Source organism: Shewanella litoralis (genome assembly GCF_009828585.1).
GTDB classification, from domain to species: Bacteria; Pseudomonadota; Gammaproteobacteria; order Enterobacterales; family Shewanellaceae; genus Shewanella; species Shewanella litoralis.
Map to the genome: position 1 here is coordinate 51,382 of NZ_WSRZ01000001.1, position 115,343 is coordinate 166,724.

Consider the following 115,343-nt stretch of genomic DNA (forward strand, 5'->3'; position numbering starts at 1 on the left):
TTAAATGCCAACGGCACTTACAGCTTCACGCCAGTGGCCAACTACAATGGCCCTGTGCCGGTGATCACCTATGTGTTAACCGATGGCTCAAGCACCGATACGTCAACACTGACCATCTCTGTGACTCCAGTCGACGATGCCACCAATGCGATTAATGACACTAAAACCGTGGCAGAAGACACTGTCGCTACCGGTAACGTATTGGCTAACGACACTGACATTGATTCAACCTTGTCGGTATCGACCTTCACGATTGCAGGCTCAAATACGGTGTACACCGCTGGCAGCACCGTTGTGACACTCACTAACGGCACCTTACAGTTATTGGCGAACGGTAATTACACCTTCACGCCAAATGCTAACTGGAACGGCGATGTCCCGGTGATCACTTACACCACCAACACAGGTGCAACGGCGACCTTGACCATCAAAGTCACCCCTGTTGACGATGCCACCAATGCGGTTAATGACACTAAAACCGTGGCAGAAGACACTGTCGCTACCGGTAACGTATTGGCTAACGACACTGACATTGATTCAACCTTGTCGGTATCGACCTTCACGATTGCAGGCTCTAATACGGTGTACACCGCTGGCAGCACCGTTGTGACACTCACTAACGGCACCTTACAGTTATTGTCGAACGGTAATTACACCTTCACGCCAAATGCTAACTGGAACGGCGATGTCCCGGTGATCACTTACACCACCAACACAGGTGCAACGGCAACCTTGACCATCAAGGTCACGCCAGTGAATGATGCACCAGTCATTGACGATTACACCAATACCATTAACGACTCAATTGCAAATGGCACTAGCGTATACAATGTTAATGATGCTAATACCGGAAACGATAAAGATATTGATGGTGACTCACTGACCTACTCTTTTGTTCATGCAAATGGATCTAATAGCTTAATCAGTGAAGATGGAGCATTTGTGATCAATGCTCAAACAGGCGTAATTTCTGTTAATGACACGACAAAAATTGATTACGACAATGGTAGCCAAATTCAATTAACTGTTAGCACAACTGATGGCAGTTTGTCTGATACAGCGCTGATTACCTTCAACTTAAACAACGTCGATGCCAATGATGATCTCCCTGGTTCGGCTTATACAGTCACGACAGGTTCAAGCAGTAATTGGGCTATCCCACAGTCAAACGGTGAAAACAAAATGACCATATCAGCTCGTAATGCTGATGGTTCTATGGGTGTGGTTAATATTGAAAACAGTACGGGTAAACTTGGCGTATCAGGTTCTCCGCGTTCTGCAAATCAAATTATTGGTCAAATAGAATACGACTCGGCTTCAGGCACATCTGAATCTATCGTGATTGATTTTAATGGTTTAGTGAATCAGGCAACGTTCAGCGTTTCAAACATGTTTACTAATGAAAATGACGGTGAGCAAGGGGTTTGGAAGGCTTACTACAATGGTCAATTGGTCGCGAGTGAAACATTTAAAACCCTATCTGGCGATACTGGAACATTCACTATCGATACCGGAAACATCGTCTTTGATCAGTTAGTCTTTGAGGCGACAAAAACCATTAGTGAAACAAATGGGGGCCCAGCATTAAGTGATTCTTCTGATTACTTCTTAACGAGTATTACCGCTGCCGGCCCTGCGATTATGGGTACCTACCTGGTCTCTGAAGATGGCGTGTTAACTATCTCCAATGCAAACCAAGGGTTGCTTAATAATGACTCCGATGCACAAGGAAATACCTTTGCACTAACTGATGTGAATGGTACTGCGGTTACTGACGGGCAAGTCGTGATATTACCTAGTGGTGCTCTATTAACTATCCACAGTGATGGCACCTATTCGTATGACACGAATGATTCATTTGAGGCATTAACAGCTGGTCAACTTGCGACAGATACCTTTACTTACACCGTCACCGATCAATACGGCGCCACAGATACTGCAACGGTGACGATTAACATTGTTGGCGAATCTGATTCGGGTACGGTTTATGAGAAGTACACAGGTAATCCTGGTAATGATGTCATTAAAGGAACCGTGAATAACGATATTATTGTCAGCGATCAGCAAGGCTTACAGATTGTTGCTGGCGAAAACTACAATATCGCATTCATATTTGATACATCTGGAAGTATGTCTGGTGTTATCGCTGAAGCTAAAACTCAGCTCGAAGCCGTGTTTAACTCATTGGCCGATAGTGCAAAGGGCTCACACAGCGGTACCGTAAATGTATTGCTGACTAACTTTGCAACAGGATCTAATTACTCGGTATCAGTAGATATGGATGATACTGATGCGGTCGATACGCTATTAGCACAGTTAAGTAAAATGAGTGCTACTGGGTCGACTAACTATGAAGCCGGTTTTGAATCTGCAATAAATTGGTTTACTAGCAGTACAGTGCTAAATAATGTTGGAAATAATATTTCTTACTTTATTACGGATGGTTCACCAAATGCGCAAACAGTTGATACTAATACTTCAACAGTATTAATGAATTATGATGTTTCGACCAGTAGCTATCAAACCTTAGGTAGTTTGTTGACTTCTAATAACTATGTTAAGGGCAACGTTATCAGCATAGATGGTCAAGTCGTTGTCAATGCTAGCGGTGCTGTGTATTCACCATACACAGGTGCTAAAATTGGCCAATTAAGCTTTAACACTAATAATACTGTTAAAAGCTTTACAGACAATGGAACAAACACAACCGCTCAGGCGCAACATGCATTTAATTTACTTGCTGCAGTTTCTGAAGTTGAAGCAATCAGCTTAGCAAGCGCTAACGGCAACACTACGGTTAATGAAGCCAACCTAAAACTATATGACACAGATGGTTATGTGCGTGCATCTATCGATGTATCCGACCTATCAAGTGTTATCACAGGCTCTGAGACATTCCAATCTCAAGGTGATGATAATACGGTTGGTAATCAAGGTGACGATATTATCTTTGGCGATTTAGTGCGGTTTAGTGGTTCATCTGAGCAAGGTTACGTTGCATTACAAACCTATGTCGCAGATAAAACTGGCCAAAACGTTGCAGATATTGACGTTAAAGCAGTGCACGATTACATACGTGATCATGTGAATGAATTTAATATCAATAACACCAATGACGGTAACGACATTTTAGACGGTGGTATCGGTGACGATATCTTATTTGGCCAGGGTGGCAATGATACTATCTATGGCGGCGAAGGTAATGACGTTCTCATCGGCGGTTTAGGCAATGACACGCTCATCGGTGGATTAGGCAATGACACCTTTGTGTGGTCTAAAGGTGACATTGGGACTGATACCATTAAAGATTTTGAAGTGAACAACGATACGCTTCATATCAGCGATTTATTGCAAAATGAGCAGAATGGTAATCTAGATGATTATCTAGACTTCTCGTTCAGTAATGGTAATACCACTATCTCTATTGATGCTAATAACGATGGTACGGTAGACCAAGTGATTGTATTAGATGGCGTAGACCTGTCGCAGCAATATGGCGCTACAACTGATGGTGTGATTATTAATGGGTTACTAAATGATGGTGCACTCATTGTTGATACACCAACGCAAAACCCAGCACCATCACCAGGAACCACCCCTGTCGATCTTTATGACCAGTACAGTGGAAATATTATTCCTTAATAACAACACATTGACTGCGTCACATAGTAATATGTGACGCATCACTTGTTATTTCTAACAATAATAAATTAAGGACTCTTATTAGGTGCCTATAACTGCGTCTAAAACAAGCGAGCAGTGGACGATTTCTGCTTCACAACGGGTAACGGTTGATCCGCTACTCGATTGCTTAGTATTGCTGACAGAACACTTTGGCAGCCCCTGCTCTATTGATTCTTTGGCTGCGGGTTTACCGTTGTCAGGTTCAGTTATTTCTCCAGAATTGGTACCACAAGCCGCTGCTAGAGCAGGATTGTCGGCCAAATTATCACGTAAAGACTTAAATCAAATTTCAGACATACTTTTACCGTGCATTTTATTATTTAAAGATAAAAAAGCCTGTGTATTAAGAGAGATTGATTTAGAAAATGACAAAGTTGTTATTCAATTACCTGAAACTGGTGGCGAAGATAACCTAACGCTAGAGGAACTTGAGTCCTTGTATGTGGGCTACCTATTTCTAGTCAAACAAGATTATCGTGGTGATAAAAGCTTCGATGTTCACCTACATGACAACAGTACACACTGGTTAATGCAAAGTATTAAAGACTCTGCGCCTATTTATCGTGATGCACTTATTGCATCGGTATTGGTTAACCTATTTGCATTGGTTTCTCCACTGTTCATTATGAACGTTTACGACAAAGTAGTGCCCAATTTAGCTTTTGAGTCGCTTTGGGTATTAGCTATTGGCGCAAGCATAGCCTATTTGTTTGATTTTATTATGCGTCAACTGCGGAGTTACTTAATCGATATTGCCGGTAAAAAAGTCGATATTATCGTTTCCTCAAAATTATTTGCCAAAGCTATTGGTATTCCACTATCAAAACGCTCTCCCAGTGTCGGCGGAATGGCAAGGCAACTCGGTGAGTTTGACAGTATTAGAGAGTTTTTAACCTCAGCAACAATCACAGCACTGGTCGATTTACCTTTTGCCTTGCTCTTTGTCATCATCATTTACATTGTGGCGGGTGATTTAGCACTTATCCCTGTTTTTGGCAGTATCGTCATTATCGCAGTAACGCTTTATCTGCAGCCTAAACTCAAACAAGCCATTGAAGAAAGTAATCGTTTTTCAAGCTTAAAGCATGGTCATTTAATTGAAAGTTTAACAGCGCTTGAATCAATTAAAGCCAATGGTGCTGAAGGATTAGTGCAGAAAAGCTGGCAGCAGATGATTGGCCATACAGCTAACTGGCAATTAAAAAGTAAAAAACTGTCTAATCATGTTGCCCATGTAGCCAATTTTATGGTGCAAGTGACTGTAGTGCTGGTTGTGATTTTGGGTGTATATCGTTTAGCGGATAACGAAATATCCATGGGCGGCATTATTGCTGCAGTCATGTTATCAAGCAGAGCCATTGCGCCTATGGCACAATTAGCGGGCCTAATTTCTCGCGGTAACCATACCATCAGTTCGTTACGTCAACTTGATGCCATCATGGAAGAAGAGGATGAGTTCGAAGACAAAGGCCATCTTGTTAGTAAAGAACGTATTATGGGAAAAATCGAAGCTGACAATATAAGCTTTAGTTTCCCTAACACCGAAAAGCCAAGCTTACATCCCCTATCTCTGCGTATTAAACCAGGTGAACGTATAGCCATTATTGGGCGCAATGGTTCCGGTAAAAGTACCTTAGCAAAACTGCTACTTGGCTTATATAAGCCGACTCAAGGTAGCCTTCGATATGATGGTTTAGACGCAGGACAAATTCATCCGAGTGATTTAAGACGTAACTTTGGTTATCTGCCACAAGATGTCACCCTCTTTCACGGGAGTATTCGCGACAATATTTTATTTGGATCACGCCAAGTGACTGAACATCAATTGATGAGAGCCATTCAGCTTTCTGGAGTCAATATGTTCACCAATTTAGAGTCGGAAGGACTTGATCAGCAAGTCGGAGAAGGAGGCTTAGCATTAAGCCGAGGTCAACGACAAACCGTTGCTTTAGCCAGAGCGACCCTTAACGACCCATCAATATTGCTAATGGACGAACCAACAGCCAGTTTAGATGCACGGGCAGAAAAACAATTTATTCGATCAATGCAACTTGTGAGTCGTGACAGAACCTTACTATTAATCACTCACAAAATGCACCTACTCAACCTGGTTGATCGGATTATTGTATTAGATAAAGGTCATGTCATGGCTGATGGTCCCAAAGATGAAGTGCTTGCCATGCTTAACTCCGGCGCAATGGCGGGAGAGCAAAACACATGAGTAAACATCTTACCGCAGAAGATTTAGAGATGGTTGACGATGTATACGGCGCCATTATGACCGATGCCCCGACAGGGCATAGACTCATTATATGGTCATTGGCTGCAATGATGGGATGCTTCATTATTTGGTCATATTTTTCAGAGTTAGACCAGGTTACGACAGGTCTAGGTAAAGTCATTCCGTCTTCACAGTTGCAAATAATTCAAAGCCTAGACGGCGGTATTTTACAAGAGATTTATGTTCAAGAAGGCGTAATGGTGAGTAAAGGCCAACCGCTTGCACGCATCGATGATACGCGTTTTAGATCTGATTTTGGCCAACAAGAACAAGAAGTCTACGGCTTACAAACTAACATTATTCGTATGCGCGCAGAATTAGACAGCATTGTGATTTCAGATATGTCCTCTGACTGGCGTCAACAAGTTAAAATAACCAAGCAGGAATTAGCTTTCCCTGGAGAAACAATCGAAGCAGAGCCCGAGTTAGTCAAACGCCAGCAAGAAGAATACTCGCTGCGTTTAGATAACCTAAACAATCAGCTCGAAATATTAGTGCGCCAGATCCAACAGCGTCAGCAAGAAATTGAAGATTTAGCATCAAAAATTAGTACTCTCACGAAAAGTTACCAACTCGTTAGCCGTGAGTTAGAATTGACGCGTCCGCTGGCACGAAAAGGGATTGTACCTGAAGTCGAATTATTAAAGCTTGAGCGAACGGTAAATGACATCCAGGGTGAACTGCAGTCTTTACGCCTCTTAAGGCCTAAAGTAAAAGCGGCAATGGATGAAGCAATCCTAAAACGTCGTGATGCGGTATTTGTTTACACCACTGATTTACGTGCGCAATTAAACGAATTACAAACAAAACTATCACGAATGAATCAAGCACAAATTGGTGCATTTGATAAAGTCAGCAGGGCTGTAATCTCTTCACCTGTTGTTGGCACAATTAAAAAAATCTACTTTAATACTTTAGGTGGGGTTGTGCAGCCAGGTGAACAAATCATTGAGATTGTGCCATCAGAAGATAAACTACTGATAGAAACTAAAATTACACCAAAAGATATTGCTTTCTTACACCCTGGATTACCCGCTATAGTGAAAGTAACAGCATATGACTTTACACGTTATGGCGGCCTTAAAGGTACAGTAGAACATATTAGTGCCGATACATCACAAGATGAAGAAGGCAATAGTTTTTACATCATAAAAGTAAGAACTGAACAATCGAGTTTACTAAAAGACGATGGCACAGAGATGCCAATAATCCCGGGAATGCTCACTTCGGTGGACGTTATCACAGGGAAAAAATCAATACTTGAGTACATTTTAAATCCAATTTTAAGAGCGAAAGACACCGCCCTTAGAGAGCGCTAAGAAGAACCAGGAGGGTTTTAAATGAGCACTATTAAAAATCAGCACACAAAGATCAGTGCTGTTGCACTAGCTTTGTCTATGTTGATTGCACCAACAGCCTCAAGCCAATCGCTTGAACAGGCTGTTGCACACACGCTAGATACCAATCCAGATTTACGGATTGCGTTTAACCGCTTTAAGGCACGTGAAGAGCAAGTTAATCAGGCTACGGCTGGTTACATGCCAACGGTAGACCTCAGCGCGGGATACGGCTGGGAGCAAACCGACAGTCCTTCAACTCGTCGTAAAGCAGGCCAAGGCGATGTTGATAGCGATGGCGAAATTGATCTAGAGCGTGGCGAAGCCGGCTTTAGCATCAAACAAATGTTATTTGATGGTTTTTATACCAGTAGCGAAGTTGATCGCTATTCGTACGAAGCAACCGCCGATCAATGGGCATTATTTGCAGCAGCTGAAGACATGGCCTTAGATGTGTCTAAGGTATATTTAGACTACATTCGCAGCCAACAAGTACTAACGCTGTCTGAGAGAAACCTAGAAAGTCATAAAGCCATTTATGATCAAATTAAAGAACGGACAGACTCAGGATTAGGTTCAATTGCAGACTTGTCGCAAATTACCGGTCGTTTAGCACGCGCTAATGCGAATGTTGTGTCAGCCAAAAACAACTTAGAAGATGCAAAAGCTGCATTTATTCGAATTGTGGAATCAGAACCTGAAAATCTGATTTTGCCAGTACCAGATGCTGATATGCTCCCAGCAGACTTAAATAAAGGTGTGATGCAAGCCAAAAGTAACCATCCAATCCTTAAGTCTGCTGAAGGTGATATCAATGCGGCAAAATATGAGCGTAGTTCAGCCAAAGCAAACTATTTCCCACAATTAAGTTTAGAACTTAATGGCAACTGGAATAATGACGTTGATGGTGAAGACGGTTATAGCGCATTGAGCAGCCAAAATGTGAATGGTTATAGTAATGATTTAGTGGCCATGGTTCGCGTTAAATATAACTTATTTTCGGGCGGCAAAGATTTAGCACGCGATAGAGAGACTGCGTACAAAATTAATGAAGCAAAAGAAATTCAACAACGTGCATACCGCCAAGTTGTTGAGGGCATTTCTTTAGCCTGGAACGCCTACGAAATGCTTGCACCACAAAAGCAGTATATTCGTGAGCACGTTGTCGCGGCTAAGCAAACTCAAGTCGCTTATGTGCAACAGTTTAATTTAGGCCAACGTACACTGCTCGATTTACTCGACACTGAAAACGAGTTATTTGAAGCTCGCAAGGACTATTTACAAACTGAATATGACGAAATTGCAGCTCGTTACAGAGTGTTAAATGCCACAGGCAGTTTGCTTGACTCACTGAGAGTTACGCGCCCTGAAGAATGGCGTGGCGAACGCTCATATGAGGGAGGGGTTCAATAATGAAATACTTAATGATTCTACTCGCTATGTTGACCGCTACTGGCTGTGCAATGAATGATATTGTCGAGCTCAATAAACCAACAAAGCAAAACTTTGACTTAAGCGATATGGACAAAGATGGTGTTATTACTGCACGTGAAAATTGTGCAGGAACCCTTATAGGTGCTGAAGTTGATAACTATGGCTGTGGTCAAGTTAACGATATTAACGATAGCCAAGAACTGAAAATCTTATTTGCGAATAACTCTGAGGTCATCGAGCCACAGTATTATGATCAAATAGAGAAAATCGCTAAGCTGATGAAAAAGTACCCAACAACAAAAGTGGTTATCGAGGGTCACACCAGTCTGAGAGGCAGTTATGAACTCAATTTAGCCTTGTCACAAAAGCGTGCAAAATCGGTTGTTGATATACTTGAGAGTACGTTTGGCATTGACTCTCAACGTCTGTCGGCTGTCGGTTATAGCTTTGACAGGCCTATTGACACCAGTGGCACCCCTGAAGCAGAAGAACGAAACAGACGTGTTATCTCGACAATTTCTGGCGAAGATACAATGTCAAAGATGAGATGGAATATCTATACTGTTGACGATGAGAACGAATAATCGTTAAACAGGATATTGATCATTGAGTCGTAAAGACAAACATGCCACAGCATCGTTTTATAAAAGGGTCTGCCACAGTGTAATTGTGACATCGGCCCTTTTAGTTTCATGTTTGTTTGCCGCGCCAACTCAAGAGCTAAACCAGCAACAGATTGTATCAGCCTTAACAAAACGCTACGGCGATAGAGCCGCATTAAGGGCTAATGCTTGGTTTAAAATTATTGACGACGCACAGCAATTAAGTGATATCGATAAATTAAAGAAGGTAAATCACTTTTTTAATTTATTTAGGTTTATCGATGACAAAACCTTGTGGGGCGACTCAAATTATTGGGCGTCACCGATGGAATTTATTGGTGTTAATGGTGGTGACTGCGAAGATTTCTCTATCGCAAAGTACTTCACCCTACTCCAGCTAGGAATCTCTGAAGATAAGCTGCGGATCACCATGGTAAAAGCCACAACATTAAATCAATACCACATGGTATTAGCCTATTACGAACAACCTAATTCAATACCACTGGTATTAGATAATTTAGATAAAGCCATCAAACCTGCCACACAAAGAAGAGATCTTCTGCCTGTATACAGTTTTAATGGTAAACAATTATGGTTAAACAAAGAAAAAGGTCGAGGAGTGTTAGCAGGCTCATCATCACGCCTTGAAAAATGGACTGACCTTAAACTTAGATTAGGTGTAGACCGCTTACGCCGACCCAAACTCAACATGGAGTAGTGACAACATGACCCTGTTCAGGCAGATCTATGCGTTACTTTTTGCACTTTTCTTGTTAACTATTGCAAGTGTGGCCTACGTACAATTTTCAGAAACCCAAGGTTTTTTAACCAAACAGATGGAGTCTGATCTTAATAATGCCAGTAACTCATTAGGCTTAATGCTCACTCCAGTACTAGAGTCTGGCGATACCGCCAGCGCAGAAACCTTAGTCAATGTGATTTTTGAAGGTGGTTACTATCAACAAATTAAACTCACCTGGCTCGTAGATGGCAAACAACAGGTTTGGAATAATACCGTAAGAGTAAGTAATGTACCGCAATGGTTTATCGACCTAAACCTGTTTAAGAGTATCAACAAACAAACGACAATCACTTCAGGCTGGCTCCAGCTTGCTACTCTAGAAATCACGGCTCACCCAGGATTTGGTTACCAGGAACTTTGGCGTATCATCACTGATATTATCATTTTATTCTCTATCTTATTTTTAATCGCAATTGTGTTTGCCAGAGTGGGATTGAGCTGGATTTTAAAGCCATTAAACACCTTGTCTGTCCATGCAAAACAAATTTCAGATCGCCAGTTTGGCCCAGACATGCCAGCGCCCAAAACCAAAGAGCTCAAAGAGCTGGTTAACGCATTTAACAGTATGTCGGCGCAGCTTAAACAAGTTTTCAACTCACTTGACGAAGAAGTATCAGCATTACGTAAGAAAAACCTCGTAGATCAAGTTTCAGGTCTACCTAATCGACAGTACATGGTAAGCCGCATTAACGGCTGGTTAAGCGAACCGAGTACAGGTGCGCTTTATTTGGTCAAAATGGACTGGTTAGAAGACGTACACAGTAAGTATGGATTCCAGGTACGAGATGAAACCATTCGTATCCTCTCAGAAAAGTTGCAATATCATCAGGATGAAATTGCTCACTCCGTAATCGCACGTATTGCTGCCTATGAATTTGCATTTTTGGTAGAAGACTGTGAACACGACCAACTCACTAAGTACCTACAAAGCCTCATACGCACGATAAATAAAGAAATATCAAAAGCAGGCTGCAAACCTAACGAGCAGTTTAATATCGGTGTGGCCGAACGTTTAGGGCAAATGACAGTATCAGATATGATGGCGCAGGCAGATAATGCATTACAGCAATCAATCAAAGATGCCAAAGTATTCCATTGGTTTGAAAATACCCAGCAGCAACTGTTTACTCGTGAAGAGTGGCGGACAAACTTAGGCTATGCGATTCAGCATAAAAAGTTTGAGTTCCGCTGGCAGCCAATTCAATTAAGCGCCAAAGATGAAGTCTGTCAGCGCGAATTATATTGTCAGTTACAAATCGCCAATACCACACTTCATGCTGGCCAATTTATGCCTTATGTTGAATTATTGTCTCTAGGAACTATGCTCGATCGGTGTCTAATAGAGACAGTAAATGAATGCAGATTACTTGAGCGTAATTACGAAAGAGTCGCGATTAACTTAACCAATCAAAGTATCAGCGATATTGAATTCCACACATGGTTAAAGCAGTTTTTACGCGCAAATAAATATCCTGAACGGATTTGCTTTGAAATCCCAGAAGCAAGTGTATACAGCGATTTAGAAGCCTGTGAAAACTTGTGTAAAGTCATTCGAGACAGTGGCGCACACTTTGGTATTGATCACTTTGGTCGCCAATTTGGCTCAATGGCTTATTTACAAAGCTTAAGACCACACTACGTCAAGCTAGATCAATCTTTTGCTTACATTGAAGACAACCAGCATAACAGTGAGTTGTGCCGAGCATTAGTAAACGTAGCCAAAGGCTTAGACATCCAGGTGATTGTGACGGGTATTCAAGAAAAACAACAACTCAGCCGCTTTACAGAACTCAGAGTCGATGCCTACCAGGGCTTTATCTCGCCGCCAGTTAATGTAAAGCTATAGCGACTTAGCGACATACCCAAGATGCAAACCACTCTACGGAGTGGTTTTTTATTGGGTCACAATAGTCTTATGGATTGAGGACTTACAAACCTAGCAGACTAATCAGGGATAGGTATAAGGGAAACGTAACTAATTTCACGACTAGTGACATTTAACCCAAAAAATGAAAACAAAAAAGCCACTCATTTGAGTGGCTTTTTTGTTAAATTGGTCGGTGATAGAGGATTCGAACCTCTGACCCTCTCGTCCCAAACGAGATGCGCTACCGGGCTGCGCTAATCACCGAAATTTATTTCAAACTTTTACTATAAACAAGTTAACTAACTCTTAACTCATTTTAACAATGTGGTCGGTGATAGAGGATTCGAACCTCTGACCCTCTCGTCCCAAACGAGATGCGCTACCGGGCTGCGCTAATCACCGAAAATAAAACATTGAATTGAATGGGGTGACTGATGGGGCTCGAACCCACGACAACCGGAATCACAATCCGGGACTCTACCAACTGAGCTACAATCACCACTGACTTTCAATTCTACTAACCAATACAACAGAACCACTGCATACGGAATGGTGCGCCCAGAAGGATTCGAACCTTCGGCCTTACCCTCCGGAGGGGTACGCTCTATCCAGCTGAGCTATGGGCGCTCGCCTTGGTTAGCGACGCATATAGTAGGGATAAAATACCCTCACGTCTAGCCCTGATTTACTTTTTTTAACTGACTGATTAAGTTTTGAGTCATTTGCGCTAACTATTTGCTCATTTAATCTCATTACTCATAACTATTAACGTTATACTTACATTTATTTCGCTTGGATCACATTTATATTTATGGTAATTATAATGATTGTTCAAAAATATTTGTTCACATTATTAATAGGATAACACCTGTTCGGGATATGGATACCAAAATTAGCCACTCAACAACATCTCCACGTGTCGAGCACCTTCAAAAAAGGGTTGCCCGTTTAAAACGTTTGGCTAAAAAATATAAGCGTTCTGAGATTATTCAAAATGCACTGTTAGGTATTTCTAATATCGCCACTCAAGTAACATCATTAGATGATTTTTACCGAAGGGTTCATCTGCATCTTCAGCAACTTATCCCTGCAGAAAATTTTTTTATTGCCTCTAGAAATCTCAAAACCGGATTAACAAGCCTGCCCTTTTTTGCCGACCAACAAGATTCTCATCCATCAGAACTGTATCCAGATCAAGAGATCTCGTCTTTACTTAATAGCGGTTTAACGGGTTATGTGCTGCGTAACGGTGAGCCATTACTTTGCGACGACACAAAATTTAATGAATTAATTGCCAGTGGCGACATTAAAAGCCTAGGGTCACCTTGCCATCAATGGCTTGGCGTGCCCATTAAAAATCAAGATGTCGTCAGTGGTGTATTAGTGGTACAAAGTTATAATGAAGCCAACACCTATGGCGAATTAGAACTCGAACTAATGGGCTTTATTTGCCACCACATCTCTGGTGTAATGGAACGATTAGAGCACCACGAGCAATTAGAACAAGCTATTGCTCAGCGCACTAAAGAACTCAGCCAAGCTTACGATAAAGTCACCATTGAAGTTCAAGAGCGAGTTAAAGCAGAAAAATTGCAAAAAACCTTATTCGAAATAGCGGATTTGTCCGCATCGAATGCTCCACAACAAGACTTCTACCATCGTCTACACGCTATTATTAGCCAACTAATTCCAGCGCATAATTGTTTTATCTCATTAATTGATGATAACAACATGCTGTCGTTTCCATTTTATGTATCACAAATGGCCGCTCAATACCCCGCATCGCGTCCTATGCAGGATGGCTTAACCGAATACATATTACGCCATAAGTTACCGCGATTACTGTCGGCCAAAGACATTGCTAACATGGTGACTATGGGCGAAGTGTATTCTAAATCGCCCGAGCTAAACAAAACGCAAAGAATGCATCAATGGATTGGTATTCCATTGCTCATTAATGGCGATGTGGCCGGTGCATTAACCATTTACAGTCTTGATGATGAACACATATATCAATCAAAAGATTTAGAATTACTGACTTTTGTATCGCAACATATTGCCAATGCTATCGAACGCAAACAAGCCGTTGAGTCATTAAAAAGCAGTTACGAGCTATTAGAAGATAAAGTCGTCGAGCGGACTCGGGCATTAGCCGAACTTAACAATAATTTGCAGCAAGAAATCCATCAACGCCGCAAAATCGAAGATCAGCTGGTACACGACGCGCAGCACGATGGACTCACAGGTTTGCCCAATCGAAGCTATTTAATGGAACGATTGTCTCAAGCTTTAAAACACTTACGTCGTCATGGCTTAGACCAGTTTGCCTTATTATTTATCGATTTAGATCGCTTTAAGCTCATTAATGATTCATTTGGTCATCTAGAAGGTGATCGCTTCTTAATCGAAACAGCGCAGCGCTTAAAATCATGCGTGCGCGACAACGACACCCTGGCCAGAATGGGCGGTGATGAATTTGTTATCTTACTGGATTCTATTCACTCCACAGATGATGTCGTGGAAATCAGCGAGCGGATATTACAAGCCTTATCGATGCCTTACACTTTAGCCAAACAAGAATTTATTTCAGGTGCCAGTATTGGTATTGCATTTAGTGGCCGTAATAAGCTTGTCACCAGCGAATCGATTCTGCGCGATGCAGATGCTGCCATGTACCAGGCAAAAGCCAATGGCAAAGGTTGTTATGTTATATTTGATGACCAACTAAGTGCACAATCAAAATTACAACACGACCTCGAAATCGATTTTAAAAAGGCACTTGAACAGCAAGAGTTTACTATTCGCTACGTAGAAGTCGTTGATTTTACGACAGGTGAAATTGTTGCTATTGAACCACATATTGAATGGCAACACCCTGAGCACGGCCTCATTGAGCACGCTAAAATGAAACGTTTAGCAGCACAATATCAACTGACATTGAACCTAGATGGTTATATTTTTACTCAGTTGAGCAATCAATATCATTGGTTAAGACAGCAATATCACCCGAATGTCACCCTGCACTTATCCATTAGCAGTCAGCATATTAAAAACAAGTTTGTATTACGCAACCTTAAAAACACCATTAAAAACAGCAATATTGAACTCAGCAAACTCATGTTGTTTTTTAACGAAAAAGCCTTAGTTCAAGACACCGAAAACCACATCAATGGCTTTGAGCTTATTACTCAGTTAGGCGTTCAAATTGGTATTGATGGGTATGGTACAGGTTATAGCTCATTAAGCTGCCTAAGCTTCTTGCCGATTAAAGCATTGAAACTCGATACTGACATCAGTAAACACTTATTAAACGATAAGCAATTACAATTAGTTAAAGCCTATCAACTCACAGCACAAACACTCGAGTTTGACATGTATGCCACCACAGTAGACACACAGCAACAAGTGCGTCAATTTTTAGAACTCGGCTATATGCGTGGCCAAGGTCGAGCGATTAGTAAGTTATTTAGCGAAAAAAAAAAGCCTTATAAGTCCTGCGCCTGATCGTTAAAATCCCAGCTCGCTATACTCAAAAAGGCTTTGCTTTAATATTCTTTGATATGAGATTACTTTAGTTTGATATTATTTTGGTTTGAGATTACTTTTTAAACATATCACGTATGTTAGCAATATGACTCTTGCTGGTTTCAACTCGCTGTTGTTCTGTTTGTACTGGTTTGCGATTTTCCCAAATTAAATCGTCCTGGGGTAACTCAAGTAAAAAACGGCTTGGCTCGCAGCGCATAGTTTCACCAAATTGACGGCGTTCGCGGCAAATCACAAACCACAACTCACGCTGAGCCCGGGTAATCCCTACATAAGCTAAGCGCCTTTCTTCATCGACGTTATCTTCATCAATACTCGATTGATGCGGCAAAATACGTTCTTCTACGCCCACCATAAACACAAACGGATACTCAAGTCCCTTCGATGCGTGCAAGGTCATTAACTGCACCTGATCGCCGCCCTCATCTTCACTATTACGTTCCATCATGTCGCGCAGGGTTAAACGCGTCACTACCTCTGGCAACGTCATGGCTTCATCAAGCTCATCACCTTCAAGCATTTCGGTCACCCAGCGATACAGCTCAGAGATATTCTTCATCCGCATTTCTGCCGCTTTTGCACTGGTGCTGGTTTCGTATAAATAATCTTCATAATTAATTTTACGAATAAGCTGCTTAATGGCTTCGACGGGTTCACCTCGAGTAGCGAGCTCACCAGTATCAACAATAAACTTGCCAAATTGATAAAGAGAGCTAACCGCAGCAGGCGCTAAATGATGATTAAGCTCGACATCAAAAATAGCTTCAAATAATGAAATATGCTTTTGGTTGGCAAAGTTACCTAATCGCTCAAGGGTTGCAGGACCAATACCGCGTTTAGGTAAGTTAACCACGCGCAAAAAAGCATTATCGTCGTCTGGATTCACCACCAGGCGCAGATAAGCCATAATATCTTTAATTTCTGCGCGTGCAAAAAATGATGTTCCACCACTTAATTTATAAGGTATACGGTTGGTCATAAGGGCACGTTCTAGTAAGCGCGACTGATGATTACCCCGATATAAAATGGCATAGTCGCCAAATTGAGTACGGCCAACAAACTTATGGCGAATAATTTCAGCCACCACGCGTTCAGCCTCTTGCTCTTCGTTAGCGGCAATAAGCACCCTCAGAGGCTCACCATAAGCAAGTTCACTAAACAACGCCTTGTCGTATACATGAGGGTTGTTGGCAATCAAGATATTAGCCGCGCGCAAAATACGTTGGCTAGAACGGTAATTTTGTTCCAGTTTAATCAGTTTTAACTTCGGAAAATCAGTACCCAATAACACTAAGTTTTGCGGTTTGGCACCACGCCACGAATAAATTGACTGATCGTCATCGCCCACCACGGTAAACCGGGCGCGCTCACCCACTAACAATTTTACTAATTCGTATTGGCTGGTGTTGGTGTCTTGATATTCGTCCACCAGCAAATATTGAATGCGAGTTTGCCAACGGGTGCGCACTTCTTCGTTCATGCGCAGCAATAAGGTCGGTATTAAAATAAGGTCGTCAAAATCAAGTGCGTTGTAGGCTTTCATGTGCTGCGCATAACGCTGATATAGCATGGCAAATAATTGCCCTTGCTCATCTTTTGCTAAACTGCGTGCTTGTTGCGGAATAACCAGGCCGCCTTTCCAATTTGAAATGGCCGAGGCTAGGGCTTTAATGAGATCTTTGTCTTCGTCTAACTCATCTTGAGTCAGCTCTTTTAATAAGGCGAAGGTGTCTTGGTCATCAAATAATGAAAAGCCCGCTTTAAGGCCAAGCACTTTATGCTCACGCTTAATGATCTCTAACCCTAAGGTGTGAAAGGTTGAAATCCACAATCCTCGCGCTTCTTTGCGCCCCATAGACTGTGCCACACGCTCTTTCATCTCACGGGCGGCTTTGTTGGTAAAGGTTACCGCAGCAATGTTACGTGCTTTATAACCACACTTTTCGACAAGGTAAGCAATTTTATTAATGATTACACGTGTTTTACCGCTGCCAGCACCCGCAAGTACGAGGCACGGACCCGAGACATAATGTACGGCTTCATTTTGCCCTGGATTGAGTTTCATTAATCACACTACCTTACTAAACGTAAACGAAGGCGGATCATAGCAGAATCACTGATGACAATTAACGAAAAATTACAGTTAGGTTTTGGAAAAACGCTCGCCTCGGTTACAATTAGCTCAATATATCAGTAGGGGATCATGATGATAAATCCAAAGAAAATTGAAGAACTGGCGAAACAACTGAGTGACAACTTACCAAGCGGTGTAAAGCAGTTTGCTGGCGAGTTTGAGGAGCGCAGTAAGCAAGTATTACAAAACCAACTGATGAAACTTGACGTGGTATCGCGCGAAGAATTTGAAGTGCAGCAACACGTGTTGCTTAAAACCCGTGAAAAGCTTGAAGCATTGCAAGCGCAAGTTAACGAGATTGAAAAAAAGCTCGCTGAATAATCGTGTTCACCAAAGCCATTATTCCATAAAAAATGACGCTCAGTAGCGTCATTTTTTGTATCAATAAACAGCTATGATTATAACGAGTTAACTAAGCGACTCTTGTAAAGCCCGTAAGCACAAAGCAACGTTTTCACGACGAGCACCAAAGCCCATTAAGCCGATACGCCATGCTTTACCAGCTAAAGCCCCTAAGCCAGCACCTATTTCAAGGTTGTACTCTTCTAACAGGTGTTTACGCACTGCGGCATCATCAACACCTTGAGGAATATACACCGCATTTAATTGTGGCAATCTTGACGCTTCATCTACCACAAACGTAAGCCCTAACTGGATTAAACCATCACGTAATAACAGGTGCATTTTACGGTGTCTTGCCCAGGCATGTTCTAGCCCTTCATTGGCCAGTAAGCGCAATGATTCATGCAGTGCATAAAGTGCATTAACCGGAGCCGTATGGTGATAACTGCGCTTAGCGCCACTGCTGTTACCCCAATAGCCCATCACTAAAGTTTGGTCTAAAAACCAGCTTTGTACTGGCGTAGTTCGGGCTTTAAGTTTAGCAACAGCTTTAGGCGAAAAAGACACAGGTGATAACCCCGGCACACATGACAGACATTTTTGGCTACCGGAATAAATAGCATCAATGCCCCACTCATCCACCAGCAACTCAACACCACCTAATGATGTAACGGCATCAACAATGCTAATACAGTCGTGTAATTGCGCTAATGTGCACAGTGTTTTCGCATCAGATAATGCACCTGTTGAGGTTTCTGCATGCACAAAGGCTAAAAACTTGGCATCTGGGTTTGCCACTAGTGCTGCTTCAACTTTGTCAGGACACACTGGCTCGCCCCAGTCATTGTCGACCACAACGGCTACACCGCCTACACGCTCAACATTTTGGCGCATACGTTCACCAAACACGCCATTGCGACAAACAATAACCTTTTCGCCAGGTTCAACCAAGTTAACAAAGCAGGTTTCCATACCGGCGCTACCAGGAGCCGATACCGCTAAGGTCATTTCGTTTTTGGTTTGAAAGGCATACTGAATTAGGCTTTTTAGTTCATCCATCATGCCGACAAACAGCGGATCTAAGTGGCCAATAGTTGGTCTCGACTGTGCAGCAAGCACTTCAGGATACACATCAGATGGGCCGGGGCCCATTAGGGTACGGCGCGGTGGCATAAAGGCTGGAATAGTTGGCACGGGTAACATCAATGTCTCCTTAAAATGAGGTCGAATGCCCATGTTGATAGCAACAAGTGCATGGAAAAATTTACCCTATATACCCAATCAACTTGAAGATACGTGTTTCAGAGCTTCACCGTGTTTTCAATACTAGGCGCGTTAATGCGGTAATGTAGGTACCTTATAAATTAACGCAACAACGTAGTGGGAACACGGTGAAACTCCCAAAGGGCAAGTTTTACACGCGTTTATGCTCCGTTATTGATTTTGGAAAGGGAATAACCATTACCCGCAATCAATGCCTTGCCTAAACGCATGTAAACTCTTGCTGAAATCGAGCCTCTCCAGGTTGATTGGGTATATATAAGCAACCCGTCACAATCATATGATGTACTAATGACATCACACTTTGGCGATGTGGGTTATCACCTACGAATATATTTTCGTTTTAGGCGCCCTGACAATATCACATTGAGGTGTTAAATCACCTCAATGTGATCATTATTTAAAGTTCAGCAATATATTGTGCAATTAAGCTTTATTTTTACTGGACTGATTATGTTCACTTGCCCTTGGGGCTATTCAAGAATAACTGGTAAGCTGGGCTGTGAGTTTCTTCTTGATAGACAAAGTCTAGGTCTGTTAAAAACTGTGCAAAAGCGACATCGTCCGTTGCTGGCACTTCAAAACCCGCCAGCACACGGCCAAATGCCGCGCCATGGTTACGGTAATGAAATAAGCTGATATTCCACTTACTTTGCAAGGTGGTTAAAAACTTCAACAATGCCCCTGGATGCTCAGGAAATTCAAAACTAAATAAGCGCTCTTCTAACGGCTCAAGTGGATGCCCACCGACCATATAGCGAACATGTAATTTAGCGGTTTCATCTTGAGATAAATCTTGTACTTCAAAGCCTTCTAACTCAAGTTTAGCAATAATCTCAGCCAGCTCTACCTGGCCACCGGTTAAACGAATGCCGGCGAACACCACCGCCATATCACGGCTGCTAAACCGGTAGTTAAATTCGGTCATTGGGCGCTTTTCTAGTAGCTCACAAAAGCGTAAAAAACTGCCTGGTTTTTCAGGCACTTTTACCGCTAATACCGCTTCTTTTTGCTCACCAAGTTCACAGCGCTCTGACACATATCGTAAACTGTGGAAGTTAACATTAGCCCCGCTCAAAATAGCGGCTGCCTTCTTAGGCGCGTCGCTATTGTTGCCATGCAAGCTCATATACTTTTTAAGGCCTGCAATTGACAATGCACCAGCGGGCTCCGCTATCGCGCGGGTATCTTCAAAAATATCTTTCACTGCAGCGCAGATTTCATCTGAGGTCACAGTCACGACTTCGTCGACATATTCACGCGCAAGCCTAAAAGGCTCTGTGCCGATACGTTTAACCGCGACACCATCGGCAAATAAGCCCACTTGAGCTAACGTCACTGGCTCATCTGCTTCTAACGCCGCTTTTAAACATGCGGCATCTTCTGGCTCAACGCCAATAATTTTGACTTGTGGCATAACCGCTTTGTAATAGGCCGCTATGCCTGCAATCAGCCCGCCACCGCCCACCGGTACAAATACCACTTCAATGTCACGTTGTTGTTGTACCATCTCTTGGGCAATAGTACCTTGACCGGCAATAACCGCTTCATCGTCAAATGGGGCGATATAGACGCGTCCTTCGGTTGCCGATAGGTTTTTAGCGTAATCATTTGCTTGGTCAAAGGCCTGGCCATGCAGCACCACATTGCCACCAAGGCGACGCACCGCATCAATTTTAATGTCGGGTGTGGTACTTGGCATTACAATCACAGCATCAATACCGCGGCTTGCTGCCGACATTGCCACACCTTGAGCATGATTACCCGCAGAGGCACACACCACGCCTTTATCGCATTCTTCTTGCGTGAGTGCAGCAATACGATTGTATGCTCCGCGCAATTTAAATGAATGCACAGGCTGCATGTCTTCACGTTTTAAATACACCTGACAACCAAAGCGAGCGGATAGCTTATTCATGCTCGACAGCGGCGTCACTTTAGCGACATCGTATACAGACGACAGCAAAATTTTCTGTAAATAATAATGCGCTAGGTCTAATTGAGTTTGAGACGCCAAAGCCAACATGTTACCCCTCCAGTTTGGTGCGATCGCGTACGGCACCTTTATCAGCACTGGTTGCTAATAACGCATAGGCTTTTAACGCTAATGACACATAACGTTCACGCGCGACAGGCTTCCAACCTAATGGACCTTTAGCGTCCATTGCGTCACGACGACGCGCTAACTCATCATCACTCACATTTAATTGAATGCCACGATTTGGAATGTCGATGGAAATTTGATCGCCATTTTCAATTAGGGCAATCGTGCCACCTGATGCGGCCTCTGGAGACACATGGCCAATAGACAGACCAGAGGTACCACCAGAAAAACGGCCGTCAGTGATCAACGCACATTTAGTCCCAAGCCCACGAGATTTAAGGTAAGTGGTTGGGTATAGCATTTCTTGCATACCTGGGCCGCCTTTTGGGCCTTCGTAACGGATCACCACCACATCGCCTTCAACGACTTCACCACCTAAAATACCTGCAACCGCATCATCCTGGCTTTCATACACACGGGCGCTGCCAACAAAGGTTAAATTAGACTCATCTACCCCTGCCGTTTTAACAATACAACCATCAACTGCCACATTACCCGCAAGCACTGCTAGGCCGCCTTCTTGGCTAAAAGCAAACTCACGTGTACGGATACAACCATTTTCACGGTCGTCATCGACGCTGTCCCAGCGGCAATCCTGACTAAAGGCTTTTTGAGTTGGAATGCCGGCAGGGCCTGCACTAAAAAAGCGGATCACGGCAGGGTCGTTGGTTTGCTTTAAGTCGTACTTAGCTAATACGGACTTTAAGTCGCCGCCGTTATCTGCAGCGACATGCGGTACGTCGTTATGCAATAAACCTGCTCTATCTAGCTCGCCTAAGATACCCATTACGCCACCCGCACGGTGCACATCTTCCATATGGTATTTAGGTGTTGACGGTGCCACTTTACAAAGGTGCGGCACAATGCGTGACATGCGGTCGATATCAGCCATGGTAAAGTCAATTTCAGCTTCTTGTGCAGCGGCTAACAAATGCAATACCGTGTTTGATGACCCGCCCATGGCGATGTCTAATGCGGTGGCGTTTTCGAAGGCCTTAAATGAGGCAATATTACGTGGTAATGCCGTTTCATCATCATGCTTGTAATAACGTTCTGCTAACTTCATTACCCTGCGACCAGCTTCTAGAAACAGTTCGCGACGATCAGCATGAGTTGCCAGCATTGACCCATTACCCGGTAATGATAATCCTAGCGCTTCGGTTAAACAGTTCATTGAGTTAGCGGTAAACATGCCTGAGCACGAACCACACGTTGGGCAAGCACTTCGTTCAATCTGCTTACTGTCTTCGTCACTCACATTGGTGTCGGCACCGGCTACCATGGCATCGACCAAATCAAGCTTAATGATTTGGTTCGACAGCTTGGTTTTACCCGCTTCCATTGGTCCGCCAGACACAAACACTACGGGAATATTTAACCGTAGCGCCGCCATTAACATACCTGGGGTGATTTTGTCGCAGTTTGAAATACACACTAACGCATCGGCACAGTGTGCGTTAACCATATACTCAACACTGTCGGCAATAAGCTCACGAGAAGGCAAACTGTAAAGCATGCCGCCGTGCCCCATGGCAATACCGTCGTCAACGGCGATGGTGTTAAACTCTTTAGCAATACCGCCCACTTCTTCAATGGCACTCGCCACTAACGCGCCCATGTCTTTTAAATGCACATGGCCTGGTACAAATTGAGTAAATGAGTTGGCAATCGCAATAATTGGCTTACCAAAATCGGTTTCTTTTACGCCAGTGGCACGCCATAGTGCGCGGGCGCCTGCCATGTTGCGGCCTTCGGTACTGGTTGCTGAACGTAATTTTGGCATTGCAAATATCCTTGTGTAATGTGGTGCGCGTTACTTATTTAGTCACAAATAACGCTCTAAAAATAATGTCTATCGAAAGCTTAACTGTTTGCCGCTTGTCCAAGAGACAACGCTGGCATCACTTTGCAATGCGTTACATCAATGAGCTTATCTAATTGGGTGCTTAACAGCTCAATAGCACGTTCTGCTTCAACCCATAAATCAACTGCCATACTCGCATCATCATTAATGCTGACCTGCATTTGGGTCACTTTAAATCCACGATGGCGAGTGACACGCAACACACGTTCTAGCACTTCTGGACGTTGTTGAACGGTTATTTCAAGATTATGCATCATGTTTGCTTCTCCATTTGATCCATCATGTCACTGTTACTTGCTCCGGGTGGGACTAATGGCCAAACGTTAAACGCATCATCAATCGCGACGTGCAACATGTAAGGTCCACTGCTATTAAGCATTTCATCTAATGCTTGCTCTACTTGATCTGCATGATTAATGGTGCGGCCAGGAATATCAAAAGCCGATGCCATTAACACAAAGTTGGGGTTATCAGATAAGTCCGTTTCGCTGTAGCGTTCTTCAAAAAACAACTGCTGCCATTGCTTGACCATGCCTAATTTTTGATTATCTATCAGTAAAATTTTAACCGGCAGCTTACGACGTTTAATGGTAGTCAATTCCTGGACATTCATCATAAATGAGCCATCACCGGATACTGTGACCACGGTAGCATCTGGGCGAGCCACTTGAGCGCCAATGGCCGCAGGTAAACCAAATCCCATAGTGCCAAGGCCTGCACTCGATAAATGGTCTTCAGGACGACGAAACCACATATGTTGTGCGACCCACATTTGGTGCTGACCAACATCACACGCGACCACGCTGTCTTCAGGTAACTTATTCGCTAAGCGGCGCAACATCGCTGGTGCATAAATTAAATCGCCAGGGTGTTGGTAATTCCATTGATGCTTACGAGATAAATCTTCAACCTCGGCTTGCCATTGGCTAATGGCCATTTTGCCTTTAACCGCGTCTGTTAACGCGGGCAATACTTGACGAAGCTCAGCGGCGATAGCCACATCTGGCTGGCGTAATTTGCCTAACTCAGCTGCATCGATATCAAGATGCAATACCTTGGCATTACTGGCAAAGCTGGCTAATCGCCCGGTAACACGGTCATCAAAACGCGCACCGACAACGATTAATAAGTCACATTCTTGTACGGCTAAGTTAGCGCCTTTACCACCGTGCATACCTAACATGCCTAAATACCCTTTGGTACCATGGGCAATACTGCCTAAGCCTTTTAAGGTCGCCACTGAAGGAATACCTGTGACATCAATAAACTCGCGTAAATGAGCAACGGCTCCTGCCATACCCACACCACCGCCCACATACAAGATGGGCTTATTGGCCTGGGTCAGTAACGCTGCGGCAGCGTCTAGTGCGGTTAATGTTGGGGTGAGTTCGTCGGCAACACTTTGCAGTGGGGTTTTATATTCAAGCTCAGCAATTTGGATGTCTTTTGGAATATCCACTAACACTGGTCCAGGTCGACCTTCTGCGGCAATTTCAAAGGCGCGGTATAACGTAGGGATTAAGTCATTGATGTCGGTAACCATAAAACTGTGCTTGGTGCAGGATAAAGACATGCCTAGCACATCGATTTCTTGAAAAGCATCAGTGCCAATGACGCTAGTAGAAACCTGGCCTGTAATCGCCACCAGTGGAACAGAATCAAGCAAGGCATCGGCTAGCGAGGTAATTAAATTGGTCGCTCCTGGGCCAGAAGTAGCGAAACACACTCCGGTTTTACCACTTGCTCTTGCATAACCTACTGCAGCAAAAGCAGCGCCTTGTTCATGGCGGCTAAGTAAGTGTTCAACAGGGCTGCCATAAAGGGCATCATAAATAGGCATAATCGCACCACCTGGATACCCAAACACTGTGGTAACACCATGTGCTGCTAGTACTTTGATGACTGCATCCGCGCCGCGCATTTTCTGTCCTGCTTCCATATTTTCATCTCTACTTCGTCAATGATTATGCTTGCTCTACTGTGTAATTTTTTACTTAACCCGAACTCAGGTTACTTAGCCTAGAAACTAAAAAACCCCCGGTCCTTTCGGAGCGGGGGTTTTTGCTAACTGTGTGACTCTTAGGTCAGTCTAGTTGCCAAACGCCACCCCCGCTGTGACTTAATAATCACTACGGTAATAATCGCGAGAATGAGCATGGCTGCATGATTTAGCATGTTTTAGACAGTATCCTAAGTTTCTAATATTTTTTCGTTCGGTTATGTTCAATAAACGTTACGGTATGACTAACAAGTACCATAAAAGATTTACTGAGCACAACTAAAAAATCGTCTATGTAAAAAAAATTCAGCTTCCCTGCCGAGACAATGCAAACAACAACAAAAACTTAACTCATGAGTTCGATTAAAAATAATCCTGGAACTCAGTCTAACAATTTGTTTTTTCAGCGGCCCTAACAAGATTATAGGGTCGTTTCGATTGATGCCTGTCCGACAACGGAGCGCTATTTTTAGCCAAAAAATCTGAACAGGTACTACATCAATAACTGAGGCTCTTAGCCCGCTTCAACAATACGCTTCATGTCTGTCATATAACCGCGCAATTCTGCACCGATAAATTCAACATCTGTGTGGCGAATTTGCTCATTCACTTCAATTAAGCGCTGATTATCAACACCGTTTGAACCACTTGCTAATCCTGCGCCTAAATACTCAGACGACATCGACTTAACGTAATCACGTAGCATGGGTACCGCTGCATGGTTGAATAAGTAACAACCGTATTCAGCTGTGTCCGAAATAACCACGTTCATTTCGTATAAACGCTTACGAGCAATGGTGTTAGCAATCAATGGCGTTTCGTGTAGTGACTCATAATAAGCCGACTCTTCAACAATGCCTGCTGCAACCATGGTATCGAATGCTAATTCCACACCGGCTTTGATCATCGCCACTAGGAAAATACCTTTGTCGAAATACGTTTGCTCATCAATGTGTTCAGACGTTGTAGGTGCATTTTCAAACGCCGTTTCGTTAGTTTCTGCTCTCCAACGTAACAAGTTAGCGTCATCGTTAGCCCAGTCTTCCATCATAGTGCGAGAAAACTCACCGCTGATGATGTCATCCATGTGCTTTTCAAATAGCGGCTTAAGGATTTCTTTTAGCTCTTCGGCCATATCAAACGCTTTAATTTTTGCAGGGTTTGATAAACGGTCCATCATGTTAGTGATGCCGCCGTGCTTAAGTGCTTCGGTAACGGTTTCCCAACCTTGTTGAATAAGTTTGCCGGCATAACCAGGCTCAACGCCGTCAGCAACCATTTTCTCATAACCTAAGATGGCACCGGTTTGTAACATACCGCATAGGATTGTTTGCTCGCCCATCAAATCTGACTTAACTTCAGCAACAAACGATGACATCAACACACCGGCACGGTCACCACCAGTTGCACTTGCATAGGCTTTAGCAATTGCTAAGCCATCGCCTTTTGGATCGTTTTCTGGGTGAACAGCAATCAGTGTTGGTACACCAAAACCACGCTTATATTCTTCACGCACTTCTGTCGCTGGGCACTTTGGTGCAACCATAATGACAGTAATGTCTGAACGCACTTGCATGCCTTCTTCGACAATGTTGAAACCATGCGAATACGCTAGCGTAGAACCTTGTTTCATTAACGGCATAACCGCATTAACAACATTGGTGTGCTGCTTATCTGGCGTTAAGTTAAGCACTAAGTCAGCGGCCGGTACTAGCTCTTCAAATGTACCCACTTTGAAGCCGTTATCGGTCGCTTTTTGCCAAGAGGCACGTTTTTCTGTAATGGCTTGTGGGCGTAGGGCAAAAGAAATGTTTAGGCCCGAGTCACGCATGTTCAAACCCTGGTTAAGGCCTTGTGCGCCACAACCTAAAATAACAATATTCCAATCTTTAATATATTCGCAGCCGTCGCTGAATTCAGTACGGTCCATGAAGCGGCATTGTGCTAATTGAGCTAATTGTTGACGTAAATTCAGAGAGTTAAAATAGTTAGCCATCTGATACCACCTTTAAAATTTTAATATTTGGGACGCAAACTGCGTTTGATGCATACTCAAACTTTGCGATTGAATTGACTATAGCCTATCCATTTGATTGCTTAAAATGATATATTCGGCATGTGATGTTGCATAAAATGCAACATCACAACTCTGATGAATTTAATCCTCTTTATGGAATCTCTAAGTATGGATATTCGCTCTCTAAAATTGTATTTACATCTGTGTGATAGCCTGCATTTTGCTAAAACAGCAGAGCAATCTCATGTGAGCCCATCGACGCTGAGCCGTGCATTACAGCGTTTAGAGGATGAAGTCGGCAGTAAATTATTTGAACGCGACAATCGTAGCGTCACCATAACGCATGCGGGTTTAGAATTTAGGCGCTTTGCAGAACAAACACTGATGGAGTGGAGCCAACTGCGCAGCCGACTCGATCCTAATCAACAGTTTTTGCGCGGCAACCTCAACTTATATTGTTCAGTGACCGCAGCTTACAGTCACCTACCAGCATTGCTAGACAGATTTAGACGCGATCATCCCCATGTGGACATTAAACTCACCACTGGCGACCCAGCCAATGCCGTTTCTCATATTCAAAAAAATCGTGCAGATATTGCCATTATTGCCCTGCCAGAAGTGTTTCCCGATACGTTGCATTTTACCCCTATCGACAAGGTGCCAATTTCGGTGATCGCACCAACCATGCATTGCCAGGTACAACAATGGGTTTCGCAGGGGAACATCGACTGGGCCAAATTACCCTATATCGTCCCCGATCATGGCCCGGGCAGAAAACGCATTGATCAATGGTTTAAACAAATGGGTATTAAGCCCAATATTTACGCACAGGTGTCTGGCCAGGAAGCGATTGTGTCGATGGTTGCATTAGGCTGTGGCGTGGGTATTAGTCCGGAGGCCGTGATCCATAACAGTCCTGTACGCGAACGTATTCAAACTTTAGCGTCGCCGGTTGATATTCCTGCATTTGAGTTAGGTTGTTGCTGCAAAGAAAAACGCACTAACGATCCTATCATTAGTGCGTTTCTTGAGATCATTTGAAGCAGCGGTTTTACTCAGCCACCACTTTCAACAATGTTTATGGCATCGGTGGTGCATCGTTTTCTAAACGGGTCACCAATAGTTGGTCGACCTTGTACGAGTCGATGTCGACCACCTCAAACTTATAGCCGGCATAATTAACAAAATCTGTGCGCTTAGGGATTTTACGCAGCATATACATCATAAAACCAGCGATGGTTTCGTAGTTTTGATTATGGGGAAATTCTTCAATTTGAAACGCTCGCATAACGTCGGTAATCGGTGTCACCCCATCGACTAACCAGGAGTTGCCATCACGGGCAACAATTTGCTCTTCACTTTCATGCAGTGACCACGCCCCCATAACCGCACTTTGTAAATCGTTAGTCGTCACAATCCCCACCACTAACGCATATTCGTTCATCACAACCGCAAAGTCTGCGCGATTATTTTTAAAGTATTCCATCGATTCAGACAAGGTTAACGTATCAGGAATAATTAAGCAGTTATGTACCAGGGTGCTGCCTTTAAGGGTAATGTGCTCACCATTAATCACCCGGATCAGCAACTCTTTAGCATCAACAAAGCCTTTGATCATATCTAACTGACCATCACAGACTAAAAATTTATTATGCGGGTTTTTAGCAATTTTTTGCTTGATGTCTTCTTCGGTGTCTTGCAGTAAAAAATACACCAGGCTTTCACGTGCGGTCATGGCCGATGTCACCGACACCGACTGCATTTCAAACACATTTTCCATCATTTGTTGCTCGCCTTTGTCCATCATGCCAGCTTCAGTGCCCGCACTCATCATGGCGTATATATCATCGTGGGTAATCTGGTCATTACGCGCGGTAGGCACTTGTAACAGCTTAAATATCGCATTTGCTAAACCGTTAAAAATCCACACAAACGGTTTTAGTACCGTAATACAAAATACAATTGGCATCACAAACGTCACTGCCACTTGTTCTGGGATCACCATCGCAATGCGCTTTGGCATTAGGTCAGCAAATAAAATAAATAATGATGTTACGGTGATAAAAGAACACGCAAAGCTCAATTGTAAGCCCCACTCGTCACCTAATATGGGTATTAATAATTGCTCGAAGTACGGACGAAATGCCGACTCACCGACAATACCGCCCATAATGGCAACGGCGTTTAAGCCAATTTGCACCACAGTAAAAAAGCTCCCCGGATGAGCTTGTAACTTAAGTACCTTTTTTGCCCGTACATCGCCTTCATCCGCCATGGTTTGCAAACGTATTTTACGTGATGCAGCCAAGGCTATTTCGGACATCGAAAAAAAACAACTTATGCCAATGAGGCACAATATAATCAAGAAACTATCAGTAATAGTCATACATTCTCTTTAGCTTAGGCACTGAGCACTAAGTCATAATGGGGTAGCGATTTTCGCTCATAAAGCAGTTAACTTTGTTGGATAACAAAGGGACAAAAATTCGGTTTGGGCCATTTGGGGATGATTTCATGACGAAAATGCCAGGAGGGTGACATCGAGGCTATCAATCAAGATTAGGTCATCATCGCTTGCTATTTTCTACAGTAAAATAGCTGTTTTATTGAAAAAGTGACCCGCAATGCTGGCGTTGAATCATCAAGTTATGACCGTGTTTAAACGCGCGCGTATTCTACTCAAAAGCCAACAAGATAACCAAGGTTTAGTTAACATAATTGATTATATTTTGTCTTCTTATACCGACAGGCTCGCCATAAAATCAGCAAAAACAGCCAGCGCTGCTAGACTGTACACATCCCTCCATTTGTATATTATTCAAACAAAAGGACTTTGTTTATGGCAATAGCCTGTGTGATTACTCGAGCAAGTTGCGGTGTCGAAGCCCCGAAAGTCACTGTAGAAGTACATTTAAGTAATGGTTTACCCGCATTTAATTTAGTGGGTTTACCCGAAGCCTCAGTCAAAGAAGCCAAAGAACGGGTAAGAAGTGCCTTGATCAATGCCGGGTTCGAATTCCCCCAGCGACGCATTACCGTTAACCTCGCACCTGCAGACTTACCCAAGCAAGGTGGCCGTTATGACTTACCGATTGCGATTGGTATTTTAGCCGCATCCAATCAAGTGCCTGTCAAAGCGCTGCAACAATGTGAATTTGTTGGTGAACTGGCATTGTCAGGGCAAATTCGTTCTTGTACCGGCTTACTGCCAGCCATTATTGCCGCGCGCAACGATCAACATCATTTTTTTATGCCTATCGATAATCGTCACGAAGCTGAATTAGTGGGGTATCACCAAAGTTATTTTGTCGCCCATTTACAAAATTTAGCCGCGTTTTTACATGGTCAAGCGCAACTGCCTTTACTCGACACCCAGCCAGAATGGATTGAAGAGCTTCAGCCAACTGACAATTCATTATGCATGAGTGATGTCATTGGCCAATATCAAGCTAAACAAGGGCTAGAAATTGCTGCGGCCGGAAATCACAACCTACTTTTTCTTGGACCTCCAGGTACTGGTAAAAGCATGTTAGCTAACCGAATCATCCCGCTGCTGCCTGCATTGACGTACGATGAAGCTATTGAAGTAGCCGCCATTCACTCGGTGGCAGGTTTACACATCAAACCGCAAAATTTTCTTAATCGCCCTTTTCGTTCGCCACACCATACTTGCTCGTCAATCGCGTTAATAGGTGGTGGCAGCCACCCAAAACCTGGGGAGATATCGTTGGCTCATCGGGGGATATTATTTTTAGATGAAATCGCTGAGTTTCCTCGTAAAGTACTCGACTGCTTAAGAGAGCCGTTAGAAACTGGCCAGGTCGAAATATCTCGAGCGGCCGCAAAGCTCACTTTTTCAAGCCGTTTTCAACTTATCGCCGCCATGAATCCTAGCCCCTGCGGTGATACCGAACGTTCCCGCTCAACCCCAGATCAAATTCAGCGTTATTTATCGCGTCTGTCTGGGCCATTTTTAGATAGATTTGATTTAACCGTTGATGTGCCCAAATTGCCCTCAGGTACCTTAACCAAAAAACATCAGCCAGGTGAAACTAGCATTGAAATAGCAAAACGCGTTAAACAAGCACGTGAAAGTCAACTGGCAAGAGCTGGAGTACTCAATAGCGAGTTAAGCCCGAAACAGCTCAAGCAAGACAGCCAAATTAGCCAGCAAGATTTAGAGTTTTTAGAGCAAAGCGTAGTGAGTTTAGGCTTGTCTGTTCGCAGTTTTCATCGTATTCAGCGAGTGTCGCGCACTATTGCCGACTTACAACAATCGATCACCATCGAGCGTAGTCACATCGCTCAGGCCCTTGGTTACCGAGCAATGGACCGCCTGCTTGCAAAGTTGAATCAACAATAAAATCAATTTTTAACGGTTGTATTTATTGAGCAATCCTGCGACTACGAGTAACATAGCTCTCCGTTTAATAGGAGAGAAAAATGTCGCTGTTTTCTAAAATCAAAGGCTGCATAGCATTCGTATGCTATTTACTGAATACCATTTTTTGGACTATTCCCATTTTGGTGTTTAGTGTTGTTAAGCTTATCCCGATTGGCGTTTTTCAAAAAAGCTGTAGTTATATTCTTGATAACTGTGCCACGGCGTGGATCAGCGTCAACAATGTCGTCGAAGCTATTTTTCACCCAATGCGCATTCACGTTTCTGGCGATCAACAGTTTTCAGAACAAGAATGGTACATGGTTATTGCGAATCACCAGTCTTGGGTCGACATTCTGATTTTGCAGCGCGTGTTTAACCGTAAAATTCCTTTTTTAAAGTTTTTCCTTAAACAAGAATTGATTTATGTGCCTATTTTGGGCTTAGCCTGGTGGGCATTAGACTTTCCATTTATGCGCCGTTACAGCTCAGCGCAACTGCGTAAAAACCCCAAGCTTAAAGGTAAAGATATTGAAATTACCCGCAAAGCCTGTGAAAAATTTAAAACCAAACCGGTCAGTATCATGAACTTTGTTGAAGGCACTCGCTTCACTCAGGCAAAACATGACAAACAACAATCCACCTTTAAGCACCTTTTAAAACCGAAAGCGGGCGGCATGGCATTTGCGCTCTCAGCAATGGGTGAACACATCAATAAACTCGTCGATGTCACCATTTATTATCCAGATAAGGTTCCTACCTACTGGCAGTATATTTGCGGTGCGCTCAATGAAGTCCATGTACACGTTAGTATTAGCGATATTCCGCAAAGTATGCGTGGCGATTACCTCAAAGATCGTGAATTCAAAATTGATTTTCAAGAGCAGCTCAATCAAATTTGGGTCAATAAAGACAAACAACTGCAGAGACTTGCTGACGAAACAAAACAAAAGGCATAACGATACATGTTGACGTTTTTACCTGGTCCAGTGCTGTATATTCTCAGCCTTACGCTGTTAATTATTAACACCAGTTTATGGGGTTCATTGTTAACTGTAGGCGGTATCGTGAAGTTGTTACTGCCCTTCAAGACTGTACGCAGTGTGTTAACTAAAATAATGAACCGATTTATGTGGGCCTGGGCGACATGTAACGGCGGAATTTTGTATCTGATATCCAACATAGAATGGGATATTTCTGGTCTTGAGAAACTCGATCCCAATGGCTGGTATTTAATTATCAGTAATCATGTCAGCGGATTTGATATTGCGGCACAAACCTATGTGTTGCGTAATCACATTCCTATGCTGAAGTTTTTTCTCAAAAAAGAACTCTTGTATGTGCCGATTATGGGCTTAGGTTGTTGGGCGTTGGACATGCCATTTATGGACCGAACCAGCCCGGCAAAACTTAAAAAGAATCCAAAGCTGAGAGGCAAGGACCTTGAAACCACTCGTAAGGCATGTGAGCGCTTTAAAGATTCACCCACCTCTATCATTAATTATGTTGAAGGTAGTCGCTTTACTGAAGAAAAACGCCTACGCCAGGATTCACCCTATCGACATTTATTACGTCCTAAAGCCAGTGGTATCGCATTTACCTTATCTGCTATGGGTGAGCAATTTACCAATTTACTCAACATCACATTGGTTTACCCTGAAACATCTGAAGCAGTGTTAAGCAATGTGATGCATGGCCGCACCAAAAAAGTAGTCATGCGGGTTGACGTGTTACCCGTACCTCATGTTGATTCAACTGACTACTTTTCCAATGCTGACACTCGGGTGACATTCCAACGCTGGTTAAATCAGTTGTGGAGTGAAAAGGACCAATTGATTGATGATGAAATTAGACGTTATCAACAAAAGTAACCTCAACAGGATTAGAGTATTTTTACAGCAAAGAAGCATAACACTGTCAGTTTTTACCAATATCCATTACTCTAATTACATGCTCCATTTAAGTAAAAGCTTAGTCACTGAAAATTCGAGGCTTAATCAGTGTTTTCCTGTTAAGCTAAGTAACCTGAGCTCAGATTAACTAGGCCATTTCACGCCACATTGCTAATTTAACTTATATAGGTGAGATTTGAATTTTCGTGCATTCACGCATATAACACACTGGGTAATGTTGCTTACATTGATATTTTCAGTGCCTGTTTCAGCGCAACAAAATAATGCCTACGATGGTCTCGCCGAAGTTAAGTTTGAGCACTTCGACACGGAAGGAAAACTCAACCAAAACTCTATAACCCGCCTGTTTATGGACAGTGCCGGCATGATGTGGATTGGTACTCAAGATGGCCTACACAGTTACAATGGTGTTGATTTTGAGCTTTACCTTAAACAAGCAGACAATCACAACAGCATTTCGGGTAATTTTATCACTGACATTTTGCAATCCCCTGACGGTGATTTGTGGGTCGGTACGTTTGATAATGGACTCAATCGCTTTAATTTACAGACAGGCGAGTTTCAGCAATTTAAAAAAGAGCAAGGCTTAGGTGAGCTTCAAATAACCAAATTAGCGGTTATTGGCGACACGTTATGGATTGGTACGCGTGCTGGTTTGTACTTATTGTCGTTAAAAACCGAAAAAATCATTCCGGTTAGCCTCGGTAACAATATCACCCCAGATATTGTCAGCCTTGCAAACGTTGATAACAAATACATTGTGGTTGGCACTCAAGCCAATGGCACCTTTGCTGTAGACAGTAACACCATTATTCGTCTCGATATCCCCACAACAATGGTCGTTAACCAAATCCATTCAAGCTCAGTTTATTCAGTCTGGTTAGCTATCGACAATCAAATCTGGCGTTACAATCTCGATACCCACCAGAAAGATTTAATATGGTCACACAACAACAGCTACGGCGAAAATCGTAAAATTACTGACTTTGTCGTGGTCAATGCCAACCAGCTTTTTGCTATTGGTAATAATACCGGACTGTTTCAACTCGACTTTAAAGATGGCCAGTGGCATAGCACAATATATAAGCACAACCCGCAAGCGTTAAACACCATCAGTGCCAACACACTACAAACATTGTTACTCGATGTAAGTGGTACGCTTTGGATTGGCACAGGCTACTCAGGGATTGATAAACTTAACCTTAGCCATCAATATTTTACCCATTATTACGACTACCATCCTGATTCACCCGGCATGGCTAACATGGTGCGCAGTATTTTTCGTGATAAACAACAACGCTTATGGATAGGCACTGATGGCGCGGGAGTAAAATACCTCGCACCTCAAGATACTCAGTATCATTATATTAATCATTTGTTTGCGGAAGCTTTATCAATTCCTGTTGAGCAATTGTCAATTATAGTGAATGACATAATTCAAGATAAGCAGGATGTTTTATGGTTTGCGACCAACATCGGTTTATTTACCCTGGACAGCAACAATACACTCGTGCAAGTGCTGCCCGCCAACGATCAGTTGCATGCCGATACCAAATTTCGTAGTTTAGCCTTTGACGATAAAGACCGCCTATGGATAGCAAGCTCATTAGGTTTGTATTTTATTTCTGAGCACACCCAGCGGATGATGTCTTATAACTTTGGCTTTCAGTCTGATTTTTCACCGTTTAAATATCAAATTATTAAACTGCATTTTAGCCAAGGCTACTTATGGTTAGGCACCATGGGCGGAGTCGTTCGGTTATCACCTGAAGAGCAAACACTCGTATTTTTAACCCATGATCCAGAGAATGTTTATAGCCTCAGCGATAATCGTGTAAGGGATTTTTTGTTGGCCGAAAATGGCGACTTTTGGGTCGCGACTCATGGTGGCATAGACAAACTCACCATGGAATACGGCAGCTTTAAATTTGAACGAATGGACGTCAATGCTGATCACAGCAGTAATACTGTTTATGCCATGTTAGAAGACGAAAAACATGACTTATGGCTAAGCACTAACTCCGGTATTTCGCGCTTTACCCCAAGTAGTAATCGCTTTATTTCATATAATAAATTCGAAGGCTTACAAGCCAATGAGTTCAATGGCGCAGCTAAATTTAAAGAGGCTAATGGCACATTATGGTTTGGTGGCATTAATGGCCTCAACCAGTTTAATCCCGCTACCGTCCCCAATTATAGAGCCGAAAACAAACTGGCACTCACTAAATACACCCTAGGTGAAACGCAATATCCTGTGCGCGATTTAAGCCATGCGCCTGATATTGTGATGCCATATGAAAAACAGCTCATCAGCTTTGAAATTGGCTCATTGAACTTTAGTTACCCAGGACTCAGCCGTTTTAGTTACAAGCTTGATGGATTTGATACAGAATGGCGAGAGCTATCACAAGGTCATCAAATTTCTTATACCAATCTCTCACCCGGCGAATATACCTTGATCGTTCGTCATGCACTGGGAACAAACCAATACAGTCAATACACGCTCAATGTTCGGGTGTCGGTGGTTCCACCTGTGTATATGACTCATATGGCCTATGCCGCTTATGTTACTCTCGGCTTGCTATTAATTATCTGGTTTATTGCTGCACGACGCAAAAAACAAAGAAAACAACGTGAATTTGATAGCAGCATTCGCGCCTCTGAAGAACGCCTTAAATTAGCCCTTTGGGCGTCGGGCGACGGTATGTGGGACTGGAACATTAAAGACGATAAAGTGTATCGGACCAATATGGTTGAACCGATGAACTTTTCGTTAAAAGATCAATTACTGATTAAAAGTATTCATCCAGAAGACCGCCCGCGTGTACAAAAACTGTTAACTGAACACCTTAATGGCGAGAGCGAATTTTTTGAAGCAGAATATCGGGTAGAAACCCAACCCGGCACGTGGGCCTGGCTGTTAGACAGAGGCCAAATTGTCGAGCGTGATAGTAACAATGTGCCATTACGAATGGCTGGGACTCACAAAGACATTACCAGCCGTAAGCTCACTGAGAACGAACTGAAGTTGTCATCGCAAGTATTGTTTAGCATGAACGAAGCGGTTGTTGTGGGCGAGTTAGACTATCAAGTTCGTTCTGTAAATCCGGCGTTTAGCCGTATAACCGGTTTTAAACATCGCGATGTGGTCGGCAAACACTTTTTGTTTTTAACCATGGGTAAACAATCCCGTGAGTTTTATAACTCAGTTGAAACCCAGTTATTAAGACATAAACACTGGGCGGGTGAAATTAACATTAGAACCCGTGACCGTCGTGGCATTCTTGCCTGGTTAGAGATCAATCAAGTTATCGATAATAAAGGTGAAACCAGCCACTTTGTTGCGGTATTTACCGACATTACTGCGCGTAAAAAAGCAGAAGAAGATCTACGCGTACTGGCGAACTTTGATCCATTAACAGGCTTACCTAACCGCACATTATTTCAAGACAGATTAAACCAGGCAGTCACCAAAGCACATCGCGCCGAAAACATTGTCGCACTGCTATTTTTAGACCTTGACCGCTTTAAACACATTAATGACTCTATGGGTCACCATGTAGGCGATTTGCTACTTAAAGCGGTTGCGCACCGCTTACAAAATGCAGTGCGTGACGGCGATACCGTTGCCCGTTTAGGTGGCGACGAATTTACTATTATTTTAGAAGGAGTTGCTAAATCCAAAGCCGCTACCATCATCGCCGAAAAAGTATTACACGCTTTTCAGACTCCCTTTTTACTTGATGACAAAGTCCTGACTATTTCACCCTCAATCGGCATAAGTTTGTACCCTGAAGACGCCGAGGACACCACATCATTAATTAAATATGCTGATACCGCCATGTACCACGCTAAGTCATTGGGGCGCAATAATTTCCAGTTTTATACCAAAGAGCTCAATCAATACGCGACACGCCATGTGCAGTTAGAGGCAGGCTTGAAAAAAGCCCTGCAAGAAAACGAATTCTATCTCGTTTACCAACCTAAGTATGATGTTAAAACTAAGCGAATCATTGGATTAGAAGCATTACTACGTTGGGACAGCCCTGAGCTTGGCCCTATTTCGCCCGTAGAGTTTATTCCACTTGCAGAAGAAACAGGCTTAATTAACCCCATCGGTAACTGGGCTATTAACCAAGCATGTAGCCAACTTGCATTGTGGCATCAGCAAGGTTTTGAGCATATCTCGGTGGCCGTCAACTTATCAGCAAGGCAGTTAAAAGCAGATATTATCTCAACCATTGAAGTTGCTCTTGCCGTATCAGGCTTAGCTGCCGAGTCGTTAGAACTTGAATTAACAGAATCCATGATTATGGGTAATCCACAAGATTCAGTTGCGGTATTATCGAAACTCAAAGCATTAGGCTTAACCATTGCCATTGATGACTTTGGGACAGGCTATTCTAGTTTGAGCTATTTGAAACGATTCCCGATTGATACCTTAAAAATTGATCGTGAATTTGTCCGCGATATTACTGAAGACCCAGATGATGCCGCGATTACCAGCGCGATTATTACCTTAGCCCACAGCCTTGAACTGAATGTAGTGGCAGAAGGGGTAGAAACCCAGGAGCAGCTTGAGTTTTTACGTAATGGCGGTTGTGATCAGGTGCAAGGGTTCCTCCTCAGTAAACCGCTCACCGCAAGTGATTGTTTAGCGCTGTTGACCAAAGATAAGCAGCTTTAAACAGGCAAAATAAAAGCTCCCTAGGGAGCTTTTATTTTGCCTGCAGCTTAACTAAGACGCATAAGCTAAGTCGCACAAACTAAGGCGCAACTCGCTCTACACGTTTAACCCAGCCTTGTGGTGCAGCAACATGGCCTTTTTGTAACTCAGTAAACAGCTTATAAATACGCTGAATATTAGGGCCAACCTTACCATCGCCAACAGTCACGATGCGACCATCTTCGAAGATATATGAGCTAACAGGTGATACCACAGCAGCAGTACCAAAACCACCAGCTTCAATAATTTCACCGGCTTCAATATCTGCAATAAACTTATCTAACTTCACCGTTTCTTGTCTGACTTCACAACCCAACATCTCTCCAAGTTCCATAATAGATTGGGAGGTAATTGATTTTAAAATAGTGTCAGTGAAGGTAGGAATAATCACAGTGCCATCTTTTAAAATATGGAAGTGATTCATCGCGCCAGCTTCTTCAATTTGCGTGTTAGTTGAATCTAAATACAACACCTGCGAAGCACCATGCTCTGCCGCGGCTTTACCTGCACGAAGAGAAGCAGCATAGTTGCCAGATGCTTTCGAAGCCCCTGTTCCACCAGACACGGCACGGTGATACTTAGTGCTGATTAACAAACGAATACCGTTATTAACACCCGATGCGTAGTAAGCACCAGACGGGCTTAACATGACACAGAAGGTGTATTTTTGACTAGGACTTACCGATAAGCGGTCTTCGGTGGCAAAAATAAACGGGCGGATGTATAAACATGCACCTTCTTGTTGCGGAAACCATAAACGGTCCACATCAATGAGGGCGTTAATACCTTTTAATTGCATCGCTTCATCAATATTGGGAATACACACAATATCGGCAGAACGGTTCATGCGCTCGGCATTTTTATTTAAACGGAAAGTATAAATCTCACCGTCTTCATGCATAAAGGCTTTAGCGCCTTCAAAAATAGATTGCCCATAATGCAACGACATTGCACCAGGTGCCATTTCAAACGGTCCATAAGGGACAATGCGCGGATCGCACCATTGGCCATCACGATAATCCATTAGAAACATGTGGTCAGTTCGAAGCTTGCCAAAACCGACATCACCTTCAGGTTTAAACGGTTCTGTGCGGCGCTCTGACGCAGATTTTAAATTATATTTTATGTCCATTGCATACCACCTTAAAAACTGAGCTTGCAGACTATGGAGGCTAGAGATTAATGTCAAGCCGCAGCTCGAGATCCTAAATCAAAATACGTCAATTGAACGTAACAAGCATCAATATATTTATTCATATTGCAGCAGACTCAATGTCAGCACTTCAGTCTATTCTATCGGTTATTTTACGATGCCCGCAATAATAGACACTTCGACTAAATATTCCGGTTCTGCAATCGCGGCTTGTACACAAGCCCTGGCGGGGGCATGCCCTGCTGGTACCCAATTGTCCCACACCAAGTTCATCGCATCGTAATCAGCCATGTCTTTGAGATAAAGGGTGGCAGATAAAATATGCTCACGGCTCGAACCCGCTTGAATCAACAAGGCATCCACTTCCTCTAGCATGGTGACGGTTTGAGTATTAATATCGCTAAATTTGTCTTTCGCAACCTGGCCACATAAATAAACAGTATTGTTATGAATAACAATACTGCTCATCCGAGTGCCCACATCCAGTCTGGTAATTGTCATAAAACGCGCTTTTATTGTTTAAGTGAGTCGACGAAAATAGCGCGATCTAAGATAAAGTACAATATCGACTGATTTATTGAATATATTTTAGCCACTTAGTTTTAAAGGCTATTCCTATAGGCCTTGTCACTGCTAGAATCGGGGTTCCATCCAGAAACGTATAGGACTCCCCATGAGCCTTGAATTATTGTCCCAACTGGAAACCAAAATCCAGGCGACTCTTGAAAATATTGAGCTACTAAAAATGGAGCTTGAAGAAGAGAAGCAAAAGAACGAAGCGTTAGCGCAACAGCAAGAAGAATTGACACAAAAAAACCAACAATTGCAGCAAGACCTCAACTCTTGGAGCGATAAGGTCAACGGCCTTGTTGGTTTATTGAATAGCGAAATGTAAGCGAGTCTTTTTAAACTGATTGCGCCTCAATCAGGGCATTTAATTCGCTGATCGCCTGCCTCACTTTTGGCAGGCTTTTTTTTGTTTGTAAAAAACGTCCTTTTTCAAATTTAAGTAAACCTAAATCTTTTACCCAAATCACGCCACTCAGAAAGATCCTAGCATGCTTAACAATTAACTTGGGCGCATAAACAGGGAACGTTCTCATAGGGTTTCCTCCTAGAAAAATACTCATAATACGATGTAACACATCTCAATTAGGGCCAAGCAGCCCTGTGATACAGTGACATTAGAGCACAATACAACGAGCCAATTAGAGTTGCGTTTGCGCACCACTGTAACCGGGTGACCGATATCTCACGTCAGCAAATTTCTGAAATAATCAGCAACATTAATATCAGTCACAGGGTTCGACAACGGGTTTTCACAAGAGTTTCATTAAAATTGTACTTTCAAATAGTCAGACAAATCACACAAAACAGTGGCGACAATATAATGCCGCTTGCCAATATTTTGACGCCATGCTAATATCCTGGACGTTACTCAGGGTAAAAAAGAGTCATTTGACTCATCACCGTATTGTCTTTTATAGATATACGGTTTTTTTTTTGCCCGACATTCCCCTATTTCTTGCTGCGCCATCCCTTTTTTAGGCAACAAAAAAGGAGCCTAGGCTCCTCTTCGTCGGTGTCACTTCGGCGTCATTTCACGCTAAAGCGGCCAAGATTTAACTTACTTTTTATTCATGGTTGATAAATATAATGCCATATCGATAAGCTCATCGTAAGACTTGATAGAGCTGGTTTCTAAACGGTATTTACCATTTACAACCAATGAAGGTACACCAGAGATTTTGGCGTTTTCAGTATCACGTTTCATTTTTGACATCTGTGCACTGACCATAAATGAGCTTGCTGCGGCATCATAGGCTTTAGCGTCAACACCATTAGCAATAAACAATGCTCTGATATCATCTGCACGAGTAAACTGCTGACGCTTATCATGGATAGCACTAAATAAAGCTGTTTCAATCTTTTCTTCAACATTTAGTTGTTTAGCAATGGCAAACGCGCGTGACATTTCTACGCCCATTTCACGGCCAATAAACTCAACGTGTGATTGGTTAAACGCCACACCTTCTGGCAGGCTCGTTTTTATCTTTGGTACAACGGTTTTAGCAAAGTTATAACAATGTGGGCAATAGAAAGAGAAAAACTCAGTGATTTCTGGCTTAGCTGACTCAGGGCCGTCATTTATCACAGTGTAATGAACACCTTCTTTATAATCAGCAGCCATCGCTGCCATTGGCGCGAGTAGTAGTGCCGCGGCCATCAATAATGCTTTTTTCATCTCACTTCCTTTCAATAGGCAAAATATACTAATAAAAAATCGCTGGTTCTATCATAGTCTAGCGTTAGGCTGTAACTCAATCGCTACATGATTGTATTTGTAACTAAATACATCCTGATAGTGATTATGAATCAATGTTAATCAACAATTAAAGCTGGCTAAACTCAATGGCGCCTCCTCTAAGGCGGCAAGTTGCTCTTTAAATGCCAGGGTTTGTTGCTCCCAATATTTGATGTCAGCAAACCAGGGAAAGTTCATTGGAAATGCAGGATCTTGCCAACGTTTTGTTAGCCATGCGTTGTAATGGATCATTCTAAACGCTCTTAACGGCTCAATGAGCGCCAGTTGCCTGGTGTCAAAATCGCAAAACTCCTGATAAGCCTCAATCAAGATGTCGAGTTGCAATAATTGCTGTGCTCTATCGCCCGTTAACATCATCCAAATATCTTGAACTGCAGGCCCTTGTCTTGCATCGTCTAAATCGACAAAACCTGGCCCGTCTGGCGTCCACAAAATATTGCCAGGATGCAAATCACCATGCAGGCGAATCGTGTTAAAGCTGTGTTGCTGCCAAATCTGTTTCGCTTTTGTCAGCACTTGCTCTACTACAGTAAAAAAGGCGTCATGCATCCCCGAGGAAACAATACCGCTATCGCGTAAATAACGATAGGCATCATCACCTAAAATCTCCGGGGTTAACGGCTCGCGATGCACAAAAGGTTGCTTACTGGCATATTGATGAATACGGCCAATAAAACGCCCTACCGACTCTAACTGCTCATCGTTATCGACCTCAAATGCGCGTCCACCAATAGAGGGGAATAACGCAAAACGATAACCTTTAAACTCAAATAACGTTTTACTTTCAATGATGATGGGCACAGCGATAGGTATGTCTTCTGCCGCTAATGCCAATGCGTAGTCGTGCTCTTCTTGAATCTGCGCTTCACTCCAACGCTGTGGTCGATAAAATTTAACCACATAACGTAAGCCCTGGTCGCAGCGGAACTGATACACCCGGTTTTCATAGCTGTTTAATGCTAACAAACCGGTTTCAGGAAATATCCCTATACTCTCAATCGCATCTAGAATGAGGTCTGGCGTTAATGCCTGAAAGTGAAACTCTGCACTGCTATTATCCATGTAAACCTTCTTGGGTGGTTTGAATATGCGGCTTAAGCAAGCTGGCTAAAAAGCCTAATACGTCTACATCATTGGCGTTATCAACTGACAACCAGCAAATATCACCGTAAAACTCATAGTGTAGCCACACCGGACACCCTTCAAAATTGAGTAGCCATTGGTGTCTGTCTGCGCCCCATTGGCGCTCACGAATATCACAATCTAATGCGACCGCTAAAGGTTCGGCAAATTGTTCAAATTGCTCAAAATCGACTTGTGCTTGAATAACAATACTCAGGGCGTCGGGCTCAAATTTAGCTGACAATAATTTCATAAAAAGGCTCAGATAAAATAATTCAATTAACTGCTGCAAGACATAATTAAGCCCTGGCCCCAATCCGGTGGTCGTTTGGCTAAATCGTTCATTTGAGGTTGCTCATCAAAGGGGCGAGTCAACAGTTGCTGTAATTGTAACAACTTGCTGTTATCGCCTTTTTCTTCAATGTCGATAATCGCTTCCTGGGCAAGATAATTACGTAAAACGTATTTGGGGTTATGCTGATTACGCTGCTGTTGCCATACTGTAACATCAGCCACATTCCCTACTCGTGCTTGGTAAGCTTGATACCAGCTATCAAACTCGCTCACATTCAACATGTCGTCACGCAGTGGGCTATGCTGGCTGCTAATGTCTATCTGGCCCATTTTACGCAAGCTATTACTGTAATCGAGCTGGCTATTCTCTAATAACACCGTAAATTGACTAATTAACTGCAAGTCTTGTTTATCTAACTCCGCTTGCGTTTCACGGTCTTGACAACTTGCAGCGCCAAAACCCAATTTTGCCCGCATTAAGTTGACATACTCACTCACTAAACTCGGCTGATAGGTATTAAGTGCTGCGATTAAATCATCCGATGGGATAATCGGGGTCAGCGCTTGCGCGAGGCGTTTTAGATTCCATAAACCCACACCCGGTTGCTGGCCAAAAGCATAGCGGCCCTCGTGATCTGAATGGTTACAGATAAAGCTTTCATTAAACGTGTCTAAAAATGCAAACGGTCCAAAATCAAAGGTATCGCCTAAAATCGACATGTTGTCGGTGTTCATCACACCATGGGCAAAACCAACGGCTTGCCAGTGGGCGATCATTTTAGCTGTAGACTGCACCACTTCGACAAACCATTGTTTATAGCCTGCTGCGTCGGCGGTTAAATGAGGAAAATGCTGGGCAATAGTAAAGTTAAGTAATTGGGTTAGTTTGTCTGGCGCACCTCTTTCGCTATAACAAAAATATTCAAAATGGCCAAAACGAATATGGCTTTTAGCTAAACGTACGGTTATCGCTGCGGTTTCCTGGCTTTCGCGCCATACCGGCAAGTCCGAGCCGATCACCGCTAACGCCCGAGTCGTAGGCACAGATAATGCTGCCAACGCCTCTGACACTAAAAACTCGCGCACTGCAGAGCGCATGACTGCTCGGCCATCACCTTGACGTGAATACGGTGTTGGGCCGCCACCTTTTAAGGCTACATCCCAGGCGCCATTAGGACCAATAGCTTCACCCAATATAATTGAGCGACCATCCCCCAATCTTGGGGTATACCCACCAAACTGATGACCACTGTAAACTTGAGCATAATAGCTCGCGCCAGGCGCAGCAGCATTTGCCGAAAGCTGCATTAATAAATCATTATTGGGTTTACCTAGACCAATCAGTTTAGCGGCATCATCGCTCCAGCCGAGCCACTGGGGATTTTGAATCCCCTGCGGGTAGACTTGCGAATAAAAGCCGTCTAATTGCTCAAAAAAATCTTGTTTAAAGCGCATCTAACTCAGCTCCAACCACCTGACGTTGGCAGTTCAGTTGCTTGTTGTCGTCCACTTGGCATTGTTGCGCACACACAAAAGCTTGTGCTGCAGGCATCGATGAACCTTGCAAACGTAACATGCCGGTCCCTTTTGCCTGGCATTGCTCGAGCGTATCGTAATACCCTAAAATAAACTCAGTTTGTACCATGTTGGCTGATGCTATCGCCATTTCGGCATTTTGCGGATTATCAGCAACGTAAAAGAGTGTCCATTCGGGTGTGCGCGTACATCCCATTGCAACACTTAACCCAATTGCAGCAAGTAGTAATTTGTTTATTAAAGAAGTCATCACTGTCACCCAAACCTTTGCTCTGTAAGCCACTAGCATCTATTATTCATATTCATTCAAGGACACAAAATACAAAAAAGCGGACCGAGGTCCGCTTCCTTTATGACTATCATACCCGATATCCATCACGCTGTATTAACTGAGTTAGCTTGCCTTAGCCTGAGCTTTTTCAATTCGATTAATACGCCCTTCAAATCCGGTAACAGTTCCGTCAGTTAAGTGATATTCAATCGCCTGTTGGCATACACTAATGGCTTGGTCAAACTCATCTGTATCGTTTAATAATGTCGATAATTGCATAAACGCCGGCGCTTTAATATCTTGAGCATTATCATTCGCAACTTGCTGTTGATACACAACACGGAACAAGTCGAGGTAAGCCAGCTTAAGCGCGGCGCCATATTGGCAATAATCACTTTGCTTGCGCATTTTATAGCAATGGTTAATCACGTTCGCTAGCGCATCATGCTGGCTTTGCGCACCGCTGGCCTTATTTGCTGCGGTAACTAACTGCACAAAGCTGTCGCTGGCCCAATCACCTTTCACGGTGGCTAAACTTAATTGATGCCCCTGATCCTCATCGGCTTCAGCTTGAGGTGTGGTTACAGGAACATCATCTTTACTTGGCTGTTCGGCCTTAACCTCTGGTGCTTTTTCCGTGTCGACTTCGTCAGCTACAATCGCTTTCGGCTCAGAAACTTCAGCATCTATTGCAGGCTGTTTAGCGGGCACGGTATCTTCTGGCTCAACCGAATCAACCACCTCTGGCTCAACTGTAGACTCCGCCGCAGGAGGTGTTTGGGGTTCAGTGAGCACATCACTATCTTGTTTAGTCGCGGCTTCAGCTTCACGAGTCTCGGAGACAACAGCAGTAGTATCGGCTTGCGAAACGACCTTAGATTGTGTATCCGCAGGCTTTGATGTTGAGTTACTTTTTTCTAATTCTTGCTTTGCCATGACTTGGGTGCGCCTGTATAGATACATGGCAATTACAACCAATACGACAACTAAAAAGATCTTTATTAGCATTAGGCGTCCACCTTGCTGATTATGCGCAAACACGCATGGATTCCATGTTGCTCACACTTAGGCGTGTGAACCATTATAACGACGTAAGCGGCAACAGAAGTTATGCCGCAAATAGGGTGCGATTATTTTTTAAGCACTTACCATTATTATTTCAATCTGCGCTATAAAATCAAGTATTTATCCACTTTAAACTGTAACAAGCTATCGATTACAGCCAAATCAATGAACATTTACGCCATTTTTGCGATCAATAACACATTCAACCCTGGTTTTGTGTTTGAATTCATAATTAGCGAAAGCGAATTTGTCAGCGATTATTTTGCCACATAAACTCACAATACCAGACTAATTTACTAAGGTATTACCATGAGCGACACAGAATTACTTACAGGCAAGTTACTGTTTGAATTTCGCACCATTGAAGCCATGGTCACGATTTATTGTAAAGTGCACCACCCAATGAAACCCTCGCACGGAGTATGCGAGCAATGTTGTGAATTTTTAAGCTATGCCAACACCCGCCTCGACCGCTGCCCGTATGGCCAAGATAAGCCAACCTGCAATAAATGTCCGGTACATTGCTACAAGCCTCACATGAAACAAAAAGCCCGTGAGATTATGCTGTTTGCAGGCCCAAGAATGTTATTACCTCATCCTATTATGGCCATTAAGCATTTACTGGCTGAGCGCAAGCCCGCCCCAGGTTTACCGCCAGAAGGCGTATCAAATCGTCATGAACGCAAGCGGCAAATGAGTTAATCATATTGCCGCTCATACATCTGGATGCTATTGCAACCAATTACACCCACCACACATGAGAATAGGGTTTGTTTGATCTCTGTCTACTTGTATAAATGTTAATTAACTCGCGCCCATCTAGCGGTATTGGTAATCTAGATGGATATACAATGACAATGATGTCAATGAGGTGATTTATGCAACGTTCAACAAATGTATTTTTTTCAAGCATATTAGTGTTATTTAGCTTAGTGTTTTCATTTTCTGCTTTGGCAAATAATGACGCCTATGGCGAGGCTATTACCAATTTTAAAAAAGCCACTGAAACACAGCACTTTTTTAATTCAGCTTATGGTTATGCTATTTTCCCTACCGTCGCTAAAGGCGGCATTGGCATTGGCGCGGCTTATGGTAATGGTCGTGTTTATCAGGCTGGAACACACATGGGTGATTCAAGCTTAACTCAGTTGTCGATAGGATTTCAGCTCGGCGGTCAGGCTTACAGTGAGATTATCTTTTTTAAAGATGCCAAAGCCTATAATGAGTTCACCAGCGGCAGTTTTGAGTTTAGCGCTCAAGCGTCAGCCGTGGCGATTAACTTAGGTGCCAATGCCCAGGTTGGCACTACGGGTAATTCAGCAGGCGCAGGTCAAGCTGGCAGTAATCATAATGCGGCTGCTAAATACATTAATGGCATGGCTATTTTCACTGCAGCCAAAGGCGGCTTGATGTTTGAAGCAGCCCTAGCTGGACAGTCGTTTACGTTTGATGCTAAGTAATTCAAATGCGTTTAAATGAGTTCGAGTTTTACTCGTAGCTTATAGACCCAATCAACTTGAAGAGACGTGTTTCAGAGCATCTTCAGGTTTTTTGTGTATAAATCATTCAGGCTGCCATTGGCAGCCTGAATTGTTTTGGGTCAGTTGATTCATATTGCAAATTCGTTTTTTCACAAAGGTTTATTAACAATATTCTTGTCGTCCCGGTAATGCTTTTAGCCGGGATCCAGGTGTTTAGCTTTGTACTCATGGCCTGCGGCCACCAACGTCGTGGCGCTTCGCCCACACCAGACCAAGAGGAAACCAACGGCTGTTCCCTCTTGGAACTCCCAGCCGCCACATCAAAATTATCTGAAAAGCGATAATTTCGCGACGTGGTCAAATCCAGCTTTTAACTTCGTCTGAGTGTTCTTCGACCTTATTCGAAAATGCTAACGCTTCAGATGGGGCGTCCCTTCCCCTCCAAAGCTAGCTCGCCATCCATGGCTAGCTCACGTCATTTTCTTCAACGGCCTCAAGTTCAGAGCTGAATTGGGGCACTTGAAAGCTCACTTTAAAATAACATTTTGGAGATTTAAACAACATGATTCGAAATAAGAAGCGCCTCTAACACTAGAGATATAAACCTAGTAAGGTGTTGATTATTAGACTAATTTTATTTTATAGCTATGTTAATCCCACTAAGCATTCGAAACTCGTCTTAAACGTCAGTAAGACTTTCAGTCAACGAGTTCAACACCTAAACTTTCTAATAGGCTCAGTGCTTCGCTCCTTGAAAATCGTGCCTTTTTCACATTATTTTCAAACACGTCAATAACGTATTCTTCTGAGTCACTGAAATCGACCCCTTGTAAATTTGTTCTCATAAATAAACTATGCCTAAAGTTACAATAAGTCATTGATGAATTTGTAAAGTCACCCTCGCGAAAGTCAACATCATGTAACTTACATTCATCCAAGACTAACTCGTGCAATTTAAGCCCAAAAAATGATGAGTCATTCAAAATACAACGCGTAAAGTTAAGTTCAAAATCTAAGTGGTATATAGCCCATTCAGCTTTCGCCCAATCAACACCGATTAATTTGCTATCTTGAAACCTAACTTCAAACAGCTTTGAATTAGAAAGGTCAACCAAGCTGAAATTACATCGTTCAAATATACAATTAAGGAATTTACAATTTTTGAACTGAGTTTCGGAGAAATCACAGTCTACAAACTGACAGTCCTCAAATTCGATATGATTAAAGTGTTTATGCGAGCCAAGATGTTTTTCAAACAAAATATCTAGATAACTCTCACCATCAAGTAACACTTTCATGATTTCCCATCCACCAACACTTTTCTAGACAGTACATCAGGCAGATCGAGTAAACAAGATAGTCAATGTGATGGAATGAACACCCCATCTGAAGCGTTAGCATTTTCATTCTTTACCATAAAGAGGTGGCTGAAGCAGGCTACAAACGCGGTAAAAAGCTCGATAATTTTCCGTCGCAATATTTTCGCTGCTGTTGTTTGGATAAAAAGCGAAAATGTTGCCGGAACGGCACAGGCCAGTTCTTTTATAAAAAGTAAAGAGGGGATTGCTGTTGATCCCCTTTTGGCCCGTGCAGGGTGGAACCTTGCGATCTTAAGCGTTAGTGGCCGCAGGCCATAAGTACATAAGTACATAAGTACATAAGCAAGACAACAAACACCTGGATCCCGGCTCAAAAGCATTGCCGGGAAGACGTATCTAATGGAGTTTACTTGAACCAGAGTAACGTTTATTCATACTCTGGTGTGGGCGAAGCGCCACGACGTTAGTGGCCGCAGGCCATAAGCAAAAAACGACCAAACAACAAAAGCTAACACCTGGATCCCGGCTCAAAAGCGTTGCCGGGAAGACGTAACTAATGGCGTTTATGTCGCTGGAAGCAATATATGGGTTCAGCGACAGCTTACTCATGCCCCCACGGTACAGGTGGTAACGCAACCGGTTTGGTTAAATCAAACTCCACCCTAAAATCACGATTTTCGCGCGTTAAGCGATACGTAAAAGTATGTGCTTCAATCATCATCTGCCACACATTGGTGACCGATTGATCTAAGCCATTTTGTTTAAAATTGACTATCGACTCATCATCCACTGGGAACGATTGCATATTGGCGGTACCCACGTCGCGAGTGTCGCCACCGTACATAGTGACCTTGTCTTCAGAGCCGTCTTTGTGGCGGTGATCGTGCTTTAAGCGTAAGCCTGTGTCAGTTTGGGTGATAACCCAGGTGCGTGAATGGTCTTCGCCTACATGAAAAGGCACTTTTAGCTCTGTGTCACTGCATTCGCGTACATGCATAATCAGTGCTTTACCGCTAAAGCCATCATCTTCACTGCCACCAGCAGTGATTTTACCAGCAAACGCCTGGCCGCAAAGTTTGGCTATCGACTCAAAAAATTGTTGATGTTGCACTGAATTCGCGGCGTGACTTGGGCCGGCGATTAATGCCGCGCTACATACTAATGCGCGAGTGATGTAACCACATAATGTACTCGTTTTAGCCATATTGCTGATCCCTTGCTTATTGATATTATTCTTGCACACAGGGTACACGCTTTGCGAAGTGAGGCCCAGATAAACTAAACCCGCATAAATGCGGGTTTAGTGTTTATTATAAGCTTACAGTTTACTTCGCGTATTTAGACTTGGTAGCCCAACCGGTTTTTGCTGGTCGTTTAGCCCCTGTTGCTTTAGCTGGCTGAGCGGTGTTTTTTGCCGTTGTCTTTGGCTTTTGCCCTGCAGGCTTAGCTTTGGATTTATCTGCTTTTGATGCGCCTTTGCGGTCTTCAAATTGGTCGGCAGAAAAACGGGTCATGGCTTTTTGGCCACCCTGGTCTTTAGCTTTAGCAGCTGGCTTTTGGCCCCACTTCACTTTATTTTGCTCGTTACGTGTTTCTGGCGGCACCAAATGTTGCGGACCATTACCAATTAAGTGCTCTTTACCCATGGCGACTAAGGCTTCGCGGATCATAGGCCAGCCCGCTGGATCATGATAACGTAATAAGAACTTATGCAATTTACGTTGGCGACCTTTTTTCGGCACGCTGACTTGCTCACTGTCGTGCTTAACGTTTTTCAACGAATTAAGCTCGGTATGATAAATCGTCGTGGCGTTAGCCATAGGCGATGGATAAAAGTTTTGTACTTGATCAAGCTTAAACTTTTGCCCTTTAAGCCATAGCGCAAGGTTAATCATGTCATCATCGGTAGTGCCAGGATGCGCAGAGATAAAGTACGGAATTAAGAACTGCTCTTTACCGGCTTCTTTTGAAAACTTATCAAACAACTCTTTAAATTTGTCGTAAGTGCCCATGCCCGGCTTCATCATTTTACTGAGTGGGCCCTCTTCGGTGTGCTCTGGAGCAATTTTTAAATAGCCGCCCACATGATGTTTAGCCAACTCTTTGATGTAGTCAGGGTCTTCAATGGCTAAGTCGTAACGCACACCCGAGGCAATGAGTACCTTTTTAATACCTGGCACATCGCGAGCCGCACGGTATAAATCGATGGTGTGCTTATGATCTGTACCTAAATGGCCACAAATAGACGGATACACACACGACAAACGACGACAGGTTTTTTCGGCTTTTTCGCTGGTACAGCCTAAACGATACATGTTGGCTGTTGGGCCACCTAAGTCAGAAATAACCCCGGTAAAACCAGGCACTTTTTCTTGAATGTCTTTAATCTCTTTAATGATCGACTCTTGCGAGCGACTTTGAATAATTCGCCCTTCGTGCTCGGTAATCGAACAGAATGAACAGCCACCAAAACAACCACGCATAATGTTGATTGAGGTTTTGATCATGTCGTAAGCAGGGATTTTCTCTTTGCCATAAACTGGGTGCGGCACACGCTGATACGGCAAGTCGAATACGGCATCCATTTCATCTGTATTCAATGGCCAGGCAGGTGGGTTAACCCAAACGCCACGGTTGGCATCATGCGGCTGAAATAGCGCGCGAGCACAGCCTGGATTTTGCTCCTGGTGCAAAATACGCGATGCATGGGCGTATAAATATTTGTCTTCGCTGACCTTGTCAAAAGCAGGCAATAGCACATAGGTTTTTTCCCATGGCTTAGGACGAGGCGGCTGAATACTAATAGGCTTTGGCGCATCGTTATCAAAAATTTTGTTGTCTGTTGGCCCTGATAAATTACTGCAACCCACATCATCAGCGCCGTAAGGGTTTGGAAGCGGCTCAATTTTATGTAGCTGGTCTATTTTACGCGAGTCCATACCGCGCCAACCCGGCATTGGGTCTTTACGCATTACCGCAGTGCCGCGTACATCGTCAATATCACTGATGGCTTCGCCTGCAGCAATACGACGAGCCACTTCCATTAGTGGACGCTCGGCGTTGCCGTAAATCAAAATATCGGCTTTGGCGTCAAAAATGACACTGCGACGCACTTTATCTGACCAGTAATCGTAATGGGCAATGCGGCGCAAGCTGGCTTCAATACCACCAATGACCACAGGTACTTCTTTAAAGGCTTCTTTACAACGCTGGGTGTATACAGTTACCGCACGATCTGGTCGTTTACCGCCAATATCACCGGCGGTGTAGGCGTCGTCATGACGTAATTTACGGTCGGCGGTGTAGCGGTTAATCATCGAATCCATGTTGCCAGCCGTAACCCCAAAAAACAGGTTAGGACGACCAAGCTGCATAAAGTCTTCTTTACTTGACCAATCTGGCTGAGAAATAATTCCCACACGGTAACCTTGGGCTTCAAGCATGCGCCCAATCACCGCCATACCAAAACTTGGATGGTCTACATACGCATCGCCTGTGACGACGATAATATCGCAACTATCCCAGCCTAAAATATCCATCTCTTTGCGAGACATGGGTAAAAAAGGTGCTGTTCCGTAGCTATGCGCCCAAAACTTTGGATAATTAAATAACGTTGACTCAACTTGCATGTATATGACCTACATAAATGGGGAAAATCAGTCTAACTGATCCGATGATAACCTCAGCCTAAAGCTGAATTTAACGGACGCGGAGTATAGCAGTACAGTGGCACTAAGTGTGACTAAAAAAGCAGCAAAAGTGAAATATTTTTATCAGCAATTAACCCTATAAAAAGTGGTGATAAGCGCGTATCACCACGGATTAGACGACTACAGACCTAAAAAGAAACCAATATTAGCAACAGCTAAACTTAATAGCACTAGCCAGGTCATTAATACCCCCCAAAAACGGCCAAAATGAAGTCCGCCTTTACCCTGGTTAAGCCCAATGGCGTGCAATAGACGAGCAACAATCCAAACAGTACCAACGATGTGCAATAAATAATCTGGCATGCCGTTGAGTTCAGCTAACACCAATAACACCATGACTACTGGAGCGTTTTCAACTAAATTACCGTGGGCGCGAATGGCAAGTGATAATTCCTGGTTACCGCCATCGCCAATGCCTATTTTATTAAATCGACGCAACTTAACCACTTTATAAGCCAACCCAAGTAACAATAGTGCAGTTAACCCTGCGTATAATCCCGAAATCATCAATGTCATGCCTTAATCCTTAATTCGACTATAATTATTATTTTGACATTAGCATTTAATATCACAATGCTAATATGAGTTAAAACCACATTTTGAATCAGTTTGGCTATAAACACACGCCCTTATCGGTTAATATTCGCGCCAAAATAAGCCCTATACCCTAACAAGAGTGACTATCGCCCAGTGGATAATCAGGATTTTTTAGAAAAACGTAGATTTATCATTAAATTAGGTAAAGCCCTACATAAATTCGGCACACCTGCGTATCGCTTAGAATCTCACTTGCAAACCGTATGCAGCACCTTAGGCATTGAAGGCTATTTTTTAATATCACCCACTTCGATGACTTTTGTACTGCAACACGATACAGAACAAGAATATAACCACGTCGCGCGCGTGAAGCCAGGTGACCTTGATTTAGGCTCACTGGCACGAACTTTTGAATTAGTTGAAGAGCTCAGCTCAGGCCAACGTACCTTACAAGAAGCACTAGAACGTTTAGAAGAAATCGCCAATAAACCGAATCCTTATGGCCACAAACTAACACTGCTTGCCTTTGGCTCAAGTGCTGGTGCGTTTGCCATGTTAATGGGCACAGGGTGGCATGATGTTTTTTGGTCGGCCATTCTTGGGCTGTTAGTTTACAGTTTAGTATTTTGGGCCGAACGCTCAAAGCGCATTGCTGAAATGCTCGAACCTATGGCGGCGGTAATGTGCGCAATTTTAGCGACGGCGATTTCTCAGTTTGACCCGAGCATTAATTTACCGGTGACCATTTTATCGGGGATTATTATCTTTGTGCCGGGCCTAGCGCTTACGCTGGGTTTAGCTGAACTTGCAGCGCGCGATTTAATCTCTGGTACTGCACGCATTATGGATGCGGTAATGCAGTTATTTAAACTGTATTTTGGTGCGGTGCTCGGCATGACCATTGGTAAAGCCATATTTGGTGATGTGACCTATATTGAGCCTATCCCCTTACCTCGCTGGGCAATATGGTCGGCGGTGCCGTTGTTGTCTATGTCATTGGTGATTATTTTTAAAGCGCGCCTAAAAGACTCTCCCTGGGGCGTGTTTGCCGGTATTGTGGCCTTTTTCTCGGCCATGCTTGGCGGTATTTATTTAGGGGAGTCGATTGGTATTTTTGTTGGTGCATTGGCAGTTGGTATTTACTCCAACCTCTATGCACGTTGGATGAAAGCCCCGGTGTCGATTGCCTTACTGCAAGGGATTGTTATTTTGGTACCCGGCAGTAAAACCTATATAGGTTTAAACGCGCTGATATCGGGTGAGACTATGCTTAACCAAGCACATTTAGGCTCGCAAATTTTTCTGATTTTTATGTCGTTAATTGCGGGGCTGATTTTTGCCAACGTTGTAGTACCGCCGCGCCGTTCATTGTAAATTTTTACTCCTCGTTGTTATCGAACGACTGCAAATACCAGGGCTGCATAATGTGCAGCCCTTTTCTTTGGCACTGAATATAAAAACATACGTTATACCATTTCCATTAATTATGTGACCAATCATAGTCACTCAGACTGTCCAGTTTGAGGCGCATTGTTGAAATAATGGGTATTCACTTCTAAGACAATGCAACAAAGAAATGGACAGTCTGAGCGCCTCCTGCAAGGCGGGTTTCTGTGCCTTCTATACTGCTTAATTGCATTTTGACGTACGACTACGCAGGAGCTGTTGCCGACGACTGCATGGATGCAGAAGGTAGAGCAACGCAGGAGCTGTTGCCGACGACTGCATGGATGCAGGAGGTAGAGCAACGCAGGAGCAGTTGCCGAGAGCAACTATGCCTACAATCCTATTACTTGCCTAGAAGACACAGAACCCCCGCTGAATGACCAGATAATGAGTGGAATTGGTATTAATCATTGACTATTGTCTCATTCAAGTGTGTTATTAAGGCAAGCGATAACGCAAACGCCTCATTTTACTTACACTAATTTAACGTTTTACGTATCCGTGACATATAACAAAAATAATATTGAGGACGAATTTATGCCAAGATTTGTAATGGCAGCCGGTTTTTTCGTCATTTTGCTCTCTCACACTAGCGCCAGCGCTAATGATGAGCCGGTGGAAAGCCCACCCGCTGTATCGACAGTGAACAAACATGATGTCGACAAGGTCGCTAGTATCGTCATTGTCAGCCACCCTATTTTTGATGAGTCAGCCCCTGACGCTATTTTTCTCCATCGTTGGGCTAACTACTTACACATCAACACCCAAGAATCGACCATTCTCAATAGCTTAAGTTTTGAAGAAGGCGATAAAATCACCGAAAAAGATCTCCATGAAGCCCAACGCCTACTGCGTTATGAGCCTTATATTCGTGATGCCGAAATTAATATCGCCCGCAAAGACCCGCTCGCCGAAGACAATGTTGAAGACGTAGTATTAGTAGAGACCTGGGACAACTGGTCGCTATTGCCCACGGTAAGTTTGAGTAAAAACGGTGGCGATACCAAATACTCGTTCGGGATTAAAGAAGATAACTTACTGGGTTTAGGCGTACAAACCAAAATAAAATACCAATCAAGTGCCGACAGAACGGGTTATAAATTTGCCTTTGATGCGCCAGTGAGATGGGTTAAACATGGCAATATTGCCGTAGATTTTTATGACAACAGCGACGGACAAGCCTCGGCATTAGCCTTTAATAAACCCTTTTATGCCTTAGACACCAAAGATATGTATGGCGCAGCGTGGTCGACCGATACTCGCATTGACACCATTAGACAAAATGGCAAAGACATTTACGAATTTGAGCATATTATCGATTATGCCAATATCGGTTTTGGCTGGTTAGTCGATAGACAAGCCGATTACTTACAGCGCATCAGTGTTGGTATAACACAAGAGCAGCACCTGTTTAATAACCTTGATATCTATCCTGATTCACCACTGCCGTTAGACCGTGATTTTATTTACCCCTGGCTAAGTTACGAATACTTACAAGACCAGTACACCGTGCTCAATAACATTCACTTAATCAATAACAACGAAGACTTTAACCTAGGCTGGCGCCATGTGGTCACCCTTGGCCTAGAAACCAATGATGTTGCCGACAGTTCAGCGCTGGGTTATCACTTAAATGTATTAACCACCCGTGGCTGGCAGCAAGATAATCAATTACTGCTAATGAGTTTAACTGGCAGAACTGACATACAAACAGGTCAACAAGACTTTTATAATGTGGGTTTATCGGCAGAATACTTCCATCAAATAAACCCTAAATGGACTGCCTACTCTAAAGCTAGAGTCGCTACATCACACAATAACTATCTCGATCAAACCTTTGCCTTAGGAGACGAGACGGGTGTACGAGGTTATCCTAACGATTATCAACATGGTGATAATCAATGGTTATTTACCAGCGAAATCCGTTATTACCCTAATATCAATTTATATCAATTAGCAGAATTAGGCTGGGCACTGTTTGCCGATATAGGCCAAGCCTCTGGCGGCCCAGATCAACAAAACGAAGTCAGCGGCCCTATTGGGAGTATTGGGATTGGCGCCCGATTGTATTCATCAAAATCGAGTTACGGCAACGTCGCCCATATTGATATTGCCATGCCAATGACATCGGGTAACGACATTAATTCGTGGGAATTTAGGTTCCAGGTTAAAGAACATTTTTAGGCGAAAAAGCCCTACTCGACAATTGAGTTAAGTTTGCCGAGCGGGGTATTATTAGGTTTTAGATTTAAATTGGCTTAAAAGTGATGTGACACCTGCATCACCACTTCTCTTGGCGCGCCGGGGAAATGGCCATTACGCTCAGAGAATCCACTGACTGCATATTCTTTATCAAATAGGTTTTTCACATTCAACTGCAACTGGGTTTGTTGCCAGGTGGTGGTCCAGCTCATGTCAAAAACAGTGTATGGCTTTACTATTTGCGCATCGGCACTGACTTGCTCACTGACATAATCTGCACCAAATGCAATGGCCGATTGCAAACTGTCGATATCATAACGAGTCCATAAACCTGCTTGATGGCGTGGAGCATTAGCAAATCGGCTGCCATCGGCATAAGTATCATCAAGATCCCCCTGAGTCACGCGAGCGTCGTTGTAAGCATAATTAGCCATAATGGTCCAGTTAGCTGTAATGTCACCAACTAGGGTAAACTCAAGTCCTTTACTTTCAACCTTACCTAAGCTGACTAGCGCGGCAATACCATCGTCGGCGCCGGTGTCGTCAGGATTGCTCATGGCGACATCTTTTTTAGTAATTTGATACGCTGCTATTGTGGTCATCACACTGCCGTCAAACCACTGGTTTTTAACCCCTATCTCAATTTGCTCACCAATTTCGGGGGCCAAAGCCCCATCAGCACTGGCATCTTCTTGATCACCTATAGAGCTGGGGTTAAAGCTTTCAGAGTAGTTCACATAAAATGAGGTGTCGGGTGAGTATTTATACACCACACCAGCGCGTGGCGACACATGATCGTCGCTAAATTCAAAACCGCTCTCTTTGTCATAATCATTAAAATGATCGTAACGTAGGCCAACCAGCAGTAACCAGCTGTCTGTTAGGCTAATTTGGTCTTGAGTATAAAACCCTATGCGTTCAGTTTTTTCTCCATCGCGATTTTGATCCGTTAAGGTGTAATCGGCCGAATCGCTTTCACCATAATTTAAATCAAATATGTTCAGATTTGCGACGCCATCAGCCTCGTAGCGAGTACGCCAGTAATCATAATCGCTGTCTACATGATGGTAATCTGCACCAAACAATAACGTTTGTTTCATTGTGCTATCTAGGTGATATACAGCATCCGATGTTAGGCTTATTTCTTGATTAGCACGATATTGTTTACGGTATTCACGTTTAATGGTTTCATCATCAACGTTGGCTTCACCGTCACCATTTACATCAACCCAGCCTTGTGACTCGTGATAGCCTTGAACTCGTTCGTTGTCCACATAACGCAGCTTGGTATCAAGGCTAAAGTTATCATTAAAAAAGTGCTGTAATTGTGCTTGGAACACTAAAGCCTCTAGATCTTGATAATCAGAAGCTTCATTTGCGTTGTAGCTTGGATCGACTAAAAAATTGCCGTTATCATCAACCGGTACACCCCGTAAGCGACTACCACCCAAATCCTGCTTAATATAATCAACCATGGTGGTCAATGAGGTATCATCGTTTATCTGAAATAATAATCCGCCTGCTAACTCAGTGTTTTGAGCGTCTGCGTTATTACGAAAACTGTCTTTTTGCTCATAAAAACCACCTAAACGGTAAGCGATGTTGTCAGTTAAGCCGCCTTTAGAGTCAATAGATGCACCGACTCTATCATCATTGCCTGCGGTCAATTTAACTTCGTTGTCTTGCTCAAAACTTGGTTTTTTAGTGACATAATTGATCATGCCGCCAGGCTCCCCACCACCATAAAGCGCAGCAGCAGGGCCTTTTAATATCTCGACACGCTCAACATTAAATAATTGTGGAATACCGAAATCGGAGAAAGGATCACCGCGCATGCCGTCATAAAATACGTTACTGTCATCACGAAAACCACGAAAGGTCACGCCAGAGTAACTATAGGCACTTACCCCTGCGATAGAGCGGTATAAATCGGTAATTTCGCGAGCTGCCTGGTCAACAATAAGCTGTTTATTTAACACTTGCACCGATTGCGGTAAATCCATGATATCGGTTTCAACTTTGGTACCTACTGAACTAGAAGACTCACGATAAAAGGTTTGCGCTCGGCCCATTACAGTGATTTTCTCTATTGATTCTGCAGACTCGATAGGGGTAACAGGCTCATCAGCACTGACACTCATTACAGGTAACAGTAGGCTGAACAACCCAAGATTCACCATTTTTAATTGCATAACATTCTCAACGACACCACTAAAATTTGGCGGCAATATAGCATCAAACGTTAATGACAACTATTATCATTTGGACAATTTACATTTGTGATGTTTGTTAATTTAACGTAGTAATTAATGAGGTTTTTTCGAATAAATATATAGAGGCGCGTTGGTCGATTTGCCGCCATGCACGGGTTGGGTAAGGAGTTGACAGTTATTAGCTATAGCCAATAAAGAACAAAAGGCCTCACATTGCTGTGAGGCCTTCTATTTCGAAAGGTTTGAGTTGGCCGATAAGCCGGGTCCTGTCGTGGACAGTTATTCATCTAGGCCTGCAATCGCTCACAGGCTCAAGCAACCTACCCGGTTCCTACGCGAGCAGCGCATATACTATTTAAAGTAATGGAACCCTATTTGGTCTTGCTTCGGGTAGAGTTTACCTTGCTACGAACTATTGCTAGCCGCACGGTGCGCTCTTACCGCACCCTTTCACCCTTACCATTTTTAGCCGAAGCCAAAATGGCGGTCTCCTCTCTGTTGCACTTGTCGTCGGTTCACACCGCCCAGGCGTTACCTGGTACCCTGCTCTTTGAAGCCCGGACTTTCCTCCCCGTACCTAAGTACGCGGCAACTGTCTGGCCAACTCGGCGCGGATTATAGCGTAAGCACGCCGACAAACCAATGCTAAAAAACGTTCACTGTTATAAATCCAACTCTAGTCCGTATTTATACAGGGCATTTTTCTTTAATCCGTGAATTTGCGCTGCAATCGCGGCCGCTTTTTTTAGCGGTAATTCTTCGCTTAATAGTTTTAACGTCGCCACAGCAACTGCAGGAATGCCTTCTTCATCAGATAAAGCAAAACCGTGGCACATTAACACAATTTCACCTTTTTGCTGGTTATCATCAGCTTCTACCATAGCCAGTACTTCTGCGGCGGTGCCCGTTAAAAAGGTTTCGAAGGTTTTAGTCACTTCGCGTGCCATCACCACTTGCCTATCGTCGCCCAATACTTGTGCGATAGCGCTTAAGCTGTATACAATCCGATGCGGTGATTCGTAAAAAATTAAGGTGCGGGGATCTTCTTTAAGCATTTCAAGCTTATCGATTCGGGCTTTTTCTTTTGACGGTAAAAAACCTTCAAAACTAAAACGATCAGATGGTAACCCCGATGCGCTTAGTGCCGTAATCGCGGCGCATGCTCCGGGTAACGGCACCACCCGATGACCAGCCTGACGAACATGGTTAACTAAGTGATATCCAGGATCCGAAATAAGCGGAGTGCCGGCATCGGATATAAGCGCAATGGATTTGCCCGCGTTCAATTGCTCAACTATCCATTGAGCACGATCACGCTCATTATGGTCATGTAATGCTGTTTTACGGGTTTCAATACCAAAGTGACTCAGCAGTTTTCCGCTGTGCCTGGTGTCTTCACAAGCGATTAAATCGACTTGCTGCAACACCTCTAATGCACGAGCGCTGATGTCGCCTAAATTACCTATAGGGGTGGGAACAATATACAGCGCGACCATTTGGTCCATAATTACCTCGATAATGAATCTACCTGATACTTTCGCCCAGCGTAAGAGCAGGTTAAACTAGTGCCAGTATCTTAACAGAGTGAAGCCAAGTGTTAAAAAGACTGAATACAACAAAATTAGTGTGCGCGATGATTTTCTCTGTCTTATTGGTAGGTTGTGCTACCGAGCAACAGCGAAAGCAAAGAGAATATGTCGAAATAAGCACATCGTTGGTTGCCGCCGAACATCCGGCTAAAATCTACTTAACCGAAGCCAAAAATAGCAGTTTACCAGAAAAGCGTGACCGTTATTTATTACTGGCGGCTCATGCTTACATTAATAATGGTAACGTTAATTCAGCTACCAGTATTTTAACCTCGATGCAAAAGTCGATGGTGAATGTGCCGACACTTCAAGCTGAACATATTTACTTGCGTGCTCGCATTGCAGAGAAAACAACAAGTAGTGAAGCCGCATTAGAGATATTGCAATATCCACCACATTGGCAGCTTCCTCGTTGGCAGATGGCAAGCTATCACCAATATAAAGCCAAGCTATATAAAAATACCCAACAATCCATTGATCAGGTCAAGCAACTGAGCTTACTGAGCAACTATTTACCTAAATCAGAAACTACCGCGGTCAACAATGTGATTTGGTCGATATTGCAGCCGTTACAAGAAGAAACGGTACAGTCGTTTATGCGCGACCCGTCAAACCCCATTTTTGCAGGGTGGTTACAGCTAAGCTATATCGCTAAACACTATGCTGTTGAACCAACTCAGTTAGTGCGCTATTTAGGTGAATGGCAGCGTAATAATCCATATCACCCAGCGGCCATTAAGCTGCCAGGCGATCTTGAAAAAGCCTTAAGTGCCAAACCATTTAGACCACAGAACATTGCGGTACTGTTACCATTAACCGGTCCTCGAGCCGTTGTTGCTGAACCTATACGCCAAGGGATTATCGCCAGTTACTTGTCTGAATATGACAGTAATGTCGCTGTTAATTTTTACGATACTCAACTTGGTGTTGTGGCCGCCTATAATGACGCAGTAACCCAAGGGGCTGAGTTCATTATTGGGCCTTTGTTGCCTAATGAAGTAGAAGAGCTGCAAAAACTAAACGACAAGCAAAAGAGTACGATTCCACAGCTCTATTTAAATCAGACAGAACATTTTAATCCGCAGCCCAATCAGTTTTATTTTTCGCTGTCTCCAGCACAAGAAGCCAGCGACGCAGCACACAAACTGTTTAGTGACGGGGTGAAATTACCGCTTTTATTGGCCAGTAACGACCCTATTGGTAAGCGCATGGCTGAAAGCTTTAAACAAACTTGGCTTACGCTAACCAGCGACAATGCCGAAGTGCATTATTATGACCCGGGCGACCAAATTAAAGTTGCGGTACAAGAAGCATTGGGCGTAAACGACAGCCAGGCACGTATTAGTAGAATGAAAGATTTATTGGGCAGTCGCTTAGAGTCAGATTTTCGTTCTCGCCAGGATATTGATGCAATTTACATGATCTCAGGTTCGCAAGACTTGGCGTTATTAAAACCATTTTTAGACGTTAACTTCAGCGTGTTCTCTGAACCTGTTGCCTTATACACCACCAGTCGTAGTCGTTTAGAAACTGAGTCAACCCAGGCGGCTCAAGATCTTAATAACTTGATGATTAGTGATATACCGTGGTTAATGCGTCCAAGCAGCGAAACGCAAATGGTGTCTGAGTTATGGAGCTCCTGGAACAACAGCCAAAAACGACTCTATGTGATGGGATTTGACTCACTTGAGTTAGTCAATCGTTTAGCTCAAATGCGGGCGTTCCCGGGCTATCAATTTATGGGACGTAGCGGTGCATTGTCGGTGAAGTCTAACGGGGTGATTGAGCGCCAGCTGTCGTGGGGCAAATACACTCAAGGACAACTCAAACCGCTATGAATCGCGGCCAGTTAGCAGAGCAACACGCCAGAACTTATCTTGAACAACAAGGTCTGACGTTTGTAGAGGCTAACGTACGTTATCCGTTTGGTGAAATTGATTTAGTGATGCGCCAACAAGAAGTGTGGGTGTTTGTTGAAGTAAAATTTAGGGCGTCTAACCAGTTTGGTGGCGCCATTAATGCACTAACGGCTAAACAAATCACTCGTATTCGTTTAGCTGCAGATCATTACCTACAAAGACAAAAAGTAAATCCACCTTGTCGCTTTGATGTTATTGCGATGAGTATTAATGAAATAAACTGGCTACAAGGCTGTTTTTAAGCCACAACTGATTACCATCACTTGGTTTTGTGGCATCATACATCCACATTGCCGGCGCGGATTGATTAGCGTATTAAAAAGCTTGTCACCGACATGGGTGGATATTATTTATCGTAAGGATTGTTGCATGTTAGAACGTATTAAAGATAGTTTCACCGAATCAATTCAGACCAAAATTGATGCTGCTGAAGCGCTACCTGAGTCAATTGAAAAAGCAGCAGAGATGATGGTGCAATGTCTTCTTGGCGGCAATAAAATTCTATCTTGCGGCAATGGCGGTAGTGCTGGCGATGCGCAACATTTTTCAGCAGAATTACTCAACCGTTATGAAATTGAGCGTCCGCCGTTACCGGCTATTGCATTAAGCTGCGACACATCAACCATTACCGCTATTGCTAACGATTACAGCTACGATGAGATTTTTTCGAAGCAAATTTTAGCCTTAGGTCAACCGGGTGACATTTTACTGGCCATTTCAACCAGTGGTAACTCTGGCAACATCATCAAAGCAATGGAAGCAGCCTTAAGCCGCGATATGACCATTGTTGCCTTAACCGGTAAAGACGGTGGTGCAATGGCTGGCTTAATGAGCGCGGGTGACGTGGAAATCCGTGTACCATCAAATGTGACTGCACGTATTCAAGAAGTGCACTTACTGGTCATTCATTGCTTGTGCGATAACATCGACCGCACCTTATTCCCACAGGATGAGCAGGCATAATGAATAGATTATTCGTCGTCTCTGTATTTGCATTACTGCTTCAAGGGTGTGCTGGTGCCGTTATGGTTGGTGCTGTGAGCGGTGCTAAAATGGCAAATGATGAACGCAGCATGAGTACGCAAATCAGCGACACCAATGCTGACTTTACGATTGCGAGCGCCTTGTCTAAATACGATGACTTGAATAATCAAACCAATATCGCTGCTGTTGTAATGAATAATAATGTATTGATGATTGGCCAGGCGCCAAACTCAATGCTGCGTGATAAAGCTATTACTGTGGTCCAAGACTTACAAATTGGCGGCAAGATACATAATCAAATCCGTATTGGTACGCCAACCTCGTTTACCACGCGCAGCAATGACACCTGGGTGACGACCAAAGTAAAAGGGCGCATGCTCAATGAAAAGTCGCTCGACATTACCCGCATTAAAGTGGTTACCGAAAATGGCGAAGTATTTTTACTTGGGTTAATTGACCGTAAACAAGCTGATTTAGCGGTTGAGATTGCCCGCAATACTGCCGGTGTGCGTAAAGTAGTTAAGGTGTTTGAGTACACAGAGCTTTAACCTCATCTACGCTATGCCATTATTGAAAAGCCATCGACAATCGATGGCTTTTTTATGGATAAAAAACCAGTGAATCATCACTGGCTTTAGGTAATTATCGACTTGGGTTACACAATCAAACCAATTTTTTCGTAAACCTTTTTAATGGTCACTTCTGCACGCGCTTGGGCTTTTTCAGCGCCGTCTGCCATGACTTGTCTTAAAAATACATCATCAGCGCGGTATTCTTTAAAGCGTGCTTGTAATGGATCTAGCATGCCAACAACAGCTTCACCGGTCGCCACTTTCAAATGGCCATACATCTTGCCTTCAAACTCAGCTTCTAACGACGCAATAGATTGCCCAGTACAGCCAGACATTAAACTCAGCAAGTTAGACACACCTGGCTTTTGCTCGATATCAAAACGCACGACTGGCGGCTCTTCACTGTCGGTCATGGCTTTTTTCACTTTCTTTAAAATCGCTTTAGGATCTTCAAGGAGCCCAATGACGTTATTGCGGTTGTCATCTGACTTAGACATTTTCTTCAATGGGTCTTGCAGCGACATCACCTTAGCGCCATGCTCAGGAATAAACGGTTCAGGAATGGTAAAGGTATCGCCATAAGCGTTATTGAAGCGAGTAGCGATATCGCGCGTTAACTCTAAATGTTGCTTTTGGTCCTGGCCGACGGGGATTTCGTTGGCTTGGTATAGCAAAATATCGGCCGCCATTAATACTGGGTAACCGTATAAGCCGACGTTAATGTTATTGGCGTGTTTTTGCGACTTGTCTTTAAACTGGGTCATGCGGTTTAGCTCGCCCATTTGGGTGTAGCAATTTAACGCCCAGCCTAATTGAGTGTGCTGCGGTACTTGTGATTGAATAAACACAGTGCTTTTTTTCGGGTCAACACCACAAGCAAGGTATAGCGCCAGAGTGTCTAAACACGCCTCACGCAGTTTTTGTGGGTCTTGACGAACCGTAATGGCATGTAAATCTACAACGCAGTATAAGCAATCATGGCTATCTTGCATGGCAACCCATTGACGTAGTGCGCCCATATAATTACCTATGGTTAATTCGCCTGATGGCTGTGCACCGCTGAGAACTATGGGTTTGGTCATGTGTTTTATTGCTCCAGATTATCTTATAAAATTCAAATTATTGAGAAAGTAAGTATTGCGCTATGTCGGCAAAGTTTTCGCATACCGCATTCGGTTCACTTAAGCCGATATCTTCGCCGTAGTTATAGCCGTAGGTCAAGCCAATCGACATGACATTTGCGGCTTTAGCGGCCAAAATATCATTCTTTGAGTCGCCAACCATCAGCAATTGTGTGCTATCTAATTGCCATTGTTGTAATAAATGTTGTAGCGGCATTGGATCGGGTTTCATTTTAGCCAGTGAGTCGCCGCCTAATACCTCAGAAAATAACCCATCAAGGCCAAATGCAGTTAACAACGGTACGGTAAAACGGTACGGTTTATTGGTCACTACAGCCAGCTTATAACCCGCCTGCTTTAGCTGTTGCAATACAGTAAGCACATCTGAATATAAACGACTGTGTTGCTGTAAGTGCTCACCATAATGATGCATAAAGCGCGGCATAACTTGCTCAAGTTTTATTTGCAGCGCCGCGCTGTCCTCAGCAATTGATAAGGCATGACTTAATGCTCTTTGCATCAACACCTGCGCACCATTACCGACCCAACTGCGCACTAGCTCGTCCGACACTTCGGCTAAATGGCACTCAACTAAAGTGGCATTGGTCGCGGCAGCTAAATCTGGCACGCTATCAATTAATGTCCCATCTAAATCAAACGCGATGGCTTGTATATTTGCCCATTGACTCATCGGCAACCTCACTTTTGCTAACGTGTATTAAATTTTGGCCAATTCAGCACGCATTTGATCAACCACAACTTTATAATCTGGCTGATTGAAAATAGCAGAACCGGCAACAAACATATCGGCGCCTGCGGCGGCAATTTCAGCGATATTATCCACTTTAACACCGCCATCAACTTCCAGGCGAATATCAAACCCGCTGGCATCAATACGCGCGCGTACCTGGCGTAATTTGTCGAGTGTTGATGGGATAAATGACTGCCCACCAAAACCTGGATTCACTGACATCAATAAAATGACATCTAATTTATCCATCACATGATCAAGGTAATGCAGTGGCGTCGCTGGATTAAACACCAAACCCGCTTTACAGCCTGACTCTTTAATCAATTGTAATGTGCGGTCGATATGCTCAGATGCTTCAGGATGGAAAGTAATGATCGATGCACCCGCTTTAGCAAAATCTGGAATGATACGATCGACCGGTTTAACCATAAGATGCACATCAATATCTGCTGTGATCCCATATTTACGTAAAGCCGTACAAACCATAGGTCCAATGGTGAGGTTAGGTACATAATGATTGTCCATCACATCAAAATGAACCACGTCAGTGCCGGCATCTAATACCGCTTGTACATCATCACCTAAACGGGCGAAATCGGCAGACAAAATCGATGGTGCTATTAAAAATGGGCGCATAATCTTCTCTATTGGCAGATCAAAGTGACGACATTTTACCCCTTGCAGCTGCAAGCCTCTAGGTTGAAAAGCTAAAAAAGCACATAGAGTAGCGGATATTTGTCGAAAAATAGACCGGAAGTCGGATTTGTTGTTTTTTACTGATAAAGCAGTGTTCAATATCTAAGCTATTTTGCTATAATAAAATATGTTACTTATTATGTCAGTTTTCAACGCAGCACAAATTTGCAACTGAGTGAACATAAAATACAATTGTGAATATGAGCCACTCTATATTTGATACTAGATACTAGATACTAGATACTAGATACTAGAGATTGAATATTACAGTCGTCCTACAAACCATAAACTTCACGCGGGTTTGTTGCGATAAATATTCAGGCGCCGAGCATAATCCACGGATAGGGTAACCCTTATGGTTAAGCAATTATTAAGCAAGATATCTGGTCGTGATGGTAAATTTTTACCAACACCGGTTTATGCTGTATTTGCAACGTCAGCTTGTGCGCTGCTCATTAGCCAAGTCATGATGGCAAATGAAGCGGAAACAGCAAGCACTAAAGCCTGTGTATGCGACAGTAACAATAGCTACAATGCCAGTTTACCAAGCAGTCATCCTGCGAACCGTTGTGCAGAGCAATCAGATAATGTCAGTTGGGGTAACTGGGTAACAGGCAATAGCCGTTCTAGCCAATTTCATTTTATCGATTTACTGGAACTCATTCACGGTCATAAAGATAAGCCACTGCAAGATATGCCAACCTCTAGCAGCCCCGAAAAAATATAATTACCATGTCTTTCTGGCGAGTTTTCACTAGCACCGTTGCCGCATTTTTTGGTGTGCAAACAGAACAAAATCGTCAAAAAGATTTCCAGTCACATTCGCCGCTACCTTTTATTATTATGGGCATCATTTTAGCCATTGGCTTAGTGCTAACGTTAATATTGATCGTCAACCAGGTATTGAGTTAACTGTACCATTCCCACAAATTTAATTGCTAATCGTCGTGTCGGTAATGGTGATCATATAAGGCCATAATTTCATCGACTTTATTACGCGAACTGCCTTTTTGGCTAATATTTCTTTGCACTGAAATCGTCGTAAAAGCCGCGCCACGGTATAATTCACGCGTGAGCGGAATATCATGATTACTGATTAATACAGGAATATTACGTTCGTGAGCAATATGCCTTGAATGACGCGCGAGCAAGGCTTGATCATCTAAACTAAAACCAGGACCTGCATAAGTCGTAAAACTTGCTGTGGTTGATAATGGTGCATATGGCGGGTCGCAATATATCACATCACCGGCATCCGCTAATTCAAACGCTTGCTCATAGCTGATGCATTTAAATGTCGCTTTTTTCGCCTTTAGCGCAAAATTACGTATCTCAACTTCAGGAAAATATGGCTTTTTATAAGAGCCAAAAGGCACGTTAAAGCCGCCTTTACTATTATAACGACATAGGCCGTTAAAACCATGACGGTTCATATACAAAAAATACACCGAACGAATAAACGGATCGCATGTGGCATTAAACTCTGTACGCACACGATAATAAGCCTCTTTATTATTCATTTCATCGACAAACATCGCCTTGGCCGCTTGAATATAAGCCTCTGGTTGCTGCTTAACAATGTCATACAGATTGATTAAATCTTGATTAATATCGCACAGCAAGTAGTGCTCATAATCAGTATTAAGAAAAACCGAACCCGCTCCTACAAAAGGCTCGATTAGGCGGTTTCCTGCTGGAAGGTGTTTTGCTAGCTCATCAACGAGTTTATATTTTCCACCCGCCCATTTTAGAAAGGCTCTATGCTTTTTTATCATGAATAGGAACTATGCCAGCAAAATTAAAGCTGATGATTGTACTCTGTTTAATGGTAATTATCATCGGGTAAACTCGATTAAATATCGAGAGATGCATATTAATGAATCGAGCTAAAAATTTGTTCGGCATTAGGGCGTATTTATTTTTGTTGATAAATCATGCAGTCGGCTATTTTTCTGTCAGACAATCGTAAATGAACGCCGTTTAGCCTGCTAAATAAGTGAATTTGTGGGCAGTATGACTGGAAAATCGCTACTGCCTGTATGGTTGAGCAAAGATAAACACGCCCTAGTCGACTCGTTGATAATCAGTTAAATCTGCCCACTTTCTTATCCATGGCGCCGCTAAACGATATTGAGTTTGTATTTGTTTCGATTTAGCTTCTGCTGCCGAGGAAGTGTCAAAATCCCCAAGAAAAATCACAAATCTTTGCTTATAACTCATAATGTACACATGAGGTTCTTGTGCTAGCTTGGTTAATATTGGCGACAATGAAGACTTATCGTTCACGCTAGCAAGCTGTAGCGTAAAACCTTTAATGTTATGCGGCGTATTATCGCGTTCTACAATCTGTTGCGGCTGGCTAATCGCTTGAGGCTGCGCTTTTGGCAGCTTACCCTGGAATGATAGCCCCTCTACAGAAGAATTAACCACCACATCGGTATGATTATCAATAGGCACAACATCAGGGTCAACGTTAAGGTCGGTGTCGGCTTGTTTAGCTTCAATCTCTTGCTTTATGAGTAAGTCAGCTTGTTGATTAGCAATCTGTTTAGTTTGTGCTAAAGACCGTTCTGTAAAGTAAGGCGTTAAATTACGTTCGCCATATCCCAACACGAATGAGTGCGCTTGTTTTCTGAGTTCGGCCTGCGCTGCGGTTAATTCAACTGACGGTGTTGATATGTCTAGTGTCGATAATTGTTGATTAATAAACCAACCACTTATCAGCAGAAATAATACCACTACAGCGGAAATCGAAAACTTAACCCACATTGATTTAGGTTTCTGCATGGCTTCTGGAGACTCTAAGGCTAGCGTTAATAAATCAACAACTTCTTTAGGAGTGCCTAACTGCTTCTCTAATTGCTTATGAATAATTTCCCGAGGAATAAACGGTGTTTTTTGGCTACGTAATAGTAAGCTTTGATATAAGCCGTCGCGCTCAGCGATGGGGAGTGGCTCTATATTGACTTGCAACAATAATGCTCGGGTTTTATCAGCGAGATCCGCTGTTAAACTTCGCCAAAAAATAGGCTCAATGGTCATCGTGACGGCAACAGGTTTACCGGCACAACGTATTTGGCTCAATAAAATGCATTCCGCCCAAATATCGTTTGGCAGTAAATGAGCATCATCAATAATAATGTGCAACGGTTTATCAAGACTTGATTGGATCCTAAGCACGGTATCCATTAAGGGACGTTCGTCATCAAAAATGGGCGCTGAAATTAACTGCACCAATATTTTACGACGAATTTCAGCGCTGTCTGCATGCTGAGGGCACAACACAAGAGCTGAATTATAGTCATCGAGCTCACTTGCTAACGCCGCTACAAGTGTCGACTTTCCTGCACCTTTGTCGCCACACAATACCAGTAACTGCTCACTGTAACTGGCAATATGTTGCAATCGCTGAACTAGCGCTTCCTGAGTGGGTAGTAACAAAAGTCCTGGAGCTGTCAAAGTATCACCACACTTATGTTTGCGCGCGGTTAATAACCTGTTTGAGCAAGTCTTCGCTGACATCTGAAAACACATCAGCCTGACCAATTTGAGTCGGTAATATTAAACGAATTTTGCCACCTAACACTTTTTTATCACGGCGCATGTGTTTAATAAAACTGTCAAAATCCATCGACGTAGGCGCGGTAACCGGTAAGTCAAATGCTTGCATGAGCAAGATTATTCTCTCTACGTATGCTCCATCGAGTAAGTTTAACTCCTGAGCGGTTTGAGCCGCGAGAATAGTGCCTGCAGCAACGGCCTCACCATGTAGCCAGACTCCGTAGCCCATTTCAGCTTCAATAGCATGACCAAAAGTATGACCTAGATTAAGCAACGCGCGTACACCTTGCTCGGTCTCATCTTGTTCAACAACATCGGCCTTAATTTGACAACATTTTGCTATTGCATAAGTTAAGGCATCGGTATCAAGCGCTTTTAATGACTCGACATTTTGCTCAAGCCAGTGAAAGAAGTCTGCATCCCAAATAATGCCATATTTGATCACTTCAGCCATACCCGCAGCAAACTCTTTTGCCGGAAGTGTCTTTAAGCATAGCGTATCAATTATGACTGATTTAGGTTGGTAAAAAGAACCAATCATGTTCTTACCAAGAGGATGGTTAACCGCAGTTTTCCCCCCAACAGATGAATCAACTTGCGAGAGCAATGTTGTCGGAACTTGAATAAAGTCAATACCTCGTTGATAACAAGCAGCAGCAAAGCCTGTCATATCACCAACGACACCACCACCGAGCGCAACTAATACTGAGTCTCGAGCAAAATTATGCTCTAGTAACCCACTAAAAATTAAATCGAGGTGCTGTAAATCTTTATATTTTTCACCGTCAGGCAAAATGACGGTTTCAATAGATGTGCAAACACTCATCGCTTGTTGTACCTGTTTCAGGTACAACGGAGCAATGGTATCGTTTGTCACTATTAGGGCTTTTTTATGTTGTAGGTAGCGAGTAAAAACCTCGCTGTCATTCATCAAATTCTGGCCAATGTAAATGGGGTAACTTCTATCACCTAATTGAACCTGAATCTGTTGCATGTGTTTTACCTAAAAGCCAAGTTGCTCGATAATTTGGTTTGCGACGATCTTCGCGCTTTGTTCGTCAGTCTTAACAATCACATCTGCAATCTCTTCATACAAAGGATTACGGATTTCAGCTAAGCTTTCGAGCACTTCACGTGGATCATCTACTTGTAACAACGGACGACGCTTATCACGCTGAGTACGCGCAACTTGCTTGTCTATCGTTGTTTCTAAGTAAACAACTATACCTCGAGCAGAAAGATAATTGCGGATATCTTTACTCTGAACAGAACCACCACCTGTTGCGAGAACGATACCTTGCCTTTCTGAAAGATCAGCGATGACTTGAGCTTCACGACGACGGAAACCCTCTTCACCTTCAACATCAAACACCCAGGCAATATCTGCACCGGTACGTTGTTCAATCTCGTGATCTGAATCGTGGAAATCTAAATGCAGCATTTGTGCCAGATGGCGACCAATTGTGCTTTTACCTGCGCCCATAGGGCCTACCAGAAAAATATTACGTTTTTCAGCCATTTCGTATACGTCTGAATCTTATATGGAAGAATGCCTTATCGACTTAAACTCAAGCCGACCTATAATTTAACCTTGCTCTAATGAGACTTGACGAAGGATTATCTCAGTTAAGGGCTATTACTTGCAAGCCATCGTCGCTATTTATACTGATTTAATTAATTTACGCCATAAAACAGCTCTAATCACTGCCCACTATGGCAGGATAAAAGGCAATAAAAAACCAGCTAATTGCAGCTGGTTTTTTCACTCAAAATAAGCCAAGGGTTTTGATTTGGCTTACAATTTCTCTGTTACAATTTTAGGCGTAACAAATATCAATAGCTCTTGGCGCTCATTGGAGTCAGATGTGTTTCTAAATAAGAAGCCCACTAACGGAATATCACCTAATATTGGTACTTTGCTCACGCTACTGATGAGGTTTTGTTGATAAATACCACCCAGTACGATGGTTTCACCATTATTAACGAGTACTTGGGTGCCAATTCGCTGAGTATCAATTGCTACAGCATCACCTGTACCTGTAGATACGGTTGTACCTTGTGAATCTTGGGTAATTTCAAGATCAAGTATCACACGATCATCTGGAGTAATTTGTGGTGTCACGCGCAATGATAATACTGCTTTCTTGAAGCTTACGGTTGTTGCACCACTAGAGGCAGATTCAACATACGGAATTTCAACACCTTGCTCAATGTATGCCGACTTCTGATTCGATGTCGTAATACGAGGGCTGGCAATAATTTCACCTTTGTTTTCTTGCTCTAAGGCGCTCAATTCAAAATCAAGTACCGTACCGTCAGCCAGTTTCGCAACATGAAAAGCAATGCTCGACGCTGACGTAGCGGCTGAAGGTAAATTGACATTTAAACGGTCATCAATACTTGGAATTACGCCGCCGGCAATACTTGCTGCGCCCTCAAGTGTACCAGAAGTGCCATCAGAGCCTTGTTGATCGGTTATCCCCCAACGAACCCCTAGGTCTTCACTGACATCATCTTTAACCGTGACCATTCGCGCTTCAATTAACACTTGCTTAATTGGAATGTCGAGCACTTCGATTAGACGGTGTATATTTTCTAAAATCTCAGTCGTGTCTTTGACTAATAATGTATTGGTACGCTCATCAACAGCCACACTACCGCGATTAGACAATAAAGTAGAGTCGGTTGTTTTAAGTAATTCTGCAATATCGATAGCCTTTGCATAATTAATTTGTAAATACTCTGAATACAGAGGCGCCAACTCTTTTACTTCTTGTTTATTTTTAAGATCATTACTTTCACGGATCGCAAGTTCTTCACTTGGCGCGACCATTAAAATATTACCTTCAATGCGCTTATCAAGGCCTTTAGTTTGCAAAATTAAATCTAACGCTTGGTCCCATGGCACATCGTCTAAACGTAGCGTTATTTCACCCTCAACCGTATCACTGGTCACGAGGTTAAAGTTGTTATAATCAGCAATAATCTGCAACACGGTTCGCACAGAAATATTTTGGAAGTTTAATGATAATGACCGTCCATTATATTTTTTAGCTTCCTTGGCAACAGACACCCGTTCAACTTTATCAATGCTGACTTTAAATACATCGCCATCCTGGCGATAGTTGTAATCATAGTTACCGTTAATATCGACCATCACCCGCGCGGTTAAATCGTCTTTAAAGGTCTCAAAGCTGCTCACCGGCGTCGCGAAATCTTGTACATCCATGACATACAGTAAATCATTACCAATATCAGTATTGTATAGCTTAATTTCGAGTTTAGATCCGACTTGCTCAACATTGGCGGCAACAGAGCGATTGCTTAAATTAAATAATATTTCTCCGCCACCGGTTTTATTACGACGAAAATCAATACTTTTAATACCATTCACAAAAGGATTATTGGCTTGATCTGGACCCGCAACATCGTCATTAATCGTTAATCGATAGCTATTACCTACAATTTTGCCCTGGTAAGGCTTAACTTTATTTAAGGCAACAATAATCTGTAGATCACCACCTTGTTGCTGGGCGGTAAGTTTCTCAACACCCACGCTATCAACAGGAATAACACCTTTATTTAAAGTAGATATCGTGTCTGCAAAGTTAAGCATAATTTCTGCAGGATCAGCTGAAAGATCAACCGTCGGTGATGTGACATCTGACTCAAAGACAAGTTCTAATTCTAATTGGTGATCAACCATAGAATGGTATTTTACGTCCATAAGACGATTCGCAGCTAATGCATTTGGTACAATACCAATGATTAATGCTGCACCGATAAGCGCTCTACAAAATGATGAGTTTGTTATTGCTTTTTTCATCGCGGCAGAAGATTCCATTATTCCCTCATCCTTCGCACGTTATTTTCCTGAAAGTTCTAAGTTACTGGATCTTTCTGCCCAGCAACCTGAACCATCAGGGATTAATTCTATAATTTCGATAAATTGCGGAGTTACTTTAGCAATTCGGCCATGATAAAGCCCTAAATATTCGCCTACACCTAAACGATAAACATTGGCATCTGTCGATTCAACTAACGCCCATATTGTACCGTCTTCACTCAGTGTTCCGCGCATTCTTAAATTGTCGAGAGCGTAGGTTTCTAACCGCCCTTTTCGACGCTTTAAGTCAGGTTGTAAACAGTCTTTAGACGTATCGATAACTTCTTCTGTTAATTCCCTTGAAGGCGGAACAAAAGGGCTACGCATAAGTTCTGCTTGATATGCAAAATGTTCAAATTTTGGCGTCTCTTTTAAAGGCGGAATACGTGCGACATGTTGCGCCTTAGTAGTAGTAACAAATAGCTCTAAATCACTACGATCGCCAATACAACCTGTTAATAAAAACATCATCAACACCAAAAGAGGTAATAATTTCATTATTTGCTCCCCTTATTGGCTGGTGTTAATTCAGCACCTTCTTTAAAGCGATAAGTTTTAGCCAGGATATCCATGGATAATTCGCCAGCGTCGTTTCGTTTAATGACAAAGTCATGCAAACTCACAATACGAGGTAACTTAGCCACGCCGCTGACCATATTGCCAATTTCGTGATAGTCGCCTTCTACAGCCATTTTAATTGGGAACTCAATATAAAAATCACGTTCGATTTCTGCATCCCAATCGAGGCTATTTATGCGTAAACCAGCATCTGTCGCCACAAATGTTAAGTCATCAAGTAGACCTGGCATTTCGTTTTCAGAAGGCAGCATTTTTAATAATTCTGCAAACTGGGCTTCCATTACCACAAGCTGTTCACGATATAGTTTAAGATTAGCGGCTAAACGATATTTAGTTTCGAAATCCTCACGCAATTGAATTTCTTTCGCCTGTTCCGCTTCCATAATATCAATTGAGTCGGCAATAAATAAATAATAACTGCCGCCAATGACACAAAGCGATAAAAAGGCAGCAAACACGACTTTAACTAATTTAGGCCAACCACCAATGTTCTCAAAATCGATATCATTAAATTGATCTAGGTCGAGATTCATTTTCTCGCTCCTTGGCTGGTATCGACAGCAGTTGACTGAGAATCATCACGGATAGTGACCCGCAACTTAAAGCTTTGTAACTGCCTTAATTCCTCGTTTTGTGTCACGATGGATTGCATATTCGGATCGTTTAGATAAGAAGATGTTTTCACTTTCCTCATCATATTGGCCACGTTATTGTTTGACTCACTGCGCCCTTCTATCCACAAGATACTGCCTTTCTTTTCAATGCTAGAAAGATAAATACCCGGTGGCACAATACGAACGAGTTCATCTAAAACATGAGTGGGTAAATTACGCGATTGTTGTAAATTAAGAATAATTTCAGTGCGACGTTCAATATCTTGCTTACGTTCAGTGATTTTTCTAATTTCAGCAATTTGGGTATCTAGTAAAGCAATTTCAGATTGCAAATAAGCATTACGCTGACGTTGATCATCGGTCACGACTTCTAAAAAGCTTAGAAATAAATACACCAATAGTGATGTCACTAAAAAAACTAGCGCCAGTACACCAATATAATCACGCTTTTGCTTTTCTCTGGCTTCTTCACGCCAAGGTAATAGGTTTATGTTCGCCATTGAGCATAACTCCTTAGCGCAAGACCACATGCCACCATATACTTACTCATAGTAGGTTGAAGTTGGCTTTTCATGACATCGTCTGCGTGTAAACAGCCTTGAAAAGGGTCGGCAACGATGGTGAGAGCACCTAATTCATTTGTCAGTAGCTCCGCCATTCCTTCGAGCCTTGCTGTACCACCACATAACACAATGTAGTCGACTTTTTCACGACCACTGGCAGTGCAATAAATTTGAAGGGTGCGCTTTATTTGTTGTAATAATTGGGTTTGGAAAGGTGATAACACTTCAAACATATAATTTCGAGGTAGCTGCCCGGTCACTTTTGCGCGTTCGGCTTCATCGTGTGGCATGCCATAAAACGACAAAATAGATTGGGTAAACAATTCGCCACCAAAGGCTTGCTCACGAATAAACGTGGTTTCACCCTTTTCAACAACTGAGAAGGTTGTCATATTGGCGCCAATATCTACCATGGCAATAGACTTTTGTTTTGCACCTTCAGGCAATTGACCATAAATTAATTCAGCAGAGCGACCTAATGCATATGCCTCAACATCGACAACTTTAACATCCAGTTCAACAGCATCTAATGCGTCTACGCGGGAATCAATGTTTTCACTTCGACATGCACTTAGCAGTACGTCGACTTTTGTCGGGTCGGTGACGTTGGGGCTCAGTCGTTCAAAATCAATGCTAACTTCATCAAGCGAGTAAGGAATCAAGTTATCAGCTTCAATTTCAATCTGAGCTTCCATCTCCTCTTCGTTGAGCGCTGCGTCCATATAGATGACTTTTGTCATCACAGCTGAACCAGAAACAGCTACCGCCGCAAATTTCACCGATTTAGGTAAAATACGCTTAACCTGCCGCAGCGACTCCAGTACCGCTTCAGAATCGCGAATATCATGATCGACTACAGCTCCCTTTCTAACAGGAACCGACGCATGATTTTGAATTTTATATCCATCCGCAGTCTTGCTCAACAAAATGGCTTTTATTTCATGAGACCCAATATCAATCCCAACCATCTGAGGTGCTTGACGCTTCCATAGTTTAGAAAGCATAGTCCGTCATCACAATTCTATTATTATTTTGTAAGAGATTAGCACATAATCAACTCGTTATAAGTATTTGTATAAAATGTTTCGACATTTTACAAATACTATTTTAACTAGATCATGTTTTACTTCACCAAAAACACTGTGGCTTATATACTAGCACTACTATTTTTGTTTTTTCTTGGAATTATCGAGTGAAGTGGTTTAAACGTTTATTAATCGCCTTTTTTAGCCTATCACTTTTAGGAGTCGCTGCTATTACTGCAGCCTACTTCTATGTGTTGCCCGATTTGCCCGATGTTAATTCATTAAAAACGGTCCAATTACAAACCCCGCTACGGATATACAGCCAGGACGGCAAGCTGATCTCTCAGTTTGGCGAGAAACGCCGCATACCTGTTGAGTATGATGACGTTCCGGTACAATTAATTAATGCGGTTCTTGATACTGAAGATGCACGTTTCTTTGAACATAAAGGTATCGATCCAATTGGGATTATCCGCGCGGCAACCATTTTGATTACCACAGGTAAAAAAAGCCAAGGTGCGAGTACCATTACCCAACAGGTTGCCCGAGGTTTCTTTTTATCAAATGAAAAAACCTACATTCGTAAAGTAAAAGAAATCTTTTTAGCCTTAAAAATTGAAAAAGCTTTATCGAAAAAAGAAATTTTAGCACTGTATTTAAACCGTTCATTTTTAGGAAACCGTGCTTATGGCGTAGGAGCTGCGGCACAAGTTTACTACGGTAAAGAACTTAACCAGTTATCGCTACCTGAAATGGCAATGATTGCCGGCCTTCCTCAGGCGCCATCGGCTGCAAACCCAATACGAAATCCCGAACGCGCTATCGCACGCCGCAATTGGGTACTCAGTCGCATGCTTGAGAAACGTAATATTACCCAGGCAGAATATGAAGAAGCCGTAAATAGCCCATCGACTGCTAAGTATCATGGTGCAGAGATCGACTTATACGCGCCGTACATCTCTGAGATGGCACGAGATTACATGATTCAAAAATACGGAGAAGAAGCGGCTTACACGAACGGTTATAACGTGTATACCACTGTTTCATCTGATTTGCAGTTAATGGCACAGGAGTCGTTACGCGATAATGTTTTCGCTTATGACCAACGCCATGGCTATCGTGGTGCGACAGCCGAACTGTGGACTGAGACCCCATTACAACGCGATGAAATTATTGATACCTTAAAGCGCACTGCATCGATGCAAGGCATTATCCCTGCTGCCGTCATGAATGTCAGCGAGCAACAAGCACAGGTATTAGATAGTGATGGCCAGCTCATCACCTTAGAATGGAAAGGCCTAAAATGGGCGCGCAAATTTATTAGCGACAAACGCCAGGGCCTCCCACCAAAACAAGCAAGCGACATTTTGACTGCTGGCCAACAAGTGTGGATCCGCAACAACGGCAAACACTGGCAATTATCGCAAATTCCATTGGTGTCTAGCGCGACAGTCTCGCTCGAGCCGCATAGCGGAGCAATTAAAACACTTGTCGGTGGATTTAGCTTCAGTCAAAGCCAATTCAACCGTGTAACTCAAGCCAAACGTCAACTTGGTTCAAACATTAAACCGTTTATTTATGCTGCTGCGCTTGAGAAAGATTACACTTTAGCAACTCTGATTAACAACGCGCCAATTAATAAACCCGATACACGTCAGGGCACTGCTTGGCGCCCTAAAAACTCGCCAGATATTTATGGTGGCCCTACCCGTTTACGCGTTGGGTTAGCGCAATCAATTAACGTGATGTCGGTTCGCGCTATGCGTCATGCTGGGTTAGATAACACCATTAAAGAGTTAGTTAAATTTGGCTTTGACCCCAATGATTTACCTCGTAATGAATCACTGGCATTAGGCTCACCATCAGTCACACCGTTACAAGTGGCCACTGCATTTAACGTCTTTGCAAATGGCGGTTATTTAGTTGAGCCTTACTTTATCGATCATATCACTGATGGTTATGACAATATGATTGAGCAAACTATACCTGCTATTGCATGCGATATGCCTCAAGAGACTAGCCAAGCGGCAGTAGAGGTTGATGACCCATTTGCAGCCATGGCCGATGAGCTATCTCAACCAGAAGTAGAGCAGCCCTTCGCAATCCAAGAGACTGATAAGTTAGAAACACAAACAGCACTTATTAGCGCAGAAGAAAACATCTGTAGTAACCCTAATGCACGCTTTGCCAAAAAGGTGATTTCAGAACAAACCGCGTTCTTAATTACCGAAGCGCTGAAGAGTGTGATTTGGGGCGGCGGTGACTGGAGCCATGGTACTGGATGGAACGGCACAGCTTGGCGTGCCGCTAAGTTAATTAAACGTCACGATATCGCGGGCAAAACAGGTACCACAAACGAAGCGAGAGACACATGGTTTAGTGGTTTTAATCCAACGTTAACCTCCACGTTTTGGGTTGGGTTTGATGACCACGGTCGCCAATTAGGTCGTTCAAGCTGGATGGCAAATGGTGAACCAGACCAGATTTCAGGCGGAGAAGCTGGCGCAAAAACGGCAGGTCCGGGCTGGAATGACTTTATGAACAAGGCGCTTGCTGGCACGCCTGAACACCCCGTTATTCCACCTAAAGGCATTGTGTCTGCACGGATTGACTTAGCAACGGGCAAATTAACTCGCAAAACAGACCATACAACCGAGTTTGAATATTTTGCTGAAGGGACGGAGCCCAAAGAATACGTTACTGAAACACAGCAAAGTGGTGATATCTTTATCGACAATGTCGCAGAAGATTTATTTCAGTAAGCCATGTAAAGTACGTTAATAAAAAAGCCATTCACTCGAATGGCTTTTTTATTTCTTAATTTGAATGCAGTAACTGGTGTAACTCAGTTAAATTACTGACTTGGTAACTAGGCGCGATATCATCACTTACCACAGCACCATGATGATTTAACCAACAGGTATCAATACCGGCATTAATACCGCCTAAAATGTCAGAATGCAGGTTATCGCCAACCATTAATACCTGGTGCTTATCTGGATCGCCCATTAGGCTAAAAGCATGATTAAAAATAGCCACATCGGGTTTTGCCTTACCAAGCTGCTCTGAAATAACCACAGGGCTAAACGCATCTTGAAATCCAGTGCGGCTTAAGCGAATACTTTGCAATTCAGTAAAGCCATTAGTAATAATACCTAAATTGACTTTACCGGTTAATGAATCAACTAACTCGCGCGCGCCAGGTAGCGGCTGACAAATATCAGCCATGGCCGCTAAAAACTGACTATTTAAATGTTGAGGGGTGACAGATAATTTACTCGCCCACTCATTAAACCGTGTATGTTGTAAATGCGCGGCGGTAATTAATCCGTTTTGATATTCAACCCAAAGTGGTTTGTTAACTTGCTGGTAAAGCGTAAAATCGTTAGCGCTAAATTCAATATCAAAACGCGAAAACATTAATTTCAATCCTGCAAACGCATCAAAATGAAATAAGGTTTCATCTGCGTCAAATAAAATCCATTGATACTTATTGAGTAAATTCGCCATCGATAACAACCTTATTTTTTATGACATTAAATCTAACTTGAGTTAACTAACCTCAGCTCAGGATAATAACCGGTTATCAAACAGAGCCAATGCTGCCATTTAGAGTTATCTATATCCATTGCTTAAAGCCAGATAAGGTTAACTAAACAAAGGCATTAATTGCGGCTCTTGTTTAATGAGGCTTTGAAAAATAGTTAACTGGTTTATTGCGCGATCTAGATTATGTTGTGGGTGTTCAATCGTAAAATAAACATCCCCATTTAAGTAGTCAGTTAAAAACCGCGTACCCAGCATTAATGCCATCACCTTAATACCTAACCATAAGCTTTGCTTTTCTAGCGGGGTAATAATTGTGTTTAACGCTTTTACATAAGCATTTGCGGCGCTGATAATAATTTCAGGCCGAGCACAAACATGATTCAGCGCGGTTGAGTCTTCGGGTTCTGGGGAGCAAAATGCCCGCACCATATCACCAAAGTCATACATTAAATAACCAGACATGCAGGTATCTAAGTCAATAATCGCCATGCTCGACATGTCGCGCTTATCAAAAAGCATGTTATTGATTTTGGTATCATTGTGACATATTCGCTTGGGCAGCGTTGCCTCAAAGTCTGCCAACATTAGCAAAATGTCTTTTTGCGACAGTACGAAATCAGCCCATGTTTGACACGTTGATAATCTGTTGTGGGTATCACCTGCCACCGCTTGAGTTAATTGAGTGATACGCTGAGGTAGATTTAAAAAATTAGGGATAACATCAACAATGCTATCGGTAGGCATATCGCTGAGCGCTGATGCAAAATGACCAAAAGCATGAGCTGCCACTTCGGCTTGCTGCGCATGTGTCACCACTTCGATAGTATGGCTATAGTCTATGTAATCAATCCCACGCCAAAACCCTTGTTGGCCCAAGTCGAGCCCGAGCTCACCAGACTCAGTCATAACTGGGCTCACGACCTTGAGCAAATACTGATGGCTTTGCCGTTTAGATAATAAATGTTGACTAATTTTAGCAGCGTTATTCACCACAGCATCGGGCAAGGAAAAGACCGACGTATTGATTTTTTGCAGTACCATTTTACGTGTTGGACCCACCACTAAAAATGTGTGGTTGATATGGCCATTACCAAGACGACTAATGCTTGTATTAGCCGTCTCAATACCAAACTGAGGCAGCACAACCTGCCTAATAAGCTCAATCAATTACACACTCCATCTAGTATTGCCGCAGATGAGCAGCCCAGTATCATGCGCACATACAGAGCGCTTAAAACGGTGGCATCCAACACCGTGCACTACAAACAATAGCGCGACATACTATTGGCTCAATAATGATTCAAACTGTGGATTTTGCATTAATGCAGCCTGGCTACCTTTAAGGCTAAATTCATAACCACACAACTTGAAATTGCCACGTAATGCCACATGGTTCACCATGGCGCTTTTATCTAACGGGGTAAATCTGGCCTCTGTCGCACCATCAGCCACTAAATCTACGGTCATAGGTCTATATTGACTGCCATCATTAAACTCAAGATTTGCACAAGATTTATCTCCCACAGCACTGGCTAAACGCCATAAGTTCTGTGCATCACCCGCATCACCTAACCAGCGCAAAATAAGCACATCGCCTTCAAGCGCCAGCCAAAAACCATCCGGCAGTTTAACCATTTGCCTGCTCATGTTCATAGGCTCAATGACACCTTGAGTCATTTGTGCCTCGCCTTCATCATCTGAATTTGAAAAAGCATTAACCACTAGCATCACAAGGTAAATCACTAAACATGCAACGCTGATGGCCGCTAAAATTTTACCCACCAAAATCAACTTAACCTGATGCGTCTTGGCTACATTAATCCATGATTTGGCAAGTTCAGTAATCGAGCCTGATTTTAATGCATCTTGATCAACATACAATGGCTGATGGCTACGCTCACGATTAGTTGAAAACATATCCGCATCGGCGTCATCATCAACGTGATGATGCATATACGGCTCATCGAGCCTGGTGTCGGTAGTTGCAGCTACATGGTGAGTATCATCTTCAGCCACTGAGCTGATAGAAGAAGCGACCGTCGGTGTAACGTGATGCTGCTCTGCATAGTCATGCGAAACAGATTCAAATGCATCAGCAGAGGCATTAGTTGAGGATAACGGAGATAACGCTTGGCCTTTCATCACCGGGTCTTGGCGACGATGTATAGAACTCGGCACAGAATCCATCGCCATATTCGGGCCGTAATAACCCTGAACATATTGAATTTGGTTTTTGCTCGGTAAAAAACTCAAATATGCGCCACACGCCAAACCAAATAAAAACAAACCCGCTAATGCACCAAATGGCGCCATAAAATAGGCCGATATACCAAAAAGCACTAGTGGTAATAAACACACAACAACCAGTTTACTGGTTTTATTGGCATCAAATAAACGACGCATTGCAGACAAACACACTACAGGTAATGACAATAACGTGAATATCAAAATGATGACACTTGCAGGAAACACTAAGGTTGCAATACTCAACAACGCAAATGCCGCAAATACTATGGCCATTAACCTTAGACCTGTGTCACGACCTTCGCGGCACAGCAGGGTTTTTACTAACATCAAACATTCCTATATTGATTTACTGATTCGGGTTATAAAAAACATCATAAATACAGTGAATTAACTTTATATAATGTCACCAATACTGCAGCTACAAAGCAGAAAAAAGTCACAAATAAAACACAACAAAAGGTCATTTCACACAATAGCGCAAAGCCTACAGAATTTATCTTATAAAGCCAGACCCAATGCGTGTTTTAAGCAATTATTTTATTGAAATTATATCTTAGTACCCATCCAAATATTTCAATTATTGCATCACACTAACTAGACGTAACTCTAAAGGTTTATAGCGCTAGCATAACCCTACTGTTAACGAGTATAATATTAAGCTTTCTTAATGAATAATCGGATGAGAAACCCAATTTATGAGCACTTGTGGAAATCTTTTTATTGTGTCAGCCCCTAGCGGCGCAGGTAAATCATCACTTATCTCAGCACTGTTAAAAGATAAACCCAGCGATAAACAGGTTTCAGTGTCGCATACCACTCGTCAACCTCGTCCAGGCGAAATCGACGGACAACATTACCATTTTGTTAGCGTGGAACAATTTAAAGCGCTTATTGACCAAGCTGCATTTATTGAATGGGCTGAAGTCTTTGGTAATTACTATGGCACGTCTAAAACCGTTATTGAGCAAACCCTAGCAAAAGGTATCGATGTATTCTTAGACATTGATTGGCAAGGCGCAGAGCAAGTCAAAAAGCTCATGCCTTATGCAATTGGAGTATTTATTTTACCACCATCCAAAGCCGAGCTTGAGCGTCGCTTAACAGGCCGAGGTCAAGACAGCCAAGAAGTCATCGACTCGCGTATGGCACAGGCCGTATCAGAAATGTCGCACTTTTCACAATATGAATTTGTGATTGTGAATGACGACTTTGACAGTGCGCTGGCGGATTTAACCGCGATTATTCGCAGCCAAAGGCTAACCTGTGCTAGTCAGCAGCATACCCACAATGATATGCTTGTTGATCTCTTGGCAGATTAATTGTCATAGTGTACAATTTTGCGTCATTTTTTCCCATAGATAACACTGGAGTTTCACCACATGGCTCGCGTAACTGTAGAAGACGCCGTAAACAAAATCGGCAACCGTTTTGATATGATCCTGGTTGCAGCGCGTCGTGCACGCCAAATCGCTGTGCAAGGTAAAGACCCTATGGTTGAGGAGATGAACGATAAGCCAACGGTTATCGCATTACGCGAAATCGAACTTGGTTTGGTCACCTCAAACACATTAGATGCTGACGAACGCCAAACTGTGCGTGAACGTGAAGCAGCTGAAATCGCCGCTGTAGCAGCTATTGCAGAAGGCCGCGTAGTTTAAGGAGTAGCGCCACTTGTATCTGTTTGAAGGTCTAAAAGAGTCAGCGTCCAGCTATTTAGAGCCGGAACAAGTAGAATTACTCAAGCAGGCCTATTTGGTTGCGCGTGATGCCCACGAAGGGCAAATGCGCACAAGTGGCGAGCCTTACATTACCCATCCTGTTGCGGTTAGCCGCATCTTGGCAGACATGCGTCTCGATCACGAGTCGTTAATGGCTGCCTTGCTCCATGACACCATCGAAGACACCCCCGTCACCAAAGAAGAGCTCACCGAGCTGTTTGGGATTACGGTTGCTGAATTAGTCGAAGGTGTATCTAAGCTAGACAAAATTAAGTTTCGCGACAAAAAAGAAGCCCAGGCAGAAAACTTCCGCAAAATGATGATGGCAATGACTCAAGATATTCGAGTTATCCTGATTAAATTGGCTGACCGAACCCATAATATGCGTACCCTAGGGGCACTTCGCCCAGACAAGCGTCGTCGTATTGCTCGCGAAACCTTAGAAATTTATGCACCGATTGCAAATCGATTAGGTATTCATAATATCAAAATCGAACTTGAAGATTTAGGTTTTCAAGCCTATTACCCTATGCGACATAGGGTCATCCGCGATGTGGTAAAAGCAGCTCGTGGCAATCGCAAAGAACTTATCAACAGTATTGAATCTGCCATCGAGTCTCGCCTTGAAGAAACCGGTATACCGGCTAAAGTCAAAGGCCGCGAGAAAAACCTCTATTCTATTTACCGTAAGATGCGCAGCAAAGAGCTTCAATTTCAAGAAGTGATGGACATCTACGCGTTTAGAATTATCGTTGACTCTATTGATACCAGCTACCGTGTACTCGGTGCAATGCATGGCCTTTACAAGCCTCGTCCTGGCCGCTTTAAAGATTATATTGCCATTCCAAAAGCCAATGGTTATCAATCATTACATACCTCATTATTTGGCCCGCACGCCGTTCCAGTTGAAGTGCAAATCCGTACCGAAGAAATGGATCAAATGGCCGACAAAGGGGTTGCTGCACATTGGATGTATAAAAATAATACCGATGCAGCAAAACAAAATACCACCCAGGTACGTGCTCACAAATGGATGCAAAGCTTGCTCGAATTACAGCAAAGCGCCAGCAGCTCATTTGAGTTTGTTGAAAACGTTAAAACCGAATTATTCCCTGAAGAAATCTACGTCTTTACCCCAGAGGGTCGCATTTTAGAGTTACCGGTAAATTCAACCGCTGTCGATTTCGCCTATGAAGTGCATACCGATGTAGGTAACACCTGTGTAGGAGCAAGAGTTAATCGTCAGGCATACCCACTAAGCCAACCGCTTATTTCTGGGCAAACGGTTGAAATTATTACCGCAAAAGGTGCAAGACCCAACGCTGCCTGGCTTAACTTTGTCGTTACAGGTAAGGCTCGCGGCAAAATTCGTCAAGTATTAAAAAGCCTCAAAGGTGATAACGCTATCGCACTCGGTAAGCGTTTATTAAATCATGCTTTAGGGGATACCAAGCTTGAAACCATTCCGGCAGAATTACTCGACAAAGTGATCAAAGAAACCAAACACACTTCGCTTGACTCTCTGCTTGCCGATATTGGTTTAGGCAATGCCATGAGTATTGTGATTGCACAGCGTTTGGTTGGCGAACAATTTGACTCGCATGATCACAACAAAGAAAAACCACAAATGCCAATCCGTGGTGCTGAAGGCATGTTGGTCACTTACGCCAATTGTTGTCGCCCTATCCCGGGTGATGCGGTGATTGCTCATGTAAGCCCAGGCAAAGGTCTGGTTGTTCATATGGAAAGCTGCGCCAACATCCGTGGTTACCAAGGTGAGCCAGACAAGTACATTTCAGTGCACTGGGACAACGTAGAAGGCGCAGAATACCAAGCTAATCTTCGGGTTGAAATTGTAAATCATCAAGGTGCTCTCGCGAAAATCACGTCGATTATTGCCTCTGCAGGTTCCAATATTCATAACCTCAGTACCGAAGAACGCGATGGCCGTGTGTATTTGATTAATTTACGTATTTCAGTTAAAGATCGTGTTCATCTTGCCAACGTCATGCGCAGGATCCGTGTGTTACCTGAAGTACTGCGTACCTCACGTAACCGTTAATTATCGATAACAATAAAGAGAACTCAACATGGCTGAAAAAATTATCATCGCAACCGACAAAGCACCACAAGCTATTGGCACTTATTCTCAAGCAGTTAAAGTCGGCAGTACCGTTTATCTTTCAGGTCAGATTCCGTTAGATCCAAAAACCATGACCATGGTGAGCGATGATTTTGCAGAACAAGTTGTACAAGTGTTCGAAAATTTAACCGCCGTGTGTGAAGCGGCTGGCGGAAAAATGAGTGATATCGTTAAGTTAAATATCTTCTTAACTGACTTGTCGCATTTTGCGACTGTAAACGAAATAATGAGTCGTTATTTTCAACAACCTTACCCTGCGCGTGCCGCTATTGGTGTCAAAGAGTTACCAAAAGGGTCATTGGTTGAAATGGACGGCATAATGGAACTTTAACCGTTAATGTTAAAGATTCTATAAAGGCACCCTGGGTGCCTTTTTTATTGTCTGCGGCTTATTGCTGTAGAGTAATTGCTCAATACCTATTGTTTATTCAGCAGATTCTGCTAACGTAATTACAGCGTGACCCTGCACACATACTGTGCAAACAGTTTGCGCCAGCGCACAAAAATGGCCATACTAAACTGACCAATATCAAGCGTATTAACTGTTTGGTCATGCTGGGGAATTACAATAGCGTTAACCAAGACGAAGGCTAGAAGGCAGAGTGTGATATTAAATCTTAAAGCGCAAACCTTCACAATAAAGTCGCTTTAGATAAACCAAGCTTGAAACGTTTTAACGATTCTGCTCATTAATATAACCAGTAAGAAAGCCAAAATAACAATAAAGAATATGGAAGTGTCGATGGAAAATTTAATTAAAACTCCTATTGAGATGCTGTCTCACTGGGTAGAAACGCAGGGTGATAGTGTTTACCTTCGCCAGCCAGTTGGCGGCAAATATGTAGATTTAACATGGCACGACGTTCAACAAAAAGTGCAGCAAATTGCAGGCTCGCTTCGTCACCTAGGATTAGAGCGTGGCGACAAAGTTGCCGTGCTGTCTAAAAACTGCGCCGAGTGGTTCATTGTCGATTTAGCCTTAATGTATGGTGGTTACATCAGTGTGCCTATTTACCCGACAGCTAATGCTGAAACTATTCGTTATGTTGTTGAGCATAGCGGAGTTAAGGCTATATTTACCGGTAAACTTGACCACTGGGCAGAACAAGAAGCCGCTATCGGAGGGGAAATCCTACGCTTAGCAATGCCTTACGAAACAATGCCAGCCCAATATCATTGGGAGCAATTGCTCGCGCTTGGCCAACCATTAGTTGATGAGCCGCTGCCAACAACCGACCAGGTGATGACCCTAATTTATACTTCGGGTTCTACGGGCAAACCTAAAGGCGCCATTCAAACATTTGCTAGCTACGCTTGGGCATGTGAAGCTGTTGTTCGCGACTTAAAAACCAACACCACTGATCGTCTGCTGTCTTACTTGCCGCTTGCGCATATTACTGAACGTGTTGCAATTGAAGGCTCATCGTATTACTCAGGCTCTACGGTTTCTTTTGTCGAAAGCCTTGACTCATTTGTTGATGATATTCAACGTTGTCGTCCTACTGTGTTTTTCTCAGTGCCGCGTTTATGGACCGTATTCCAGCTGAATATTATTAATAAAATTGGTGAGAAAAAGCTTAAAACATTACTTAAACTGCCAATTATTAGCAGCATTGTTAAGCGCAAAATCAAAAAAGGATTGGGGTTAGATCAAGCTCGCTTGAATGGATCGGGTTCAGCGCCTATCCCACCATCATTAATCCAATGGTACAACTCGATAGGCTTGAATATATGCGAAGCTTGGGGCATGACAGAAAACAGCGCATATTCGATTATCAACTATCCATTTAATGCTAATAAAATTGGCACAGTAGGCCGCCCAGTTGAAGGCAGCCTTGTACGCAGAACCGAGCAAGGAGAATTGTTAGTTAAAAGCCCTGGGTTAATGCAAGGCTATTACCTACAAGAAGAAGCCACGAAAGCCGCCTTTACCGAAGATGGATTTTTCCATACCGGTGATTTGTGCGAAATAGACGAAGATGGCTACATTGAAATTACCGGCCGAGTAAAAGACAACTTTAAAACCTCAAAAGGTAAATATGTTGCGCCAGTACCCATTGAACGTCGATTAGCCCAAGACTCTCACGTTGAATTAATTTGTGTTATTGGTTCAGGTTTACCGCACCCTATCGCGCTAGTTCAGCTGTCTGAGGGCTCTAAATTACAACCTCGCGAAGAAGTGAGAACATCATTAAAGGCGACTCTCGATAGCGTTAACCCACATTTAGAATCACACGAACATGTTGATGCTATTGTCGTTGTTAATGAAGATTGGAACATCGAAAATGATGTGCTTACGCCAACCCTCAAAATTAAGCGCCACGTGCTTGAAAAGGCATTTAGCAGCAAAGTAGAAGGTGTTCGTGGTGCCAAAATTCGCTGGGAAGATGAGTTGTAATTTGCAATGATTTTTTGCATTTATAGACTAAAAAAATACACGCTAATAGCGTGTATTTTTTTGACATATTCTGTCAAGATACGCGCAATTACATAGACGGTGCTAATTCAGTACCGCTTAACCTTACAAGGCAGACACCACCATGTTAATTGCGTTATCCATTATTGGCGGTTTTATCATATTAACCTTTGGTGCAGAGGCACTAGTTCGCGGCGCCAGTGCCGTTGCGTTACGTTTAGGTATTGCCCCGCTTATCATTGGTTTAACCATTGTTGCCTTTGGTACTAGCGCGCCAGAACTGGCGGTAAGCGTAAAATCAGCCCTTGCCGGTAATCCTGGTATTGCGCTGGGTAATGTCGTGGGTTCTAACATCGTCAACATTGGCCTTATTTTAGCCATAACCGCGCTGATCCGCCCAATTACCGTGCAATCACAAATGGTTAAGCGCGATATTCCTATCATGATCGCCGCATCGGTTTTAGTGTGGTTTTTATTACTCGATGGCGATGTCAGTTTTATTGATGGTGCTATTTTATTTAGCCTATTGCTTGGTTATTTAGGCTTTAGTTATATCAGCTCAAAAAATAATCCCGAAGAGTTAGACATTGATGCCACACCACAAAAACCACTGTTGTCAGTACTACTCATTGCTGTAGGTATTGCCATGTTAGTTGGCGGCGGAATTTTGTTTGTCGATGGCGCGGTTGATTTAGCAAAACTGTTCGGCATAAGCGAAGTGATAATCGGCTTAACAATTGTTGCGATTGGCACCAGTATGCCTGAGTTGGTCACCTCGGTGATGGCCGCATTAAAAGGTCAAAGTGACATTGCTATTGGTAACGTTGTGGGCTCAAACATATTTAATATTCTTGGTATTTTAGGTGCAACAGCTTTAATCCATCCGGTGTCAGCGGCAGGGTTTAATGAAGTCGATTTTATCGCCATGCTGATTTTTGCCATTATGGTTTTACCCTTTGCCTGGAGTGGCTTACGCATTGGTCGCCGTGAAGGCGGCGTGTTACTCGCGGGATACCTGGGCTATACCAGCTATTTGGTCATGCAAGTGGTGTAAAAAACTCACTTATTTGACGTCTATTGAATAAATCAAATAAGGCCAACAGCAATGTTGGCCTTATTTATTGGCCCAAAAATGACATTTGTCACCCTGTTTTGATGACCTTTGTGCCTGATAATCAAATTGGTGTTTCTCCATACTAAGGTTATTCCCACACAGGGTGGGCAATAAGGAGATAGCCATGAAAACACTACTATTAATCACTAGCCTTAGCTTAGTCAGCTACCACAGTTTAGCGGATATCAAGGATATTGATGACGCAGCTAACACCATGAACATGAATCAGCTCGCGCAATATAGCCAAAACACCAATGACTATGAACAAGCTTACGCATTTTATCGATTAGCCATCACAGCTAACATTAGCGGTCAACGCAAACAGACTGCCGATTCGTTAAACCAGGCCCAAAATACCCTAGAAAACTTACTCGGTGCACAAGCAACTGCAGACTCACAAGCACTGTTAGCAGCAGTATATGGTATGCAAATCGCGTTAGATAACAACAAAGGTGCTGAGTACGGTATGAAAACTGCCACACTATTACAACAAGCCACAGAGTTAGAGCCCAACAACCCAAGAGTCAGTTTAGTCAAAGCAATCAATGCATTTTACACCCCGAGCGTATTTGGCGGCGGACTAGAAAAAGCCCAATCCTTCGCAAGCCAAGCTATTACGCTTTACGACCTACCTTGCGATACCATTTGTTGGGGGCATGCTGAAGCCTATACATGGCGAGGACTTGCCAAACAGGAGCAAGGTGATTTAACCGCTGCAATGGATGACTGGCAAGCTGCAATCGACATAGACCCACAATACGCTTGGGCTATATTTCTCTTAAACCAACAGGCTGTAAAACAGTAATGCCTTTTGCTTTTTCTTGAGTTAACGCGCAGTTACTCTATGATTAACTGCGCTGGGAGGCACAATGACATCTTGCTTATCACCTAATAATGAAAAAAGTTACGAACAAAAAACCGCATGGGTTTATCTTATAAACTTAGGTTTTTATTTTATCCCACTGTTTTTTATGGATGGTCAATGGTTAAAAATAACCTTAGCCGTGGCTTTGTTAATCCCTTTTGTTATTGGCTATTTTTGGGCCTATAACAACTCAACAGAACACGCCTACAAACCCATTTTGTTCATGTTAATAATCGCGATTGCAGCGGGATGGTTAACCAGTGGCGCAATTTCACTTTTTAGCTTTTGCTGCTTCTTTATCGGTTTTTTCTACTCACTTAGAACCGCGATATTGAGCTTTATTGGTATTAGTATTCTCCTATTAACCATAAACCTTTGGGTAGGTTACCCTGGCTATTATTTTACTTTTTACGGCATGGGGATCTGTTTGGGTGTTGGGGTATTTGGTGTTATTGAACGAAAGCGCCAACAAATAAAACGCCAGCAACAGCAATCTAATGACGAAATCACTCACCTGGCAACCGCTCTAGAGCGCGAACGTATTGCACGTGATTTACACGATGTCATGGGGCACCATTTAGCCGCCATCGCCTTAAAAGCAGAACTGGCCGATAAACTCATTACCGCAGGTAAAACTGATATGGCGCAGCAGCAAATCAATCAAGTAAGCCAGATAACACGCGATTGTTTAAGTCAAATTCGCCAGACCGTAACAAATTACAAGCACCAAGGCTTAACCCAGACCATTAATACGCTGGCACAAACACTGAGAGACAAATCCGTCGCGGTGACTATTGAAGGGCAATGGCCAACATTAAATAACCTCACAGAATCGCAACTGTGTCTAATGCTAACCGAATTGGTAAACAACACCATTAAGCACAGCAAAGCTGACCATTGCACTATTTCAATCCACACACAGCCAGCAAGCCTGCTAGTAAACTATATCGAAAACGCGGCGATTAATACCTTTACTGAAGGCAACGGCCTCAAAGGAATAAAAGAGCGCGCCGCCATTTTACACGCCGATGTAAAGTATCAATTAAGCCCGCAATTTATCGTCACCATTACTTTGCCACTAACAGAGACAACATGAATATTTTACTCGCAGAAGATCAAGCCATGGTCCGTGGCGCACTGGCAGCTCTACTGACTCTCGCCGCTGATAATATCAATATCACCGAGGTAGAAGACGGCGATAAAGCCATGACAATGCTTAAAAATCAGCATTATGATTTATTGTTAACAGACATAGAAATGCCAGGTAAATCAGGTTTAGAATTAAGCCAATGGTTGCAACAGCAAGGCAGTAAAACCAAGGTGATAATCCTGACCACCTTTGGCCGAGCCGGTTATATCAAGCGAGCCTTAGAATATGGAGTCAGTGGTTTTTTATTGAAAGACGCTCCATCGGATGAGCTTATCAGCACCATAAAACAAGTGATGGCCGGCAAAAGAGTTATCGACCCAGAGTTAGCATTTAGTGCCATTGGTGAAATTGACCCGCTTAATGATAAAGAGCGCCGTGCATTACGTTTAGCCAGCGAAGGATTATCAACCGCAGACATTGCTAACAAATTATTTATCGCCGAGGGTACGGTACGTAACTATTTATCTGAAGCCATCAATAAACTCAGTGCAAGTAATCGTATTGATGCAGCGAGAATCGCCAAGCAAAAGGGCTGGCTGTAATAGCATATTGCCTTGTGGGTAAACTCTGCTAAGATAACCTAAACATCTGTATATAATTACAGTGATTGATTGGGGCTAATTGAAATCACTGTTGTTTTTACTTTTTAATTATCAATTTTAGGTGCACGCAATTTGCTACGACTGGATCAAGTTCCAATCACAGACCTTAAAGGCGTTGCTAAAAAGGTCGCTGAGAAACTCGCCAAGTTAAGTATTAAGACAGTACAAGATGTACTGTTTCATTTACCGCTGCGTTACGAAGACCGTACTCAAATACACCCCATTGCAACATTACCTCCCGGCAGTTACGGCACCATCGAAGCTGAAATTCAATCGACTCAAATAATGCAGGGCAAGCGGCGCATGTTAGTGTGTAATGTCCGCGATCACAGCGGTATGATGAGCCTGCGCTTTTTTAACTTTTCGATGGCACAACGAAATGCCATGGAACATGGCGCGATTATTCGAGCTTACGGCGAGATCCGTCGCGGCAATCACCATAAAGAAATTGTCCATCCAGAATATCAAATTATCCAGGCGGGAGAGACCATTACACTCAGCGATACACTAACACCGATTTACCCTACGACTGAAGGGGTTAAGCAAGCCAGTTGGATAAAACTGACCGAGCAAGCATTAATCATGTTAGATAACGGCGGATTACCTGAGTTACTCCCGGCCAATTTGCAGCCCAATAATATTAGTCTGCGCGATGCACTCCATACCCTGCACCGTCCTTCGAGTTCAGTATCGCCATATGAGTTAGAGCAAGGACAGCACCCCGCGCAACAACGGTTGATTCAAGAAGAGCTGCTCGCACATAACCTTAGCATGTTGCTATTGCGCCAACGGAGCAATCAAGATGCGGCCGTTGCCATGCCAACATCGGGGCAATTATTACAGCCATTTTTGGCTCAACTGCCCTTTTCGCCAACGGGTGCGCAACAACGTGTAGTTGCCGAAATCAACCAGGACTTGCAACAACCAACGCCAATGATGCGCCTAGTACAAGGCGATGTGGGCTCAGGTAAAACCCTAGTAGCAGCCTTAGCTGCACTGCAAGCCATCGAAAATGGTTATCAAGTGGCGATGATGGCGCCAACGGAATTACTAGCAGAACAACACGCGGCTAATTTTGCCACATGGTTTGAACCTTTAGGCCTCAAAGTAGGCTGGTTAGCAGGCAAACTAAAAGGCAAAGCCAGAGCGCAATCACTTGAAGACATCGCCTCTGGCGCAGCACAAATGGTTATTGGCACTCATGCCATTTTTCAACAAGCCGTTGTCTTTAATAAATTAGCCTTAATCATCATTGATGAGCAGCATCGTTTTGGCGTGCACCAACGTCTAGGTTTGCGTGAAAAAGGCATCAGTCAGGGTTTTCATCCGCATCAATTAATCATGACAGCTACGCCAATACCGCGGACTCTTGCCATGACAGCTTATGCCGATCTCGATACTTCCATCATAGATGAACTCCCACCGGGGCGAACGCCTGTCACCACAGTAGCCATTGCCGATACACGCCGGGAGCAAATCATTGAACGCGTTAGGCATGCCGCCATAAACGATAACCGTCAGGCTTATTGGGTTTGCACCTTAATTGAGGAGTCTGAAGTATTAGAGTGCCAGGCAGCAGAAGACACTGCAGCAGAACTGAGTGTCGCATTGCCCGAATTAAAAGTGGGCTTGGTCCATGGGCGGATGAAAAGCGCTGAAAAGCAAGCCATCATGGCACAGTTTAAATCAGGCGAGTTGAACTTATTGGTGGCAACCACCGTCATAGAAGTCGGCGTTGACGTGCCTAATGCAAGCTTAATGATTATTGAAAACCCAGAGCGTTTAGGCCTCGCCCAATTACACCAGTTACGAGGTCGAGTGGGTCGTGGCGCAATAGCCAGCCATTGTGTGCTGCTTTACAAGGCGCCGCTATCGCAAACGGCCACTAAGCGCTTAGGCGTGCTAAGAGACAGCAATGACGGTTTTGTGATTGCGCAAAAAGACCTTGAAATCAGAGGCCCAGGTGAAGTGCTTGGTACAAAACAAACCGGTTTAGCTGACCTTAAAATTGCCGATTTAATTCGTGATCAGCACCTTATTGCCCCAACCCAAAAATTAGCGGTGCACATTAACCAGCAGGTGCCGCAAAACATCGATGCCATCATTGAGCGATGGTTAGGAGATCGCCAACAGTATGTCCAAGCTTAAAAACTTGAGCATAAAATGAATTAATGTGGATTATCACCAGTTACCACTAGACAACGCTGTTGAATATTGCAAAATGGTATAACGACCATGCAGTATTTTTCGACTCCATCTAGATATCTAGCAAACACGCCAAGGAATTGAAATGCAAGTTAATGAAGAAGATAGAATTACCCCACAAACTGATGAGAAGTCAGGTACCAATATCGCTTTTATTGCTATAGCGGTTATCGCGTTGCTTGCTGCCAGTAGCTATTTTTATTTCACCAGTGACGACAGCGAAGAATTTGATCCTGTGGTAATGACACCGGTTGAGTTACCAGAAGCATTACCTGAAACGCCAATTGAACAAGCTCCGATTGAAGAACCACAACAAGTTACCACCACAGTAGATGATGTTGTGCCTACAGGTGAAGCAGAAACAACCGACACAGCCCCAGCAGTCGTTGAACCGTTACCAGCGCTAACTGAATCAGATGACTTCATTGAAGGTAAAACACTCGCCATCGCAAACGGAATGAAAATTGCGCCAATGATTTTGAAAAAAGACATGGCCCGTCAGTTTGTGGTGTTTATCGACAACTTCGCCCAAGGTGAATTAGTCCGTAAAGCAAGCCCATTAAAAGGCCCTGAAACTGAGTTTTCAGTTAGCGAAATCACCAATAAAACCTTCTTAAATCCAGACAGTTACCATCGTTACGATTTGTATGCCGACTTTGTTGCAGGTTTGGATGAAAAAGAATTAGTGGCGACCTATACCGAGCTAAAGCCTTTGTTTGCCGAGGCCTTTGCTGAATTAGGCTACAGTGACATTGATTTTGACAAGCGTATGCAAGCCATGTTTGCTATGGTGGCTGATGCCCCTATTATTGAAGACCCAATTGAATTGTCGTCTGTCACGGTGAACTATCACTATGCCGACCCTAACCTAGAAGCGCTGCCTAATGCGCAAAAGTTATTGATCCGTATGGGCCCTGAAAACACTCGTAAAATAAAAGCTGCGGTGAAAAAGCTTCAGGCCAGCTTTCCAGCACAGTAATCAATTAACCTAAATACCTCAAATAGCGTGGCTAACCAGCCGCGCTTTTTTTTACTGATGTTTTGAGTGGATATTGTTGAGTAAATAATCTAAAAAAATCGTTTTTTCTTTAGCGTGACTTCTTAAACAACCCCTGTTAGGTGTACAATTAGCGCCGTTAACGAATAGTCAGCAAATAGATGATTATTTTTTAACACTTAGATAAGGATAGCTAGGCAGTTATAGAGGCAAAGTAGTGCACTTAACATTTCAACTTCTCTCTTGGGGCGCATGGTCACCAGACTTTCAAACCATTGAAAGCTGGCAACATTGGCAACAGCCAAACACAAGTGTGTCTGCAAGCCAAGCAACGCCTGCCCTATCGCACATCCCAGCAATGCAACGTCGCCGCTTTAGCCGCCTCACCAAAATGATGTTAACTGCAGCGCATGAATGCCAGGTCGCGTCGCACACTCGCAGCATTTTTTCATCACGACATGGCGAGCTGACCCGTACCCTTGGATTACTAAAAGATATCACCGAGCAACAGCCGCTTTCGCCTATGGCTTTTAGCCAATCAGTACACAACACAGCCAGTGGCATTTTCGGCATCGTGACTCATAACACCGCCGCTTCAACATCCATCGCTGCAGGTGAGCAAACCCTACCCCAGGCATTAATCGAAGCTTACGCGCAACTGGCACAAGACCCTAGCCCATTATTAATGGTGTTTGGCGATGACCCTGTACCCCCTGTTTACAGTGAGTTTACCCACGAAGTGGAGCTGCCCATCGCCTTAGGTTTATACCTAGCACCTGCCAATAGTGATGTGAATGCAAGAGTCACTTTAAGCGTATCCGACCACCCAATCTCAGGCCAAAATCTAGATAACATCAGCTTTAGCCAATTAATTCACCACATCGCCACAGGTAAAAATATTCAGGGGTGTTTGTGTCATTGGTATTGGTCTGTTGAGCATCATGATTAATTCGCAGCCGTCAGCCCCCTTTACCTCTCAACAAAGTTTAGCCCCAAAACTAACTGGGCTTAGGTATATTCCGCGGTGGATAGGTGGCGCAATGTGTTACATGGCGTTTGGTCTTGGCGGTTTGCTCAGTTCATTAACCATACTGCCAGTATTACGTTACTGGCCGGGTACTAAAAAAGCGCGAACCGCACGAGTGCAACGAACCGTGAGTGTAATGTTTAAAGGTTTTGTTGCCATGCTAACTGCGGTGGGAGTGATTAATGTCAGCACCAAAAATCTGCATTTACTACAACAAGCTCAAGGCCATATTGTGATTGCCAACCACCCAACCCTGGTGGATGTCGTGGTACTCATTAGCCTAATGCCAAATGCCGGCTGCATTGTAAAACAAAGCTTATGGCGTAATCCGTTTATTCGTGGGGTGTTATCTAGTGTGGGCTATATCCCCAATCGCAGCGCCAACCTACTGCTGCAAGATTGTAAGCAAGTGTTAAATAACGCCACAAACTTAGTGATTTTTCCTGAGGGCACCCGCACACTGGTTGGTAATGTCATTAACCCATTTGCGCGCGGGGCGGCTAATATTGCCATCCGTACTCAAAGTAATATTTTACCTGTGATACTTCGCACCGATGTAGCAGGCTTAACCAAACAAGAGTCTTGGTACCAAATACCACGACAAACCATCAACATGTCGGTTGAAATTGCCGATAGCGTTCTGCACCATGACGATGAGATTACCCAAGGTAACGAAGCAAAAATGGCTCGGCAACTTACCCGAGATTTACAACAGTTTTATTTAAACAGCCTATCGATCCCTATTGATAGCCATACTGATAAGAAACGAAAATAATGAACTTACACAATCAAATTAAACAGCTGATCATTGACAGCTTAGACCTAGAAGATGTCACCATTGATGATATCGATACAGATGCCGCACTATTTGGTGAAGGCCTAGGTTTAGACTCTATTGATGCGCTAGAACTGGGTCTTGCCATCAAAAAAGAATTCGACGTCAAAATTGAAGCCAATTCAGACGCAACTAAAGCACACTTTTTCAGTGTGGCTAGCCTGGCTAGCTTTATTGAATCACAACGTGTTTAGGAGCCAGCATGCAAAACCGTGATCAAATTTTTGCCATGCTCAGCACCATTTTAGTGGATGAGTTTGAAATAGACCCAGCAGATATTAGCTTAGATGCATCATTGTATGAAGAGTTGGATTTAGACAGCATCGATGCCGTGGATTTAGTGATTAAGTTGCAACAACTCACCGGCAAAAAGATTCAACCAGAAGAATTTAAAACCGTGCGTACCGTTAATGATGTGGTTAACGCTGTGGAAGGATTAATGCAAAGCTAATGCGGTTACTCTTGCAGATCATTACCACGTTAGTGATTGTTGCGTACCCATTAGCAGTGTATTTTGGATTACAGTATTTACCGCCCGGTTACATCGCCTTATTGCTATGTGTGTTACTGCTTACTCGTATGCTCGTTACCAAGCAACAAGTGCGTGCAATGGTATTGCCGCTCATTGTTGGGATAGGGTTAACTGGGGCCAGTTTTATTGCTAAGCGTAATGACTGGCTACTGTATTATCCGGTGGTCATCAACCTCAGTTTATTAAGTTTATTCAGTTATTCGCTGGTGCATGGGCCCAGTATGATTGAGCGCTTAGCTCGGATAAAAGAGCCTGATTTACCAGACTCAGCAATTGAATATTTGCGCACCATAACCAAATTATGGTGTGGACTCTTTGTTGTCAATGGCGCCATAGCAGCCTACACAGCAATAGCCACAACAATTGAAATGTGGACGCTTTACAACGGACTGATAGCTTATGTGCTCATAGGCATGCTACTCAGTGGTGAATGGATTTATCGCAAGTTTTGGCTGAAAAAACATGACTAAACTTTTGCTTAACTGGTTAACCAATGGCCCTGCTGCTCAGCAGCTTATTAGCTTTGATCATCATGACATCATGACGGGTTCGCTATTTTGCGCCCATGTCACTCACTTGCACAACCAGCTCAGTCAAAGTGATGCCAAGCGCTGGTTGCTGGCTGCACAAAAAAGTGACTTATTTGCCGCAGGCCTTTGCGCTGCATTACTTGCGGGTAAGCAAGTGATACTGCCAGCCAACACTCAGCGCGGCACATTAAGCGAGCTTAACCATGAGTTTGACGCCATTATTGCCGACAAACCGTTATGCGAAGCTGGCGAGTTTGTTAGCCTTAAAAAAGAACTCAGCCTACCCGCGGCAAACTGGCCGAAAGCTAGCACCTTAGGTGAACTGGTTTTATTTACCTCTGGCAGTAGTGGTCAGCCCAAAGCCATTACCAAAACCCTTGCGCAACTTGATGCCGAAGTGAGTATTTTAGAACATACCTTTGCCCAGCACTTACCACATTGCTCTGTAGTATCAACGGTATCGCATCAGCACATTTATGGTTTATTGTTTAAAATTTTATGGCCGCTAGCGGCAAGTCGTGCTTTTTTAAGCGAACAAATCGACTATCCAGAAACCCTAAGCTATTACCTCGCCATTATGCCAAACCTGTGTTTAATCAGCAGTCCAGCGCAGCTAACCCGTTTACCCGACGCCCTTGATAACCAACTGCAACAGCGCACCCCAAGCTTAATTTTCAGCTCAGGTGGGCCGCTAAATTTTGAGTCAGCACAAGCGGTTAAACAGTGCTTTAAGCAATTACCTATTGAGGTATTTGGCAGTACCGAAACCGGCGGTATCGCTTATCGACGTCAGCACCAGCAACAACAAACCTGGCAGCCGTTTGAACGGGTAAACGTGAATGCCGATCCACAAGATGGGGCATTAATGTTGCAGTCGGTTTACTTAGACAACCCAGACACCTGGGTAAAATGCGATGACAAAATCGAGTTGCTTGAAAATGGTCAATTTCGTTTACTGCACCGCTTAGATCGCATTGTTAAAATAGAAGAAAAGCGCTTATCACTTGCGCAATTAGAGCACTTGCTGCAAACCCATCCGTTTGTCAGCGACGCGGCAGTCACGGTATTAGAACAACCACGCACCATGCTTGGCGCGGCGGTATGCTTAAATGAACTTGGCAGACAAACCCTAAAAGATGAAGGTAAGTTAGCAATTAACACCGCCCTAAAAAATCACTTACTGAGCCAGTTTGAGCGCATCACGTTACCTAAGCGCTGGCGCTACCCAAACACCTTGCCGCTGAACAGCCAGGGCAAACGTACTTCAGCCGATATAGCAGCTTTATTTATTCATGATTAAATCAGTATTACCGCAAATTATTCATCAACACATTGAGGGTGAACAATGCCAATGGCGCTTGTTCATTAGTGGCGAATTGGCTTTTTTTGACGGCCACTTTCCTGAGCAGGCCGTACTGCCAGGCGTAACGCAATTAGATTGGGCCGTTAAATTAGGTTGTAACGCCTTTGGCTATAATGCCAATGTCGCCACGCTCGAAGTCCTTAAGTTTCAGCAACTCATTTTGCCCAATACCTATGTTGATTTAGTCATCGAACATCAGGCGCACAAATCGAAATTTATTTTCAGTTACCGTGATAGCGACAAACGCTTTGCTTCGGGTCGAATAGCCCTTAATTCCAGCATTAATACTGATATGAACACCGCCATGAATATAGAGAGTGCCTCATGACATTGGCGTTAGTAATTCCCAACTACAACCACCATATCGCGATAGAAAAAACCTTAACCGATTTGGCCCAGTACCAATTACCTTGTTATTTGGTCGACGACGGCAGTGACGATCAAACCCGTTACGTGCTGCAAGCGCTAGCCGATAAGTTTAGTTGGGTGAGTTTAATTCAACATCCTTATAATCGCGGTAAAGGCGCGGCGGTAATGAGCGGCTTACGCCAGGCTTACCGAGATGGCTATAGTCATGCTTTACAAGTTGATGCTGACGGCCAACATAATTTAGCCGACATCCCCTTGATGATAGCCACCAGCGAGCAGCACCCTACAGCCTTGATATCCGGCCAACCACAATACGATGAGTCGGTACCCAAAGGGCGATTATATGGCCGTTACATCACCCATTTTTGGGTGTGGGTAGAAACCCTCAGCTTTGATATTCAAGATTCTATGTGTGGCTTTAGAGTGTATCCGCTTGCGGCTACCGAACAGTTATTTAGCCAACAGGCGCTAGGCGAGCGCATGGATTTTGATATTGAAGTCATGGTAAAACTGCACTGGCAAGGGACACCTGTGGTACATGTACCAACCAAAGTCATTTACCCAGAGGATGGCATCAGCCACTTCCAAGGCGTAAGAGACAATGTGCGCATTAGTTGGATGCACACCAAGCTATTTTTTGGCATGTTAACCCGCTTGCCACGCATGATTACTAAGCCGCATTTAGCGCCAAATAATCCAGCGACACAAGATTCAAATCAGCCGAATCAACAACATCAGTCAACTCAAACAACGACTAAGCATTGGTCAGCCATGAGCGAGCGCGGCAGCTTTTGGGGTATTAAATTTTTAGCTCAATGCTATCGCCTTGGTGGACATTGGTTGTGCCGCGCTATTATGTATCCGGTGATTTGTTACTTTTTCCTTACCGGTAAAACAGCTCGTGATGCATCATTAGATTTTTTACACCGAGTACAACAGCAACAGCCCAATCATCCACAGCTTAACAGCCCAATAAATTGGCGCGACAGCCTTAAACATTTTTTTGCTTTTGGAAATGCCGCTCTCGACCGAATAGATGCCTGGTGCGACAGAATTAACCTCGCCCAAGTCGACTTTAACGACCGTCATATTCTGGCAAATCAAGTGGCTACTGGACGCGGCGCAGTATTGATTGTGTCGCATTTAGGCAATATGGAACTGTGCCGCGCTATCTCCATCCACCAGCAAAAAGTCAAGGTGAATGTGATGGTGCTGACCCAGCACGCTGAGAACTTTAATAAAGTTCTACAACAACTTAACCCGCAAAGTAGCCTGAATTTAATCCATGTAAATGAACTCGACCCTAGTACTGCGATGTTATTGCAACAAAAGATTGATCAAGGTGAAATTGTGGTGATTGCAGCAGACCGTACCTCATCAAGCAGCCAGGGGCGTGTGACCTATTTACCTTTTTTAGGCCAGGAAGCCGCTTTTCCACAAGGGCCATTTATTTTGGCCAGTTTATTAGATTGCCCGGTGTATACCCTATTTTGCATTCGCCAACATGGTCGGTATCAAGTCCATGTTGAACACTTAAGCGACACGCTAAAAGGCCCTCGAGCCGGCAGAACAGCACGCTTAACCGATGCAATGTCCCAATATAGCCAGCGTTTAGCCCATTTTGCGCAACTCGCGCCAATGCAATGGTTTAACTTTTTCGATTTTTGGCGCAAGGACGAGCTGGTTACCCGTAACAACCAGCCTTCACAATCAAGTGCAGCCCCATTACCCAGTCAGGACAGATAATCTCATGAGCCACACATCTTCAGCAGACACGACCGATAACACAGTGCACTTTGGTCAACAGTACCTCAGCCTAGAGCAAGTGGTTGCGGTAGCCAAAGGCGCCCAGGTTAAACTGACTGACACCGCTGACTACGTTGAATATATTCAAAAAGGCGCACGCTTCATTGACAGTTTATTGCATGAAGAAGGCGTAGTGTATGGCGTCACCACCGGCTATGGCGACTCTTGCACCGTCAATGTCAGCTTAGATTTAGTCCACGAATTACCGCTGCATTTAACCCGCTTTCATGGTTGTGGCTTAGGCGACATTTTTAGCCCAATGGAATCTCGCGCCATAATGGCGTGCCGCCTCAACTCATTGGCAGTGGGTAAATCTGGCGTGAGCTATCAACTATTGCAACGTATTGAATGGCTATTAAACAACGACATCACGCCTATCATTCCTCAAGAAGGCTCAGTTGGCGCCAGTGGTGATTTAACCCCGCTGTCTTACCTTGCAGCGGTATTAGTCGGCGAGCGCGAAGTGATGTATCAAGGTAAACGCCAAGCCACTAAAGATGTGTATTTACAACTTGGCATAGTGCCACTGAGATTACGCCCAAAAGAAGGCCTTGCATTAATGAACGGCACCGCCGTCATGACAGCGCTTGCGTGTTTAGCCTATGACAGATCGCAATACTTAAGCCGTTTATCGAGCCGTATAACCGCAATGGCATCGTTAACCCTTAAAGGTAACTCCAACCATTTTGACGACATTTTGTTTGCCGCCAAACCTCACCCGGGGCAAAACCAAATTGCCAGTTGGATCCGTGAAGACTTAAACCACCATACTCACCCGCGTAATTCAGACCGCCTACAAGATCGTTACTCCATTCGCTGTGCGCCGCATATTATTGGGGTATTGCAAGATGCACTGCCGTTTATGCGCCAGTTTATTGAAACCGAACTCAACAGCGCTAACGATAACCCGATTGTGGATGCTGAAGGCGAGCACATACTTCATGGCGGCCACTTTTATGGCGGGCATATTGCCTTTGCCATGGATGCACTGAAAAACGCCGTGGCCAATATTGCCGATTTAATCGATCGCCAAATGGCACTGGTAATGGACCCGAAATTTAATAATGGTTTACCGGCTAATTTATCAGCGGCAACCGGCGAGCGCCGCGCCATTAACCATGGCTTTAAAGCGGTACAAATCGGTGTGTCTGCCTGGACTGCAGAAGCGCTAAAAAACACCATGCCTGCCAGTGTGTTTTCGCGCTCTACAGAGTGTCATAATCAAGATAAAGTCAGCATGGGCACCATTGCCGCGCGAGATTGCATGCGCGTGCTGCAACTCACTGAACAAGTGGCAGCAGCGGCCTTGTTAGCCATGAGTCAGGGGATCCAACTGCGGGTGATACAGCAAGAGTTAGATCCGCAGTCATTAACCCCGTCGCTCGCTAAAACCCTTGAGCAAGTGAGTGAGGCTTGTGAGCTACTCACTGAAGACCGTCCTTTAGAATCAGTATTGCGCCAAACGGTCGAAAAAATTCAACTCGGTCAATGGGAGGTGTGCTAAATGAAAGGTTTACTGCTTACCGAAATGGAAATGGTGATCCCATTTCACGATGTCGACTCCATGGGCATTACTTGGCATGGTAACTACCTGCGTTACTTTGAAGTAGTGCGTTGCCAGCTGCTCGATAAGCTCGGTTATAACTACCGCACCATGCTTGAGTCAGGCTATGCCTGGCCGATTGTCGACGTACAAATTAAATATGTTAAAAGCAGCACCTTTGATCAAAAAGTCAAAGTGATTGCCGCCATTGTTGAGTGGGAAAACCGTTTACGAATTAACTACCAAATAGTCGATGCCCAAACCAATGCGCGTATTACTAAGGGCTATACCATCCAGGCTGCGGTAGAAATTGCCACCCAGGAGTTATGCTTTGTAACGCCAGAGGTGTTTCAGCAAAAAATTCGTCCGTTATTAGATGAGAGCCAGGCCTGATGCCAGTCATTAAGGCGCTATTGCTAACAAGTCTCCTACTTTGCTGGAGCACTCTAGTTGCCAATGTAAGCGCAAACCCGGCACCCATAGCTGCTGATAACAATGCTGAAAGTTCGCAGTCACAAAGTTCATCTACACAAGCCCATACTGACGATAAGGCTCAAGAGGATGAGGCTCAACTGACAAAGGCTCAATTGGCGCAAATTAACAATTTGTACCAACAGCCGGCTAGCTCGTCAGCTCTTGAGGCATTAGCGCAGCAACTGAATTTACAAGCCGATACCCGCGGACAATTCCTGCAACAGCGTCATTTAGCTGTGCTCAAAAAACCGTTACAAAGCCAGGGTCGGTTTATTTTCAGCCCTAGTCAGGGTTTGGTTTGGCAACAGCTTAAACCCTTTAACAGCTTAATGGTGCTTAAAGATCAGCAATTAACTCAGCAAAACAGTCAGGGAAAAGTGCAACAGCTCAGCTCAGCAGCCAGCGGCAATCCCATCGCGCAGCAACTGCCGCGTTTATTGCAAGCCATCATGGCCGGCGACATAAACGCGCTCAGCGCTGACTTTAGATTATTTATGCCCACAGAAACAACAGGCTCAGTGTGGCAATTCGGCTTACAAGCAAAAGATCCGCAAGTGCATGCCGCTATGGGTAACATAACTTTAAGTGGTGACAAGCATATTCGCACACTCATCATGACCAGCCAGCAAACGGACATCAGCGACTACACCTACATACAATTTACCAACACAGAACAAGGCCCGTTGAGTAACAGCGAACTTGCACTGTTTAGCCTTAGCAGTGGGTTAGCTCAGTAATGCCCCGCAGCCCGTTTAATGCATTAACCTCAGCCAAAAGCCGCTTTGCCCTATGGCTATTATTACTGCTTGCCATGTTAATTAGCGGCGTGTGGCAATGGCAGCAAGGCGCGCGGATCCAAACTGATATTTTGGCCATGTTGCCTCATTTACAACAAGACAAACTCACTGAAACAGCATTAGACACCGTCGAGCAACGACTCGCCAATCAAGTGTATATTGCCATATTAGCAGACAGCGATAATCAGGCCGTTAATGCCGCTCAGCAGTTAATGACTTCGTTACAAAGCCAGCCACAACAAGCTTTTAACGCCATTAGAAGTGGCGCAGATAATCAGTTAGAAGAGTTAGCCAAAGTGTATTTTGAGCATCGCTTTAGTTTACTCACCCACCAGCAAGCACATGCGCTAGCAACAGATAACTGGCATGAGCTGTTAGCGACCGCGCAAAATCAACTGTATAGCGCCTTTGGTTTTGCTAACAGCCAACTGTTAGCGAGCGACCCGCTGTTATTGTTTCCTGCAAACTTGTTGGCGCTGTCACCGAATAGCAAACTTCGTAGCCAACAGGGTATTTTACTCACCGATACAGATAGCGGAGTTGCCGCTATCGTTATGGCCAAAGGCCGCGACAGTGCGTTTAGCCCCACGGCACAGCAACAGCAAATACTGGCGCTACAATCTGCATTTAGTCAGATAACACAACAGTATCCGCAAATTCGCGTACTCAAGGCTGGGGCATTGTTTCATGCTATCGCCTCAACCGAATCAGCCAAACAAGAGATCAGTAAAATCGGCCTAATCTCACTGCTGGGCATTGTATTATTGGTGTGGTTGGCATTTCGCTCGGTAATGCCGTTAGTGGCAGCAACACTGACCTTATCCACTGGGGTCGTGTTTGCTTTTGTCGCTACTCTTAGCTTATTTGGTGAATTGCATTTACTGACATTGGTGTTTGGCACCAGCTTAATTGGTGTGGCCATTGATTACAGTTTTCATTTTTATTGTGAAAAACAAGCACACCCTAATGACACTGCCAGCGACACCATCAAACGTATCTTTCCTGCGCTAACGCTCGCATTAGCCACCAGCGCCAGTGCATTTATCGCCATTGGTTTTACGCCTTTCCCGGGGATGCAACAAGTCGCGGTATTTTGCGCTGCGGGCTTAATAGGCGCGTATCTCACCTTGTTGTTAGTATTCCCACTTTTGGGAAATCATTCACTAAAGCACACTCAAGGGCTTGGGTTTGCTCAGGCATATTTAAACGGGTTAAAGCGCGTATTTACTCCAACACAACCGGTACAAAAAGCCTCACAAAAAGTCATGTTCATGTTGCTGCCTGTTGCTGTATTAGCCATACTGTTTTTCGGGTTGTCGCAACTTACTAGCAACGATGATATTCGGCAATTGCAGCAAAGCCCAGAGTCGATAACCACTGAAGAAAACCAGCTGAGACAATTGCTCAGCGGCGGCACAGATAACCAATTTATTTTAGTCAGTAGCGCTAATGAACAAGACTTACTGCAAACACTTGAGCAACTAACCCCAGTATTAGAGACGGCCATATCAAACAATGAAATCGCTCAAGCAGTAAGCCTCAGTCGCTTCATACCGAGCATGGCGCGTCAGCAGTATCACTACCAACTACAGCAACAGCTTTACCAACAACACTTAGCTGAAATCATTGAGCAAATGGGTCTAGATGACAGCATAAAGGCAAGTTTAATCGCCGAGTTTAATCAGGCTAACTCAGCATGGCTCACACCTCAAACTGTGCTTAAGCACGCCAATGATGACTTAAAAGCCTTGTGGTTGGGTGATGTTGCAAGCGCTGACAACACGACACAATTTGGCGCAATTGTATTACTAGGTGGCATTGATTCTCTGCCCTCGTTAACTCAGCGACTCACCAACCAGAGTTGGCCTTTAGGGCAAGTCAGAGTGATTGATAAGGTTGGCGATATATCCAACATTATGGGCCAGTATCGCCAACTGACGTTTCAGTTGTTAATGTGGGTGTTTGCGCTTGCCAGTATTGTTTTTAGCGTTAAATATGGCATTAAACTGGCGCTTGCCATTGTTGCGGTACCGGCGTTTGCCGTGTTGCTTACTTTGGCTTGTTTGGGCTTAGTTGGCTCAAGCATTAGCTTATTTCATGCCTTAGCCTTTATTTTAGTACTGGGTATTGGTATTGATTACAGCTTATTTTTTGCCGAAGCCAAACACACCAGTCATGGAGTGATGATGGCAATATTTATGTCGGCCTGCTCAACCTTATTAGCCTTTGGTTTATTGGCGCTGAGCCAAACCCATGCGATTCACTTTTTCGGCCTAACGCTTTTATTTGGCATCAGCTTTGCTTTTTTATTAGCGCCGTTTATTTCATTTTTTACAAGGAAGTCACTGTAAATGCAAAGCAATCAAACAAGCACAATTAACAACATGGACGTCGACGTTGCCATTATTGGTGCCGGCCCGTCTGGCGCGATTGCAGCCAGTTTATTACGCCAACAAGGCCATAAGATTGTGGTAGTTGAAAAACAGCAGTTTCCGCGTTTTTCTATCGGCGAGAGTTTACTGCCTTGTTGTATGCAGTTTATTGAACAAGCCGGCATGCTAGATGCGGTTAATCAGGCTGGCTTTCAATTTAAAAATGGCGCCGCATTTCGCCATCAAGGCCGTTACACCACATTCGACTTTACCGATAAGTTCACCCCAGGCCCGGGCACTACGTTTCAAGTTCAGCGCGGCCAATTTGATAAATTATTGGCTGACACCGCCATCAGCCAGGGCGTCGACATTCGCTTTGGTCATCAAGTTAATGCGGTCGATATTAGCAACGAACCCACACTGCAAATCACTGATGAGCAAGGTCAGCCTTATCAAATCAATGCCAAATTTATTGTCGATGCCAGTGGTTTTGGCCGAGTATTACCCCGGTTATTAAACCTTGAACGACCATCAAACTTACCGTCTCGCAGCGCTATTTTTACCCATATTGAAGACAATATTAGCGATAGCGAATTTGACCGCAATAAAATCCTCATTAGTGTTCATCCTGAACATAAAGACATTTGGTATTGGCTCATTCCCTTTAGCAATAACCGTTGCTCTATCGGTGTTGTCGGCGAGCCCCATTTATTAGCACATTTAACTGGCAGCCTGGAACAGCAGTTGCTGGCGATTATTGCGCAGGAGCCTGATTTAAAGCGTTTACTCGCCAATGCCAAAGTAGTGCAACCCTGTGCCACGCTCCAGGGTTACTCGGCCAATGTGACCACGCTTGCCACTAACAAGTTTGCTTTATTGGGTAATGCGGGTGAGTTTCTTGACCCAGTATTTTCATCTGGAGTTACTATTGCTATGCAGTCGGCCGCCATGGCGTGCGCAAGTTTGGATAAGCAACTCAAAGGTGAAACCGTCGATTGGCAAGCCGATTACGCCGAGCCGTTAATGCTTGGGGTTAATACCTTTAGAACTTATGTTCAGGCCTGGTATGACGGCCGTTTTCAGGATGTGATTTTTTATCAACAGGCAAATAGTAATGTAAAACAAATGATTTGCTCAATTTTGGCAGGTTACGCATGGGACTCTAAAAATCCGTTTGTGAAAGAGTCAGAGCGTCGCCTTAATACCATCGTTGAGTTATGTCGGGAGTTAGACGTTGCTTAAGTGTAGTCGTGCTATCAAATTGATTGGCGCAGTGTTTTTGCTGTGCGCATTAGCAAGTTGTAGCCAAAAATTTACCCGGCAAAGCTGTATGGCGATAAGCAGTCAGGCTCAATATTGTCTTGCGCCGACAGTGAATGCATTGAATGCCCAAAGTGATATCAGCCTAAGCCAAATGATCAGCATGAGCCATGGTCAGGATAATCATGAGTTACTGACTCAATTAGAGCTCACCTCACAACGTATGACCTTAGTGGGGCTCGCGCCATTAGGCCAGGCATTGTTTACCCTAGTGTACGATGGCCACACCTTACAAAGTGAGCAAAGTCGCTTGTTAGGCGGTACCTTTAATGCCGAGTATTTAATGGCCATCATGCAGCTTATCTACTGGCCAACGGAGCAAGTCAATCAGCAGCTCACAGATGCTCAGTTGCTGGATACACCTTGCGCAAGTGCATTATGTAAACAGTTAGTCGATGCCGATGGCGAGCAAATCAGTATTAGCTATAGTGAGCTCAACCCGTGGCAAGCCAATATTAGCGTTACCATCAAATCAGCCGACATTTTGTTGCACATTACGCCACTCGAGTAACCAATGACACAGACTGAGCACACAATATGAATAACCGAATCGCAATTACCCATATCGGACTTTGTACGCCTTTAGGCAACTCGCCTGAAACAGTGTTGCAGCGCTTGGTCAATGGCGACACCAGTGCCATGCAATATCGTGATGATATATTGTTTAGCGGCCCAACGATTGTCGGCAGCGTAAATGATGACAGCCTGATTGATATTCCGGCGCATTTACAGCTGTTTGCTTGTCGAAATAATCAGTTACTCCATACCGCTGCAATGCAAATTGCCGAGGCTGTGAGCAAGGCTAAAGCACGATATGGCGCTGATAGAATTGGCGTAGTTTTAGGCACCAGTACCTCGGGGATCTCCAAAGGTGAAGCCGCATTAGCCTACCAACTCGAACATGGTCACTTTCCACCGAGTTACCATTACTCACAACAAGAGCTGGGCAGCACTAGCGACTACCTCAAGCAGTTATTTGAACTCGAAGGCCCCTGCTACACTGTGTCGACGGCGTGTTCATCAAGTGCCAAAGTGTTTGCCAGCGCACAACGATTACTGCACGCAAACTTGTGTGACATGGTTATCGTGGGCGGCGTAGACAGCTTATGCCAATTAACCGTAAATGGATTTAACTCGCTAGAGTCTATTGCTAAAGCACATTGTAATCCGTTTAGCCTAAACCGCGACGGCATTAATATTGGTGAGGGCGCTGCGCTATTTACCTTAACGCGTGGCCAAAGCGACGTCATGCTAGCGGGTATAGGCGAATCTGCCGACGCCCACCATATTTCAGCGCCGCACCCTGAAGGCCTCGGCGCCATCGCAGCCATGAATAGCGCATTAGCAGCGGCAAATATTAAGCCAGAACAAATCGATTATGTTAATTTGCACGGCACTGCCACCCCAAAAAACGATGCCATGGAATCACGCGCCATCACCAAGGTATTTAGCCCCGCATTACCGCCGTGTAGCTCAACCAAACCCTTAACAGGCCACACCTTGGGCGCTGCTGGCGCCATTGAAGCGGCATTTTGTTATTTGCTGCTTAGCCAGCATAATCAGCTTTTGCAGTTGCCACCGCATATATGGGACGGCCAGGCTGACAATAACGACCCAAGCATCCCCTTAGTGAACACCAACGCTCCACAGCTTGCCAATTCACAACCAGCAAAGTCACTCAACTATATTATGAGTAACTCATTTGCCTTTGGTGGCAGCAACGCCAGCGTTATTTTTTGTAAAAAGGATGCCTAAAACCATGTCGACCCTTATTGCTGACGCCACACTATTAGCCCACGACATTAGCGAGTTTGTGCCGCATCGTGCACCAATGATTTTGATTGATAACCTGCTAGAACATCAACCAGACAGCTTACTTACGGCTATCCATATTAACGAAGCAAGCGCTTACTTTGATAGTGCAATCAATGGCGTACCCAATTACGTCGGCATTGAATACATGGCACAAAGCATTGCAGCATTAGCGGGTGTTGAAGCCAAGTTAATGGGTGACAAAGTACGCGTCGGCTTTTTACTGGGGAGCCGTAAATTACAAATGCACATAGGCCACTTTATACTTGGGCAAACCTATCACACTAGGGTGAGCCGCCTTTATCAAGAGCCATCTGGTTTAGCGGTATTTGATTGCCAAATATCTCATCAGGGCCATGTGATCGCCTCGGCAAACGTCAATGTGTTTCAACCACAAGATACCCAGGCATACATCAACGAAAACCAAACAAGCCCTAACTCATAATAATAAACAGTAGATCATGGAGAGACTTGTGACTAACAGAGTATTAATTACCGGCTCAAGCCGGGGGATTGGCAAAGCCATTGCCATTAAATTAGCCGAAAATGGCTTTGATATTGCACTGCATTTTCACAGCAACTATAGCGCAGCGGCAGAGGTGCAACAAACACTCAGCGCCCTTGGCGTTAATGTGAGTTTATTACAATTTGATATCGGCGATCGTCCTGCTGCAAAACAAGCCATTGAAGCCGATATTGCCGAGCACGGTGCTTATTACGGGGTGATTTTAAATGCCGGCATAAACCGCGATACCGCCTTTCCCGCCATGACCGAAAACGAATGGGACAGTGTTATCCACACTAATTTAGACGGTTTTTACAATGTGATTCACCCCACCATCATGCCGATGGTGCAAGCCCGTAAAGGTGGACGCATTATTACCCTCGCATCGGTTTCGGGTATTGCCGGTAATCGCGGCCAAGTCAATTACAGCGCCTCTAAAGCAGGCATTATTGGTGCAACAAAAGCATTGTCGCTTGAGTTAGCCAAACGCAAAATCACCGTGAATTGCATTGCTCCAGGGTTAATCGAAACCGACATGGTGAGTGATTTCCCAACCGATTTAGTCAACCAAATGGTGCCAATGAAACGCATGGGCAAACCCAATGAAATAGCCGGTCTGGCAAACTTTTTATTGTCAGAAGATGCCGCATACATCACCCGCCAAGTTATCTCGGTCAATGGAGGCATGATATGAAGCGCGTAGTCGTCACTGGTATGGGCGGGATTTCTGCTCTAGGCCAGGACTGGCAGCAAGTTAAAGCCAGTTTATTAGCCAAGCATAATTGTGTTATTCGCATAGATGAATGGGATCGCTATCCAGACTTAAACACTCGCCTGGCCGCACCTGTGCGTGATTTTGAATTACCATCGCATTACTCGCGTAAAAAAATTCGCTCCATGGGCCGGGTGTCGCTCATGGCAACCCGCGCAAGCGAGCTGGCACTAGAAGATGCAGGGCTGTTAAATGACCCGGTATTGAGCTCAGGCCGGGTTGGAGTCGCTTATGGTTCATCAACCGGCAGTACCGACCCTATCATGGGCTTTGGTGACATGCTTAAAACCGGCGAAATGTCGGGACTGACCGCCACCAGCTATATCAAAATGATGGCCCACACTACGGCGGTAAATATTGGAGTGTTTTTTGGCTTACAAGGCCGTATCCACACAACAAGTAGCGCCTGCACCTCTGCCAGTCAGGGCATAGGTTATGCCTACGAAGCGATTAAATACGGTATGCAAACCATTATGCTCGCCGGTGGCGGTGAAGAGCTGTGCCCAACGGAAGCGGTGGTATTTGATACCTTATTTGCCACCAGCACAAAAAATGATACTCCCGAGCAAACCCCACGCCCATTTGACAGTCAGCGCGATGGTTTAGTCATAGGAGAAGGAGCCTGCACGTTAATACTCGAGGAGTTAGAACACGCTCAAGCTCGTGGGGCAACAATCTATGCAGAGCTTGTCGGCTTTGGCACCAACTCAGATGGTCAACACGTGACCCAGCCCAATGCACACACCATGGAAGTGGCCATACGTTTAGCGTTAAAAGACGCTAAGCTGTCGCCGCAAGACATTGGTTACATCAGTGCGCACGGTACTGCAACAGACCGTGGCGACATTGCTGAAACCGCTGCAACGCATGCAGTTTTTGGTGCAAACACGCCAATTTCATCACTCAAAAGTTATACCGGCCACACGCTTGGCGCCTGTGGCTCACTCGAAGCCTGGACCAGTATCCAAATGATGAACGAAGGCTGGTTTGCGCCCACATTAAACCTTGATGATGTCGACCCTGAATGTGGCAAGCTAGATTATATCAAAGGCGATATTCGCCAACTTGATACCCAATACATCATGAGCAACAACTTTGCCTTTGGTGGCATCAATACTTCACTGATTTTTAAACGCTGGAATTAAAAACTACTCACATGATAAAGGACATAGCATGACAAAAAATGTAACCAACATGGCTATCAGCGGATTACTGATAGCTGCTGGATTATTGAGCTCGTTATTCTCCCCGCTAGTCAGTGCACAAGAACCGATTGTCCAAGAACAGCAATACCAGGCGATATTTCAAGGTGACAATCACGCTCAACAAATACAGGCCATTGAAACCTTAATTATTTCAGGGCCGCAAGATGTCGCCGTATATGATGCGATAGAAGCGTCGCTTAAACAGAGTTTAACCAGCGCGACTGACAAAAAAGCTATCGATTATTCATCCTGGCTGGCAAAGGGTTTAGGCTATTCTGGTAACGAGAAATATCGCGCTACGTTAACTCAAATCGCTGAGGGTGATTACCATAAAAAATTACGTAAGTATGCTAATGAGGGCATCAGCAACATTAGTCAGTACGCCATTTGGAATCCCATTCTGCACGCGCAAACGCATGTCGATTTATCGCCACGGTTAAATGCATACAGCAATGCCTTAACCAGTGATGACCTGATATTAATCCGCATTGCTGCTAAGCGGATCATGTATGAGCGTGAATATAGCGAGGTGATATTAACTCAACTTAGTGAACAACTAGCTCAGCCGCGCTTGCTGGACGACAGCCGTTTAGCCATTGATACCTATGCCTGGTTAGCCAAAGCCTTGGCCAGCTCTGGTAACGATAAGTTTAAAGCTGTCATTGAAGATATGGCTAACAACGCAGACAATAAAAAACTGCGCAGCTACGCCAAAAAGTACTTAAAAACCTATTTTTAAACACTTATGCCAATATTTAAGTTAGGTGCAGATAAAATAAAAAACAGATGTGAGCCGTCATGCTGACATCTGTTTTATTTCAAAGCCTATCTACTCTACACGCTACACTTTGTAGGCTGCCGCCTTGGCTTGATAGTCTTCAGTAATACGTTTCATGTCTACCGCGCCCACAGCAAGCTTTTGCACCTGCTCAGACAACACAACCACCGCTTTAGCATTTTCTAAAATCTCAGCACCAATTTGATTGAGCTTATTGGCCTGCTCTTGAGTGCCATTGGCAACATTGTTACTTAAGGTAGAGACCTGGCCAATTTGTGCAGCGCGTTGCTCTAAGCCTTTGGCAATATTATTGGTATGCTGCACGTTTTCTGAAGTGCGTTTTTTACCTTGATCCATTGAGTCGACAGTTTTGAGCATACTGGTATTTAATCGGCTTAGTACCTTCTCAATCTCATCGGTTGAATGACTAGTACGCTGTGCAAGCGCCCTTACTTCATCAGCAACTACCGCAAACCCGCGACCACTTTCACCCGCTCTAGCTGCTTCAATCGCGGCATTGAGTGCTAATAAATTGGTTTGCTCTGAAATGCTACGAATAGCTTGTAGCAATGAGGTAATTGCGCCGACATCTTTGGTCAGTTCGGTTAATGACTCTGTCACCTCTGTAGTATTGGTTTCCAGCAACTGCATGTCCTTCATAATACTAAGCGCACTTTGGCTATCGCTTATGCTTGAACTGGCAGCATCTTTAGCTTGCTCTGCCGATAATTGACTGTCGTGAGCCATTTGTTGAAACTGTTCAATCACCACGTGTGTAGTATCGGCAATCACATGGGCTTGATGCGTTTGCTGCTCTACAGAATGCTGAGCCTTATCACTTAACCCCATTAAATTATCTGAGGTGTTAGCCATTTTTTTAGCTATATCACGATAATCGTGAAACAACTGAGACAACTCCTCAAGCATTAAATTAAACGACATTTCTGCTGGGGTGTCTGCCGAGGGTAGGCGCACAGACAAATCTTTATTGGCTGAAATGGTTTCAATCGCGCCAGCAATGCGTTGATTAGCCACAGCATCAGTGCGCATAAATAAGCTAATACGGATTAAAATAAAGGTCTCGACCGCAGCAAATAATGCATGGATAAACACTATGGTCCAATTACATTCGCCGGCGAAAATCATCACTGGCGTGTCAAAAAAGCTAACATCTTGCAGCTGAATATAGGTCAAACCAACATGATGCACCGCAACCGTTAATAATGCCGCCAACAAGGGTTGCCAGCGTAAATAAATCAAAAATACACCCATAGAGGCAAAAATATGAAAATGCATCTCCAGCATGCCCATCTGGCTTTGAATCAACAATCCAGAAACGGTCATCATAATCACCGCGCCCACAATGGCAAAAAGCTCTGTACCTCTCAGTAAGCTGTAACTTAACTGCACTAACACTAAAATCGCAATGGCAGCGATAGTGCTAAATG

Annotated in this window: 96 protein-coding genes, 4 tRNA genes and 1 other RNA gene (1 of these 101 running past the window's edge); 57 read left to right on the plus strand and 44 right to left on the minus strand. The window is 43.7% G+C overall.

The genetic code is table 11. From position 1 onward, the window contains the following. The 7 genes from GQA99_RS00245 to GQA99_RS00275 all read left to right on the plus strand — a co-directional run. On the plus strand, positions 1 to 3,642 hold a 3,642-nt coding region (locus tag GQA99_RS00245; RefSeq protein ID WP_160051850.1), incomplete at its 5' end, for a beta strand repeat-containing protein. An 85-nt stretch (positions 3,643 to 3,727) separates the two neighbouring features. Continuing rightward, positions 3,728 to 5,905, plus strand: a complete 2,178-nt coding sequence (locus GQA99_RS00250) for a type I secretion system permease/ATPase (protein ID WP_160051851.1) — start codon at positions 3,728 to 3,730, stop codon at positions 5,903 to 5,905. Continuing rightward, entirely contained in the window at positions 5,902 to 7,284 is a 1,383-nt protein-coding gene (locus GQA99_RS00255; RefSeq protein WP_160051852.1) for an HlyD family type I secretion periplasmic adaptor subunit, read from the plus strand. The genes GQA99_RS00250 and GQA99_RS00255 overlap by 4 nt, the downstream gene beginning before the upstream one ends. Before the next feature lie 78 nt (positions 7,285 to 7,362). After that, on the plus strand, positions 7,363 to 8,715 hold the full coding sequence (locus tag GQA99_RS00260) for a TolC family outer membrane protein (protein ID WP_373291401.1): 1,353 nt from the start codon (positions 7,363 to 7,365) through the stop codon (positions 8,713 to 8,715). After that, complete coding sequence (locus GQA99_RS00265) at positions 8,715 to 9,320, plus strand: OmpA family protein (RefSeq protein WP_160051854.1); 606 nt, start codon at positions 8,715 to 8,717, stop codon at positions 9,318 to 9,320. Before GQA99_RS00260 ends, GQA99_RS00265 begins: the two co-directional genes overlap by 1 nt. 85 nt (positions 9,321 to 9,405) lie before the next feature. Next, on the plus strand, positions 9,406 to 10,056 hold the full coding sequence (locus GQA99_RS00270; protein ID WP_160051855.1) for a transglutaminase-like cysteine peptidase: 651 nt from the start codon (positions 9,406 to 9,408) through the stop codon (positions 10,054 to 10,056). Positions 10,057 to 10,063: 7 nt separating this feature from the next. Then, positions 10,064 to 11,986: a bifunctional diguanylate cyclase/phosphodiesterase gene (locus GQA99_RS00275; protein WP_160051856.1), complete on the plus strand. Its 1,923-nt coding sequence runs from the start codon at positions 10,064 to 10,066 to the stop codon at positions 11,984 to 11,986. Between the two features lie 208 nt (positions 11,987 to 12,194). On the opposite strand, the gene GQA99_RS00280 is transcribed toward GQA99_RS00275, so the two are convergent. The 4 genes from GQA99_RS00280 to GQA99_RS00295 form a co-directional block, all read right to left on the minus strand. After that, positions 12,195 to 12,271: transfer RNA gene (locus GQA99_RS00280), tRNA-Pro, on the minus strand. A gap of 61 nt (positions 12,272 to 12,332) precedes the next feature. Next, positions 12,333 to 12,409: transfer RNA gene (locus tag GQA99_RS00285), tRNA-Pro, on the minus strand. Positions 12,410 to 12,430: 21 nt separating this feature from the next. Beyond that, positions 12,431 to 12,506 (minus strand) — tRNA-His (locus tag GQA99_RS00290). Positions 12,507 to 12,557: 51 nt separating this feature from the next. Continuing rightward, positions 12,558 to 12,634 (minus strand) — tRNA-Arg (locus GQA99_RS00295). 252 nt (positions 12,635 to 12,886) lie between these two features. On the opposite strand from GQA99_RS00295, the gene GQA99_RS00300 reads away from it, so the two are divergent. Further along, on the plus strand, positions 12,887 to 15,511 hold the full coding sequence (locus GQA99_RS00300) for a sensor domain-containing phosphodiesterase (protein WP_160051857.1): 2,625 nt from the start codon (positions 12,887 to 12,889) through the stop codon (positions 15,509 to 15,511). Positions 15,512 to 15,605: 94 nt separating this feature from the next. Here GQA99_RS00300 and rep read toward each other — a convergent pair whose 3' ends face one another. Further along, entirely contained in the window at positions 15,606 to 17,618 is a 2,013-nt protein-coding gene (gene rep / locus GQA99_RS00305; RefSeq protein WP_160051858.1) for a DNA helicase Rep, read from the minus strand. Between the two features lie 141 nt (positions 17,619 to 17,759). On the opposite strand from rep, the gene ubiK reads away from it, so the two are divergent. Then, positions 17,760 to 18,008 (plus strand): ubiquinone biosynthesis accessory factor UbiK, encoded by a 249-nt coding sequence (gene ubiK, locus GQA99_RS00310; protein WP_160052183.1) that lies wholly within the window; start codon positions 17,760 to 17,762, stop codon positions 18,006 to 18,008. Positions 18,009 to 18,095: 87 nt separating this feature from the next. Here ubiK and GQA99_RS00315 read toward each other — a convergent pair whose 3' ends face one another. From GQA99_RS00315 to ilvC, 6 genes are all read right to left on the minus strand, one after another. After that, positions 18,096 to 19,232, minus strand: coding sequence for a pyridoxal-phosphate-dependent aminotransferase family protein (locus tag GQA99_RS00315; RefSeq protein ID WP_160051859.1), 1,137 nt, complete (start codon positions 19,230 to 19,232; stop codon positions 18,096 to 18,098). A 535-nt stretch (positions 19,233 to 19,767) separates the two neighbouring features. Then, complete coding sequence (gene ilvA / locus GQA99_RS00320; protein ID WP_160051860.1) at positions 19,768 to 21,336, minus strand: threonine ammonia-lyase, biosynthetic; 1,569 nt, start codon at positions 21,334 to 21,336, stop codon at positions 19,768 to 19,770. Between the two features lies 1 nt (position 21,337). Continuing rightward, a complete protein-coding gene (ilvD, locus tag GQA99_RS00325) occupies positions 21,338 to 23,197 on the minus strand; it encodes a dihydroxy-acid dehydratase (RefSeq protein ID WP_160051861.1) in 1,860 nt (619 codons plus the stop codon). 80 nt (positions 23,198 to 23,277) lie between these two features. Beyond that, positions 23,278 to 23,535 carry an acetolactate synthase 2 small subunit gene (gene ilvM, locus GQA99_RS00330; protein WP_160051862.1) on the minus strand — a complete coding sequence of 86 codons (258 nt, stop codon included), beginning with the start codon at positions 23,533 to 23,535 and terminating at the stop codon, positions 23,278 to 23,280. Next, the gene (gene ilvG, locus GQA99_RS00335) at positions 23,532 to 25,217 is read right to left on the minus strand and encodes an acetolactate synthase 2 catalytic subunit (RefSeq protein WP_160051863.1); all 1,686 of its coding nucleotides are present in this window, start codon (positions 25,215 to 25,217) and stop codon (positions 23,532 to 23,534) included. The genes ilvM and ilvG overlap by 4 nt, the downstream gene beginning before the upstream one ends. 574 nt (positions 25,218 to 25,791) lie before the next feature. Further along, positions 25,792 to 27,273: a ketol-acid reductoisomerase gene (gene ilvC, locus GQA99_RS00345; RefSeq protein ID WP_160051865.1), complete on the minus strand. Its 1,482-nt coding sequence runs from the start codon at positions 27,271 to 27,273 to the stop codon at positions 25,792 to 25,794. Between the two features lie 189 nt (positions 27,274 to 27,462). On the opposite strand from ilvC, the gene ilvY reads away from it, so the two are divergent. Then, the gene (ilvY, locus tag GQA99_RS00350; RefSeq protein WP_160051866.1) at positions 27,463 to 28,335 is read left to right on the plus strand and encodes an HTH-type transcriptional activator IlvY; all 873 of its coding nucleotides are present in this window, start codon (positions 27,463 to 27,465) and stop codon (positions 28,333 to 28,335) included. A gap of 37 nt (positions 28,336 to 28,372) precedes the next feature. Here ilvY and paeA read toward each other — a convergent pair whose 3' ends face one another. Continuing rightward, entirely contained in the window at positions 28,373 to 29,680 is a 1,308-nt protein-coding gene (gene paeA / locus GQA99_RS00355; protein ID WP_160051867.1) for a polyamine export protein PaeA, read from the minus strand. Between the two features lie 453 nt (positions 29,681 to 30,133). On the opposite strand from paeA, the gene GQA99_RS00360 reads away from it, so the two are divergent. The 4 genes from GQA99_RS00360 to GQA99_RS00375 all read left to right on the plus strand — a co-directional run bounded on the left by GQA99_RS00360 (position 30,134) and on the right by GQA99_RS00375 (position 38,275). After that, positions 30,134 to 31,657: a YifB family Mg chelatase-like AAA ATPase gene (locus tag GQA99_RS00360; protein WP_160051868.1), complete on the plus strand. Its 1,524-nt coding sequence runs from the start codon at positions 30,134 to 30,136 to the stop codon at positions 31,655 to 31,657. An 80-nt stretch (positions 31,658 to 31,737) separates the two neighbouring features. Further along, positions 31,738 to 32,634 carry a 1-acylglycerol-3-phosphate O-acyltransferase, YihG family gene (yihG, locus tag GQA99_RS00365; protein WP_160051869.1) on the plus strand — a complete coding sequence of 299 codons (897 nt, stop codon included), beginning with the start codon at positions 31,738 to 31,740 and terminating at the stop codon, positions 32,632 to 32,634. 6 nt (positions 32,635 to 32,640) lie between these two features. Next, positions 32,641 to 33,546 carry a 1-acylglycerol-3-phosphate O-acyltransferase, YihG family gene (gene yihG, locus GQA99_RS00370; protein ID WP_160051870.1) on the plus strand — a complete coding sequence of 302 codons (906 nt, stop codon included), beginning with the start codon at positions 32,641 to 32,643 and terminating at the stop codon, positions 33,544 to 33,546. Between the two features lie 256 nt (positions 33,547 to 33,802). Continuing rightward, positions 33,803 to 38,275: an EAL domain-containing protein gene (locus GQA99_RS00375; RefSeq protein ID WP_373291402.1), complete on the plus strand. Its 4,473-nt coding sequence runs from the start codon at positions 33,803 to 33,805 to the stop codon at positions 38,273 to 38,275. A gap of 79 nt (positions 38,276 to 38,354) precedes the next feature. Here GQA99_RS00375 and GQA99_RS00380 read toward each other — a convergent pair whose 3' ends face one another. Together GQA99_RS00380 and GQA99_RS00385 are read right to left on the minus strand one after the other, a co-directional pair. Further along, the gene (locus tag GQA99_RS00380; RefSeq protein ID WP_160051872.1) at positions 38,355 to 39,446 is read right to left on the minus strand and encodes a branched-chain amino acid aminotransferase; all 1,092 of its coding nucleotides are present in this window, start codon (positions 39,444 to 39,446) and stop codon (positions 38,355 to 38,357) included. Between the two features lie 168 nt (positions 39,447 to 39,614). Beyond that, entirely contained in the window at positions 39,615 to 39,968 is a 354-nt protein-coding gene (locus tag GQA99_RS00385; protein WP_160051873.1) for a RidA family protein, read from the minus strand. Positions 39,969 to 40,140: 172 nt separating this feature from the next. Between GQA99_RS00385 and GQA99_RS00390 the strand changes: the two genes are divergently transcribed. After that, complete coding sequence (locus GQA99_RS00390) at positions 40,141 to 40,362, plus strand: cell division protein ZapB (RefSeq protein ID WP_160051874.1); 222 nt, start codon at positions 40,141 to 40,143, stop codon at positions 40,360 to 40,362. Between the two features lie 10 nt (positions 40,363 to 40,372). On the opposite strand, the gene GQA99_RS00395 is transcribed toward GQA99_RS00390, so the two are convergent. From GQA99_RS00395 to GQA99_RS00425, 7 genes are all read right to left on the minus strand, one after another. Continuing rightward, on the minus strand, positions 40,373 to 40,570 hold the full coding sequence (locus GQA99_RS00395; protein ID WP_160052184.1) for a DUF1107 family protein: 198 nt from the start codon (positions 40,568 to 40,570) through the stop codon (positions 40,373 to 40,375). 524 nt (positions 40,571 to 41,094) lie between these two features. Beyond that, the gene (locus GQA99_RS00400; RefSeq protein WP_160051875.1) at positions 41,095 to 41,712 is read right to left on the minus strand and encodes a thiol:disulfide interchange protein DsbA/DsbL; all 618 of its coding nucleotides are present in this window, start codon (positions 41,710 to 41,712) and stop codon (positions 41,095 to 41,097) included. A 141-nt stretch (positions 41,713 to 41,853) separates the two neighbouring features. Beyond that, entirely contained in the window at positions 41,854 to 42,855 is a 1,002-nt protein-coding gene (locus GQA99_RS00405; RefSeq protein ID WP_160051876.1) for a serine/threonine protein kinase, read from the minus strand. Further along, a complete protein-coding gene (locus tag GQA99_RS00410; RefSeq protein ID WP_160051877.1) occupies positions 42,848 to 43,168 on the minus strand; it encodes a DUF3630 family protein in 321 nt (106 codons plus the stop codon). Before GQA99_RS00410 ends, GQA99_RS00405 begins: the two co-directional genes overlap by 8 nt. 26 nt (positions 43,169 to 43,194) lie before the next feature. Further along, positions 43,195 to 44,664, minus strand: coding sequence for a protein adenylyltransferase SelO (locus tag GQA99_RS00415; RefSeq protein ID WP_160051878.1), 1,470 nt, complete (start codon positions 44,662 to 44,664; stop codon positions 43,195 to 43,197). Next, positions 44,654 to 44,995 (minus strand): hypothetical protein, encoded by a 342-nt coding sequence (locus GQA99_RS00420; protein WP_160051879.1) that lies wholly within the window; start codon positions 44,993 to 44,995, stop codon positions 44,654 to 44,656. Before GQA99_RS00420 ends, GQA99_RS00415 begins: the two co-directional genes overlap by 11 nt. Positions 44,996 to 45,139: 144 nt before the next feature. Next, on the minus strand, positions 45,140 to 45,952 hold the full coding sequence (locus GQA99_RS00425; RefSeq protein ID WP_160051880.1) for a hypothetical protein: 813 nt from the start codon (positions 45,950 to 45,952) through the stop codon (positions 45,140 to 45,142). A gap of 438 nt (positions 45,953 to 46,390) precedes the next feature. On the opposite strand from GQA99_RS00425, the gene GQA99_RS00430 reads away from it, so the two are divergent. Both GQA99_RS00430 and GQA99_RS00435 read left to right on the plus strand, forming a co-directional pair. Beyond that, a complete protein-coding gene (locus tag GQA99_RS00430) occupies positions 46,391 to 46,783 on the plus strand; it encodes a nitrous oxide-stimulated promoter family protein (RefSeq protein WP_160051881.1) in 393 nt (130 codons plus the stop codon). 176 nt (positions 46,784 to 46,959) lie between these two features. After that, on the plus strand, positions 46,960 to 47,541 hold the full coding sequence (locus GQA99_RS00435; protein ID WP_160051882.1) for a YSC84-related protein: 582 nt from the start codon (positions 46,960 to 46,962) through the stop codon (positions 47,539 to 47,541). A 719-nt stretch (positions 47,542 to 48,260) separates the two neighbouring features. On the opposite strand, the gene GQA99_RS00440 is transcribed toward GQA99_RS00435, so the two are convergent. Continuing rightward, complete coding sequence (locus tag GQA99_RS00440) at positions 48,261 to 48,860, minus strand: pentapeptide repeat-containing protein (protein WP_160051883.1); 600 nt, start codon at positions 48,858 to 48,860, stop codon at positions 48,261 to 48,263. Between the two features lie 75 nt (positions 48,861 to 48,935). Between GQA99_RS00440 and GQA99_RS00445 the strand changes: the two genes are divergently transcribed. Next, complete coding sequence (locus GQA99_RS00445; RefSeq protein WP_160051884.1) at positions 48,936 to 49,199, plus strand: hypothetical protein; 264 nt, start codon at positions 48,936 to 48,938, stop codon at positions 49,197 to 49,199. Between the two features lie 283 nt (positions 49,200 to 49,482). Here GQA99_RS00445 and GQA99_RS00450 read toward each other — a convergent pair whose 3' ends face one another. The 3 genes from GQA99_RS00450 to GQA99_RS00460 all read right to left on the minus strand — a co-directional run bounded on the left by GQA99_RS00450 (position 49,483) and on the right by GQA99_RS00460 (position 53,107). Further along, positions 49,483 to 50,085 carry a hypothetical protein gene (locus tag GQA99_RS00450; RefSeq protein ID WP_160051885.1) on the minus strand — a complete coding sequence of 201 codons (603 nt, stop codon included), beginning with the start codon at positions 50,083 to 50,085 and terminating at the stop codon, positions 49,483 to 49,485. A 121-nt stretch (positions 50,086 to 50,206) separates the two neighbouring features. After that, a complete protein-coding gene (locus tag GQA99_RS00455) occupies positions 50,207 to 52,510 on the minus strand; it encodes a YgiQ family radical SAM protein (protein ID WP_160051886.1) in 2,304 nt (767 codons plus the stop codon). A 201-nt stretch (positions 52,511 to 52,711) separates the two neighbouring features. Next, the gene (locus tag GQA99_RS00460) at positions 52,712 to 53,107 is read right to left on the minus strand and encodes an MAPEG family protein (protein ID WP_160051887.1); all 396 of its coding nucleotides are present in this window, start codon (positions 53,105 to 53,107) and stop codon (positions 52,712 to 52,714) included. Positions 53,108 to 53,281: 174 nt separating this feature from the next. Between GQA99_RS00460 and GQA99_RS00465 the strand changes: the two genes are divergently transcribed. Together GQA99_RS00465 and GQA99_RS00470 are read left to right on the plus strand one after the other, a co-directional pair. Further along, on the plus strand, positions 53,282 to 54,502 hold the full coding sequence (locus GQA99_RS00465) for a threonine/serine exporter family protein (protein WP_160051888.1): 1,221 nt from the start codon (positions 53,282 to 53,284) through the stop codon (positions 54,500 to 54,502). A 609-nt stretch (positions 54,503 to 55,111) separates the two neighbouring features. Further along, positions 55,112 to 56,758 carry a ShlB/FhaC/HecB family hemolysin secretion/activation protein gene (locus GQA99_RS00470; protein WP_160051889.1) on the plus strand — a complete coding sequence of 549 codons (1,647 nt, stop codon included), beginning with the start codon at positions 55,112 to 55,114 and terminating at the stop codon, positions 56,756 to 56,758. 74 nt (positions 56,759 to 56,832) lie between these two features. Here the strand turns inward: GQA99_RS00470 and GQA99_RS00475 are convergent, their stop codons facing one another. The 3 genes from GQA99_RS00475 to rsmI form a co-directional block, all read right to left on the minus strand. Next, positions 56,833 to 58,968, minus strand: coding sequence for a TonB-dependent siderophore receptor (locus GQA99_RS00475; protein WP_160051890.1), 2,136 nt, complete (start codon positions 58,966 to 58,968; stop codon positions 56,833 to 56,835). Positions 58,969 to 59,228: 260 nt separating this feature from the next. Beyond that, an RNA gene (gene rnpB / locus GQA99_RS00480) (RNase P RNA component class A) lies at positions 59,229 to 59,597 on the minus strand. A gap of 54 nt (positions 59,598 to 59,651) precedes the next feature. Further along, positions 59,652 to 60,494 carry a 16S rRNA (cytidine(1402)-2'-O)-methyltransferase gene (rsmI, locus tag GQA99_RS00485; RefSeq protein WP_160051891.1) on the minus strand — a complete coding sequence of 281 codons (843 nt, stop codon included), beginning with the start codon at positions 60,492 to 60,494 and terminating at the stop codon, positions 59,652 to 59,654. 89 nt (positions 60,495 to 60,583) lie between these two features. Between rsmI and GQA99_RS00490 the strand changes: the two genes are divergently transcribed. The 4 genes from GQA99_RS00490 to GQA99_RS00505 all read left to right on the plus strand — a co-directional run bounded on the left by GQA99_RS00490 (position 60,584) and on the right by GQA99_RS00505 (position 64,029). Next, on the plus strand, positions 60,584 to 62,416 hold the full coding sequence (locus tag GQA99_RS00490; RefSeq protein ID WP_160051892.1) for a penicillin-binding protein activator: 1,833 nt from the start codon (positions 60,584 to 60,586) through the stop codon (positions 62,414 to 62,416). After that, positions 62,413 to 62,739 (plus strand): YraN family protein, encoded by a 327-nt coding sequence (locus GQA99_RS00495; RefSeq protein ID WP_160051893.1) that lies wholly within the window; start codon positions 62,413 to 62,415, stop codon positions 62,737 to 62,739. The genes GQA99_RS00490 and GQA99_RS00495 overlap by 4 nt, the downstream gene beginning before the upstream one ends. A 127-nt stretch (positions 62,740 to 62,866) precedes the next feature. Next, positions 62,867 to 63,460: a phosphoheptose isomerase gene (locus tag GQA99_RS00500; RefSeq protein WP_124017505.1), complete on the plus strand. Its 594-nt coding sequence runs from the start codon at positions 62,867 to 62,869 to the stop codon at positions 63,458 to 63,460. Beyond that, positions 63,460 to 64,029 (plus strand): BON domain-containing protein, encoded by a 570-nt coding sequence (locus tag GQA99_RS00505; RefSeq protein ID WP_160051894.1) that lies wholly within the window; start codon positions 63,460 to 63,462, stop codon positions 64,027 to 64,029. Before GQA99_RS00500 ends, GQA99_RS00505 begins: the two co-directional genes overlap by 1 nt. A gap of 107 nt (positions 64,030 to 64,136) precedes the next feature. Here the strand turns inward: GQA99_RS00505 and trpS are convergent, their stop codons facing one another. Genes trpS through rpe form a run of 3 tightly spaced genes read right to left on the minus strand, consistent with a single transcriptional unit; the run spans position 64,137 to position 66,561 of the window. Continuing rightward, positions 64,137 to 65,135 carry a tryptophan--tRNA ligase gene (gene trpS / locus GQA99_RS00510; protein WP_160051895.1) on the minus strand — a complete coding sequence of 333 codons (999 nt, stop codon included), beginning with the start codon at positions 65,133 to 65,135 and terminating at the stop codon, positions 64,137 to 64,139. A 37-nt stretch (positions 65,136 to 65,172) separates the two neighbouring features. Next, positions 65,173 to 65,865 carry a phosphoglycolate phosphatase gene (locus GQA99_RS00515; protein WP_160051896.1) on the minus strand — a complete coding sequence of 231 codons (693 nt, stop codon included), beginning with the start codon at positions 65,863 to 65,865 and terminating at the stop codon, positions 65,173 to 65,175. Between the two features lie 27 nt (positions 65,866 to 65,892). Continuing rightward, positions 65,893 to 66,561, minus strand: a complete 669-nt coding sequence (gene rpe / locus GQA99_RS00520) for a ribulose-phosphate 3-epimerase (protein WP_160051897.1) — start codon at positions 66,559 to 66,561, stop codon at positions 65,893 to 65,895. 415 nt (positions 66,562 to 66,976) lie between these two features. Here rpe and GQA99_RS00525 point away from each other — a divergent pair, with 415 nt between their 5' ends. Beyond that, on the plus strand, positions 66,977 to 67,348 hold the full coding sequence (locus GQA99_RS00525) for a hypothetical protein (protein WP_160051898.1): 372 nt from the start codon (positions 66,977 to 66,979) through the stop codon (positions 67,346 to 67,348). 5 nt (positions 67,349 to 67,353) lie between these two features. Further along, entirely contained in the window at positions 67,354 to 67,533 is a 180-nt protein-coding gene (locus GQA99_RS00530; RefSeq protein ID WP_160051899.1) for a DUF2970 domain-containing protein, read from the plus strand. A gap of 26 nt (positions 67,534 to 67,559) precedes the next feature. Here the strand turns inward: GQA99_RS00530 and GQA99_RS00535 are convergent, their stop codons facing one another. The 9 genes from GQA99_RS00535 to GQA99_RS00575 all read right to left on the minus strand — a co-directional run bounded on the left by GQA99_RS00535 (position 67,560) and on the right by GQA99_RS00575 (position 76,828). Further along, positions 67,560 to 68,396: a Dam family site-specific DNA-(adenine-N6)-methyltransferase gene (locus GQA99_RS00535; RefSeq protein WP_160051900.1), complete on the minus strand. Its 837-nt coding sequence runs from the start codon at positions 68,394 to 68,396 to the stop codon at positions 67,560 to 67,562. Positions 68,397 to 68,685: 289 nt separating this feature from the next. Continuing rightward, the gene (locus GQA99_RS00540; protein ID WP_160051901.1) at positions 68,686 to 70,080 is read right to left on the minus strand and encodes an ATP-binding protein; all 1,395 of its coding nucleotides are present in this window, start codon (positions 70,078 to 70,080) and stop codon (positions 68,686 to 68,688) included. A 13-nt stretch (positions 70,081 to 70,093) separates the two neighbouring features. Next, on the minus strand, positions 70,094 to 71,176 hold the full coding sequence (aroB, locus tag GQA99_RS00545) for a 3-dehydroquinate synthase (protein WP_160051902.1): 1,083 nt from the start codon (positions 71,174 to 71,176) through the stop codon (positions 70,094 to 70,096). Positions 71,177 to 71,185: 9 nt separating this feature from the next. Then, a complete protein-coding gene (aroK, locus tag GQA99_RS00550) occupies positions 71,186 to 71,701 on the minus strand; it encodes a shikimate kinase AroK (protein WP_160051903.1) in 516 nt (171 codons plus the stop codon). Positions 71,702 to 71,977: 276 nt separating this feature from the next. After that, positions 71,978 to 74,026: a type IV pilus secretin PilQ gene (locus GQA99_RS00555; protein WP_160051904.1), complete on the minus strand. Its 2,049-nt coding sequence runs from the start codon at positions 74,024 to 74,026 to the stop codon at positions 71,978 to 71,980. A 21-nt stretch (positions 74,027 to 74,047) separates the two neighbouring features. After that, positions 74,048 to 74,566: a pilus assembly protein PilP gene (locus tag GQA99_RS00560; RefSeq protein ID WP_160051905.1), complete on the minus strand. Its 519-nt coding sequence runs from the start codon at positions 74,564 to 74,566 to the stop codon at positions 74,048 to 74,050. Continuing rightward, positions 74,566 to 75,180, minus strand: coding sequence for a type IV pilus inner membrane component PilO (locus GQA99_RS00565; protein WP_160051906.1), 615 nt, complete (start codon positions 75,178 to 75,180; stop codon positions 74,566 to 74,568). The genes GQA99_RS00560 and GQA99_RS00565 overlap by 1 nt, the downstream gene beginning before the upstream one ends. Continuing rightward, complete coding sequence (locus GQA99_RS00570; protein ID WP_160051907.1) at positions 75,177 to 75,761, minus strand: PilN domain-containing protein; 585 nt, start codon at positions 75,759 to 75,761, stop codon at positions 75,177 to 75,179. The genes GQA99_RS00565 and GQA99_RS00570 overlap by 4 nt, the downstream gene beginning before the upstream one ends. After that, entirely contained in the window at positions 75,749 to 76,828 is a 1,080-nt protein-coding gene (locus GQA99_RS00575) for a pilus assembly protein PilM (RefSeq protein WP_160051908.1), read from the minus strand. The genes GQA99_RS00570 and GQA99_RS00575 overlap by 13 nt, the downstream gene beginning before the upstream one ends. A 188-nt stretch (positions 76,829 to 77,016) precedes the next feature. On the opposite strand from GQA99_RS00575, the gene GQA99_RS00580 reads away from it, so the two are divergent. After that, positions 77,017 to 79,611, plus strand: a complete 2,595-nt coding sequence (locus tag GQA99_RS00580) for a penicillin-binding protein 1A (protein ID WP_160051909.1) — start codon at positions 77,017 to 77,019, stop codon at positions 79,609 to 79,611. A 55-nt stretch (positions 79,612 to 79,666) separates the two neighbouring features. Here GQA99_RS00580 and yjjG read toward each other — a convergent pair whose 3' ends face one another. From yjjG to GQA99_RS00595, 3 genes are all read right to left on the minus strand, one after another. Then, positions 79,667 to 80,359: a pyrimidine 5'-nucleotidase gene (yjjG, locus tag GQA99_RS00585; RefSeq protein ID WP_160051910.1), complete on the minus strand. Its 693-nt coding sequence runs from the start codon at positions 80,357 to 80,359 to the stop codon at positions 79,667 to 79,669. 138 nt (positions 80,360 to 80,497) lie between these two features. After that, positions 80,498 to 81,565 carry a phosphotransferase enzyme family protein gene (locus tag GQA99_RS00590; RefSeq protein ID WP_160051911.1) on the minus strand — a complete coding sequence of 356 codons (1,068 nt, stop codon included), beginning with the start codon at positions 81,563 to 81,565 and terminating at the stop codon, positions 80,498 to 80,500. Positions 81,566 to 81,679: 114 nt separating this feature from the next. Next, positions 81,680 to 82,972, minus strand: coding sequence for a hypothetical protein (locus tag GQA99_RS00595; protein ID WP_160051912.1), 1,293 nt, complete (start codon positions 82,970 to 82,972; stop codon positions 81,680 to 81,682). A 368-nt stretch (positions 82,973 to 83,340) separates the two neighbouring features. On the opposite strand from GQA99_RS00595, the gene gmk reads away from it, so the two are divergent. The 30 genes from gmk to GQA99_RS00745 all read left to right on the plus strand — a co-directional run bounded on the left by gmk (position 83,341) and on the right by GQA99_RS00745 (position 113,856). Next, entirely contained in the window at positions 83,341 to 83,964 is a 624-nt protein-coding gene (gene gmk / locus GQA99_RS00600) for a guanylate kinase (protein ID WP_160051913.1), read from the plus strand. 60 nt (positions 83,965 to 84,024) lie between these two features. Then, a complete protein-coding gene (gene rpoZ / locus GQA99_RS00605) occupies positions 84,025 to 84,303 on the plus strand; it encodes a DNA-directed RNA polymerase subunit omega (RefSeq protein WP_160051914.1) in 279 nt (92 codons plus the stop codon). A gap of 13 nt (positions 84,304 to 84,316) precedes the next feature. Further along, the gene (spoT, locus tag GQA99_RS00610) at positions 84,317 to 86,425 is read left to right on the plus strand and encodes a bifunctional GTP diphosphokinase/guanosine-3',5'-bis pyrophosphate 3'-pyrophosphohydrolase (protein WP_160051915.1); all 2,109 of its coding nucleotides are present in this window, start codon (positions 84,317 to 84,319) and stop codon (positions 86,423 to 86,425) included. Between the two features lie 28 nt (positions 86,426 to 86,453). Then, entirely contained in the window at positions 86,454 to 86,837 is a 384-nt protein-coding gene (locus tag GQA99_RS00615) for a RidA family protein (protein ID WP_160051916.1), read from the plus strand. 411 nt (positions 86,838 to 87,248) lie between these two features. After that, positions 87,249 to 88,904 carry an AMP-binding protein gene (locus GQA99_RS00620; protein WP_160051917.1) on the plus strand — a complete coding sequence of 552 codons (1,656 nt, stop codon included), beginning with the start codon at positions 87,249 to 87,251 and terminating at the stop codon, positions 88,902 to 88,904. A gap of 142 nt (positions 88,905 to 89,046) precedes the next feature. Next, positions 89,047 to 89,976 (plus strand): calcium/sodium antiporter, encoded by a 930-nt coding sequence (locus tag GQA99_RS00625; RefSeq protein ID WP_160051918.1) that lies wholly within the window; start codon positions 89,047 to 89,049, stop codon positions 89,974 to 89,976. A gap of 184 nt (positions 89,977 to 90,160) precedes the next feature. Next, positions 90,161 to 90,841, plus strand: coding sequence for an OspD family protein (locus GQA99_RS00630; RefSeq protein ID WP_160051919.1), 681 nt, complete (start codon positions 90,161 to 90,163; stop codon positions 90,839 to 90,841). 64 nt (positions 90,842 to 90,905) lie between these two features. Further along, entirely contained in the window at positions 90,906 to 91,997 is a 1,092-nt protein-coding gene (locus tag GQA99_RS00635) for a histidine kinase (RefSeq protein ID WP_160051920.1), read from the plus strand. Beyond that, a complete protein-coding gene (locus GQA99_RS00640) occupies positions 91,994 to 92,593 on the plus strand; it encodes a response regulator transcription factor (RefSeq protein WP_160051921.1) in 600 nt (199 codons plus the stop codon). Before GQA99_RS00635 ends, GQA99_RS00640 begins: the two co-directional genes overlap by 4 nt. Positions 92,594 to 92,725: 132 nt before the next feature. Beyond that, on the plus strand, positions 92,726 to 94,801 hold the full coding sequence (recG, locus tag GQA99_RS00645; RefSeq protein WP_160051922.1) for an ATP-dependent DNA helicase RecG: 2,076 nt from the start codon (positions 92,726 to 92,728) through the stop codon (positions 94,799 to 94,801). A 142-nt stretch (positions 94,802 to 94,943) separates the two neighbouring features. Further along, entirely contained in the window at positions 94,944 to 95,837 is an 894-nt protein-coding gene (locus GQA99_RS00650; RefSeq protein WP_160051923.1) for a DUF3014 domain-containing protein, read from the plus strand. A gap of 235 nt (positions 95,838 to 96,072) precedes the next feature. Beyond that, on the plus strand, positions 96,073 to 96,804 hold the full coding sequence (locus tag GQA99_RS00655) for a beta-ketoacyl synthase chain length factor (RefSeq protein WP_160051924.1): 732 nt from the start codon (positions 96,073 to 96,075) through the stop codon (positions 96,802 to 96,804). Beyond that, complete coding sequence (locus GQA99_RS00660) at positions 96,797 to 97,657, plus strand: lysophospholipid acyltransferase family protein (protein ID WP_160051925.1); 861 nt, start codon at positions 96,797 to 96,799, stop codon at positions 97,655 to 97,657. Before GQA99_RS00655 ends, GQA99_RS00660 begins: the two co-directional genes overlap by 8 nt. Further along, the gene (locus tag GQA99_RS00665) at positions 97,657 to 97,911 is read left to right on the plus strand and encodes a phosphopantetheine-binding protein (RefSeq protein ID WP_160051926.1); all 255 of its coding nucleotides are present in this window, start codon (positions 97,657 to 97,659) and stop codon (positions 97,909 to 97,911) included. The genes GQA99_RS00660 and GQA99_RS00665 overlap by 1 nt, the downstream gene beginning before the upstream one ends. Positions 97,912 to 97,919: 8 nt before the next feature. Then, entirely contained in the window at positions 97,920 to 98,168 is a 249-nt protein-coding gene (locus GQA99_RS00670) for an acyl carrier protein (RefSeq protein WP_160051927.1), read from the plus strand. Continuing rightward, a complete protein-coding gene (locus tag GQA99_RS00675; protein WP_160051928.1) occupies positions 98,168 to 98,719 on the plus strand; it encodes a COG4648 family protein in 552 nt (183 codons plus the stop codon). Before GQA99_RS00670 ends, GQA99_RS00675 begins: the two co-directional genes overlap by 1 nt. Continuing rightward, positions 98,712 to 100,079: an AMP-binding protein gene (locus tag GQA99_RS00680; RefSeq protein WP_160051929.1), complete on the plus strand. Its 1,368-nt coding sequence runs from the start codon at positions 98,712 to 98,714 to the stop codon at positions 100,077 to 100,079. The genes GQA99_RS00675 and GQA99_RS00680 overlap by 8 nt, the downstream gene beginning before the upstream one ends. Beyond that, positions 100,072 to 100,470: an ApeI family dehydratase gene (locus tag GQA99_RS00685; RefSeq protein ID WP_160051930.1), complete on the plus strand. Its 399-nt coding sequence runs from the start codon at positions 100,072 to 100,074 to the stop codon at positions 100,468 to 100,470. Before GQA99_RS00680 ends, GQA99_RS00685 begins: the two co-directional genes overlap by 8 nt. After that, entirely contained in the window at positions 100,467 to 102,257 is a 1,791-nt protein-coding gene (locus tag GQA99_RS00690) for a glycosyltransferase family 2 protein (RefSeq protein WP_160051931.1), read from the plus strand. Before GQA99_RS00685 ends, GQA99_RS00690 begins: the two co-directional genes overlap by 4 nt. Positions 102,258 to 102,261: 4 nt before the next feature. Further along, a complete protein-coding gene (locus GQA99_RS00695; RefSeq protein ID WP_160051932.1) occupies positions 102,262 to 103,821 on the plus strand; it encodes an HAL/PAL/TAL family ammonia-lyase in 1,560 nt (519 codons plus the stop codon). Next, positions 103,822 to 104,253, plus strand: a complete 432-nt coding sequence (locus GQA99_RS00700; RefSeq protein WP_160051933.1) for an acyl-CoA thioesterase — start codon at positions 103,822 to 103,824, stop codon at positions 104,251 to 104,253. It begins immediately after the preceding gene. 20 nt (positions 104,254 to 104,273) lie between these two features. Then, positions 104,274 to 105,071 carry an outer membrane lipoprotein carrier protein LolA gene (locus tag GQA99_RS00705; protein ID WP_160051934.1) on the plus strand — a complete coding sequence of 266 codons (798 nt, stop codon included), beginning with the start codon at positions 104,274 to 104,276 and terminating at the stop codon, positions 105,069 to 105,071. Continuing rightward, a complete protein-coding gene (locus GQA99_RS00710) occupies positions 105,071 to 107,482 on the plus strand; it encodes an MMPL family transporter (RefSeq protein WP_160051935.1) in 2,412 nt (803 codons plus the stop codon). Before GQA99_RS00705 ends, GQA99_RS00710 begins: the two co-directional genes overlap by 1 nt. Beyond that, complete coding sequence (locus tag GQA99_RS00715; RefSeq protein WP_160051936.1) at positions 107,483 to 108,745, plus strand: NAD(P)/FAD-dependent oxidoreductase; 1,263 nt, start codon at positions 107,483 to 107,485, stop codon at positions 108,743 to 108,745. Next, entirely contained in the window at positions 108,738 to 109,334 is a 597-nt protein-coding gene (locus tag GQA99_RS00720) for a DUF3261 domain-containing protein (protein ID WP_229785797.1), read from the plus strand. The genes GQA99_RS00715 and GQA99_RS00720 overlap by 8 nt, the downstream gene beginning before the upstream one ends. 26 nt (positions 109,335 to 109,360) lie before the next feature. Next, positions 109,361 to 110,578, plus strand: coding sequence for a beta-ketoacyl-[acyl-carrier-protein] synthase family protein (locus GQA99_RS00725; protein ID WP_160051937.1), 1,218 nt, complete (start codon positions 109,361 to 109,363; stop codon positions 110,576 to 110,578). 4 nt (positions 110,579 to 110,582) lie between these two features. After that, positions 110,583 to 111,080 (plus strand): hotdog family protein, encoded by a 498-nt coding sequence (locus tag GQA99_RS00730; protein ID WP_160051938.1) that lies wholly within the window; start codon positions 110,583 to 110,585, stop codon positions 111,078 to 111,080. A 28-nt stretch (positions 111,081 to 111,108) separates the two neighbouring features. After that, entirely contained in the window at positions 111,109 to 111,834 is a 726-nt protein-coding gene (locus GQA99_RS00735; RefSeq protein WP_160051939.1) for a 3-ketoacyl-ACP reductase FabG2, read from the plus strand. Beyond that, positions 111,831 to 113,057, plus strand: coding sequence for a beta-ketoacyl-ACP synthase (locus tag GQA99_RS00740; RefSeq protein ID WP_160051940.1), 1,227 nt, complete (start codon positions 111,831 to 111,833; stop codon positions 113,055 to 113,057). The genes GQA99_RS00735 and GQA99_RS00740 overlap by 4 nt, the downstream gene beginning before the upstream one ends. Positions 113,058 to 113,085: 28 nt before the next feature. Beyond that, positions 113,086 to 113,856, plus strand: a complete 771-nt coding sequence (locus GQA99_RS00745) for a hypothetical protein (protein ID WP_229785798.1) — start codon at positions 113,086 to 113,088, stop codon at positions 113,854 to 113,856. 102 nt (positions 113,857 to 113,958) lie between these two features. Here GQA99_RS00745 and GQA99_RS00750 read toward each other — a convergent pair whose 3' ends face one another. Then, a protein-coding gene (locus tag GQA99_RS00750) for a methyl-accepting chemotaxis protein (RefSeq protein WP_189386203.1) crosses the window boundary here: on the minus strand, positions 113,959 to 115,343 show its 3' portion. Its footprint extends 115 nt past the window's final position; 1,385 of the gene's 1,500 nt are visible here — the last part of the coding sequence; its start codon lies beyond the right edge, outside the window; it ends in the stop codon at positions 113,959 to 113,961.

Excerpts from the sequence above, each read along its gene's own strand:
- GQA99_RS00255 (WP_160051852.1), top strand. The coding sequence starts at position 5,902 with ATGAGTAAACATCTTACCGCAGAAGATTTAGAGATGGTTGACGATGTA.
- GQA99_RS00260 (WP_373291401.1), top strand. The coding sequence starts at position 7,363 with ATGTTGATTGCACCAACAGCCTCAAGCCAATCGCTTGAACAGGCTGTT.
- GQA99_RS00265 (WP_160051854.1), top strand. The coding sequence starts at position 8,715 with ATGAAATACTTAATGATTCTACTCGCTATGTTGACCGCTACTGGCTGT.
- GQA99_RS00275 (WP_160051856.1), top strand. The coding sequence starts at position 10,064 with ATGACCCTGTTCAGGCAGATCTATGCGTTACTTTTTGCACTTTTCTTG.
- GQA99_RS00300 (WP_160051857.1), top strand. The coding sequence starts at position 12,887 with ATGGATACCAAAATTAGCCACTCAACAACATCTCCACGTGTCGAGCAC.
- rep (WP_160051858.1), bottom strand. The coding sequence starts at position 17,618 with ATGAAACTCAATCCAGGGCAAAATGAAGCCGTACATTATGTCTCGGGT.
- ubiK (WP_160052183.1), top strand. The coding sequence starts at position 17,760 with ATGATAAATCCAAAGAAAATTGAAGAACTGGCGAAACAACTGAGTGAC.
- GQA99_RS00315 (WP_160051859.1), bottom strand. The coding sequence starts at position 19,232 with ATGTTACCCGTGCCAACTATTCCAGCCTTTATGCCACCGCGCCGTACC.
- ilvA (WP_160051860.1), bottom strand. The coding sequence starts at position 21,336 with ATGTTGGCTTTGGCGTCTCAAACTCAATTAGACCTAGCGCATTATTAT.
- ilvD (WP_160051861.1), bottom strand. The coding sequence starts at position 23,197 with ATGCCAAAATTACGTTCAGCAACCAGTACCGAAGGCCGCAACATGGCA.
- ilvM (WP_160051862.1), bottom strand. The coding sequence starts at position 23,535 with ATGATGCATAATCTTGAAATAACCGTTCAACAACGTCCAGAAGTGCTA.
- ilvG (WP_160051863.1), bottom strand. The coding sequence starts at position 25,217 with ATGGAAGCAGGACAGAAAATGCGCGGCGCGGATGCAGTCATCAAAGTA.
- ilvC (WP_160051865.1), bottom strand. The coding sequence starts at position 27,273 with ATGGCTAACTATTTTAACTCTCTGAATTTACGTCAACAATTAGCTCAA.
- ilvY (WP_160051866.1), top strand. The coding sequence starts at position 27,463 with ATGGATATTCGCTCTCTAAAATTGTATTTACATCTGTGTGATAGCCTG.
- paeA (WP_160051867.1), bottom strand. The coding sequence starts at position 29,680 with ATGACTATTACTGATAGTTTCTTGATTATATTGTGCCTCATTGGCATA.
- GQA99_RS00360 (WP_160051868.1), top strand. The coding sequence starts at position 30,134 with ATGGCAATAGCCTGTGTGATTACTCGAGCAAGTTGCGGTGTCGAAGCC.
- yihG (WP_160051869.1), top strand. The coding sequence starts at position 31,738 with ATGTCGCTGTTTTCTAAAATCAAAGGCTGCATAGCATTCGTATGCTAT.
- yihG (WP_160051870.1), top strand. The coding sequence starts at position 32,641 with ATGTTGACGTTTTTACCTGGTCCAGTGCTGTATATTCTCAGCCTTACG.
- GQA99_RS00375 (WP_373291402.1), top strand. The coding sequence starts at position 33,803 with ATGTTGCTTACATTGATATTTTCAGTGCCTGTTTCAGCGCAACAAAAT.
- GQA99_RS00380 (WP_160051872.1), bottom strand. The coding sequence starts at position 39,446 with ATGGACATAAAATATAATTTAAAATCTGCGTCAGAGCGCCGCACAGAA.
- GQA99_RS00385 (WP_160051873.1), bottom strand. The coding sequence starts at position 39,968 with ATGACAATTACCAGACTGGATGTGGGCACTCGGATGAGCAGTATTGTT.
- GQA99_RS00390 (WP_160051874.1), top strand. The coding sequence starts at position 40,141 with ATGAGCCTTGAATTATTGTCCCAACTGGAAACCAAAATCCAGGCGACT.
- GQA99_RS00395 (WP_160052184.1), bottom strand. The coding sequence starts at position 40,570 with ATGAGAACGTTCCCTGTTTATGCGCCCAAGTTAATTGTTAAGCATGCT.
- GQA99_RS00400 (WP_160051875.1), bottom strand. The coding sequence starts at position 41,712 with ATGAAAAAAGCATTATTGATGGCCGCGGCACTACTACTCGCGCCAATG.
- GQA99_RS00405 (WP_160051876.1), bottom strand. The coding sequence starts at position 42,855 with ATGGATAATAGCAGTGCAGAGTTTCACTTTCAGGCATTAACGCCAGAC.
- GQA99_RS00410 (WP_160051877.1), bottom strand. The coding sequence starts at position 43,168 with ATGAAATTATTGTCAGCTAAATTTGAGCCCGACGCCCTGAGTATTGTT.
- GQA99_RS00415 (WP_160051878.1), bottom strand. The coding sequence starts at position 44,664 with ATGCGCTTTAAACAAGATTTTTTTGAGCAATTAGACGGCTTTTATTCG.
- GQA99_RS00420 (WP_160051879.1), bottom strand. The coding sequence starts at position 44,995 with ATGACTTCTTTAATAAACAAATTACTACTTGCTGCAATTGGGTTAAGT.
- GQA99_RS00425 (WP_160051880.1), bottom strand. The coding sequence starts at position 45,952 with ATGGCAAAGCAAGAATTAGAAAAAAGTAACTCAACATCAAAGCCTGCG.
- GQA99_RS00430 (WP_160051881.1), top strand. The coding sequence starts at position 46,391 with ATGAGCGACACAGAATTACTTACAGGCAAGTTACTGTTTGAATTTCGC.
- GQA99_RS00435 (WP_160051882.1), top strand. The coding sequence starts at position 46,960 with ATGCAACGTTCAACAAATGTATTTTTTTCAAGCATATTAGTGTTATTT.
- GQA99_RS00440 (WP_160051883.1), bottom strand. The coding sequence starts at position 48,860 with ATGAAAGTGTTACTTGATGGTGAGAGTTATCTAGATATTTTGTTTGAA.
- GQA99_RS00445 (WP_160051884.1), top strand. The coding sequence starts at position 48,936 with ATGAACACCCCATCTGAAGCGTTAGCATTTTCATTCTTTACCATAAAG.
- GQA99_RS00450 (WP_160051885.1), bottom strand. The coding sequence starts at position 50,085 with ATGGCTAAAACGAGTACATTATGTGGTTACATCACTCGCGCATTAGTA.
- GQA99_RS00455 (WP_160051886.1), bottom strand. The coding sequence starts at position 52,510 with ATGCAAGTTGAGTCAACGTTATTTAATTATCCAAAGTTTTGGGCGCAT.
- GQA99_RS00460 (WP_160051887.1), bottom strand. The coding sequence starts at position 53,107 with ATGACATTGATGATTTCGGGATTATACGCAGGGTTAACTGCACTATTG.
- GQA99_RS00470 (WP_160051889.1), top strand. The coding sequence starts at position 55,112 with ATGCCAAGATTTGTAATGGCAGCCGGTTTTTTCGTCATTTTGCTCTCT.
- GQA99_RS00475 (WP_160051890.1), bottom strand. The coding sequence starts at position 58,968 with ATGCAATTAAAAATGGTGAATCTTGGGTTGTTCAGCCTACTGTTACCT.
- rsmI (WP_160051891.1), bottom strand. The coding sequence starts at position 60,494 with ATGGACCAAATGGTCGCGCTGTATATTGTTCCCACCCCTATAGGTAAT.
- GQA99_RS00495 (WP_160051893.1), top strand. The coding sequence starts at position 62,413 with ATGAATCGCGGCCAGTTAGCAGAGCAACACGCCAGAACTTATCTTGAA.
- GQA99_RS00500 (WP_124017505.1), top strand. The coding sequence starts at position 62,867 with ATGTTAGAACGTATTAAAGATAGTTTCACCGAATCAATTCAGACCAAA.
- GQA99_RS00505 (WP_160051894.1), top strand. The coding sequence starts at position 63,460 with ATGAATAGATTATTCGTCGTCTCTGTATTTGCATTACTGCTTCAAGGG.
- trpS (WP_160051895.1), bottom strand. The coding sequence starts at position 65,135 with ATGACCAAACCCATAGTTCTCAGCGGTGCACAGCCATCAGGCGAATTA.
- GQA99_RS00515 (WP_160051896.1), bottom strand. The coding sequence starts at position 65,865 with ATGAGTCAATGGGCAAATATACAAGCCATCGCGTTTGATTTAGATGGG.
- rpe (WP_160051897.1), bottom strand. The coding sequence starts at position 66,561 with ATGCGCCCATTTTTAATAGCACCATCGATTTTGTCTGCCGATTTCGCC.
- GQA99_RS00525 (WP_160051898.1), top strand. The coding sequence starts at position 66,977 with ATGGTTAAGCAATTATTAAGCAAGATATCTGGTCGTGATGGTAAATTT.
- GQA99_RS00530 (WP_160051899.1), top strand. The coding sequence starts at position 67,354 with ATGTCTTTCTGGCGAGTTTTCACTAGCACCGTTGCCGCATTTTTTGGT.
- GQA99_RS00535 (WP_160051900.1), bottom strand. The coding sequence starts at position 68,396 with ATGATAAAAAAGCATAGAGCCTTTCTAAAATGGGCGGGTGGAAAATAT.
- aroB (WP_160051902.1), bottom strand. The coding sequence starts at position 71,176 with ATGCAACAGATTCAGGTTCAATTAGGTGATAGAAGTTACCCCATTTAC.
- aroK (WP_160051903.1), bottom strand. The coding sequence starts at position 71,701 with ATGGCTGAAAAACGTAATATTTTTCTGGTAGGCCCTATGGGCGCAGGT.
- GQA99_RS00555 (WP_160051904.1), bottom strand. The coding sequence starts at position 74,026 with ATGGAATCTTCTGCCGCGATGAAAAAAGCAATAACAAACTCATCATTT.
- GQA99_RS00560 (WP_160051905.1), bottom strand. The coding sequence starts at position 74,566 with ATGAAATTATTACCTCTTTTGGTGTTGATGATGTTTTTATTAACAGGT.
- GQA99_RS00565 (WP_160051906.1), bottom strand. The coding sequence starts at position 75,180 with ATGAATCTCGACCTAGATCAATTTAATGATATCGATTTTGAGAACATT.
- GQA99_RS00570 (WP_160051907.1), bottom strand. The coding sequence starts at position 75,761 with ATGGCGAACATAAACCTATTACCTTGGCGTGAAGAAGCCAGAGAAAAG.
- GQA99_RS00575 (WP_160051908.1), bottom strand. The coding sequence starts at position 76,828 with ATGCTTTCTAAACTATGGAAGCGTCAAGCACCTCAGATGGTTGGGATT.
- yjjG (WP_160051910.1), bottom strand. The coding sequence starts at position 80,359 with ATGGCGAATTTACTCAATAAGTATCAATGGATTTTATTTGACGCAGAT.
- GQA99_RS00595 (WP_160051912.1), bottom strand. The coding sequence starts at position 82,972 with ATGTTAGTAAAAACCCTGCTGTGCCGCGAAGGTCGTGACACAGGTCTA.
- gmk (WP_160051913.1), top strand. The coding sequence starts at position 83,341 with ATGAGCACTTGTGGAAATCTTTTTATTGTGTCAGCCCCTAGCGGCGCA.
- rpoZ (WP_160051914.1), top strand. The coding sequence starts at position 84,025 with ATGGCTCGCGTAACTGTAGAAGACGCCGTAAACAAAATCGGCAACCGT.
- GQA99_RS00615 (WP_160051916.1), top strand. The coding sequence starts at position 86,454 with ATGGCTGAAAAAATTATCATCGCAACCGACAAAGCACCACAAGCTATT.
- GQA99_RS00620 (WP_160051917.1), top strand. The coding sequence starts at position 87,249 with ATGGAAAATTTAATTAAAACTCCTATTGAGATGCTGTCTCACTGGGTA.
- GQA99_RS00625 (WP_160051918.1), top strand. The coding sequence starts at position 89,047 with ATGTTAATTGCGTTATCCATTATTGGCGGTTTTATCATATTAACCTTT.
- GQA99_RS00630 (WP_160051919.1), top strand. The coding sequence starts at position 90,161 with ATGAAAACACTACTATTAATCACTAGCCTTAGCTTAGTCAGCTACCAC.
- GQA99_RS00635 (WP_160051920.1), top strand. The coding sequence starts at position 90,906 with ATGACATCTTGCTTATCACCTAATAATGAAAAAAGTTACGAACAAAAA.
- GQA99_RS00640 (WP_160051921.1), top strand. The coding sequence starts at position 91,994 with ATGAATATTTTACTCGCAGAAGATCAAGCCATGGTCCGTGGCGCACTG.
- GQA99_RS00650 (WP_160051923.1), top strand. The coding sequence starts at position 94,944 with ATGCAAGTTAATGAAGAAGATAGAATTACCCCACAAACTGATGAGAAG.
- GQA99_RS00660 (WP_160051925.1), top strand. The coding sequence starts at position 96,797 with ATGATTAATTCGCAGCCGTCAGCCCCCTTTACCTCTCAACAAAGTTTA.
- GQA99_RS00665 (WP_160051926.1), top strand. The coding sequence starts at position 97,657 with ATGAACTTACACAATCAAATTAAACAGCTGATCATTGACAGCTTAGAC.
- GQA99_RS00670 (WP_160051927.1), top strand. The coding sequence starts at position 97,920 with ATGCAAAACCGTGATCAAATTTTTGCCATGCTCAGCACCATTTTAGTG.
- GQA99_RS00675 (WP_160051928.1), top strand. The coding sequence starts at position 98,168 with ATGCGGTTACTCTTGCAGATCATTACCACGTTAGTGATTGTTGCGTAC.
- GQA99_RS00680 (WP_160051929.1), top strand. The coding sequence starts at position 98,712 with ATGACTAAACTTTTGCTTAACTGGTTAACCAATGGCCCTGCTGCTCAG.
- GQA99_RS00685 (WP_160051930.1), top strand. The coding sequence starts at position 100,072 with ATGATTAAATCAGTATTACCGCAAATTATTCATCAACACATTGAGGGT.
- GQA99_RS00690 (WP_160051931.1), top strand. The coding sequence starts at position 100,467 with ATGACATTGGCGTTAGTAATTCCCAACTACAACCACCATATCGCGATA.
- GQA99_RS00695 (WP_160051932.1), top strand. The coding sequence starts at position 102,262 with ATGAGCCACACATCTTCAGCAGACACGACCGATAACACAGTGCACTTT.
- GQA99_RS00700 (WP_160051933.1), top strand. The coding sequence starts at position 103,822 with ATGAAAGGTTTACTGCTTACCGAAATGGAAATGGTGATCCCATTTCAC.
- GQA99_RS00710 (WP_160051935.1), top strand. The coding sequence starts at position 105,071 with ATGCCCCGCAGCCCGTTTAATGCATTAACCTCAGCCAAAAGCCGCTTT.
- GQA99_RS00715 (WP_160051936.1), top strand. The coding sequence starts at position 107,483 with ATGCAAAGCAATCAAACAAGCACAATTAACAACATGGACGTCGACGTT.
- GQA99_RS00725 (WP_160051937.1), top strand. The coding sequence starts at position 109,361 with ATGAATAACCGAATCGCAATTACCCATATCGGACTTTGTACGCCTTTA.
- GQA99_RS00730 (WP_160051938.1), top strand. The coding sequence starts at position 110,583 with ATGTCGACCCTTATTGCTGACGCCACACTATTAGCCCACGACATTAGC.
- GQA99_RS00740 (WP_160051940.1), top strand. The coding sequence starts at position 111,831 with ATGAAGCGCGTAGTCGTCACTGGTATGGGCGGGATTTCTGCTCTAGGC.
- GQA99_RS00745 (WP_229785798.1), top strand. The coding sequence starts at position 113,086 with ATGACAAAAAATGTAACCAACATGGCTATCAGCGGATTACTGATAGCT.